Source organism: Hymenobacter guriensis (assembly GCF_015773195.1).
Taxonomy (GTDB): Bacteria; Bacteroidota; Bacteroidia; order Cytophagales; family Hymenobacteraceae; genus Hymenobacter; species Hymenobacter guriensis.
Window position 1 is genome coordinate 1 of the sequence record NZ_JADWYK010000014.1, and the last position, 112,827, is coordinate 112,827.

At 61.0% G+C, this 112,827-nt stretch carries 103 protein-coding genes (1 of these 103 only partly in view); 49 read left to right on the plus strand and 54 right to left on the minus strand.

What is annotated here, in order from left to right; genetic code table 11:
• Positions 1–87: 87 nt before the first annotated feature.
• The 6 genes from I5L79_RS18315 to I5L79_RS18340 all read right to left on the minus strand — a co-directional run bounded on the left by I5L79_RS18315 (position 88) and on the right by I5L79_RS18340 (position 7,257).
• The gene (locus I5L79_RS18315) at positions 88–846 is read right to left on the minus strand and encodes a class I SAM-dependent methyltransferase (RefSeq protein ID WP_196956525.1); all 759 of its coding nucleotides are present in this window, start codon (positions 844–846) and stop codon (positions 88–90) included.
• A 60-nt stretch (positions 847–906) separates the two neighbouring features.
• Positions 907–1,974, minus strand: a complete 1,068-nt coding sequence (ilvC, locus tag I5L79_RS18320) for a ketol-acid reductoisomerase (RefSeq protein WP_196956526.1) — start codon at positions 1,972–1,974, stop codon at positions 907–909.
• A gap of 128 nt (positions 1,975–2,102) precedes the next feature.
• Positions 2,103–2,699 carry an acetolactate synthase small subunit gene (gene ilvN, locus I5L79_RS18325; protein WP_196956527.1) on the minus strand — a complete coding sequence of 199 codons (597 nt, stop codon included), beginning with the start codon at positions 2,697–2,699 and terminating at the stop codon, positions 2,103–2,105.
• Positions 2,700–2,805: 106 nt separating this feature from the next.
• Positions 2,806–4,569, minus strand: coding sequence for a biosynthetic-type acetolactate synthase large subunit (gene ilvB / locus I5L79_RS18330; protein ID WP_196956528.1), 1,764 nt, complete (start codon positions 4,567–4,569; stop codon positions 2,806–2,808).
• Complete coding sequence (gene ilvD / locus I5L79_RS18335; RefSeq protein WP_196956529.1) at positions 4,526–6,250, minus strand: dihydroxy-acid dehydratase; 1,725 nt, start codon at positions 6,248–6,250, stop codon at positions 4,526–4,528. The genes ilvB and ilvD overlap by 44 nt, the downstream gene beginning before the upstream one ends.
• A gap of 104 nt (positions 6,251–6,354) precedes the next feature.
• Positions 6,355–7,257: a branched-chain amino acid transaminase gene (locus I5L79_RS18340; protein ID WP_196956530.1), complete on the minus strand. Its 903-nt coding sequence runs from the start codon at positions 7,255–7,257 to the stop codon at positions 6,355–6,357.
• 482 nt (positions 7,258–7,739) lie between these two features.
• On the opposite strand from I5L79_RS18340, the gene I5L79_RS18345 reads away from it, so the two are divergent.
• Positions 7,740–9,284 (plus strand): hypothetical protein, encoded by a 1,545-nt coding sequence (locus tag I5L79_RS18345; protein ID WP_196956531.1) that lies wholly within the window; start codon positions 7,740–7,742, stop codon positions 9,282–9,284.
• A gap of 365 nt (positions 9,285–9,649) precedes the next feature.
• Here the strand turns inward: I5L79_RS18345 and I5L79_RS18350 are convergent, their stop codons facing one another.
• Together I5L79_RS18350 and I5L79_RS18355 are read right to left on the minus strand one after the other, a co-directional pair.
• Entirely contained in the window at positions 9,650–10,504 is an 855-nt protein-coding gene (locus I5L79_RS18350) for a hypothetical protein (RefSeq protein WP_196956532.1), read from the minus strand.
• Positions 10,505–10,516: 12 nt separating this feature from the next.
• Positions 10,517–10,975: an ABA4-like family protein gene (locus tag I5L79_RS18355; RefSeq protein WP_196956533.1), complete on the minus strand. Its 459-nt coding sequence runs from the start codon at positions 10,973–10,975 to the stop codon at positions 10,517–10,519.
• A 233-nt stretch (positions 10,976–11,208) separates the two neighbouring features.
• Here I5L79_RS18355 and I5L79_RS18360 point away from each other — a divergent pair, with 233 nt between their 5' ends.
• Complete coding sequence (locus I5L79_RS18360) at positions 11,209–11,883, plus strand: hypothetical protein (RefSeq protein ID WP_196956534.1); 675 nt, start codon at positions 11,209–11,211, stop codon at positions 11,881–11,883.
• 262 nt (positions 11,884–12,145) lie between these two features.
• Here I5L79_RS18360 and I5L79_RS18365 read toward each other — a convergent pair whose 3' ends face one another.
• The 3 genes from I5L79_RS18365 to I5L79_RS18375 form a co-directional block, all read right to left on the minus strand.
• Positions 12,146–12,514 (minus strand): hypothetical protein, encoded by a 369-nt coding sequence (locus tag I5L79_RS18365; RefSeq protein WP_196956535.1) that lies wholly within the window; start codon positions 12,512–12,514, stop codon positions 12,146–12,148.
• Between the two features lie 116 nt (positions 12,515–12,630).
• Positions 12,631–14,784 (minus strand): dipeptidyl-peptidase 3 family protein, encoded by a 2,154-nt coding sequence (locus tag I5L79_RS18370; RefSeq protein ID WP_196956536.1) that lies wholly within the window; start codon positions 14,782–14,784, stop codon positions 12,631–12,633.
• A 78-nt stretch (positions 14,785–14,862) separates the two neighbouring features.
• Positions 14,863–15,996: an AMP-binding protein gene (locus I5L79_RS18375; protein WP_196956537.1), complete on the minus strand. Its 1,134-nt coding sequence runs from the start codon at positions 15,994–15,996 to the stop codon at positions 14,863–14,865.
• Between the two features lie 147 nt (positions 15,997–16,143).
• Between I5L79_RS18375 and I5L79_RS18380 the strand changes: the two genes are divergently transcribed.
• On the plus strand, positions 16,144–16,347 hold the full coding sequence (locus I5L79_RS18380) for a hypothetical protein (RefSeq protein WP_196956538.1): 204 nt from the start codon (positions 16,144–16,146) through the stop codon (positions 16,345–16,347).
• 81 nt (positions 16,348–16,428) lie between these two features.
• Entirely contained in the window at positions 16,429–16,983 is a 555-nt protein-coding gene (locus I5L79_RS18385; RefSeq protein WP_196956539.1) for an outer membrane beta-barrel protein, read from the plus strand.
• 113 nt (positions 16,984–17,096) lie between these two features.
• Here I5L79_RS18385 and I5L79_RS18390 read toward each other — a convergent pair whose 3' ends face one another.
• From I5L79_RS18390 to I5L79_RS18415, 6 genes are all read right to left on the minus strand, one after another.
• Positions 17,097–17,459 (minus strand): DUF6370 family protein, encoded by a 363-nt coding sequence (locus I5L79_RS18390; RefSeq protein ID WP_196956540.1) that lies wholly within the window; start codon positions 17,457–17,459, stop codon positions 17,097–17,099.
• 126 nt (positions 17,460–17,585) lie between these two features.
• Positions 17,586–18,398: a 1,4-dihydroxy-2-naphthoyl-CoA synthase gene (gene menB / locus I5L79_RS18395; RefSeq protein ID WP_196956541.1), complete on the minus strand. Its 813-nt coding sequence runs from the start codon at positions 18,396–18,398 to the stop codon at positions 17,586–17,588.
• 119 nt (positions 18,399–18,517) lie between these two features.
• Positions 18,518–20,404, minus strand: a complete 1,887-nt coding sequence (gene menD / locus I5L79_RS18400; protein WP_196956542.1) for a 2-succinyl-5-enolpyruvyl-6-hydroxy-3-cyclohexene-1-carboxylic-acid synthase — start codon at positions 20,402–20,404, stop codon at positions 18,518–18,520.
• Positions 20,405–20,475: 71 nt separating this feature from the next.
• On the minus strand, positions 20,476–20,802 hold the full coding sequence (locus I5L79_RS18405) for a hypothetical protein (protein WP_196956543.1): 327 nt from the start codon (positions 20,800–20,802) through the stop codon (positions 20,476–20,478).
• Between the two features lie 54 nt (positions 20,803–20,856).
• Positions 20,857–22,077, minus strand: a complete 1,221-nt coding sequence (locus tag I5L79_RS18410) for a chorismate-binding protein (protein ID WP_196956544.1) — start codon at positions 22,075–22,077, stop codon at positions 20,857–20,859.
• Positions 22,074–22,505, minus strand: coding sequence for a hotdog fold thioesterase (locus I5L79_RS18415; RefSeq protein WP_196956545.1), 432 nt, complete (start codon positions 22,503–22,505; stop codon positions 22,074–22,076). Before I5L79_RS18415 ends, I5L79_RS18410 begins: the two co-directional genes overlap by 4 nt.
• Before the next feature lie 163 nt (positions 22,506–22,668).
• On the opposite strand from I5L79_RS18415, the gene I5L79_RS18420 reads away from it, so the two are divergent.
• From I5L79_RS18420 to I5L79_RS18445, 6 genes are all read left to right on the plus strand, one after another.
• Complete coding sequence (locus I5L79_RS18420; protein WP_196956546.1) at positions 22,669–23,295, plus strand: histidine phosphatase family protein; 627 nt, start codon at positions 22,669–22,671, stop codon at positions 23,293–23,295.
• A 162-nt stretch (positions 23,296–23,457) separates the two neighbouring features.
• A complete protein-coding gene (locus I5L79_RS18425) occupies positions 23,458–25,167 on the plus strand; it encodes a pyruvate dehydrogenase complex dihydrolipoamide acetyltransferase (RefSeq protein ID WP_196956547.1) in 1,710 nt (569 codons plus the stop codon).
• 166 nt (positions 25,168–25,333) lie between these two features.
• Entirely contained in the window at positions 25,334–27,886 is a 2,553-nt protein-coding gene (locus I5L79_RS18430) for a TonB-dependent receptor (protein WP_196956548.1), read from the plus strand.
• A gap of 186 nt (positions 27,887–28,072) precedes the next feature.
• On the plus strand, positions 28,073–30,403 hold the full coding sequence (locus I5L79_RS18435) for a S9 family peptidase (protein WP_196956549.1): 2,331 nt from the start codon (positions 28,073–28,075) through the stop codon (positions 30,401–30,403).
• A 244-nt stretch (positions 30,404–30,647) separates the two neighbouring features.
• Complete coding sequence (gene hslV / locus I5L79_RS18440; protein ID WP_196956550.1) at positions 30,648–31,184, plus strand: ATP-dependent protease subunit HslV; 537 nt, start codon at positions 30,648–30,650, stop codon at positions 31,182–31,184.
• A 132-nt stretch (positions 31,185–31,316) separates the two neighbouring features.
• On the plus strand, positions 31,317–32,288 hold the full coding sequence (locus I5L79_RS18445) for a deoxyhypusine synthase family protein (protein ID WP_196956551.1): 972 nt from the start codon (positions 31,317–31,319) through the stop codon (positions 32,286–32,288).
• Positions 32,289–32,584: 296 nt separating this feature from the next.
• On the opposite strand, the gene I5L79_RS18450 is transcribed toward I5L79_RS18445, so the two are convergent.
• A complete protein-coding gene (locus I5L79_RS18450; protein WP_196956552.1) occupies positions 32,585–33,427 on the minus strand; it encodes an SDR family oxidoreductase in 843 nt (280 codons plus the stop codon).
• Positions 33,428–33,811: 384 nt separating this feature from the next.
• On the minus strand, positions 33,812–34,714 hold the full coding sequence (locus I5L79_RS18455; RefSeq protein WP_196956553.1) for a helix-turn-helix domain-containing protein: 903 nt from the start codon (positions 34,712–34,714) through the stop codon (positions 33,812–33,814).
• A 256-nt stretch (positions 34,715–34,970) separates the two neighbouring features.
• Between I5L79_RS18455 and I5L79_RS18460 the strand changes: the two genes are divergently transcribed.
• Positions 34,971–35,309: a hypothetical protein gene (locus I5L79_RS18460; RefSeq protein WP_196956554.1), complete on the plus strand. Its 339-nt coding sequence runs from the start codon at positions 34,971–34,973 to the stop codon at positions 35,307–35,309.
• Between the two features lie 212 nt (positions 35,310–35,521).
• Here I5L79_RS18460 and I5L79_RS18465 read toward each other — a convergent pair whose 3' ends face one another.
• The gene (locus I5L79_RS18465) at positions 35,522–36,550 is read right to left on the minus strand and encodes an N-acetylmuramoyl-L-alanine amidase family protein (protein ID WP_231403207.1); all 1,029 of its coding nucleotides are present in this window, start codon (positions 36,548–36,550) and stop codon (positions 35,522–35,524) included.
• A gap of 190 nt (positions 36,551–36,740) precedes the next feature.
• On the opposite strand from I5L79_RS18465, the gene I5L79_RS18470 reads away from it, so the two are divergent.
• From I5L79_RS18470 to I5L79_RS18480, 3 genes are all read left to right on the plus strand, one after another.
• A complete protein-coding gene (locus I5L79_RS18470) occupies positions 36,741–37,364 on the plus strand; it encodes an OmpA family protein (RefSeq protein ID WP_196956555.1) in 624 nt (207 codons plus the stop codon).
• 245 nt (positions 37,365–37,609) lie between these two features.
• Positions 37,610–38,029: a helix-turn-helix transcriptional regulator gene (locus I5L79_RS18475; protein ID WP_196956556.1), complete on the plus strand. Its 420-nt coding sequence runs from the start codon at positions 37,610–37,612 to the stop codon at positions 38,027–38,029.
• 75 nt (positions 38,030–38,104) lie between these two features.
• A complete protein-coding gene (locus tag I5L79_RS18480) occupies positions 38,105–38,866 on the plus strand; it encodes an SDR family oxidoreductase (protein WP_196956557.1) in 762 nt (253 codons plus the stop codon).
• Positions 38,867–38,945: 79 nt separating this feature from the next.
• Here the strand turns inward: I5L79_RS18480 and I5L79_RS18485 are convergent, their stop codons facing one another.
• The 5 genes from I5L79_RS18485 to I5L79_RS18505 all read right to left on the minus strand — a co-directional run bounded on the left by I5L79_RS18485 (position 38,946) and on the right by I5L79_RS18505 (position 42,085).
• On the minus strand, positions 38,946–39,809 hold the full coding sequence (locus I5L79_RS18485) for a DUF3667 domain-containing protein (RefSeq protein WP_196956558.1): 864 nt from the start codon (positions 39,807–39,809) through the stop codon (positions 38,946–38,948).
• Positions 39,810–39,924: 115 nt separating this feature from the next.
• Positions 39,925–40,092, minus strand: a complete 168-nt coding sequence (locus tag I5L79_RS18490; protein WP_196956559.1) for a hypothetical protein — start codon at positions 40,090–40,092, stop codon at positions 39,925–39,927.
• A gap of 177 nt (positions 40,093–40,269) precedes the next feature.
• The gene (locus tag I5L79_RS18495; RefSeq protein ID WP_196956560.1) at positions 40,270–40,731 is read right to left on the minus strand and encodes a hypothetical protein; all 462 of its coding nucleotides are present in this window, start codon (positions 40,729–40,731) and stop codon (positions 40,270–40,272) included.
• A gap of 78 nt (positions 40,732–40,809) precedes the next feature.
• Positions 40,810–41,400, minus strand: a complete 591-nt coding sequence (locus I5L79_RS18500) for a 2'-5' RNA ligase family protein (RefSeq protein ID WP_196956561.1) — start codon at positions 41,398–41,400, stop codon at positions 40,810–40,812.
• Positions 41,401–41,533: 133 nt separating this feature from the next.
• Positions 41,534–42,085 carry a DUF1572 family protein gene (locus I5L79_RS18505; protein WP_196956562.1) on the minus strand — a complete coding sequence of 184 codons (552 nt, stop codon included), beginning with the start codon at positions 42,083–42,085 and terminating at the stop codon, positions 41,534–41,536.
• A gap of 156 nt (positions 42,086–42,241) precedes the next feature.
• On the opposite strand from I5L79_RS18505, the gene I5L79_RS18510 reads away from it, so the two are divergent.
• The 3 genes from I5L79_RS18510 (at position 42,242) to I5L79_RS18520 (ending at position 46,483) form a co-directional block, all read left to right on the plus strand.
• Positions 42,242–44,452, plus strand: coding sequence for an AsmA family protein (locus I5L79_RS18510; protein WP_196956563.1), 2,211 nt, complete (start codon positions 42,242–42,244; stop codon positions 44,450–44,452).
• A 13-nt stretch (positions 44,453–44,465) separates the two neighbouring features.
• On the plus strand, positions 44,466–44,651 hold the full coding sequence (locus tag I5L79_RS18515; protein WP_196956564.1) for a DUF2256 domain-containing protein: 186 nt from the start codon (positions 44,466–44,468) through the stop codon (positions 44,649–44,651).
• A gap of 92 nt (positions 44,652–44,743) precedes the next feature.
• On the plus strand, positions 44,744–46,483 hold the full coding sequence (locus I5L79_RS18520) for a tetratricopeptide repeat-containing sensor histidine kinase (protein WP_196956565.1): 1,740 nt from the start codon (positions 44,744–44,746) through the stop codon (positions 46,481–46,483).
• Positions 46,484–46,533: 50 nt separating this feature from the next.
• Here the strand turns inward: I5L79_RS18520 and I5L79_RS18525 are convergent, their stop codons facing one another.
• A complete protein-coding gene (locus I5L79_RS18525) occupies positions 46,534–47,172 on the minus strand; it encodes a response regulator (protein ID WP_196956566.1) in 639 nt (212 codons plus the stop codon).
• A 191-nt stretch (positions 47,173–47,363) separates the two neighbouring features.
• Between I5L79_RS18525 and I5L79_RS18530 the strand changes: the two genes are divergently transcribed.
• The 4 genes from I5L79_RS18530 (at position 47,364) to I5L79_RS18545 (ending at position 54,335) form a co-directional block, all read left to right on the plus strand.
• Positions 47,364–48,560 (plus strand): hypothetical protein, encoded by a 1,197-nt coding sequence (locus I5L79_RS18530; protein ID WP_196956567.1) that lies wholly within the window; start codon positions 47,364–47,366, stop codon positions 48,558–48,560.
• Positions 48,561–48,738: 178 nt separating this feature from the next.
• A complete protein-coding gene (locus I5L79_RS18535) occupies positions 48,739–51,969 on the plus strand; it encodes a glycine-rich protein (protein WP_196956568.1) in 3,231 nt (1,076 codons plus the stop codon).
• 93 nt (positions 51,970–52,062) lie between these two features.
• A complete protein-coding gene (locus I5L79_RS18540; protein WP_196956569.1) occupies positions 52,063–53,694 on the plus strand; it encodes an amidase in 1,632 nt (543 codons plus the stop codon).
• Positions 53,695–53,792: 98 nt separating this feature from the next.
• On the plus strand, positions 53,793–54,335 hold the full coding sequence (locus tag I5L79_RS18545) for a DUF6252 family protein (RefSeq protein ID WP_196956570.1): 543 nt from the start codon (positions 53,793–53,795) through the stop codon (positions 54,333–54,335).
• A 102-nt stretch (positions 54,336–54,437) separates the two neighbouring features.
• On the opposite strand, the gene I5L79_RS18550 is transcribed toward I5L79_RS18545, so the two are convergent.
• Both I5L79_RS18550 and I5L79_RS18555 read right to left on the minus strand, forming a co-directional pair.
• A complete protein-coding gene (locus tag I5L79_RS18550) occupies positions 54,438–54,671 on the minus strand; it encodes a hypothetical protein (RefSeq protein WP_196956571.1) in 234 nt (77 codons plus the stop codon).
• Positions 54,672–54,810: 139 nt separating this feature from the next.
• Entirely contained in the window at positions 54,811–55,356 is a 546-nt protein-coding gene (locus I5L79_RS18555; RefSeq protein WP_196956572.1) for a hypothetical protein, read from the minus strand.
• Between the two features lie 72 nt (positions 55,357–55,428).
• Here I5L79_RS18555 and I5L79_RS18560 point away from each other — a divergent pair, with 72 nt between their 5' ends.
• Complete coding sequence (locus tag I5L79_RS18560) at positions 55,429–56,028, plus strand: Uma2 family endonuclease (RefSeq protein WP_196956573.1); 600 nt, start codon at positions 55,429–55,431, stop codon at positions 56,026–56,028.
• 5 nt (positions 56,029–56,033) lie between these two features.
• On the opposite strand, the gene I5L79_RS18565 is transcribed toward I5L79_RS18560, so the two are convergent.
• Positions 56,034–56,669 carry a PH domain-containing protein gene (locus I5L79_RS18565; protein ID WP_196956574.1) on the minus strand — a complete coding sequence of 212 codons (636 nt, stop codon included), beginning with the start codon at positions 56,667–56,669 and terminating at the stop codon, positions 56,034–56,036.
• A 187-nt stretch (positions 56,670–56,856) separates the two neighbouring features.
• A complete protein-coding gene (locus tag I5L79_RS18570) occupies positions 56,857–57,306 on the minus strand; it encodes a hypothetical protein (RefSeq protein ID WP_196956575.1) in 450 nt (149 codons plus the stop codon).
• Between the two features lie 193 nt (positions 57,307–57,499).
• Here I5L79_RS18570 and abc-f point away from each other — a divergent pair, with 193 nt between their 5' ends.
• On the plus strand, positions 57,500–59,410 hold the full coding sequence (gene abc-f, locus I5L79_RS18575) for a ribosomal protection-like ABC-F family protein (protein ID WP_196956576.1): 1,911 nt from the start codon (positions 57,500–57,502) through the stop codon (positions 59,408–59,410).
• A 134-nt stretch (positions 59,411–59,544) separates the two neighbouring features.
• On the opposite strand, the gene I5L79_RS18580 is transcribed toward abc-f, so the two are convergent.
• Together I5L79_RS18580 and I5L79_RS18585 are read right to left on the minus strand one after the other, a co-directional pair.
• Complete coding sequence (locus I5L79_RS18580) at positions 59,545–60,072, minus strand: hypothetical protein (protein ID WP_196956577.1); 528 nt, start codon at positions 60,070–60,072, stop codon at positions 59,545–59,547.
• Between the two features lie 136 nt (positions 60,073–60,208).
• Positions 60,209–60,931 (minus strand): hypothetical protein, encoded by a 723-nt coding sequence (locus tag I5L79_RS18585; RefSeq protein ID WP_196956578.1) that lies wholly within the window; start codon positions 60,929–60,931, stop codon positions 60,209–60,211.
• A 498-nt stretch (positions 60,932–61,429) separates the two neighbouring features.
• Here I5L79_RS18585 and I5L79_RS18590 point away from each other — a divergent pair, with 498 nt between their 5' ends.
• The 5 genes from I5L79_RS18590 to I5L79_RS18610 all read left to right on the plus strand — a co-directional run bounded on the left by I5L79_RS18590 (position 61,430) and on the right by I5L79_RS18610 (position 68,059).
• Entirely contained in the window at positions 61,430–62,785 is a 1,356-nt protein-coding gene (locus I5L79_RS18590; RefSeq protein WP_196956579.1) for a type IX secretion system plug protein, read from the plus strand.
• Between the two features lie 230 nt (positions 62,786–63,015).
• Entirely contained in the window at positions 63,016–64,320 is a 1,305-nt protein-coding gene (locus tag I5L79_RS18595; RefSeq protein WP_196956580.1) for a cation:proton antiporter, read from the plus strand.
• 184 nt (positions 64,321–64,504) lie between these two features.
• Positions 64,505–65,971 carry a M48 family metalloprotease gene (locus I5L79_RS18600; protein ID WP_196956581.1) on the plus strand — a complete coding sequence of 489 codons (1,467 nt, stop codon included), beginning with the start codon at positions 64,505–64,507 and terminating at the stop codon, positions 65,969–65,971.
• Between the two features lie 94 nt (positions 65,972–66,065).
• Complete coding sequence (locus tag I5L79_RS18605; RefSeq protein WP_196956582.1) at positions 66,066–67,496, plus strand: M48 family metalloprotease; 1,431 nt, start codon at positions 66,066–66,068, stop codon at positions 67,494–67,496.
• A gap of 260 nt (positions 67,497–67,756) precedes the next feature.
• Entirely contained in the window at positions 67,757–68,059 is a 303-nt protein-coding gene (locus I5L79_RS18610) for a GxxExxY protein (protein ID WP_317191396.1), read from the plus strand.
• 110 nt (positions 68,060–68,169) lie between these two features.
• Here the strand turns inward: I5L79_RS18610 and ychF are convergent, their stop codons facing one another.
• Together ychF and I5L79_RS18620 are read right to left on the minus strand one after the other, a co-directional pair.
• Positions 68,170–69,270: a redox-regulated ATPase YchF gene (ychF, locus tag I5L79_RS18615; protein WP_196956583.1), complete on the minus strand. Its 1,101-nt coding sequence runs from the start codon at positions 69,268–69,270 to the stop codon at positions 68,170–68,172.
• Between the two features lie 231 nt (positions 69,271–69,501).
• The gene (locus tag I5L79_RS18620) at positions 69,502–69,864 is read right to left on the minus strand and encodes a DUF3276 family protein (protein ID WP_317191397.1); all 363 of its coding nucleotides are present in this window, start codon (positions 69,862–69,864) and stop codon (positions 69,502–69,504) included.
• 271 nt (positions 69,865–70,135) lie between these two features.
• Between I5L79_RS18620 and I5L79_RS18625 the strand changes: the two genes are divergently transcribed.
• Together I5L79_RS18625 and I5L79_RS18630 are read left to right on the plus strand one after the other, a co-directional pair.
• Positions 70,136–71,050 (plus strand): DUF58 domain-containing protein, encoded by a 915-nt coding sequence (locus I5L79_RS18625; RefSeq protein ID WP_196956584.1) that lies wholly within the window; start codon positions 70,136–70,138, stop codon positions 71,048–71,050.
• Positions 71,051–71,079: 29 nt separating this feature from the next.
• The gene (locus tag I5L79_RS18630) at positions 71,080–71,289 is read left to right on the plus strand and encodes a hypothetical protein (protein ID WP_196956585.1); all 210 of its coding nucleotides are present in this window, start codon (positions 71,080–71,082) and stop codon (positions 71,287–71,289) included.
• Between the two features lie 9 nt (positions 71,290–71,298).
• Here the strand turns inward: I5L79_RS18630 and I5L79_RS18635 are convergent, their stop codons facing one another.
• Together I5L79_RS18635 and I5L79_RS18640 are read right to left on the minus strand one after the other, a co-directional pair.
• Positions 71,299–71,916: a DNA-3-methyladenine glycosylase family protein gene (locus I5L79_RS18635; RefSeq protein WP_196956586.1), complete on the minus strand. Its 618-nt coding sequence runs from the start codon at positions 71,914–71,916 to the stop codon at positions 71,299–71,301.
• 17 nt (positions 71,917–71,933) lie between these two features.
• Positions 71,934–72,587 (minus strand): metallophosphoesterase, encoded by a 654-nt coding sequence (locus I5L79_RS18640; protein ID WP_196956587.1) that lies wholly within the window; start codon positions 72,585–72,587, stop codon positions 71,934–71,936.
• 92 nt (positions 72,588–72,679) lie between these two features.
• On the opposite strand from I5L79_RS18640, the gene nhaA reads away from it, so the two are divergent.
• Positions 72,680–73,828 (plus strand): Na+/H+ antiporter NhaA, encoded by a 1,149-nt coding sequence (gene nhaA / locus I5L79_RS18645; protein ID WP_196956588.1) that lies wholly within the window; start codon positions 72,680–72,682, stop codon positions 73,826–73,828.
• 94 nt (positions 73,829–73,922) lie between these two features.
• On the opposite strand, the gene ltaE is transcribed toward nhaA, so the two are convergent.
• Positions 73,923–74,954 (minus strand): low-specificity L-threonine aldolase, encoded by a 1,032-nt coding sequence (gene ltaE / locus I5L79_RS18650; protein ID WP_196956589.1) that lies wholly within the window; start codon positions 74,952–74,954, stop codon positions 73,923–73,925.
• Between the two features lie 83 nt (positions 74,955–75,037).
• On the opposite strand from ltaE, the gene I5L79_RS18655 reads away from it, so the two are divergent.
• Complete coding sequence (locus I5L79_RS18655) at positions 75,038–75,373, plus strand: hypothetical protein (protein ID WP_196956641.1); 336 nt, start codon at positions 75,038–75,040, stop codon at positions 75,371–75,373.
• Positions 75,374–75,471: 98 nt separating this feature from the next.
• Here the strand turns inward: I5L79_RS18655 and I5L79_RS18660 are convergent, their stop codons facing one another.
• Complete coding sequence (locus I5L79_RS18660) at positions 75,472–75,975, minus strand: metallophosphoesterase family protein (protein ID WP_196956590.1); 504 nt, start codon at positions 75,973–75,975, stop codon at positions 75,472–75,474.
• Between the two features lie 301 nt (positions 75,976–76,276).
• On the opposite strand from I5L79_RS18660, the gene I5L79_RS18665 reads away from it, so the two are divergent.
• Together I5L79_RS18665 and I5L79_RS18670 are read left to right on the plus strand one after the other, a co-directional pair.
• On the plus strand, positions 76,277–76,984 hold the full coding sequence (locus I5L79_RS18665) for an NUDIX hydrolase (protein ID WP_196956591.1): 708 nt from the start codon (positions 76,277–76,279) through the stop codon (positions 76,982–76,984).
• A 28-nt stretch (positions 76,985–77,012) separates the two neighbouring features.
• Entirely contained in the window at positions 77,013–77,519 is a 507-nt protein-coding gene (locus I5L79_RS18670; protein WP_196956592.1) for a hypothetical protein, read from the plus strand.
• An 81-nt stretch (positions 77,520–77,600) separates the two neighbouring features.
• Here the strand turns inward: I5L79_RS18670 and coaD are convergent, their stop codons facing one another.
• The 4 genes from coaD to I5L79_RS18690 all read right to left on the minus strand — a co-directional run bounded on the left by coaD (position 77,601) and on the right by I5L79_RS18690 (position 80,508).
• Positions 77,601–78,068: a pantetheine-phosphate adenylyltransferase gene (gene coaD, locus I5L79_RS18675; RefSeq protein WP_196956593.1), complete on the minus strand. Its 468-nt coding sequence runs from the start codon at positions 78,066–78,068 to the stop codon at positions 77,601–77,603.
• 221 nt (positions 78,069–78,289) lie between these two features.
• On the minus strand, positions 78,290–79,168 hold the full coding sequence (locus tag I5L79_RS18680) for a DUF3822 family protein (RefSeq protein ID WP_196956594.1): 879 nt from the start codon (positions 79,166–79,168) through the stop codon (positions 78,290–78,292).
• Between the two features lie 190 nt (positions 79,169–79,358).
• Entirely contained in the window at positions 79,359–79,877 is a 519-nt protein-coding gene (locus I5L79_RS18685; RefSeq protein WP_196956595.1) for an NUDIX domain-containing protein, read from the minus strand.
• Positions 79,878–79,905: 28 nt separating this feature from the next.
• Complete coding sequence (locus I5L79_RS18690) at positions 79,906–80,508, minus strand: DUF4126 domain-containing protein (protein WP_196956596.1); 603 nt, start codon at positions 80,506–80,508, stop codon at positions 79,906–79,908.
• A gap of 76 nt (positions 80,509–80,584) precedes the next feature.
• On the opposite strand from I5L79_RS18690, the gene I5L79_RS18695 reads away from it, so the two are divergent.
• From I5L79_RS18695 to I5L79_RS18705, 3 genes are all read left to right on the plus strand, one after another.
• The gene (locus I5L79_RS18695) at positions 80,585–81,028 is read left to right on the plus strand and encodes a PaaI family thioesterase (protein WP_196956597.1); all 444 of its coding nucleotides are present in this window, start codon (positions 80,585–80,587) and stop codon (positions 81,026–81,028) included.
• Positions 81,029–81,140: 112 nt separating this feature from the next.
• The gene (locus tag I5L79_RS18700) at positions 81,141–82,553 is read left to right on the plus strand and encodes an ATP-dependent DNA helicase (protein WP_196956598.1); all 1,413 of its coding nucleotides are present in this window, start codon (positions 81,141–81,143) and stop codon (positions 82,551–82,553) included.
• A 139-nt stretch (positions 82,554–82,692) separates the two neighbouring features.
• Positions 82,693–83,226 (plus strand): DUF1573 domain-containing protein, encoded by a 534-nt coding sequence (locus tag I5L79_RS18705; protein WP_196956599.1) that lies wholly within the window; start codon positions 82,693–82,695, stop codon positions 83,224–83,226.
• Positions 83,227–83,305: 79 nt separating this feature from the next.
• On the opposite strand, the gene I5L79_RS18710 is transcribed toward I5L79_RS18705, so the two are convergent.
• On the minus strand, positions 83,306–83,716 hold the full coding sequence (locus I5L79_RS18710) for an EamA family transporter (RefSeq protein ID WP_231403210.1): 411 nt from the start codon (positions 83,714–83,716) through the stop codon (positions 83,306–83,308).
• Positions 83,717–83,919: 203 nt separating this feature from the next.
• The gene (locus tag I5L79_RS18715) at positions 83,920–85,257 is read right to left on the minus strand and encodes a T9SS type A sorting domain-containing protein (protein WP_196956600.1); all 1,338 of its coding nucleotides are present in this window, start codon (positions 85,255–85,257) and stop codon (positions 83,920–83,922) included.
• A 224-nt stretch (positions 85,258–85,481) separates the two neighbouring features.
• On the opposite strand from I5L79_RS18715, the gene I5L79_RS18720 reads away from it, so the two are divergent.
• The 3 genes from I5L79_RS18720 to I5L79_RS18730 are packed head-to-tail and all read left to right on the plus strand — an operon-like array spanning position 85,482 to position 89,223.
• Positions 85,482–88,025, plus strand: a complete 2,544-nt coding sequence (locus I5L79_RS18720; RefSeq protein WP_196956601.1) for a type IA DNA topoisomerase — start codon at positions 85,482–85,484, stop codon at positions 88,023–88,025.
• Complete coding sequence (locus tag I5L79_RS18725) at positions 88,025–88,990, plus strand: hypothetical protein (protein ID WP_196956602.1); 966 nt, start codon at positions 88,025–88,027, stop codon at positions 88,988–88,990. The genes I5L79_RS18720 and I5L79_RS18725 overlap by 1 nt, the downstream gene beginning before the upstream one ends.
• A gap of 2 nt (positions 88,991–88,992) precedes the next feature.
• Positions 88,993–89,223, plus strand: a complete 231-nt coding sequence (locus tag I5L79_RS18730; RefSeq protein WP_196956603.1) for a DUF2905 family protein — start codon at positions 88,993–88,995, stop codon at positions 89,221–89,223.
• A gap of 30 nt (positions 89,224–89,253) precedes the next feature.
• Here I5L79_RS18730 and I5L79_RS18735 read toward each other — a convergent pair whose 3' ends face one another.
• Positions 89,254–90,906 carry an ArnT family glycosyltransferase gene (locus I5L79_RS18735; protein WP_196956604.1) on the minus strand — a complete coding sequence of 551 codons (1,653 nt, stop codon included), beginning with the start codon at positions 90,904–90,906 and terminating at the stop codon, positions 89,254–89,256.
• Positions 90,907–91,023: 117 nt separating this feature from the next.
• Between I5L79_RS18735 and I5L79_RS18740 the strand changes: the two genes are divergently transcribed.
• Both I5L79_RS18740 and I5L79_RS18745 read left to right on the plus strand, forming a co-directional pair.
• Positions 91,024–91,623 carry a sce7726 family protein gene (locus I5L79_RS18740; protein ID WP_196956605.1) on the plus strand — a complete coding sequence of 200 codons (600 nt, stop codon included), beginning with the start codon at positions 91,024–91,026 and terminating at the stop codon, positions 91,621–91,623.
• 132 nt (positions 91,624–91,755) lie between these two features.
• The gene (locus I5L79_RS18745) at positions 91,756–92,217 is read left to right on the plus strand and encodes a nuclear transport factor 2 family protein (protein ID WP_231403211.1); all 462 of its coding nucleotides are present in this window, start codon (positions 91,756–91,758) and stop codon (positions 92,215–92,217) included.
• A 106-nt stretch (positions 92,218–92,323) separates the two neighbouring features.
• Here the strand turns inward: I5L79_RS18745 and I5L79_RS18750 are convergent, their stop codons facing one another.
• Both I5L79_RS18750 and I5L79_RS18755 read right to left on the minus strand, forming a co-directional pair.
• Positions 92,324–94,402, minus strand: coding sequence for a CotH kinase family protein (locus I5L79_RS18750; protein WP_196956607.1), 2,079 nt, complete (start codon positions 94,400–94,402; stop codon positions 92,324–92,326).
• 289 nt (positions 94,403–94,691) lie between these two features.
• Positions 94,692–95,297, minus strand: a complete 606-nt coding sequence (locus I5L79_RS18755; RefSeq protein ID WP_196956608.1) for a DUF6252 family protein — start codon at positions 95,295–95,297, stop codon at positions 94,692–94,694.
• 331 nt (positions 95,298–95,628) lie between these two features.
• On the opposite strand from I5L79_RS18755, the gene I5L79_RS18760 reads away from it, so the two are divergent.
• The 3 genes from I5L79_RS18760 (at position 95,629) to I5L79_RS18770 (ending at position 97,399) form a co-directional block, all read left to right on the plus strand.
• Positions 95,629–96,552: an AraC family transcriptional regulator gene (locus tag I5L79_RS18760; protein WP_196956609.1), complete on the plus strand. Its 924-nt coding sequence runs from the start codon at positions 95,629–95,631 to the stop codon at positions 96,550–96,552.
• Between the two features lie 71 nt (positions 96,553–96,623).
• Complete coding sequence (locus I5L79_RS18765) at positions 96,624–97,079, plus strand: hypothetical protein (RefSeq protein WP_196956610.1); 456 nt, start codon at positions 96,624–96,626, stop codon at positions 97,077–97,079.
• A gap of 11 nt (positions 97,080–97,090) precedes the next feature.
• On the plus strand, positions 97,091–97,399 hold the full coding sequence (locus I5L79_RS18770; RefSeq protein WP_196956611.1) for a DUF3817 domain-containing protein: 309 nt from the start codon (positions 97,091–97,093) through the stop codon (positions 97,397–97,399).
• 30 nt (positions 97,400–97,429) lie between these two features.
• Here I5L79_RS18770 and I5L79_RS18775 read toward each other — a convergent pair whose 3' ends face one another.
• From I5L79_RS18775 to I5L79_RS18790, 4 genes are all read right to left on the minus strand, one after another.
• The gene (locus tag I5L79_RS18775) at positions 97,430–97,840 is read right to left on the minus strand and encodes a response regulator (protein WP_196956612.1); all 411 of its coding nucleotides are present in this window, start codon (positions 97,838–97,840) and stop codon (positions 97,430–97,432) included.
• Between the two features lie 30 nt (positions 97,841–97,870).
• The gene (locus I5L79_RS18780; protein WP_196956613.1) at positions 97,871–100,789 is read right to left on the minus strand and encodes a PAS domain-containing protein; all 2,919 of its coding nucleotides are present in this window, start codon (positions 100,787–100,789) and stop codon (positions 97,871–97,873) included.
• A gap of 111 nt (positions 100,790–100,900) precedes the next feature.
• Positions 100,901–103,303: a PAS domain-containing sensor histidine kinase gene (locus I5L79_RS18785; protein WP_196956614.1), complete on the minus strand. Its 2,403-nt coding sequence runs from the start codon at positions 103,301–103,303 to the stop codon at positions 100,901–100,903.
• 300 nt (positions 103,304–103,603) lie between these two features.
• The gene (locus tag I5L79_RS18790; protein WP_196956615.1) at positions 103,604–104,836 is read right to left on the minus strand and encodes a PQQ-dependent sugar dehydrogenase; all 1,233 of its coding nucleotides are present in this window, start codon (positions 104,834–104,836) and stop codon (positions 103,604–103,606) included.
• 324 nt (positions 104,837–105,160) lie between these two features.
• On the opposite strand from I5L79_RS18790, the gene I5L79_RS18795 reads away from it, so the two are divergent.
• The 3 genes from I5L79_RS18795 to I5L79_RS18805 all read left to right on the plus strand — a co-directional run bounded on the left by I5L79_RS18795 (position 105,161) and on the right by I5L79_RS18805 (position 109,160).
• Positions 105,161–105,640, plus strand: a complete 480-nt coding sequence (locus I5L79_RS18795; RefSeq protein ID WP_196956616.1) for a hypothetical protein — start codon at positions 105,161–105,163, stop codon at positions 105,638–105,640.
• Positions 105,641–106,221: 581 nt separating this feature from the next.
• The gene (locus I5L79_RS18800) at positions 106,222–108,519 is read left to right on the plus strand and encodes a GH92 family glycosyl hydrolase (RefSeq protein WP_196956617.1); all 2,298 of its coding nucleotides are present in this window, start codon (positions 106,222–106,224) and stop codon (positions 108,517–108,519) included.
• Positions 108,520–108,542: 23 nt separating this feature from the next.
• A complete protein-coding gene (locus tag I5L79_RS18805; RefSeq protein ID WP_196956618.1) occupies positions 108,543–109,160 on the plus strand; it encodes a hypothetical protein in 618 nt (205 codons plus the stop codon).
• A 164-nt stretch (positions 109,161–109,324) separates the two neighbouring features.
• Here the strand turns inward: I5L79_RS18805 and I5L79_RS18810 are convergent, their stop codons facing one another.
• Positions 109,325–109,546, minus strand: a complete 222-nt coding sequence (locus tag I5L79_RS18810) for a hypothetical protein (RefSeq protein ID WP_196956619.1) — start codon at positions 109,544–109,546, stop codon at positions 109,325–109,327.
• A gap of 214 nt (positions 109,547–109,760) precedes the next feature.
• Between I5L79_RS18810 and I5L79_RS18815 the strand changes: the two genes are divergently transcribed.
• Positions 109,761–111,035, plus strand: a complete 1,275-nt coding sequence (locus tag I5L79_RS18815) for a glycoside hydrolase family 2 TIM barrel-domain containing protein (protein ID WP_196956620.1) — start codon at positions 109,761–109,763, stop codon at positions 111,033–111,035.
• Between the two features lie 110 nt (positions 111,036–111,145).
• On the opposite strand, the gene I5L79_RS23890 is transcribed toward I5L79_RS18815, so the two are convergent.
• Both I5L79_RS23890 and I5L79_RS18825 read right to left on the minus strand, forming a co-directional pair.
• Positions 111,146–111,445, minus strand: a complete 300-nt coding sequence (locus I5L79_RS23890; RefSeq protein WP_231403212.1) for a hypothetical protein — start codon at positions 111,443–111,445, stop codon at positions 111,146–111,148.
• Positions 111,446–111,586: 141 nt separating this feature from the next.
• Positions 111,587–112,827 carry the 3' portion of a DEAD/DEAH box helicase gene (locus tag I5L79_RS18825; RefSeq protein ID WP_196956622.1) on the minus strand. The gene runs 2,122 nt beyond the window's last position, so the window shows 1,241 of its 3,363 coding nt (coding positions 2,123–3,363); its start codon lies off the right edge, out of view; its stop codon occupies positions 111,587–111,589.

The window sequence follows — 112,827 nt, forward strand, 5'->3', positions numbered from 1 at the left end:
ATTGGATGCGCATTTTCTGGCCTTCGTTCATATTGCCGCAACTATACTCTGGTTGCGCGACTGTTAACACTTCCTAGAAACAAGCAACTAACTCAGGGGCTTCTCCGCCACAATGCGCAGGCGTTTGTAATCGGCCCGCCACTGCCCGTCCCGGAACAGAACGGGGCGCAGCTCGGCTTCGGTGGCAGCTAAAATGTCTGCTTGGGTTTCGGGCTCAACGCCCCGGAAGAAATTGTCCCCAAACTGTTCAATCCAGTCCCGGAGGCCGGTATCTGGGTCGGCAAGGGGCGTTTCCCGGTCATAGTGCTGGGCTAGACGCACCCGGAACCCTTGCTGTTCGAGCAGCGCGGTGTACTCGGCCACTGAGGGAAAGTACCACCAGTCGGCGCGGGCGTGTGGGTAGCTGTGCTGGTGCAGCTGGCGGAGCAGGGTATCCACAATCTGTCCCACGTTGCCCTTCCCGCCCAGCTCCGCTACGAAGCGCCCACCCGGCTTCAGGTGCCGGTATACCTGCCGCACCACGGCCGCAGCGGCGGGAACCCAGTGTAGCGCGGCATTCGAAAATACGGCATCGAAGCGTTCCGGCAGCCCAAATGTGGCCGCATCGGCCAGCCGGAAGTCAAGCGCCGGAAACTGCTGCCGGGCCTTGGCTAGCATGTCGGGCGAGGCATCCAGGCCCACTACGTTAGCGCCCCGGTTGGCTATTTCCTGCGCCAACTCGCCGGCCCCGCAGCCCAGGTCCAGGACCCATTCGCCCGGCTGGGGAGCCAGCACGTCCACTAGGCCCGCGCCGTACTGGGAAACGAAAGCGTGCTTCTGCGTGTACGAATCAGCATTCCAGTGCATAAAACCAGCGAAAAGCGGAAGGCTGGCGTTTCGGCCAGCCTTCCCTTATTTATTTTCTGATTAGCTCAATTCTTCCACCTTTTCGGTGGCCTTGGAGCGCAACTCGCGCACAGTGGCGCCGGTCTGCCACAGCTCTGATTCGCGCACTTCCTTCAGCTCCGCTTCCAGCTCCTGGCGGTAGCCGGGCGTGGAGCCGCGCTGGATGGTGCGGGCGGCTTCGGCGCCGGAGGCTACACTGTCGTAGAGCTCGTTGAGCACGGGCAGGGTAGCCTCGCGGAACTTGCCTTTCCAGTCGAGGGCACCGCGCTGGGCTGTAACGGAGCAGTTGCTGAACATCCAGTCCATGCCGTTTTCGCCCACTAGCGGCACCAGGCTCTGGGTAAGTTCTTCCACGGTTTCGTTGAAGGCCTCGGAAGGGGAGTGGCCGCGCTGGCGCAGCACCTGGTACTGGGCCTCAATGATGCCAGCCAGGGCGCCCATCAGCACGCCCCGCTCGCCGGTGAGGTCGGAGTATACTTCGCGCTTGAAGTCGGTTTCAAACAAGTAGCCCGAGCCCACCCCGATGCCCAGGGCAATGGCCTTTTCGTAGGCGTGGCCGGTGGCATCCTGATACACGGCAAAGGACGAGTTGAGGCCACCACCGGCCACAAACAGGCGGCGCAGGCTGGTGCCGCTGCCCTTGGGCGCTACCAGCACCACGTCCACGTCGGCGGGCGGGATGATGTTGGTCTGGTCGTTGAAGGTGATGCCGAAGCCGTGCGAGAAGTACAGGGTTTTGCCGGCTGTGAGCCGGGCTTTCAGCGTGGGCCACACTGCAATCTGACCGGCGTCGGAAAGCAGGTTGGCAATGATGGTGCCGCGCTCCGCCGCTTCTTCGATGTCGAACAGGGTTTCACCTTCCACCCAGCCATCAGCTTCGGCCTTGCTCCAGGAGGCGGAGTCGCGGCGCTGCCCGATGATGACGTTGAAGCCATTGTCGCGCAGGTTCAGCGCCTGGCCGGGACCCTGCACGCCGTAGCCAATCACGGCAATGGTTTCATCCTTGAGAATCGTGCGGGCTTTTTCCAAAGGAAATTCGTCGCGGGTTACTACGTGCTCTTCTACGCCGCCGAAGTTGATGGTTGCCATGTTGGTTGGGAGTTGAGTGGTTGAAGGTTGAATGGTTTCTGTTTTTAGTTATTCGTTTTTAGTTGTTTGTTTTTGAGGAGGCGCCACGGCCAAAAACCAAAAACAAGCAACCAAAAACCTACCGCAGGCTACATCGAAAACACCTTGTCGCGGCTGTTGAGGTAGTCGTTTTCGCTGACCTCCTGGCCGGGCTCGATGCGTTCAAACTCGCGGAGCTTATGGTGAAATCCTTTGCTGCCTTTGATGATGGCAATGCGGGCCGAGCGCACAAATTCGATGAGGCCGTAGGGCTGCAGCACTGCCAGTAGCTTGTCGGTTTCCTCGCGGTGGCCGGTGGTTTCAAACACTGTGTAGTCCTTGCGAATGACCACGGCCCGGGCGCCGTGCTCCCGCAGCAGCCGCTCCACCAGGGCCCGCTCGGCAATGACGTCGGTGGGCACTTTGTAGAGGGCCATTTCCTGCCAGATGACGTCCTCGTTGGGGTTGAAGTAGACCTTGAGCACTTCCACCTGCTTTTCGATCTGGCGGGCAATCTTGCGCACCACTTCCTCCGTCTCCACCACCACAATGTTGAAGCGGTGAATGCCTTCGATTTCCGAAGGAGAAGTGTTGAGGCTTTCGATGTTGATTTTGCGCCGCGAGAAGATGATGGCAATGCGGTTCAGCAGCCCCACCTGGTTCTCGGTATACACCGTGATGTTGTACTCGCACCGGTCGATGGTCATAGCGAAGTTGTGAAATTGTGAGATAGTGAAATGGTGAGTTTTGTAAAGAGTAGGATAAGTTGTCAGTTGGAAAACTCACCATTTCACCATCTCACCAAATCATCGTTTACCGCAGCCTTATTTCGCCTACGCCGCATCCCTGCGGCACCATAGGAAAGATGTTGTTTTCGCGGGTCACCATCACCTCTAGCAGAAAGGAGCCGGGGTGCTCCAGCATCTCACGCAGGGCGTCCTGCAGATCGGCGCGGGCATCCACGCGGCGGCCGGCTATGCTGTAGCCCTGGGCCACCGTCACGTAGTCGGGGCTGGCAATGTCCACGAAGGAGTAGCGCCGCTCGTGGAACAGCTCCTGCCACTGGCGCACCATGCCCAGAAACTGGTTGTTGAGCAGCAGAATCTTTACATTCACGCCCGTTTGCATGATGGTGCCCAGCTCCTGAATCGTCATCTGAATGCCCCCGTCGCCAATAACGGCTACTACCTGCCGTTCCGGTGCCCCGAACTTGGCCCCGATGGCGGCGGGCAGGGCGAAGCCCATAGTGCCCAGGCCCCCGCTGGTGATGTTGCTGCGGGTGTGGTTGAGCTTGGCGTAGCGGCAGGCCACCATCTGGTGCTGGCCCACGTCCGTCACGATAATAGCCTCGCCTTGGGTTAGCTCATTCAGCTGCTGGATGACTTCCCCCATGGTTAGCTCGTCGGAGGTCGGGAACAGCTCATCCTGGATGACGGCGGCAATTTCCTCGGCATCATGCTCCGTGAAGCGCTGCCGCCACTCGGGGTAGGTGCGGGCCTGCACCAGCTGCGTGAGCAGGGGCAGGGTTTCCTTGCAGTCGCCCCATACCGGCACCGTAGCCTTCAGGTTCTTGTCAATTTCCGTGGGGTCGATGTCGAGGTGAACAACCTGGGCCTGGCGGGCGTACTTGTCGAGGCGGCCCGTTACCCGGTCGTCGAAGCGCATGCCGATGGCAATGAGTACGTCGCACTCGTTGGTCAGCACGTTGGGGCCGTAGTTGCCATGCATGCCCAGCATTCCCACGTTGAGCGGGTGCCCGGTAGGTAGTGCGCCGGCGCCCAGAATCGTCCAGGCCGCCGGGATGCCGCTTTTCTCAATGAACTCCCGAAACTCCTGCTCCGCCTGGCCCAGCAGCACGCCCTGCCCCCAGAGCACCAGGGGGCGTTTGGCCTGGTTGATAAGCTCGGCCGCCTGCGCCACGTACTCAGGCCGCACAATAGGCTTGGGGCGGTAGCTGCGGATGTGGGTGCAGGACTCATACGGCGTGAAATCGGCCTTCTGAATCTGAGCGTTCTTGGTAATATCGATAAGTACCGGGCCAGGGCGGCCGCTATGGGCAATGTAGAAGGCTCTGGCCAGTACCTCGGGAATTTCACTGGCATCCGTTACCTGGTGGTTCCACTTGGTAATGGGCGTGGTGATGTTGATGATGTCGGTTTCCTGGAAGGCATCGGTGCCCAGCAAGTGCGCGAAAACCTGCCCCGTAATACACACCAGCGGGGTGCTGTCAATCAGGGCATCGGCCAGACCGGTGACGAGGTTGGTGGCGCCAGGGCCGCTGGTGGCGAAGACCACGCCCACTTTGCCCGACGACCGTGCGTAGCCCTGAGCCGCATGGATCCCGCCCTGCTCGTGGCGCACCAGCACGTGGTTCAGCTGCTCTTTAAAGTCATAGAGGGCGTCATAAATAGGAATGATGGCGCCGCCCGGATACCCGAAAATGGTGTCCACGCCTTCGGCCAGCAGGGCGTGCAGCGTAGCCTCAGCGCCGGAAAGCGTGCGGGTAGCTGCAGGTGCCGCGGCCACGACCGTTTCAGGCGAGGTCGGCGCGGGCTGGGGTTGCTCTTTCGTGTACATGATCTTCCTCGTAATCGGTGATACAGCCGCGGCTTGCGTCGCTGACCGTGCGGATATACTTCAGCAATACGCCCTGCTGCACACTCGGCCGGGGCCGCTGCCACTGCTGGCGACGCAGCTCCAGCAGGGCTGCGTCTACCTGCACATCAATGGTGTTGGTGCCGGCATCCAGTACAATCCAGTCGCCGTCTTCCACCAGGGCGATGGTGCCGCCGTCGTAGGCCTCGGGGCACACGTGGCCGATGACGAAGCCATGCGTGCCGCCCGAAAAGCGCCCGTCGGTAATCAGGGCCACTTTGTCGCCGAGGCCCGCGCCGATGATGGCGGAGGTGGGCTTGAGCATTTCTGGCATGCCCGGCCCACCCTTGGGCCCCACGTAGCGAATCACGACCACGTGGCCGGGCTGAATCTTGCCCTGCGTAATGCCTTCGTTGAGCTCTTCCTCGGAGTTAAACACCACAGCCGGGCCTTCAAACCGCAGGCCTTCCTTGCCAGTGATTTTGGCCACCGCTCCTTTGGTGGCCAGGTTGCCGTACAGAATCTGAATGTGGCCGTCGGCTTTGATAGGGTTAACCAGGGGGCGCAGCAGGTCCTGCTCGGCGCCCAGGGGCTGCACGTCGGCCAGGTTTTCGGCTAGCGTCCGGCCCGTTACGGTCAGCAGGTCGCCGTGGAGCAGGCCCGCGTTGAGCATGGTCTTCATCACGGCCGGCACCCCGCCTAGGGCCGACAAATCCTCCATCAGGTATTTACCGCTGGGTTTCAGGTCGGCCAGCACGGGCACGCGGTTGCTCACGGCCTGGAAGTCTTCCATCGTCAGGTGCACGCCGGCGGCGTGGGCAATGGCAATGAGGTGAAGCACGGCGTTGGTGGAGCCGCCCAGCACGGTGGTCATCACCAGGGCGTTTTCAAAGGCCTCGCGCACCAGAATGTCGCGAGGCTTGAGGTCCAGCTCCAGCAGGCGGCGCAGGTAGCCGCCGGCGTCGTGGCACTCCTGCTGCTTTTCGGCGCTTACGGCGGGGGAGGACGAGGAAAACGGAACACTCATGCCCAGCGTTTCAATAGCGGCCGCCATCGTATTCGCCGTGTACATGCCTCCACACGCCCCCGGACCCGGGCAGGCGTTGTGGATAATGCCTTTGTAATCCTCGTCCGATATCTGCCCCTGTAGCTTTTTGCCGTAGGCCTCAAAACACGAAACAATGTTGAGTTGCTGCCCTTTGAAGGTGCCACCCTTGATGGTGCCGCCGTACACCATCAGCGAAGGCCGGTTGAGGCGGGCCATGGCAATGAGGGCACCGGGCATGTTCTTGTCGCAGCCCATCACGCAGGCCAGGGCATCGTAGTTGTGGGCCCCGGCCATGGCCTCAATGGAATCGGCAATAATTTCGCGCGAAACCAGAGAGTAGCGCATACCCGCTGTGCCGTTGGTAATGCCGTCCGACACACCGATGGTATTGAAGCGCAGCCCCACTAGGCCCTGCTGCTGCACGCCCGCCTTAACCTGGTCGGCCAAGCCGTTGAGGTGCATGTTACAGGTGTTGCCTTCGAAGCCCGTGGAGCAGATGCCCACGAACGGCTTGCGCAAATCCTCATCCGACAGCCCCGAGCCGATGAGCATGGCCTGGGAAGCCGGCAGGCTGTTGTCCTGGGTGTAGATGCGGCTGTATTTATTCAGAATCATGTAGTTGAGAATGTGCTAATGTGTGGGAATGTGCTAATGCAGGAAAATAATGCCCTAGTGTGCTAAATGTGGGTAATGTGCTGATAAGTTGCTCGTTCTGTTGTCTAAGCTTTAATTTCTAAGCTCTCAGTTCTAATAGGCTGCCCAGTTACCAAGGCCTGGTAGTGGCTAGCCAGCATGCCACCGATGGTTTGCTGGAAAGGTGTCGAGAAGGTCACGTCATCGACTGATGCCACGCCGATAACCTCGGCGGCGGTACCCGTCATGAAGGCGGCGGAAGCGGTGCGCAGCTCCTCGGGCCGGAAGAACTGCTCGTGTACCGTGATGCCGGCTTCGCGGGCCAGGTCGATGATGGTGTTGCGGGTGATGCCGCGCAGGATGCTGCCCTGAGGAGCGGTGTACAGCTCGCCTTCCCGCTCGAAAAAGAAGTTGGCGCCGGGGCCCTCGGCCACGTAGCCGTTCATATCCAGCAGCAGCGCTTCGTCGTAGCCCCGGCCCTTGGCCTCGGTGCTGGCAATGATAGAGTTGACGTAGTGGCCGGCGACTTTCGCTTCAATGGGTACGGCCTTGGGATTGGGCCGCTCATAGGGCGAGATGGTGAGGCGCAGGCTCTGGTCGCCGAGGTACTTGCCCCATTCCCACACGGCAATCAGCAGGTTGCCGGAGGAGGCGGCTTTCAAACTCATGTTGGGCGTGGCAGCATACACCAGGGGTCGGAGGTAGGCATCGGTGAGGTTATTGCGCTCCAGTACTTCATAGCTGATACGCGTCAGCTCCTCCACCGAGTAAGCCAGCGGCAGCCCAATGGATTTACAGGAATAGTGCAGCCGCTCGTAGTGTTCTTCGGCCTTGAAAATGCGCGTACCGGCCGGCGTCTGGTAGGCCCGGATGCCCTCGAACACGGCGTAGCCATAGTGCAGCGACTGGGCATAAACGCCGCACGTAGCCTGCTCGGCCGGTACAAACTCGCCATCCAGGAAAGCAACGGTATCAGAGGTGAAGTACATGCGGGAGACTTGCGGGAGGTGAGAATAAAAAAGCCTTTCAGAGCACTAGGCTGCGAAAGGCTGCTGGCGTGGCGGGTAACGCGGTTCCTTTCAGCCTGGCAGCGGCAGCGTAATGACTGGTCCGACGGAAGTGAAAATCAAGGTCATGTGAGGCGAAAGGGAAAAACAACGGTGGAGGACGGGCGGGGCGCTTGGTTTGATTCTATTCGCTCGACTGAGTAATATCCAGTCGAGCCGGGTTTAAGCGAAACGGCCGGCTGCATGCAGGGCCGCCAGCCCGCCGCTACCAACGAAATAAATTGTGCCGACCAGGAAGTGGAAAAGTGCTCCGACATGTCATCTTTGCGTTGTTAGGATGATAGCAAGTACATCAGCTACAGCACGTAATTAAAACTTTCTCTTCAGCCGCCTACTATTTCTACTATTTGCGCTTTGTTTGGTAAGTAACTGTAAAACAGAACGTTGATTTTTTTGTAAATACAATGCCCAACGAAAACACGGACCCGGTTTTTCAGCTCATCAAGTCCCTGACCCGCACCGAGAAGCGTCATTTCCGTTTGTTTGCCAACCGGCAGGGCTCGGCGGACGGCCTTAAGTTCCTGCAATTGTTCGACGCGCTGGATGGGCAGGAGCGCTACGATGAGGAGCGCGTGCTGGCGCAGGTGCCGGCCATCAAAAAAGTGCAAGTAGCCAACCTCAAGGCCAATCTGTACCGCCAGTTGCTGGCCAGCCTGCGCATGTACCACGCGGGCCACAACACCGATATCCAGCTGCGGGAGCAGCTCGACTACGCCCGCGTGCTCTACAACCGCGGCCTGTATATCCAGAGCCTGCGCATGCTGGAAAAGGTAAAGCAAGCCGCCCAGCAGGCCGAAATGCAGCATATCACGCTCATGGCCCTCGACTTCGAGAAGCTGATTGAGGGCCAGTACATCACGCGCAGCCTGCGCGGCCGGGCGCGGGAGCTGTCGGACGAGGCTACCACCACTGTGGCGCATGTGGCGCGGGAGCATGCCCTGTCCAACCTGGCGCTGCGCATGTACGGGCGCTACCTCAAAATCGGGCACACCCGCAACCAGCAGGACTACGACAAGATTACCGATTACTTCCGCCAGGACCTGCCGCTGCTGGACCCCCGGCAGGCCACGTTCTTCGAACAGCTGTACTACTACCAGGCCCACGTGTGGTACTACACCATCACGCAAAACTTCCGGCTCTGCTTCCGCTACGCCCAGAAGTGGGTGGATTTGTTTGAGGCCAACCCCCTGATGCGTGAGCAGCAGGCCATGCTCTACATCAAGGGCCTGCACAATCTGCTGGTGACGGCCTACAACATGCTATACTACAGCAGGTTTGAGGAAGTGCTAACCCGGCTGGAAGCCTACGCCGCCGACCCGGAGCGCCGCACCAGCCCCAACATCGACATGCTGCTGTTCCTGTACATCTACACCAACCGCATCAACGGCTACTTCATGCGCGGGCAGTTCACGGAGGGGCTGAAGATCGTGCCCGAGCTGCTCGAAAACCTGGAGAATTTCCGCTTGCAGATGGACTCGCACCGGCGCCTGGTGTTCTACTACAAAATTGCCAGCCTGTACTTCGGCAGCGGCCAGCCCGATAAGGCCATTGAGTACCTCAACAAGGTTATCTACTTCAAGGAAGCCAGCCTGCGCGAAGACATCCAGTGCTTTGCCCGCATCCTCAACCTGATTGCCCACTACGAAGCCGGCCGCGACGAATCCCTGGACTACCAGATCCGGTCGGTGTACCGCTTCCTGGGCAAGATGAACGACCAGCAGCAGATGCAGGAGGCCATTTTCAAGTTCCTGCGTAGCCTCGGCGACGTGGCCCCGTCCCAGCTCAAGGAGTCCTTCCTCAAACTCAAAAACAAGCTTATTGTCATTGCCGAAAACCCCTACGAGCGGCGCCCTTTCCTCTACCTCGACATCATTTCCTGGCTGGAAAGCAAGATTGAGAATGTGCCCGTGCAGGATATCATCCGCCGCAGGTTTCCCAAGCTTAAGTAGGAAATTGGTGAGTGCGTGGAACGTGTCATAGCGAGCAGTGCGAAGCAATGACACGTTCCACGCACTCACCCCGAAGACGTGAAAAGCCCCTGATGCCAGCACGGACGTCAGGGGCTTTCTGGTAGAAGAATGTATCTGGTTTTGTACAGGACGGATGGCTTCGCACTGCTCGCAATGACAGCTTCTCCGCACCCCGAAGCAGGCGTAGTGCACTCCCGAGGCAAGAGTATACTACGCCGGTGGAAATAGTCTGTTACTCTTGCCGCACGAGTGGCAGACTTTTTCCGCATTAAGAGGCACAACTGCCGGAAGCGCGCAGCCTGCGCCGTCAGAACGTCAACTCACCAGTTCACTATCTCAACAACTCACAGCTTCAGCACCGGCTGGCCTTGCAGGGCCTGGATGAAGAGGAAGGCTACCAACCCCGTGTACAGCAAAGCGCCCAGCCAAGTAAGCAGCGCGGCCCGGCGCGGCAGGCGGCGGCTCAGCCACCAGCCCAGCAACGGCACCACCTGCAGGGCGTGCATGCCCAGGAAGTGGGCAATGCGCAGGTCGCCGGCGCGGGTGCTCCAGCCCAGGCCGGGCAGACCGGGGCCGCCGTCGGGGGCGCCTACCGTGTGCTGGTTGAGATGAATCATCATGCCGCCCAGCACCGAGCCCACCAGAAACAGCAGCAGCCCGAGGCGCACGCCCCACACGTAGCCGGCCGGGCCGTGGGGCCGGTAGCGCCACCCCAGGTACACGGCCGCTACGGTGGCCCCGGTATTCACCATAATGGCTACGCCCATCAGATTGAAGACGAGAATATTCAACGGCGTGGCAATATTGTAGTGCGAAGCGGTGCCGCGGGCGGCCTGCAGCACAATGCAGGCAATTTCGACCAGCATACAAACAGCTACTACCCGGCTTACGCGCCGTACCCCGCGTTGCGCCGGAGTGGGCAGGTCGGCCAGCAGCCAGCCCAGCGTCCAGACAAAAGCCAGCACCGACAGGCAGAACTTAATGGGCTTCAGCCAGACCGGGGCGCCCGTAACCAGGCGGGCATCCAGCGGCAGCAGCACCAGGGCTACTCCCAACAGGGCTACGTGCAGCCAACCCGTCCAGGAAAGCACGGGGTTTACGCGGTGCAGGATCCGCAGCCAGCCGCCTATGCTGCTCGTGGGAGCCGTTTTTTGCGGCAGATCAAACGTTGGAGGCAATGAAAGGGAAGATGAGTTCATAGCGGTAGGAGGTTAGGATGGAAGTTCAGTAGGGGGAGTAACGGGGCGCAGCTGGCGCAACCCGGCGTAGAGCAGCAGGCCTACCGGCCCCACCAAAAATGTGAGGAGCAGGCAGGGCACGCGCAGATACCAGGCCAGCCCGCGCCGCTCGGCATCCTGCGTTTCCCAGATGCCCACGGCCAGATCAAAGCACAGGTAATGCACCCACCCGGCCGTGAGGGCCCACGGATCCTGAAACAGGGCCCGCACCTCGGCCAGGGAGCTGAAGCCGCCTTCCGTAGCATGAGGGCTGAAATAATGCACCGTAAGCAAGGCGGCGTAGGTGGCGGCCAGCAGCAAGGGCCACACGCCGCTGCGCACCAGCCGGCGCGTAACCACCCAGCGGGGCGCGGCCATCAGCAGCAGCCAGGCGGGCAGCACGGCCGTGTTGGCCACGGAAAACACAAATTCGGGAGTGAGGAAGGCGGGCATACAAACGGGCAGAAGTACAGCCGTAAAAGTATTAGCCGCCCGGCCAGCTGGCTAACCCATCCGGGGTGAAGCGTAGAATAGCCGGGGCGAAGCGTCTGGCGTCCGTTGCCAACTACTGGTTAGGCGTTGATGGGAAAGGCTCTACCACGCGTAACAGATAACCAAAGTCAGACAACGGTCAACGGATAACTGAAAACCAACAACTGACGAGTAGCTGCGTACTTTTGCAGGGTATGACGGCTTTGCGTGGAATTCTGCTGGGGGTGCTGGGCGGCGGGTGGCTGACGACGGCTGCCGCTGCCGGGCCGCTGCCGCCCGATTCCAGCCGCGTGCGCCAGTCGCACCGGCGGCTGGTGTTTCAGTTCGACCAGCGCTACTCGGTGCTCAATGGCAGCGTGGTGGGCATCAACGGGCTGAAGGTGGGCGTGGAATTCCGGGGGCGGGTGCGTACAGGCCTGGGCCTGTACCTGCTCTCCGATGGCGTGCCCACCGATGTGGCTTTGCCCGCACACCTGCCCGCCGGCACCCGCGACGAGCTGCGCTTCCGCTACGTGGCGGCCTACGGCGAATACGTGGTGAAGGGTACGCCCCGCTGGGAGCTGAGCACACCTACCCAGCTGGGCATCGGCCGCTACTACGCCCGCTACGAAAAGCCCGATGGAGAAGTGGAGCGCACCCCTCGGCGGCTGATTTACATGTTTGAGCCTTCCGTGGCCGGCCACGTGCGCGTTTTCCGGTGGGTGGGCCTGGGCGCCGGTGGCGGCTACCGCCAGATGCTGTTCATGAACAATGCCCTGGAAAGTGAGCTGAACGGACCCATCTTCTTCGGCCGCGTCAAGCTCTTCCTCGGTGACTTGTACAAAATCGTGCGCGGCCGCCAGCGCCTGTTCTCCCAGCAGGGACTCTGATGTAATGTGCTGCGCTTTGCTAATGTGGGGAATGTGGTTTGAATGTGCTAATGGTCGGTCATTGCCAGCAGCGCGAAGCAATTGGGGCTAAGAGCGTGCTGAGCTTCATAAAGTGGAAAGCCCTTTCCGGCGCGTGCGGGAAAGGGCTTTCTGGTAAAAGAACGGGTCTGGTATTGTACAGGACGGATTGCTTCGCGCTGCTCGCAATGAAGGTTAAAGCATTAGCACATTCCTCCACATTCTCCACATCAGCACATTCAATTCAGTTCCCCCGGGCGGGGCGGCGTAGCACGAACAGCGTGTGAGCGGGGCGCTTATCAGGTTGCTGGTACATCTGCACCACTTCCCAGCCCAGCTTGCCCATGTAGGTGAGGGCACTCACATGGGTAGCAAACACCTGCAGCTTGCCCGCCTCGCGCTGGGAAAGGGAGCCGCCGCCCAGCTTCTCGAAACCGTAGCCGAAGTCCACGAAGATGTCGCCGGCTTTGGCTTTGTTGTCGGGCGCGAACAGGTTGTCGGTCGTCAGCAGCTCGCAGTACTCGTAGCGCTGGGTGTCGATGGTTTGGGCCTGGGCGCGGCCGGTCCAGCTCAGGAGCGGCATGAAGAAGGCGAGGAAGAGAAGACGTTTCATAAAAAGTGCGCAAGAGCGTGAGGAAAGCATAAAAAGGGCTGGCTGGATGAGGGAATTGATGCCATGCATTTTCCCCTCATCCGGCCAGCCACTCCGGTAATATACGAGGCCCAGCGCTAATTCACGTTCGGCAGAAACGAATACTTGCGGCCGTACTCCAGCATCTGCTGGGCAAAGTCGGTAGGGTATTCCAGCTTCACGTCGATAATTTTTCCTTCCTGCTCCACCGGCACCAGCTTGGGCTGGATAAAGCCGGCGTAGGGCGCAATGCCCAGCTTCTGGTAGCGGGCCAGTACCTGCTTGTGCAAGTCGGCATCTACCTTCACGCCGTAGGTTTCAATCAGGTTTTTGGCTGCGTTGTAGTCGCCCTCGCTCGTGATGCGCTGGGTTTCGCGCAGCAGCTGCCCAAACAGAGTGCGCAGCTTCTGGTAGTCATTGATGTGGAAGAAGGTTTTGCCCTCACGTGTTACCTGCTCAATCACCTTGTCCTTCCTGCCTTTCTCAAACACCCAGCGGGCCACCATCTGGCGGTTGCGCATGTGGGCTTCCTCCACAGTTTCGCCGGGCTGCAGGCGCACCAACTGGGTCATCAGGCCGCCGCGGATGTAGCTGTCGTACTCGGCTTTGCCTACTTCCAGGCTCGGCATCACGCCCAGCTGTACGAGCTTGTCGTCCATCAGGTAGTACAGGGCCACCAGGTCGGCGCGGCCTTCCTCAATGGCGGAGGCGTAGCTTTTCAGGGTTTCCTTGGTGGTGCCCACGCCTTTGTTGATCTGCCCCGAGGCGTGCCCGATTACCTCGTGCATATCGGTGTGGAGCTTGCCGGCCAGGGCGCCGTACTGCTTGGCGCGCTTCTTTTCAGCTTCATCGAAGGCAAACTCGTCGAGCATGCCGCCGGCCGAGGCACGGTCGTAGGCTTCCACAATGTTGCCCAGGTTCACCGACTTCGAGCCATGCTCCTTGCGAATCCAGGTGGCGTTGGGCAGGTTGATACCGATAGGGGTGCTTGGGGCCGCGTCGCCGGCCTCTACCACCGTGGTAATGACCTTAGCCGTGATGCCCACCACGTTTTTCTTGCGGTGCTCGGCCTTGATGGGCGAGTGGTTTTCAAACCACTGGGCCTGGTCGCCGATGGTTTTGATGCGCTTGGTGGCCTCCACGTCCTTGAACGACACCACCGACTCGTAGGCAGCGCGGTAGCCCAGCGGGTCGCCGTACACCTCAATAAAGCCGTTCACTACGTCGGTATCCGAGTTGGTGTCGTGTACCCAGGCAATGTTGTACTCGTCCCACAGCTTCAGGTCGCCGGTGCTGTAGTACTGGATAAGCTTGGTGAGGGCAGCGCGCTGCTCGGGCGTTTCGGCCACGTCCAAGGCCTTGTTCAGCCAGAAAGCTACCTGCGTGAGGGCTTCGCCGTAGAGGCCACCCACTTTCCAGGGCTGCTCCACGATGTTGCCCTGCTTGTCCTTCACCAGCCGCGAGTTGAGGCCGTAGGAAATGGGACGCTGGTCGTTTTTGTCGATTTTTTTGGCGTAAAAAGCCTCAGCTTCCGCCTGCGTCACCCCCTGGTAATAGTTGTTGGCCGACGTCGTGAGCAAGTCCTGCCCGGCCTCCTGGTTGACGCGCTTGGGTGCCACCTTGGGGTCGAAGAGGATGGAGGTCATCGTTTCCGTGAACTGCTTTAGCGTCTGGCCGGGCAGCAAAGGCAGGTTGCGTTCGGGCGTGCTTTGCACCAGCTCCCGGAAGTAGGCCGGCGAGAATTCCGGCAGCAGCTTGCGGGTGGAGTAGTGGTGGTGGATGCCGTTGGAAAACCACACGCGCTTGGCGTAGGTGTTGAACTGCTGGGCCTGCTCTACCTGCTGGGTGTTGGTAGTAGCGGCGCGGCGCTCCTGGTTGGTTTCCCAGAGGGCCTCCAGGGTGCGGCGCACGCGCAGGTTGTTCTGGTAGTTCTGGTCGTAGATGATGTCGCGCCCGCTCAGCGCTGCTTCGTACAGATAATACAGCAACTCTTTCTGCTTGGGCTCCAGGGCCTCGAAGCCGGGAACCTCATAGCGCAGGATGCGCAGATCGGCAAACTGCTCACTGACTACCTGAAACGGCCCGGCAGCGGGAGCGGAGGCAGCGGGTGTGGCGGGCGGGGTAACAGCAGTGGAGGCGGTAGCGTCGGTGGGTGGAGTGGTGGCACTTACGCTGGCCGGGGTGGTGCTGGCGCAGCCGCTAAGCTGGGCAGCCAGCAGCAGGGCCGCCGCCGGGAAAAGCAAACGGGACATAGAAAGGAAATGAGCAATCGGCTAGTCAGACTACTAGCTACCTACAAAGCTAACGTATTCCGCCCCCCGAAAACAACCTCAGCGGCCGGCCGGGGGCGCGGGCGCCAGGGAGCGGACGGTATTGAGCCGATCCAGCTTGCCGGAGGCCGTGGTGCGGAACTGTGGCGCGTACACCAGGGCGCGGGGCCGCTCGTATTTGTCGAGGCGCTGGGCTAGGAGCTGGTGCAACTGCTGCTCCTGGGCGGCAGCCAGCGGCTTGCCTTCCAGCACGGCCGTCACCTGCTCGCCTAGGCGGGCATCTGGGCGGCCCGTTACGAAGGCGCGGCGGCCTAAGCCTAACTCCGTGAGGGCCACTTCCAGCACCTGTTCCACCTTCTCGGCCTGCACCTTCACGCCCCCGCTGTTTATCACGAAGTCGGCCCGGCCCAGCCACTCAAACGTGTGCGCATCCAGCAGCTGCACCCGGTCGTTGGTGATGATGAGCTGGTCCAGGGTCACGTCGGCGCGCACGGTCAGGCAGCCGCGGGCGTCCTGGGCCACCGTAATGCCGGGCAGTACCTGGTAAGCCGTGGAGGGCTGGGGGCCGTTGAGGCGGCGCAGGGCAATGTGCGAGGCCGTTTCCGTCATGCCGTAGGTGAGGTACACCGGCACGCGCAGCTGCTGCAGGTCTTTTTCCAGCCGACGCTCCACGGCCGCGCCCCCTACTAAAATACCTTTCATGCGATTGAGGCGTGGGGCGTGGCCGGCATCCAGCACGGCCCGCAGTTGCAGGGGCACGAAGGAAGCAAAGTCGAACTCGGCGGAGGCGGGCACCAAAGCCAGCGGGTCGGCGTGGGGCTCCACAATAGTGAGGTGCATACGACGCTCAAATCCCCGCACCAGCATCATCAGCCCGCCCACAAACTCGCAGTTCAGGCACACCAGCATCCGGTCGCCGGGGCCCAGGTCGAAATAGTCGCCGGTGCGGGCCGCCGAGGCTTCCAGCTGCCGCCGCTTCATGGTTACGAGCTGGGGTTTGCCCGTGGAGCCGGAAGTGCGCAGGCCAAATTCCTGGGCCCCGTTCAGCCACTGCCGGCAGAAATCAAGCACGCGGGCCTCGTAGCCGTTCAAATCCTGCGGGGCCTGGGCGGGGTACTGCTGAATATCGGCGTAGCGAAACGTGCGGCCGTTGAGAGAAAGCGAATCGGGCAGGAGGGAAGCGTCGGCAGTCATGTAGGGGAAAGAAGCGCGGCAAAGATTTCAGCTAAATAACAAACCTGCATACGAACGGCTGCCGCTCCCGGCTGAGAACTGCGCGGGAGCTTGACTCTGAGAATATTAAAATCGTATATTCAGTCTTCTCACCAGCCGCTTTCTGCCATGCAACCCACCAGCCCGTTCACCGCCGTGCGTACGTTTCTGTTCCTGCCCCTGGCTTCGCCTGAGGAAAAAATGGCCAAGCTCCGGCAGCTGGCCGAAGAAAAGGCCCGGCGCAAAGCCCGGAAAAAAGCCGCCAAGCACGAGCGGCTGCGCAACTTCTTTGGCTGGTGCGCCGGCTGTGAGGCCTACGGGTCGATATTCTAGGACTATCTGTTCACTTACTATTAAGTAAGTGATGCAGGAGAGTGCGCTTGATTTCTCCAACAGCTATAAGCTTCTCCAGCCATGAGGTCGAGGTATATACTCGTTCTGCTGCTTGCGCCGCTCTGGGCTCATGCTCAGAAAGGCCCGCACGAAGTATACGCCAGCTACGGCCTCGGCACGCCGCTTTCCTTTGAGTTTGATTTAGGCTGGGGAGGAAGTTCAACGGGTACAGTGCAAAAATCCGTATCGGGTCCTGCGGGGGTTGGGTACCGCTATTTCCTGAGCGAGAAGTTTGCGCTGGGAGCCCAGGCATCCTACACCCGCGTACGGCGGGAGTTTACCACGCAGCCGCCGTCCACCACCGACAATACCAGCACAGACGTCGGCTACGCGCTGCTGGTGCGGAGCGAGGTGTACTACGTGCGCAAGCCCACCTTCAAGGTGTACTCCGGCCTGGGAGTGGGCTGGAACTGGGAAAATCATACCTCCTCAGACTATCCTTCCCGGCAAGAGTCTCATCCAACCTTGCACCTGACGCTGGCGGGTATCCGTTTTGGTGACCGGGTAGCGGGCTTTGCAGAGCTGGGGCTAAGCGTTAATGGTATACTTCAGGCGGGTGTAGCCGTGCGGCCCTAAAAAATGTACCCCGAAAGCCGGGTCTCGTACACTTCGGGTTCGACTTGACGACAGCAGAAGCCGAAGACCGAGTTTGTAGGTAGCCTTATTTTAAGGCAGCAGAGGTAGTTCGGCTATTTCGTGGTGGCTGACTCCGGCAGCAGCTTAAAGTATGTAGCCACAAAGCGGTTATTCACTACCTCGCCCTGTACCTCGGCCCGGCGGATGGCGTTGCAGAAGCCATCCTGCGCGTGTGCGTCGCCGTGCGAGTCGATGCCGGTGCCCTCCACGAAGTAGGCCTTGTCCTTGATGCGCACCGCCAGGTCGCAGCTCTTGCCGGCTAGGCCCAGCCGGCACTGTCCGCAGGCGGCTTCCACTACCTGCACGGGCCTGGCTTTGTCGGGCGCGGCGGCAACCGGGGCCGGCGCAACCGACTGAGCCTGGGCGGCAGCAATGCTGGCGAAGGTCAGCAGGAAAAGAAAGAGCAAAGATTTCATACTGGGAAAATCTGAGGGTAAACGCGTTGGATGGCAAGATAGCCAGTGACTCGCAAAGCCAATAAAAAAGCGGCCCGCACCCCCAAGGCACGAGCCGCTTTTGGGCCGGAACAGCGCAACGAGGCGTTACGGAAACTTCGGGTACTTCGAGAAATCCGGCTGGCGCTTCTCGATGAAGGCGTTGCGGCCTTCCTTGGCTTCTTCGCTCAGGTAGTACAGCAGCGTGGCGTTGCCGGCCAGCTCCTGAATACCGGCCTGGCCATCCAGCTCGGCGTTGAACGACGATTTCAGCATGCGCAGCGCCAGGGGACTTTTTTCCAGAATCTTGTGGCACCAGGCTACGGTAGTTTCCTCCAGTTTGTCCAGCGGCACTACCTTGTTTACGAGGCCCATGTCGAGGGCCTCCTGAGCATTGTACTGGTCACACAAAAACCAGATTTCGCGCGCCTTTTTCTGGCCTACAATGCGGGCAAGGTAAGAAGCCCCGAAGCCACCGTCGAACGAACCCACGTTGGGGCCGGTCTGCCCGAAGCGGGCGTTGTCGGCGGCAATGGTCAGGTCGCACACCACGTGCAGCACGTGCCCGCCCCCAATGGCCCAGCCGGCCACCATAGCCACCACGGGCTTGGGAATAGAGCGAATGATTTTCTGGAGTTCCAGCACGTTCAGGCGGGGCACGGTGTCTTCGCCCACGTAGCCGCCGTGGCCCCGCACGCTCTGGTCGCCACCCGAGCAGAAGGCCTTGCCGCCTTCGCCCGTGAGAATGATGACGCCGATATCGGTCCGGTCCTGGCAGATGCGCATGGCCTCAATCATTTCCTGCACCGTGAGCGGGGTGAAGGCGTTGTGCACCTGCGGGCGGTTGATGCTGATTTTGGCGATGCCGCCCGCCTGCGTAAAGAGGATTTCGCGGAACTCCTTGATGGTCGTCCAGGTCATAGTAAGTCGTTGATTTCTGCGTCTTCGGCGTTTTCTTCGGCGCCTTCTGCGGGCTAGGTCGTTGGTACGAATTGAGCCCGCAGAGGGCGCAGAGGTTTGAGCAGGAGGCGCTGTGGGTGTTAGGAAAAAGAAGTGCGGACCGCAGCCCGGTACTGTTCAAAGAATTCGGCGTTGGTGGGGCTGTCGGTGGTGATTTCGAGGAGCCCCGCGCCGGATTCAGCTGCAAAGAAAACCGGTAGCGCCGACTCTAGTTCAGCAAATGTTGAAACTGCCAGGTAGCGTAGGCCAAAGTCGCGCGCCGTATTCTCGGCCCGCAGGGGCTGGCGCGTTTCAAAAAACTCTTCCAGCTCCGGCTGCTGGCGCGGCCCGTCAATCAGCCGGAAAATGCCCCCGGCGTGATTATTCAGCAGAATCACGCGTAGGTTGGGTGTGGGGTAGTTGTGCCAGAAGGCGTTGCGGTCGTAAAAGAAAGCCACGTCGCCGGTAAGCAGCACCACCGGCCGCGCGGGCTGAGCCAGGGCCGCGCCCACGGCCGTGCTGGTGCAGCCGTCGATGCCGCTGGTGCCGCGGTTGGCAAATACTTCCACGAAGCGCTCCGTCGGCAGCCCCAGAATGTTGGCGTAGCGCACGGCCATGCTGTTGGCCAAGTGCAGGGCCGTGCGGTCGGGCAGCAGCTGCAGGGCGCGGTAGATGGCCGTAAACTCGTTGAACGGCTGATTGGGCTGCTGCATGAACTCGTGCAGAAACTCCGTGGCCCAGTTTTCCGCCGCCAGCCACGGCCGTAGGTAAGCCGCCTTGGCCGAGTCTGCCTCCGTGGCGGTCCAGGTCAGGCGGGCGGGCTGCCCCAGCGGCTGGGGTGCCGGCGCCACGCGGGTAGCATCGGGTTGGGCAACGTGGCTGGGAGCGGTAATGGTTGGAATCGAGCTATCAGAAGCCAGGGCCGCATAAGAAGTTGAACCTTCCTCACTCAGCGCCGCAAAGAAATCGGCCGGCTCCATCCGCACCACCTTCGTCAGTGCCTGGAAGGTATCGGCCACCGCACCGGCGGGCTGCACGTGCCAGTGCTGGGCGGGTTTGGCGTTGCGCAGATACAGCTTCAGGGCTTTGGAAATGAGGGACTGGCCGAAGGTGATGAGCAGCTCCGGTTTCAGGGCTTCCTTCAGGCCCGGCTCGGGCACGGCCATAAATACGTCCTGGCGGCCCAGGGGGCGCCGGCGCTGGTCGTAGCCGGGAGCCGCAGGCAGATGCAGATTGGCAATAACGTCGCCCACCACGGGCACCTGCCAGGCTGCCGCAAACCGGTGCAAGGCCAGCAACAAATCCGTATCGGCGGGGTGCTGGCCGGCTACTACCAGCACCCGACTGGTGCTGCGGATAGCTTCGCGCAGCTCCGCCAGCGTGGAGGCGGGCAGCTGCGGCCGGCCGGGCAGCTCACGGGTTACGCGTACCTGGCCAAACTGCAGCTCTTCGCCTTGCTGGGGGTAAAATGGCTCCCGCAGCGGCACGTTCACTTGCACCGGCCCGGCCGGAAACTGCTCAGCCAGCCCAATGGCCTCCGACACCAGGCGTGTAGCGTGCCAGTGCGCGTCGGCGTGAGTGGTGTCGGCCGGGAAGTGAAAGGAGCCTTTGGCGTGCGCCCCGTACAGGTCGGTTTGGCGGATGGTTTGGCCGTCGAGCTGGTCTATCCACTCCGGGGGGCGGTCGGCGGTGAAAACCACCAGCGGAATCTGCTGAAAATAGGCTTCCGCCACGGCCGGGGCGTAGTTCAGGCCCGCCGTGCCCGAGGTGCAGACCAGCGCCACGGCCCGCTTTTGCGCCTGTGCCAGTCCCAGCCCGATAAAGGCAGCGGCCCGCTCGTCCGGCACCGTGCGTACCTGAATCTTGGGGTGACGGGCAAAGGCAATGGTAAGCGGTGCGCACCGGGAGCCCGGCGACAGCACCACGTCTGTAATGCCCAGCTGAGCGCAGATTTCGGGGATGTTATGAACCGCTTGTAGAGAAGCCATAGGTGGAGAATAGCGCGAAACTGAGGTCAGATACGTTGGAACAGGTAGCAGGGCGAGACTATAGCGGCACGTTAAATTTGAATGTGCGCCGGGTTTACGCCGGCTTCGCGCATAATGCTACAGGCTACATCATAGAGAAACTCCCGTTCCTCGGTATCAAAATCGTCGATGTCCCATTCCTCCAGGAACGACTGCACGTTGTCGGTCAGCTCCGGACTGCCCGGGGCGGCTGTGGGCAACGCGGCCTGCAGATGGCGCACAAAATCGATTATGGCCTGCTGCATATCCTGCTGTACTTCCTCGTCAGATGGGTAAAGGCCTCTGGCTTCCCAGCTTTCTTCCGGAAAATTATTGCGGGTGACGTAGGTTTCGAGCTGTTGGTGAAGGCGGGTGTCCATAAGAAGAAAAGTAAAGGAATGATACGCTCGGGGTAAGCTGAAGCCCGGGCGTATTTACGCCAGAATAGCGCCTACGGTGCGCAGCTTCAGCTCGGTTTCCTGCCACTCCCGGGCCGGGTCGGAGTCGATGGTGAGGCCGGTGCCGGCGTAGAGGATGGCTTCGGAGGGCCGCAGCTGCAGGCAGCGCAGATTTACGAACAACCGCGTGACGCCTGCATCGGGCAGATTTACGGGGCCCAGAAACCCTGCGTAGTAGGCCCGGTCGTAAGCTTCGTGGTGGCGCAGAAAATCGAGGGCCGGCTGCCGGGGCACCCCGCCCACGGCCGGGGTAGGATGGAGCAGGCGCAGCATATCGGTACCCAACGACGGAAAAGGCACCTGGTCGAGGTGCACAGCAAAATCGGTGCGCAGGTGCAGAAGCTGCCCGGCCACTACCGTGCGCGGCCCCTGCTCGTCGTACTCGCGCAGGCGCAGCTGCTTGAAGCAGTTCACGATGTAGCGGGCCACCAGCGCGTGCTCCTCAATGTCCTTGTGCGCCCACTTGGCCGTGGCGGGCTTCATACCTGGCAGCAAGGGCTGAGTGCCGGCCAGCGCCATCGTCCGGAACGTGTTGGTTTCGTCGATTTCGGCCAGCACTTCCGGCGTAGCGCCCAGCCAGGTGCCCGCGCCCGGCGCACTCACCAACGACACGAAGGCGTTGGGGTAGCGCGTCTGCAGCTCCTCAAACGCGGCCAAGGCATCAAACCCCGGCGGCAGCGGCCGGCGCACGGCCCGGCTCGATACCACTTTGCGCACGGTGCCGGCCTCAATGGCCCCCACGCCCGCGGCCACCAGGGTTTCATACTCGGGGCGGGAGGCGGTGGCCGGCGCCGGCTGCGGACTCACGTGCCAGGTTAGCGGGGCCTCGGCCGGCAGGGCGGCAAATCGCTGCCGCAGCTCCGGCAGCCGGGCCGCGGCCGCCGCGCTTACCTGGATTTCCTCGGACCGGGCTAAGTCAAAAAACAAGTCGGCGGGGAAAAAGAACGGCGGGTTGTGGTCGGAGTCCCGGAAGGGGAAAAAGGCAAAGCCGGCCGGGGCCGTGGGCTCCAGCGCGGGCGGCAGACCAGCGTAGGCTGCGTCTACCTTCAAACTCAGGCAAAGACGGGCGTGCACGGCGCCGGGCAGCCGCCACAAAGCCACCGGCCGGCCGCTGCTGAGGGCCAAAGCCACCAGCTGGCGCAGCCGGGCGGCTACCGGCAAGGCCGGGTTCCAGGTTATTTTCTGCAGGCTGCTCATGCCTTAGCCGGGGCTGCGGGAAGGTCGATGACAGCCATGGTAATGCGGCTGATGCACACCAGCGCGCCGGTTTCTTCGTGGGTGATGCGGATTTCCCAGACCTGGGTGCTTCGCCCCACGTGCAGCGCCGTGGCCCGCCCGACTACGTACCCCTCGCGCACGCCCTTTATATGGTTGGCGTTGATTTCCAGGCCCACACAGGCTTGTTTGGTGGGGTCGATTTTGGTGGCGGCCCCGATGCTGCCCAGCGTTTCGGCCAACGCCACCGAGGCGCCGCCGTGCAGCAAACCCATGGGCTGGTGCGTGCGGCCGTCCACGGGCATGCGGCCTTCAAGGTAGTCGGGAGTAAGGGCCGTGAGTTCAATGCCAAGCGTATCGGCCAGAGTAGGGCGCTTGCGTACCCAGTGCTGCAGTTGTTCGAGCGTCATAAAAGAAACAGGCAAGAGGAAAGACCGTCGGAACGGTATAACCGCAAACGCCGCCTCAAGGATGCCGCGAAGCTAGCCAACGCGCCGGAAAAGATGCCGCCGCATGCGCAAAGCCCGGCGGAAAGCGTGTATTTTAACGGCTCATAGCAAATGCAGCGGGCCAGTGAGCGTCAAAAAAATTTACCTTATCCGACACGGACAAACCGATTTCAACGTGCAGGGCATCGTGCAGGGCAGCGGCGTCGACTCCGACCTGAACGCGGCCGGGCGGCGCCAGGCGGCCCAGTTTTTTGCGGCCTACCAGCACGTGCCGTTCGCCAAAGTGTACACATCGGCCTTGCGGCGCACCCACCAGTCGGTGCAGGGGTTTCTGGACTTGGGCTTGCCGCACGAGCAGCACCCGGGCCTCAACGAAATCAGCTGGGGCGTGCGCGAAGGCACCCGCATCACGCCGGAGGAAGATGAAGAGTACCACTACGTGCTGCAGCAATGGCGCCTGGGCAACACCAGCCTGGCCATGCTGGGCGGAGAAAGTCCCGACGAGGTGGCCGCCCGGCAGCGCCCGGTAATTGACTTGCTCGTTTCCCGGACCGAGGAAGAAACCGTGCTGGTGTGCATGCACGGCCGGGCCATGCGGGTGCTGCTGTGTCAGCTGCTGGGCTATCCGCTCAGCCAGATGGATTCCTTCGAGCACCACAACCTCTGCCTCTACAAGCTGCACTATACCGGCAGCCTGTTTACGGTGCGCAGCTTTCTGGATCTGCGGCACCTGCAGGAAACACGTTCCTAGTCAGACTGGCCGCTATCAGGCTCACTTACGTTAGCGGAACCAGCAGGCCAGGATTTCAGGGCGAATTTTCGCCGGGCTTTCCGGGCCTACAAGATAAAAGCGTAGTTTGCGCCCCCCAAAAATCCGGTCTATTTTTGACCCTCAACTCAACCGAAGACGCTGATGGCCGAAGTCATAAAAATGCCCAAAATGAGCGACACAATGACCGAAGGGGTCATTGCCTCGTGGCTCAAGAAAGTGGGAGATAAAGTAAAGTCCGGGGATATTCTGGCTGAAGTCGAAACCGACAAAGCCACCATGGAGCTGGAAAATTACGAGGACGGCACCCTGCTGCATATCGGCCCCAAGCAAGGCGAATCGGTACCCGTAGATGGTCTGCTGGCTATTGTGGGCAAGGAAGGCGAAGATATTTCGGCCCTGCTGAGCGGGGGCGCGGCCCCAGCCCCGGCAGCTGAGGCACCCAAGCCCGAAGCAGCTCCAGCTGCTCCTGCGCCTACACCTGCTCCCGCGCCGGCCGCTGCTCCGGCACCCGCCGCTGCGCCTGCTGCCCCGGCGGCCGGCAATGGCAAGAAAGCTACCGTCATCCGGATGCCTAAAATGAGCGACACGATGACGGAGGGCACCATTGCCGCCTGGCTCAAGAAAGTAGGCGACAAAGTGAAGTCCGGCGACGTACTGGCCGAAGTGGAGACCGACAAGGCGACCATGGAGCTGGACAACTACGAGGACGGCACCCTGCTTTACATCGGCCCAAAGGAAGGCGAAGCCATTCCCGTTGACGGCATTCTGGCCATCATTGGCGAGGAAGGCGCCGACGTACAGGCCCTGCTGGGCGGGCAGAGCGGCGGCGCGGCTCCGGCTGCGGCCGACGCGGCTCCGGCAGCTGCTACCACCTCGGCCCCTGCTCCGGCTCCTGAAGCTGCACCGGCTGCTGCCGCCGCTGGTGGGCGCATTTTCGCTTCACCGCTGGCCAAGAGCATTGCCAAAGACAAAGGCATCGACCTGAACACCATCAAGGGCTCCGGCGAAAACGGCCGCATTGTGTCCCGCGACCTGGAAAGTGCCCAGCCGACCGCTGCCGCGCCTACTCTCGCGGCTCCGCAGGCCGCGCCCGTTGCCGAAGCTCCCAAAGCTGCGGCGCCTGCCCCGGCTACTACCGGCGGCCTGGCCCCGGCGGTGGCAGCTTCTCCCGACACCTACACCGATACGCCGGTGTCGCAGATGCGCAAGGTTATTGCCCGCCGCCTGTCGGAAAGCCTGTTTACGGCCCCGCATTTCTATCTGACGATGGAAATCCTGATGGACCGGGCCATGGAAGTGCGCACCCAGCTCAACGCCCTGTCGCCGGTGAAGCTGTCCTTTAACGACCTGGTAGTAAAAGCTGCCGCCGTGGCCCTGAAGCAGCACCCCGCCGTCAACTCCTCCTGGCTGGGCGACAAAATCCGCGTCAACAAGGTGGTGAATATCGGTGTAGCCGTAGCCGTAGAAGATGGCCTGTTGGTGCCCGTAGTGCGCAATGCCGACGGGAAAGGCCTCTCGACCATTGCCACGGAAGTGAAAAGCCTGGCTGAAAAAGCCAAAACCAAGAAGCTGCAGCCAAGCGAGTGGGAGGGCAGCACCTTCACCATCTCCAACCTGGGCATGTTCGGCATCGAGGAGTTCACGGCCATCATCAACCCCCCGGATGCCTGCATCCTGGCTGTGGGCGGCATCAAGCAAACGGCTGTGGTGAAGGATGGTCAGCTGGCCATCGGCAACGTGATGAAGGTGACCCTGAGCTGCGACCACCGCGTAGTGGACGGCGCCACCGGCGCGGCCTTCCTCCAGACGCTGAAAAGCCTACTGGAAGACCCCATGCGCATGCTGATCTGAGCATAGTTGACCAATTTGATCCTTGAAGCCCCGGTTGAGCTTAGCTCGGCCGGGGCTTTTTCGTGGTACCCGGATATTAATAAAGTTTTAATTGATTGTAAAAGGCCTATACTTGTTGCAGAGGCAGTTGCAGCTGCTTCCTGTCACTCACTTTTCTTTCCTGTGTATGCGGAAAAATCTACTTGCCGTAACCTTGTGCCTCACCAGTGCTTCGGCCTGGGCCCAAAATCAAACATTAACGGGCCGGGTGCAGGATGCTGCCGGCCGTGCCGTGATTGGGGCTACCGTGGTGGAAAAAGGCACCAACAACGGTACGGCCACCGATAACGAAGGGCGTTTCACGCTGCAGAGCCGTAGCAGTGCCCCGCGCCTGGTTATCAGCTCCATCGGTTACGCCCCACAAGAAGTGGCTGGCGGCTCGGGCCTCAGCGTGCAGCTGGCCGAATCGACCACCAGCCTGGGCGCTGTGCAGGTAGTAGGGTCCCGCAGCCAGAACCGCTCCAGCACGGACTCGCCCTCGCCGGTGGATATTATTGACCTGCGCGAGGTGACCACCAAAACCGGCCAGCTCGACGTGAATCAGCTGCTGCAGTTTGTGGCGCCTTCCTTCAACTCCAACCGCCAGACCGGCTCCGACGGGGCCGACCACGTGGACCCGGCTTCCCTACGCGGCCTCGGCCCCGACCAGACGCTGGTACTGGTGAACGGTAAGCGCCAGCACCAGTCGGCACTGGTGAACCTGTTCGGCTCCCGCGGCCGCGGCAACACCGGCACCGACCTGAACGTGATACCCGCTGCCAGCATTGAGCGCATTGAGATTCTGCGCGATGGGGCTGCAGCTCAGTACGGTTCCGATGCCATTGCCGGCGTGATTAACATCGTGCTGAAAAGCTCGGTGAAGGAACTGACGGCCAGCGTAAACTATGGCGCCTACGATGCCAAATACCGCCGCGACGATAATCAATTTGATGGCGGCAACCTCAACGCCAACGTGAATTACGGCCTGGGCTTCGGCGAGAAAGGCAGCTTCATCAATGCCACCCTCGACTACAACAAGCGGGAGCACACCCAGCGCGCCGATGTGCCCGCCCCCGATGGACTGGCCCGCCGCGAGTACGGCGACCCGAAAGTGTCCAACGTGGCCGCTTACCTGAACTCGAAGTTTGCCCTCAGCGACAAGTCACACGTTTACGTGTTTGGCGGCTACAACAAGCGCAAGGGTGACGCCTTCGCCTGGACGCGCTTTGCCGACGATGACCGCAATGTGCCGGAAATTTACCCCAACGGCTTCGACCCCATCATCACCAGCGACATTGATGACCTTTCAGCCGTGGCCGGGGTGCGCACTAACCTGGGCGGCTGGGAGCTGGATCTGAGCAACAACTTCGGCTCCAACCGCTTCCACTATGGGGTGCGCAACACGCTCAATGCCACCTTGGGAGCCAGTTCGCCCACGTCGTTTGATGCGGGGGGCTTCCAGCTCCAGCAGGATGTGGTAGGCCTGAGCGCCACGCGCAACTACGCCGGGGTGCTGAACGGGCTGAACCTTGCTGGCGGAGTAGAGTGGCGCAAGGAATGGTACTCGCTTTTTGCTGGGGAAGAAGGCTCCTACAAGAACTACGACCCCGGCCTGGACCTGGCTGGCGGCTCCCAGGGTTTCCCCGGGTTTCAGCCGACCGATGAAATAGAAGCCGACCGGAGCAACTTCGGGGCCTATGCCGACGCGGAGTTGAGCGTGACGCCGCAGTGGCTGCTGGCCGGCGCTCTGCGCTTTGAAAACTACAGCGACTTTGGCAGCACCCTCAACTACAAAGTAGCTACCCGCTACAACGTAACCGAGTTCCTGACCCTGCGCGGCACGTTCAGCTCCGGCTTCCGGGCGCCGTCGCTGGCGCAGATTAACTTCAACTCCACGTTCACCAACTTCATCAACGGCAACCCGGTGGAAGTGCTGCTGGCTCGCAACAACAGCGCCGTGACGCAGAAGCTGGGCATTCCCAGCCTGAAGCAGGAAACCTCGAACAGCGCCAACGTGGGCCTGACTAGTCGCCTGGGCTCGGGCTTCAGCTTCACGCTGGATGGCTACTACATCAAGGTGAAAGACCGCGTGGTGCTCACCACTCAGTTCGGCGACGATGACCCTATCATCGGGCCGGATCTGCAGGCACTGAACGTGGGCCAGGCCCAGTTCTTCGCCAATGCGGCGGATACCCGCTCCCTGGGCCTGGATGTGGTGCTGAGCCACTCCGCTACGCTAGGCAAAAGTCGCCTGAACTCAACTCTGGCGGCCAACTTCAACAACCTGCGCATCGACCGGGTACAAACCTCCGGCAAGCTGGCCGGGCGCGAGGAAGAATTCTTTGGCAAGCGTGAGCAGGCTTTCGTGAAAGCCTCGGCGCCGCCTTCCAAAATCAACCTCACCTTCGACTACCAGCTGGGGCGCTTCAGCACCTTGTTGCGCTTCGTGCGCTTCGATAAGGTGAAACTCATTGACTGGGACGGGAACGACATGAACTACGACGCCCGCGTAACCACCGACCTGACGCTGAGCTACGCCCTGACGGGCCACCTGCAGTTTTCAGTGGGCAGCACCAACCTGTTCAACCGCTACCCTACGCTGTTCAACCCCCAACTCACGGAAACCGGCGGGGCCTGGGACCCGGTGCAGATGGGCGCTAATGGCCGCTTCTACTTTGCCAAGCTGCAGGCTCGTTTTTAACTGTTACGGCTAATCCAAGCCAAAACGTTAGCCCAAACACAGAACATACCGGATTGGTCGGGGCGTTGCCCGGGCTGGTCCGGTATGGTGCGTTTGAGGAAGTGCTGGCGGTGCGCGTTTCGGGGATTGGTGCTACCTTCCGTCCCCCGTCCGGGTCGGGCGGATACGTCACGTTTTTCACCCCCTATGCACAAGTATTTACTGGCCTTCACCGCCGCCGCTTTCTGCGTCTCGGCGGCCTCGGCCCAGCAACAGCCCGCTCTCACCGTCCAGGACTACGCCCGGGCCGAGCGGTTTCTGAGCTACAACACCCAGGCGCTGGTAGATGGCAGCGCCGGCCAGCCCAACTGGCTAAACAATGACCGTTTCTGGTACCGGGTGCTCACGGCCCGGGGCAGCGAGTTTATCCTGGTAGACCCGGCCCGCAAAACCCGTACGCCAGCCTTCGACCAGGCCAAGCTGGCGGCTGCCCTGTCGAAGGCCAGCGGCAAGACGTATGAGGCCAACCGGTTGCCTTTCCGCACACTCTCGTTTTCGCCCGACGCAAAGACTATATCCTTCGCCGCCAACGGCAAAGCCTGGAAGTACAGCGTAGGAAGTGGCCAGCTGAGTCCCGACGCGGCCCCGGCAGCGCCTTACGCCAACGCCGGCAACGAAATCGAGTCGCCCGACGGTAAGCTGGCTGCTTTCATCAAGGACGACAACCTGTGGGTGCGCGACACTCACACCAACCAACTCACCCAGCTCACCACCGACGGCGCCAAGGACTACGGCTACGCCACCGACAACGCCGGCTGGACCCACAGCGACAAGCCCGTGTTGCGCTGGTCGCCCGACTCGCGCAAGATTGCCACCTTCCGCCAGGATCAGCGCCGTGTGGGCGACATGTACCTGGTGACCACCAACGTAGGCCATCCGAAGCTGGAGGCGTGGAAGTACCCGCTACCCGGCGACCAGGACATTGCCACCATCGAGCGGGTGGTCATTGAAGTGAACAGCCCGAAAGTGGTGCGCTTTCAGATGGCCCCCGACCCGCACCGGGGCACGCTCTCCGACGACATTGCCAGCAGCGGCACCTTTGACGACGTGGACTGGAGCCCCGACACCCGGGAGCTGGCCTTCGTGTCGACTTCACGCGACCATAAGGAGGAGAAATTCCGCATTGCCGATGCCACGACCGGCGCGGTGCGGGACGTGTTTTCGGAAACCGTAGCCACGCAGTATGAGTCGGGGCAGGGCGCTATCAACTGGCACTACCTGCCCAAGAGCAAGGAAATTATCTGGTACTCGGAGCGTGACAACTGGGGCCACCTCTACCTCTACGATGCTACCAGCGGCAAGGTAAAGCAGCAGATTACCAAGGGTGATTTCGTCGTCACGCAGCTGGTGAAAGTCGACGAAAAGCGGCGTGAGTTGTACTTCCTGGCTGACGGCCGGGAGCCGGGCAACCCCTACTTTACCTACCTCTACCGCATCGGGCTGGATGGCAAGAACCTGAAGCTGCTTACGCCCGAGCCCGGCAACCATCAGGTTACCTTCTCGCCCTCGGGCCAGTACTTCGTCGATACCTATTCGCAGCCCGATAAGCCGGGCGTGACAGTGCTGCGCGACACCGATGGCAAGCTGCTCTCGACCCTGGAAAAAACCGATGTTTCCCGCCTCACGGCCACCGGCTGGAAGGCGCCCGCGCCCATCACGGTGAAAGCCGCCGACGGCCAGACCGACCTGTATGGGCTGATGTTTACGCCCACCACGCTGGACCCCGGCAAAAAATATCCCATCATCAACTACATCTACCCCGGCCCGCAGGGTGGGGGCGTGGGCAGCTGGTCGTTTAGCTCGGCCCGCAACGACAACCAGGCCCTGGCCGAGCTGGGCTTTGTGGTGGTGGTGATTGAAGGCAGCTGCAACCCGCTGCGCTCCAAGAGCTACCACGATGCCTGCTACGGCAACATGGCCGAAAACACGCTGTCTGACCAGATAACCGGCATGCGCCAGCTGGCCCAGAAGTACCCTTACATCGATTTGGAGCGGGCCGGTATCTGGGGGCACTCGGGCGGCGGCTATGCCACGGCGGCAGCCATGTTCCGCTACCCTGAGTTCTTCAAAGTAGGTATTTCGGAATCCGGCAACCACGAAAACCGCAACTACGAGGACGACTGGGCGGAGCGCTACATCGGCCTGCTCAAAACCAACCCCGACGGCACCACCAACTACGACAACCAGGCCAACGCGCCCTTCGCCAAAAACCTGCAGGGCAAGCTCCTGCTGGCCCACGGCCTGATGGACGACAACGTGCCGCCCTACAACACTTGGCTGGTGGTAGACGCCCTCACCAAAGCCAACAAGAGCTACGACCTGGTGGTGTTCCCGCAGGCCCGCCATGGCTACGGTTCCTCCTCGTACTACATGATGCGCCGCCGCTGGGACTACTTCGTGCAGCACCTGGCCGGCGCCGTGCCCCCACACGACTACGAACTAAAGTCCAAGCCCGACCCGCGCAACGCGGTGCAGTAGGCTGCTAAGTGCTCTGATTAGTCAATCCCAATTCGGTCATTCCAACTAACCGTCATTCCGAGCGTAGCCGAGGAATCTCGCGTGCTGATGTTGTGATAGTAATTACCACACTAGCCAGATTCCTCGGCTGCGCTCGGAATGACAGTCTTCTCGGAATGACCGGTCTGGGCGTTGCCGGCAGATTCGCGTAGCTTTGCGCCTCTTCCGCCGAAATAACCTGTTTTTCCCTCTTCGTATTGCTGCTATGAGAATTCGCTCGACTACCGTGCTGGGTGTGCGCCACAATGGGCAGATTGCCCTCGGCGCCGACGGCCAGGCCACCATGGACAAGCACGTGGCCAAGAGCAACGTGCGCAAAGTACGTAAGCTCCACGACGGCAAAGTGGTAACGGGCTTTGCCGGCTCCACCGCCGATGCCTTTATGTTGCTCGATAAGTTTGAGGAAAAGCTGGGCGGCTACGGCGGCCAGCTGCGTCGTGCGGCCATTGAGCTGGCCAAGGAGTGGCGCAAAGACCAGTACCTGCGCAAGCTGGAAGCCATGATGGTGGTTTGCGACAAGGACGAGCTGCTCATCATTGCCGGCACCGGCGACGTGCTGGAGCCCGATTACGACGTGGCCGCCATCGGCTCGGGCGCTATGTACGCCCAGGCCGCGGCCCTGGCTTTGAAGAAGCACGCACCCCACCTCACGGCCCGCCAGATGGTGGAAGAGGCCCTGCACATTGCCGCCGACATCTGCATCTACACCAACCACAACCTGATGATTGAGCAGCCTGAATAAGCCTGCTTTTGCAAGCAACCCAGCCGCAATGGTACGCTATTCGGAATCTTCGCTATACGACTTCCGTATTGAACGATTCCCGGTTGCTAGTTGATTGTACACCGCACACCCACCACAGAAACCTCGATTTCGATGAACGTAACGAACTTCCTCAAGCACCACTACCGCCACTTCAACGCCGCTGCTCTGATTGATGCCGCCGAAGGCTACAACAAGCACCTGGCCGAGGGCGGCAAGATGATGATTACCCTGGCTGGCGCCATGAGCACCGCCGAAATGGGTATCCAGCTGGCCGAGCTTATCCGCCAGGACAAGGTGCAGATCATCAGCTGCACCGGTGCCAACCTGGAGGAGGACATCTTCAACCTGGTAGCCCACGACTTCTACGAGCGGGTACCCAACTACCGCGACCTGACGGCGGCCGACGAACAGGCCCTGCTGGAGCGCCACATGAACCGCGTCACCGATACCTGCATTCCCGAGGAGGAAGCCATGCGTCGCCTGGAGCACTCGGTGCTCAAGTTCTGGGAGCAGGCTGATAAGGCCGGTGAGCGGTACTTCCCCCACGAGTTCTTCTACCAGATTCTGAAGTCGGGTGAGCTGGAGCAGTACTACCAGATCGACCCCAAGGACTCCTGGATGCTGGCCGCCGCCGAGAAAAACCTGCCCATCATCTGCCCCGGTTGGGAAGACTCCACCCTGGGCAACATCTTCGCCGGCCACGTCATCTCGGGCGACATCCAGAACGTGCACACCGTACGCACGGGCATTGAGTACATGATTTACCTGGCCGACTGGTACACCCAGCAGGCTACCGAGGAAAGCAAAGTAGGCTTCTTCCAGATTGGCGGCGGCATTGCCGGCGACTTCCCCATCTGCGTGGTGCCCATGCTGCACCAGGACCTGGGCCGCACCTCGGTCCCGCTGTGGGGCTACTTCTGCCAGATTTCGGACTCCACCACCTCGTACGGCTCCTACTCCGGCGCTGTGCCCAACGAGAAAATCACCTGGGGCAAGCTGGGTCAGGACACGCCCAAGTACATCATCGAATCGGACGCCACCATCGTGGCCCCTCTGGTGTTTGCGATGGTGCTGGGGCAGTAGTCTTTGCCGCTTGGCTTTCACCAAAAAGCCCCGCCGCTGACGTTCAGCGGCGGGGCTTTTTTAGGGTTCTGGGTATGGTTTCGCAGCTAGTGTCACCACCGAAACAATCCTGACGAGCTGCTCCATGTCCTGGCGCAGCCTGCAAAAAAGCGCTGACCATGCCGGGCAGCGCTTTCTCAGTTTCGGGTAAGGACAAGGCGAAAATGCAGCGCCGACTTGGTGCAAGTACTGGTTGACGTCTGACTACCAGAGCACGGCTCTGGAGTCCGTTGGATTTTACTGCGTGGTAGCTTTGGTTACGCGAAATGTGTAGCGGTGGCTACCTCTTGCCACTGCTGCATATCCTGCTGCACGGTGGCTATTTTCTGTTCAGCCATCTGATAAGCATCGGCGCCCAGAAACAGGTGAACTGGCTGCTGTTCGGTTTCGCTTGTGTGCACCAGGAGGGCCGCGGCTTTTTCCGGGTCGCCAGGTTGGTTGCGGTTGATTTGCTGCTCATGCGCTGTTTGAGATTCGCGTACAGCTTGGTACTCGGGCAGGGGGCTCTGCGGCGTACTCAACGAGCCGGAGGTCAGGAAATCAGTGCGGAAATAGCCCGGATACACCACGCTGGTTTGTACGCCAAAGTCCTTTACCTCCGCAGCGTAGGATTCGGTGAGGCCAGCTACCGCAAACTTTGTGGCGCAGTAGATGCCCCAGCCCGGAAAGTTGCCCGTGAAGCCTCCTACAGAGGATATGTTGAATACCCGGCCTGTGCCTTGCTGCCGCAGGTAGGGTGTCGTGTGCCGCAATACGTGCAGCAGGCCAAATACATTTACATCGAAATTCTTGCGGACCTCCTCGCCAGAAAGTTCTTCTAGTGCGCCAATTTGGCCGTAACCTGCATTATTTACTACTACATCGAGCCCGCCCAGGGTGTCGATGGTGGTGGCGACGGCCTGCCGTACGCTGTCCTCACTGCCGAGGTCCATGTGCAAAGGCAGGAAACGGCCGGTGTCAGGCCGCACGGCTTGTCTCAGTTCCTCCAGGTTGCGGGAAGTAGCGGCCACCGCATAGCCGTGGGCCAGCAGGTGATGTACCAAGGTCAGGCCGAGGCCCTTCGAGGCGCCGGTTACGAACCATATGTTCTTGGTTTTCATGTTTTTGATAGATCTCTTGATAAGACAGCGAATCACTCAGGGCGAGGCTTGCGAATTGATACAGCATAGGAAAAGCGGTTGAAGTGGAAGGTTACTATGAGTAGAGACGCGCCAGGCCTCATTTTATTGCAGCCCGAAACACAATCATAATCCGGAATTTCACCAGCCGCCGCTTTCCCGATGCGGCTACCGCGCCCAATCGTTTGAAGCAGGAATGGATTTTTCCTGGTGGAAAAACGGGGCAGCGCGCGGCCACAGGGGGGCGGGGACTGCTAGAGACCAGATGAAAAAGTTGTGCATGGGTTGCTCTGCATTAGTACACTGCAAAACTAAAGCAGGGCAGAGGTGACGGGCTTGCTGGCTTCAAACCAATACTTGCGAAAATCAAACAGCACGTACCGCAGTAGGGGTAGTGCCGGCGCGTTTGCGGAAGAAGTTGGTGAAGTGGGCTGGTTCCTCAAAGCCCAGGCAGTAGCTAATTTCCGATACATTCCAGGCAGTGTGCTTAAGCAAGGCATGGGCTTCCTGTAACAGTCGGTCGGCAATGAGTTGGGTGGTGGTTTTGCCGGTTATTTCTTTCAGAGCCCGATTGAGGTGGTTGACGTGCAATGCCAACTGCCCGGCAAAGGCGTTGGCATTGCGCAGCCGCACTTGCTGGCCTGGGGTTTCGATGGGGAACTGGCGTTCCAGTAGCTCCGTGAACAGTGAGGCAATGCGGGTAGCAGCATTGCTTTCCTGGTAGAGCATGGTAGCCGGTTGCAGCTTTAGGGCGCTGTGTATCAACTCGAACACGTAGTTGCGCAGCAGATCGTACTTGAAAGCGTAGTCAGAATCCAGTTCCGTAGTCATCTTCTCAAAAAGCTGCGCAGCGCCAGCCAGTTGCGCATCGGTGAGGGAGTACAGTGGCTGCCCACCTGGCTTGAACATGGGCATTTCCAGCGCGCCCGCTACCAGGTAACGTTGCAAAAATGCCTCGGTGAAAATGCAGAAATACCCCGTTTGGTTGTCGTCGAGTGGCTCCCAGTCATAAGGCACCATGGGGTTGGCAAACAGGAGCGCGTTGCCCCGGATTTCCACCGTCTTGTCGGCGAAGTGGTAGTTGCTGCGGCCTTTTACCAACGTTATTTTATAGAAATCCTTGCGGCTATAGGGCAGGTGGCAGGCGGTCGGGCCCACGAAATCATCGAGCCGGAATACATTGAAGTGCCCAATATCCTGCTTCAGGTTATCGGGCATCCAATGAATTTTCTGCTGGTAGAATTCTGCGAGGGTGGTTGACTTACTCATGCTGGGGAATTACGTAAATCAAACTATCAGGCGGAGTATATGTTTCCGGGCGAATAGGACCGTATCGCTTCGCTTCCCGCCGTCCGGTACGGTGCCCTGAGCCTGGCATTAGGTTTGGCGCCAGCTCTGGCTGGTCTTATGCTTGACCCTTGGTGGCTTTGGGAGCCGAGGGGCTAACCGGTGGCCGGAAGCCTCGGCCCCCTGCCACCCCTGGAACCCCTACCTTCGGCCCGAACCTGCCCACGCCCCACCCGCCATGCCCCTCGACCTCGCCACCTTTCTGCTGCACACCCCCGAAGCCGAGAAAACCACCGTGTACCTGCACTCCGACGATGAGGACGACGACACGCTGCGTACCTGCGCGGCCCTGCTCGTGGCCCAGACCCAGGATCAGAAGCTGTTCATCACCCTGGAAACGCCGCGCCGCTACCTGGCCCACACCCAGCACCCCGACGAAGACGAGCCGGAAATCGAATTTCTCCACGACTACGAAGAGGTAGAAGCCCTGCTGGAAGACGCCGGCCTCGACGGCCTTCACGATGGGGAGCGAGGCATCCTCTACCACAACCTGCTGTATTTATTGATGAATGGATGAAGGGTTTGATGGCTGAATGGTTGATTGTCATTGCGAGCAAAGCGAAGCAATCCGTCCTTTTCAGCACCAAACCCCCTCTTTTACCACAACGCCCCTGACGTCCGTGCTGGCATCAGGGGCTTTTCACATCTCAGGGCTTTCGGCGTTGTACAGGACGGATTGCTTCGCTCCGCTCGCAATGACAGCGTATTCCCTGTCACCTGTCACCCGCATTACCGCCGCCCGGCGTAGTCGGCAATCAGGCCCTCACAAATCCAGTTGGCCAGGGCCTGGCGGTTGTCGGGCACCACAAAGCGGCGCTGGTCTTTCTGGTTGCGGATGTTGCCCAGCTCCATAAAAACCGCCGGGGCGTGGCTGTTGCGCACCTCGTAGAGCGTGCCGCGCTCCGACACGTTGCCGGAGTAGGGGCGGTTGGGCTGAGCGCGCTTGTAGCGGCTGGTAAACACCTTATGGATGTTCCTGGCCAGGCGCAAACCCAGGGCGTTGTTGGGGTGGTGGTAGAAAAACACGTCGATGTTCTGGCCCACGCTGCGGCTGTCCACGTGCAAAGCCAGCAGACGCTGGTAGGCCCGGCCGTGGCGGCTGTGCAGGCGGTTTACCTCGGCAATGCGCTGGCGCAGGCGCTGCACCTGGCTCAGGGGGATGCGCCGGTTGGGGTGCTGCACCTCATCGTAGTCGGTGGGCAGCACGGCCAGGTCGCGGATGCCGTCGTTGGGGTCCTGCACCATCACGTACACGGTGGCGCCGTGCTCCAGCAGCACGTGGGCCAGGCGCACCGTCACGTCGTAGGCGTACTCATCCTCGGCCAGCTGGTAGGTGCCGTACTGACCAATGGCGCCGGGGTCGGGGCCGCCGTGGCCGGAGGAAAGGTAGTACACGGCCCCGCGCAGGGCCTGGTCGCGCACCTGCACTCGGGCGTAGGCGGGGCCAAACAGCGCGGCCCGCGTTACGGGGGGCGTTTTGGCGGCCACGGCCGGGGCCGTTTTGGTTTTGGAGGCGTTGCGGGCGGAGCGGCCCACCGGGGGCAGCACGTAGGCGCGGCCCGCTACGAGGCCCTTGGAGCCCAGCCGGGCTTTGTTCAGCTGCCGAAACTGGCGCACGTGCTCGGCGGAGCGCAGGCCGTGGCGGCGCAGCAGGGTCTGGACGACGTCGCCGCGCTTGGCCACCACCCGGCGGGCGCGCTGGGCCAGGGCGGCGGTGGAAAGCAGGACCAGGCAAAGAAGGAGAAGAACTGTTCGCAACGGCAGCAGGGGCAAGGCGGGTAAGAAGAGAAGTACCAACTACGGGAAAAGCCGCGGGAAATATGCAATCGGCCTATATATCCGGCAAAAAGAGTACGAAAGGCGCCGCAAAACCCTCTGCCAGCCCGTGCCGGAGACGAACCTTCCGGCAAGCTCGTCGTAAGAACGCCCCAACCTTTCCCACAGACCCATGAAAACGCCTTTTTTCTCCCTGCTCGCCCTCTCGGCCCTCACGCTGGCCAGCTGCGACAGTCTCAACAAGCCCGCCACCAAAGACGAGCCCCAGGAAGCCACCGCCGATACCGCCGTGGTGTACCGCGACGGTAAAACTGCCGGCGACGTGGCCGATGATGCCGCCAACAGCGCCGAAAATGCCTTCGACATTGCCTCAGCCAAACTCACGGACGCTACCCTGCCCGAAATCAAAACCAAGGGCGTAACCGTGCGCGGCAACGAGGACTACCAAGTGTACTCCGTGGATGAAACCGTGCTCTTCGACACCGACAAAGCCACCATCAAGCCCACGGCCGCCGCTACCCTGCAGGAAGTTATCGGCTCCATCGGCCAGCGCTACACCGGTAAGCAGGTTCGCGTTATGGGTTTTGCCGACTCGCGCGGCGACGCCAGCTACAATAAAGACCTGGCCCAGCAGCGCGCCAATGCCGTGAAAAGCTACCTGGTTGATACCGGCAAGATGCCCGCCGCCAACATCAGCACCGAGAGCTTCGGCGAGCAGCAGCCCGCCGCCAGCAACGCCACCGCCGCCGGCCGCAAGGAAAACCGCCGCGTGGAGCTGGTAGTACGCGTACGCTAGGCTTCGCTTGCTTTCTCTGAAAACCTGCCTTCCCGCACTGGGAGGGCAGGTTTTTGTTTTGATGAAACGGTGTGAAGACAAGCCCGATAAAATATCATACTCGTTATTGCGTCATTCCTCGGCTTTGCTCGGAATGACGTGCTGATAAACACCACGTCGTGCTGCCATTTAAGGACGAGCCCAACCTTTTGCATCCCTCACAGTTGACCCATCCAGCAACTCCGGTCACTGCCAGAAACCACGCTATGCCTACGCCCATTCCCAAAAAGCTCCTGGCTCGCCAGCACGAAATCACGGCCGACTTCACCCGCCTCGTGCACGCCCACGTGGACGACCTAGCCGCCGGGCGGGCCACGGAGGCGCTGGAAATCCGGGATTTTGCCGGCCAGCTGTGCATTCACCCCACCCACCTGAGCAACACGCTCAAGCTCACCACCGGCGAGGCGCCCTGCGCCATTTATGAGCGCAAGCTGGTAGAAGTGTCGAAAGAGCTGCTCCGGGACCCGCACCAGAGCATAGCCACGGTGGCCGCCCGCCTCACCTACGACCCATCCAACTTCACCAAGTTCTTTAAGCGCTTCGTAGGCATCACCCCCCGACAGTACCGCGAGCAGGTGCTGCTGGCCCGGTTGGCGCCCGAAAAAACGGAAGCTGTCACCAGTTAAACTGAACTACTCACCAGAGCGCGGCCCCACTTGCGCCGGAACTTTGCAGCGTCATTTAACCCCAACTTTGTTTCTATGAGCACGCGCAAAATAGCTCTGGTTACCGGCGGCAGCCGGGGCCTGGGCAAAAACATGGCCCAGCACCTGGCCCAGAAAGGCATCGGCGTCCTGTTGACTTACCACAGCCAGCAGGCCGACGCCGACCAGGTAGTAGCCGAAATTGAGGCGCAGGGCGGGCAGGCCGCCGCGCTGCCGCTGGATGCCGCCAACGTAGCCTCCTTCAACGGCTTTCTGGCGCAGGTACAGCACACGCTGCGCACCACCTTCGGGGCCGAGAAGTTCGACTTTCTCATCAATAACGCTGGTACCGCCCTGTACGCGCCCTTTGCCGACACCTCCGAGGCGCAGTTTGATGAGATGCTGAACATTCACCTCAAAGGCCCCTTCTTCCTCACCCAGAAAGCACTGCCTCTTATCAACGACGGCGGCCGCATCATCAACATCTCCTCCGGGCTGGCGCGGTTTGCCAACCCTGGCTCGTCCACCTACGCCAGCATGAAGGGCGCTATTGAAGTACTCACGCGCTACCAGGCCAGGGAGCTGGGCAGCCGCGGCATTGCCGCCAACGTGGTAGCGCCCGGTCCTATTGCCACTGACTTTGGCGGGGGCCGCGTGCGCGACAACGAGGAGCTAAACCAGCACCTGTCCGCCGCTACGGCCCTGGGCCGCGTGGGCCTGCCCGACGATATCGGCCCCATCGTGGCCTTCCTCTGCACCGAGGAGGCCCGCTGGATCAATGCCCAGCGCATTGAGGCCTCCGGGGGCATATTTGTGTAGCTTCACCAGAAGGCAACTAGCCACCAAACAAAACGCCCGTACGAATTTCGTACGGGCGTTTTTTATAAAAACTATCTGGCTACCGAGGGCTGACCGATTGCGTGGGATGCTGGGTTTTGTGCTTAATGAAGGCCTGGATCTGCTCCCGGTTGAGCATGATCATGATGAACGTGGCTATGGTCCACGTGATAAGGTAGCCGCCCATGGCCGCCGCCCAGCCGCGCAAGTAGCGCCCTACTACCGACAGCCCGGTGCCTTGCAGCAAGCTGCCGTAGGCCCAGGTTTGGTAGGCGAGCGTAAGCAGCATAACGCCTGCCATCAGCATTTGTCCGCTGCGGGTGCCATTCAGCAAATACAGAACCGGTAGCACCAGCAAGGTCAGAAAGTGGGAGGTGCCCGTCACGAACGTAGCCACCGTGATGGACTCGGCGTAGTTGAAGCCCCCGCGTCGCAGAAACAGGCGCACTACCGCCGAGGTGAGGGGCAGCAGGGCCACCGTAAACCAGTTGATATACTTCGAGAAGACGCTGATAAAGCGTTCTTGCGCCCCTTGCAAAGCAGCTGGTATACTGGGGTCTTGCGCGTTGTACGGCCGCAGGTGCAGCACCACGTACATAAACGTGATAAGCCCGGTGATAATGAGCAGGTAGGAAAGCGGCCGGAAAAACTGCGCCCGCTGCCCCGCCAGGTAGCGCTGCAACGTAGGGCCCGGCCGGCGTAGCATCTGCTGCAGGGTGTAGGGCAGGCCCTTATCTACGTGCCAGATGCTGTGCGGAATGTCGTGCAGCCAGTGGCCCAGGGTAATGCGCCGGTGCGTGTTGGCTGGCTGCCCACAGTGGGCGCAGAACTCGTCGTGCAGGGCGGTGCCGCAGTTAAGGCAGGCGTGCGGTGCGGGCTCGATGAGGGCAGCCGTAGCCGGGCTGGAGGCAGAAGTAGCGTGCATAGCAAAGGCCTACGGAAAATGAACCGGCCTAAAAATACAGAATGCCCCGGCACACCCGGCAAAAAAATAGCCGGTCAGTAAGACCGGCTGGTATCATCAGGGAAAAGCAGGCAGCTTACTGCCGGCTGACGGGCTGCAGCTCCGAAGCGTTTTTGCGCAGTTCCATTAGCAGCGGAGCGTAAGCTTGGGCCTCCTGCCGGGCCGCCAGCTGCTGCAGGCGCGTGAGCACGTGCTGTTTGAACTCAACAGGAGAGAAGCGGGGCGAAGACGTGGGCGACTTCATAGGGCAAGCGGCAATAGGAGCGGGCGGGAGGTTAGGCGGAAGCTATAGGCTTGTACGCGTCACCCAATAGAAAGGTGTGGTAGTCTGACCGGAATTTAACTGCGTAAAAACCAGAAAATTCCGGTGGCGGTCCTGATATGCCGCCACCGGAATCCTGTACGTCAAGTATACGCCGAATTACGTGTGAAACAAGGGCCGGGCCGGGTTCCAGATGCCCCACGGAATCATGAGCAGCACCAGCAGCAGGGCCACGGCAAACCATATAAACGCCTTTTTGTGCTTAAGCACCGGGTCGGTGGCTTTTTTGGAGAGTGTGCGGCCCACCTGCGCGGCTACTACGGCCAGCAGCATGCCTACCAGGTGCTCCACGGCAAAAAAGCGGCCGGTGGGGTCTTTCATCACGGCGCTGCCGGCCGTTTCAAACGCCTTGGCGCCCCAGGGGCTGATGAAGTACAGGATGATGCCCAGCAGCAGCTGCAGATGCATGGAACCCACAAAGGCGGCGCCCATGCCATTATCGGCACCTACGTAGGGCTTGCGGCCCTGCCAGCCACTCAGGGCGCGGAACAAGGCTATCAGCCCGAAGATGAGGACGAGCCAGCGCGTCCAGGAGTGTAACAGCAGTACGGTTGAGTACATAGCGCAAGAAAAGAGGTGAAGTTGAAGCGGCAAAGGTCGGGGCGCAAAGCCAGATTACAAGCCAGGCTGCTGCAAGCCCTAACGCGCCGCCGCGCCGGAGGCCGCAAACAGGGTAGGCGCGGCCTCGTGCTTGTGGCCCTCAAACGGAAATATCTTCTCCGGTACAAACTTGTCGTCTTCCTGCCGCAGAATCGCCAGGTTGTTGATGCTGAGCTTGAGGTTGAAGGTTTGCTGGTTGAGGTACTGCAGCACCGGCCCCAGCAAATCGGGTGTGGTGTCGTGCAAGGCCAGGGAAATATGCGGCAGCCAGCAGTCGGGCCCGCTGAACTTATCGGTGCGCAAGCACAGCGGCGCGGTGGTGCGCAGAATGCGGCGGTGCAGTTGGTTGAGACCATCGGAGCGCAGCACCGGGATGTAGATAACCGGGTTGGGCCCCGGAAACACGCCCAGCCCGGTCGTGAAGGCCGCAAACGGCGCTGTGGTGCGGGCCACCTCCTGCAGCACCGCCTTTAGGGATGAAAGCTTACGCACTCCTGCCAGCTGGTAGGTGATGTGCGGGTCGGGCGTGGCCTGCACGTCGTCGAGCCCGAACTCTGCCTCCAGGCTCTTGATGATGCCATTGATGCGGGCGGCACTCTGCGGATTCAGAATGGAGGTGATGGCGAGCATAGAAGAAGATGCGCAGCTAGTCTCAGCAGCCGCCTGGGAGGGTTGGCTGCAAGATAAAGGCATTTTGGACATCGGAAGGAGCAGAGACGGAAGCGAAAGAAGGGCGGCGAAGTGCCAGAAAGAAACGACGGGCTTAGCGGCCGGCCGCCAGCTGCATCTGCTGGTTGAACTGGTCGCTCTGCCCGCGCGGGATGCTGAGCGTTTGCCACTGCGGACCGCGCCAGAGCTTGGCCAGCAGCACCACTTGGCCCACGTGCGCGGCGTAGTGCGCCACCTGCCGCTGCAAAGCCCCCAGCGCCGTGTAGGCCTCGCCCCGGATGGTGACGGTCCGCAGCAAGTCGGCGGGCTGCATGGCGTCCAGCAGGTCGAACAGAATCTGCCAGGCCGCTTCCCATTCGGTCAGGAGCACGGCGGGCTCGGCCGTAGTGGGTTGCTCAAACTCCTGGTCGCGGCGGCGAGTAGGCTTTTCCCCGTCGGTGGTCCAGAAATTGGTAAAGCGGGAGCGGAGGTTGCCCACCATGTGCTGCACCAGCACCGCTACGCTGTTGCTTTCGGAGCCGGGCACCGCCAGCCAGTCAGCGGGCGTGAGCTGGGCCAGGGCACGGTCGGCCAGGGCTTTGTAGCTGGTGAAGGCGTGGCGGATGCTGAGCAGCACCGCCGGTCCCAACGCGTCGAGTTCAGCCATAGAGTACGGTACGCAAGGTGTGGTAGCAGGTAAAAGTAGGGGTTCTACGCTACTCCCGCCAGTAGGGTCGTTTGATTTGCGGGCGGGCCCGTCGCAGCTCAACTATTTGCCGGCCTTCACGTTCAGCCTTCGTTTGTCGCCGCTTTTCCCGCTGCTGTGTCCTTATCCGTTCCTGCTACCGTTGCGCCCTCCCCGAAGCTGCCGGCCGGCCGCCGGCCGCGCTGGCCATGGTGGGTGGGTGGCTTCCTGGTGCTGCTGGCTGGCCTGGCCCTGGCGGTTCACTTTCTGCTCGACCCCTGGCTGCGCCGCCAGGCCGAGCAGCAGGTAGCACGGCGCACCCACGGCCATTACCAACTGCAGCTCGGGGAGCTGCACACCAGCCTCTGGCGGCGCACCCTCACCCTGCACCACATCCGCCTGCGCCCCAGCCGGCAGCTAGTGGCTTCCGACTCGCTGGCCGTGCAGCTCGCTGCGGCTCGCCTGCGCGTGGCGGGCATTGGCCTCTGGGATTTGGTACGCCGCCGCATAGTGCCCATCGACAGCATCGTGCTGCAAGCTCCCCACCTGCGCCTGACGGGCCACCTGTTGCCCGCCCCCGACCCCCGACCCCTGCACCAGCGTCTGCCCCTGGATGGCTTGCGCATAGCGCACCTGGGCGTGCAGGATGCTCGGGCTGCCTATCGCCGCACCAGGCAGGATTCGGTAGCCGTGGGGCAGGCCCGGGTTACCGGGCAGGATGTGCTGTTGAGCGCAGCCGGCGCCCTCGACACCCAGCGCGTGGCTTACGCCGCGGCCTGGCAGCTGCAAGCCGCTCAGGCCCGGGCGGCGGGCCTGGCGCACCGGCTGCGGCTGGGCAGGCTCACGTTTTCCACCCGTACCGGTCAGCTTCGGCTCGATTCGCTGGGTGTGCAGCCGCTGGTGCCGGTCAGCGCCCGCCGCACGCCGGGTGTGCGGGTTTCGCTGGTGCTACCCACGGGCACACTTACCGGCCTGCGGGCCCGGCCGCTCAGTCAGGGCATCTTTCGGGCCGATACCCTGCGGCTGCACCGCCCCACGCTGGCCCTCACCCTGCCCGCGGTGCCGCCGCCACCCGTGTATGAGGTGCTGGCCGGGGTTTTTCCTCGCTTTCAGCTCTCGGCTTTTGCTGTGGACGGGGGGCAAGTGCGGATAGCAGGGCTGGAGAGGGCACCGCAGGCCCGGCAGGTACGCATCCTGGGCCAGCAGCTGCGCATTGATAAAGCTGCCGCTGCTGACCCCGACCGGATCCTGTATGCCCGCAGCTGGGAGGTGCGCACCGGGCCGGGCTCGGTACTGTTTGATGCGCCTTTCTACCGCCTGAGCTACCAGCAGCTGGCCCTATCTACCGTTGCCCGTAGCCTGAAGCTCAGTACCCTTTTTCTGACGCCCACTATGCCGCTGCGGGAGCTAAGCCAGCGCAAACGCCACCAGATGTCGCACATCCGCGTGTGGACGCCCCAGCTGCAGGCCACCGGCATCGACTGGGGCCGGCTAACCCGCAACGGCTACTGGCGCGCCCGGGAGCTGACTCTGACGCGCCCCGTAATGCGCGTGGCCGGCGACGGGCGCTACCCCCTTAACCCCAAACGCTCGGTGGTGACGCCGGAGCAGCTGCGCCGCCTGCCCGGGCGCTTTGATTTGCGCCGCCTGCGCATCACCGGGGGCAATATCTGGTTTGCGTACCGCTCTCCGCGCAGCCCGCAGCTGGGCCACGTCAGCATCACCGGGCTTACCGGTACCTTCGATAATATCAGCAACGACCCCGCCCGGGTGCGTGTGGCCCCAGTGGCGGAGGCCCGGGCCTCCGCCTGGTTTCAGCAGCGTAGTTTCGTTCGGGCCACCATCCGGGTGCCGCTGCTCCGGGCTGACGGGCGCCATACCGTGACGGGCTCCTTTGGCCGTGCGCCGTTCAGCATTCTGAACCCGATTACGGTGCCGGGCCGCTCGGCCCGGTTTCGGAGCGGCACGGTAGAGCAGGTGCGGTTTGCCTTCACCGCCGATCAGCAGGGGGTAGAGGGGAAAATGTGGGCCCGCTACTCCGACCTGCATTTGAAGCTGCTCACTGAGCACAGGGACCGGGGCTTGAAGAAGGTGCTGGTTAAGGCCAAGTCGAAGCTGGTGGATGGGCTGCTGATTCGCAACAACAACCCGCGCCGGCCCGGCCAGGAGCTGAAAGTGGGCACCATTCAGTCGAGCCGGGACCGGCGCCTGTCGGTTTTTGCCATCTGGCAGCAGGCGCTTATCAGCGGGATGTTGCACAGCCTGGGCGTGCCGCTGAAAATAGCTAGGCAGACCAGCGAAACTTCCTCGGCTCCCGCCACTATGCCCGCACCCGGCACCGTGCGCTAACCTCTGCTTCACTATGCCCCGCGCTTCTTCCCTGCCCACCAAACTCACCAAAGGCAACCTGCCCAGCAAAACCTGCCTGACCTGCGGCCGGCCCTTCGAGTACCGCAAGAAGTGGCGCAGCTGCTGGGATGAGGTAAAGTACTGCGGAGAGAAATGCCAGCGCAACAAGCCCCGCCCTGAGGCGCCGCCGACGGCCTGAGTTGAGCTGCTTTGAGCCCGGATAGCATGACCGCCATTCAGGCTGTACCTTGGGGCGCCGCGTCGGCTGTGGGCGCCGGCCAGCGGTTTGCTATGAAGAAGTGGTTGTATTGTCTGGTGAGCGTGTGTATGCTGGCTTTGCCGGGGTGGGCGGCTCCCCTCACCCGCCTCGACAGCCTGCGCCAGCTTGGGCGCTGGCCGCTGACGGTGCAGCTGGCGGTAGCAACTCGCCGGGTAACGCCGGCCACCGCGCCGTTGGTTGGTGAGCTGGTGCGCCGCCCGGGAGTGCCGCGGGCGGTGCGGGCCGAGCTGCTGGCCAACCTGGCCGGCCACTACCTGCACGAAAACCAGCCCAGCCTGGCCATCATCCAGATGCTGCAAACCCGGCGCATGGCCCTGGCCGACCACGACTCCAGCCGCCTGAGCACGGCCTGCGAGTGGCTTTGCTACGCCTATTCTCTGCTGAAAGACCCCCGACCCGGCCTTCGCTACGGCCAGGAGGCCCTGCGCACGGTACCCGCCCACGACCCGGACCAGGCCCGGCGCCTGACGGGCATCTATTTCAACCTGGCCGACTGCGCCGCCCTCATTCCCGACTACCCGCTGGCCGCGCGCTACTACCGGCAGGCCCTGAGCCTGACGCGGCAAACCCAGGACTCGGCCAACACCGCCGTGGCGCTGGCCAGCCTAGCTACCTATGCCCTCCGGCAGCAGCTGCTGCCCCAGGCCGCACAGCTGCTCGACTCGGCCTACGCCAGCTATCCGCCTCCGCGCTACCTGGGCGTGCAGCTGGTGCTGGACCTGCTGCGGGGTACGCTGGCCCGGCAGCAGGGGCAATACACCGCGGCCGTGCAGTGGCTGGAGCCTACCCGCGCCCGCGCCCGCCAGGCCCGGCAGCTGAACGATGAGCTGCAGGCCCTGAAGGAGCTGGTGCCGGCCCTGAGCCAGCTGGGGCGCTACCGCGAAGCCCTGCTGCACCAGCAGCGCCTCACCGTGCTGCGCGACAGTATGTTTGAGGAGTCCAGTGCCCGCCACGCCCGCGAAATGCACACCCTCTACCAAACCCAGGAAAAGGAGCAGCAGCTGGCCCGCCTGCGCCTGCGCACCCAGGCCCGCGAAACTCTGCTCCGGCAGCGCACCCTGCTGTTCGTGGGGGTGCTGGTAGGAGTGGGGCTGCTGGTGACGCTGGTAATTGTGCGGCAGCGGGCCCGCCATATACTAGCTACAACCGCCGAGGCCCTGCGCATGCGCAACCGAATTGCCGCCGACCTGCACGATGAGGTAGGCACCCTGCTTACCCGCGTGAGCCTGCAGGCCGAACTGCTGCGCCAGACCCAGCCCGCGCCCCAGCCCGCCCTCGACCGCCTGCTGACCAACAGCCGCGCCGCTGCCGGCACCATGCGCGACATTGTGTGGAGCATTGATGCCGAAGCCGACACCGTGGGGGCCCTGCTTGACCGGATGCGTGACCACCTCGACCAAACGGCCGTGCCTGCCGGCCTGGAAACGCACCTCGAAGCCAGCGGCCTGCACGACCACGACCCCATTGCGCCCGTCATGCGCCAGCACCTCTACCTGGTTTTCAAAGAAGCCGTGACCAACGCCGCACGCCATGCCCGCGGGGCCACCCAGGTGCAGGTGAAACTGGAGAAAACGCCCGGCACCCTGCAGCTCACTGTGCTCGACGATGCACCCGCGGCCCCCGCCCCGGCCACCCGCAGCGGCATGGGCCTGCGCAACATGCGGCAGCGGGCCGAGGCCCTGTGCGGACAACTGCAGGCCGGTCCCGTGCCGGGCGGGGGCTTCCGGGTGCAGCTGCGCGTGCCCGCGTAGCTGCCTCAGCAACGAAATATCCAACTTGCCTTTCTTTACCCATTGTGGGCCTAGAGCTGGCCTTTGGCGGCCCGGCTCATCAACTCGGTGCGGCTGCCTACTTCCAGCTTCTTGTAGATGCGCTTGACGTAGGTGCGCACCGTTTCTACCGACAGCCCGAGACGGGAAGCTACCTGCTTGTCGCTCAGGCCATCGACCATAGCCTGCACCACTTCCCGCTCCCGGGCCGAAAGGAGGTCGGGCTGCAGGGTGGCTGAGGGCTTGAAGTGGGCCAGCACCTTGCGGGCCACGGCCCGGCTCATGGGAGCCCCGCCTCGGGCCGCTTCCAGCACAGCTGCCTTGTATTCTTCGAGGGAGGAGTTCTTGAGCACGTAGCCCGAGGCCCCGGCACACAGCGCCCGGTAGATGCGGTCGGCATCGTCGAACACGGTTTGCATGATGATTTCGACCTCGGGCAGGCGCTGGCGCAGCAGGGGCAGGGCATCGAGGCCGCTGAGGCCGGGCAGGTGGATGTCGAGCAGCAGCACCTGAGGTGGCTGCAGCACGTCGGGCAGCTGCTGCAGGAAGCTTTCTACCGACTCGGCCAGCAGCACGCACCGCAGCTCAGGCTGGCGGCACAGGTAGCCGTGCAGCAGCTCGCGCACTTCGGGGTCGTCTTCAATCAAAGCCAGCCGGACGGGGAAATTCATGGCTGCAAAGGACGGGGCTGGGCGTCGGTGGCGCAACTGCTGGCTTACCCGCAAATGCGGTACAGCGCAGGCTTGAAAGACTGACGGTGCCCCGGCATATTTGTGGGGCTGCTTTGGTAGTTTCAGCCGGCCGCTGCCGGTACGGGGTACCGCATGCCGCATTTCGTTTCCTTTTACCTTACCTTCTTGCTATGCAAAACGTTACGCTTCTGTCTCTGGCCTCGCTGCTCACGCTGCCGGCCCTGGCTCAAACCCCCATTACCCTCACCCAAGCTACCTTTCCGGCCTCAGCGGCCACGGTAGAAAGGTACCAGGATGCTGCCCTGCCCACCGGAGCTGCAGTTACTCCCACCGGCGCCAACCAAACCTGGGACTACCGCACGCTCGTGGCAGAAGGAGCACCCTACACCTTTGCGCGGGAACCCGCTCCGGTCACGGGCGGCATTGCCGGCGCTCAGTGGACGCAGCCCCGGCAGGCCGTGTTTGGCAATCTGGCGTACAACTACACCGTGTATGGGGCGCTGGCTTCCAACGGCTGGCTGGCCCTGGGCCGCACGATGGAGCGGCAGGAAGCCGCTATTACGGCCATTACGGGCGGGCCCAACGACAAGGTGGTGGTGGACGCACAAACCCTGCGCTACGGCCCCGAGGGGGTGGCCAACCTGCCCCTGCCCCTTACGGCCGGCGACATGAGCCGGCGCTCTTTCCGGGTAGCCACTGAGGGCACGCTCACGGTCCAGGCCCTTCTCCTCAATAATGCCCCCATCCGGCTGGTGCAGCGCTACACCTACGTCGACTCAGTGGCGGGCTGGGGCACGCTGCAGATTCCGGTGGCGGGCAGCCCCGCCGGCTCCGATGCCTTGCCGGTGCTGCAAATTCGCAGCCGCACCGTGCGGCAGGACAGCGTATATCTTTTCGGCCAGCCGGCTCCGGCCATTCTGCTTTCGTCCTTTGGAATGCAGCAGGGAGGCAAGACACCGTTTTACTTTGACCAGTTCTGGCGCAACAACTCGGCTCAGCCCGTGCTGGACCTCTACTACACCTCGCGCGAGTACGGCACCCCCGTTGCGGCCGACTATTCCACCGAAAGCAATGTGGTAACGGCCCGGCGCGCCTCGGTGCTGGCCGTGGGCAGCCAGGCCTGGCCCAACCCCTTCGGCCCGGGCCAGGCCCTGCGCCTGACTTTGCCCGGCGCCAAGCCCGGCCAGCCCCTGCAGCTGACGGTGCAGGACGCCCTGGGCCGCACGGTACTGCGCCAGGCCCTGCCGCTGCTGAACGGAGCCGCTTCCCTGCCCGCTGAGGCCACGGCGGCGCTGCGCCCGGGCCTCTACACCCTCACGGCGCGGCAGGGCACCGAGCAGACCACCCTGCGGCTGGTGCGCCGGTAGTGACGGGATAGTGCCAGCAGAAACGCCCCGTTGGCCGGAAAGCTGACGGGGCGTTTCCGCTTGGCCGCGAATGTGCGCCGATACCCCCAAATGCGGTACACGTGCGGGTTGCGGCGCGGGGTGCCGGGAAAGAGCTTTGTGGCCGTTGCCTTCTCATGCTCTTTTTCCGCGCTCCGCTATGAAGAAACCACTACGCTATCTGTGCCTGCTGACAACCATGCTGGGCAGCTTACCGGCCGCCCGGGCGCAAACCACCGGTGGAGTGGGCATCGGTACGGCTACGCCCGCGCCGTCGGCTGTGCTCGACCTGACTTCGACCACCAAGGGCCTGCTGCCCCCGCGCATGAGCCAGGCCCAGCGCGACGCTATCCAGAGCCCGGCCGTGGGGCTGACCATCTATAATACGGACGCGGCTAAGCTCAACACCTGGAACGGCTTTTTCTGGACCGACGCCGTGCAGGGCCTCCCGGTCAGTGCCAACGCCAACGGCCCCCAGGCCGTGACCTTCGGCTTCACCGGGGCCTCCCAGACCTGGACCGTGCCGCCCAACGTGACCAGCGTGCAGGTAGATATAGCCGGGGCCCGGGGCCGCACCATCGATAACTGCTCGAACTGTTACCGCGGGGGCCGGGGTGGCCGGGTGCAGGCCACGCTGGCCGTAACGCCGGGTCAGGTGCTGACCATCGAAGTAGGCGGCGACCGGGGCTATAATCCCAGTACGTTGTACCAGGAAGGGGGCTACAACGGCGGGGGGCGCGGCAGCGAACCAGGCGGCGGCGCTACCGACATCCGCATCGGCGGCACAGCCCTCACCAACCGGGTGCTGGTAGCCGGCGGCGGCGGCGGCTCGGGCTACTACGCCCGGGGCGGGCCCGGCGGCGGCCTTGTGGGCGGCGACGGTCTGGTGCCCACGGGCAACAACCCCACGGGGACACCCGGCACCGGCGGTACCCAAACGGCCGGCGGCACCACGGGCGGCACGCCGCAGCAGTACTGCTACTGCGGCACGAGCCCGGCCGGACCGGGCGTGGGTGCCGGCCTGATCGGTGGTACCAGCTGGGGCGCGGCCGGCGGCGGGGGCGGCTACTACGGGGGCGGTATGAGTCACGGCAACGCCGGCGCCGGCGGCGGCTCCTCCTACGCCGACCCCGCGCTGACCAGCAACGTGGTGCACACCCAGGGCTATCAGAACGGGGCCGGCTACGCCAAGCTCAGCTTCAGCTTCCAGCCCGAGGCCCCAGTTATCAGCCTCAACAATGCTACTACCTCTCAGCCCGCCGGCAGCGTGGTCTACAGCGACGGCACCAAGCTGGCCGGCAACGCCGGGCAGCTTTACTGGGACAATGCCGGCGCCCGCCTGGGCATCGGCACGGGCAGCCCCCAGGCCAAGCTGCACGTGGCCGGCGCGGCCCGTATCGATGGCCTGGCCGGCACTGGTACCCGCATGGTCACGGCCACCGACAACGGTCAGCTCACGACCCAGGCCCTGCCCACCGACGCCCAGCAGCTTACCCTCAACGGCCTGACGCTGGGCATCAGTGGGGGCAATACCGTGGCTCTACCCGCCGGGGCCGACAACCTGGGCAACCACACCGCCACTCAGAACCTGAATTTGGGCACCAACCAGCTGATCGGCAACGGTAGCACGAGCGGGCTGAGCGTAACCAGCGGCGGCGGCCTGCTGCTGCCCGCCGGCGTGATTCAGCGCGGGGGCGCCACCATCACCAGCACCTCCGACCTGGGCCTGTACTCGCGCATCAGCGGCAACTATATGCGCCTGGTAACCAATGCGGCTCCCATCCGCTTTTACTCCGATGACAACGCGGGGACCACGCCCAACGTGAGCTTTGAAAGCAACGGTGACGTGGGCATCGGGACCGGCAACAACACGCCCGGCAATCGGCTGGACGTGCAGAGTATGCCCCGTAGCGGCACCCACGCCACCGGCCGGACGCTGTACGTCACCGGGGACTTCAACGAAGCCGGCAACGGGGCCGAGTTTCGCCATTCCAACGGCACCCAGGGCGTGGGCATTGGCTACAACTCCCTCTACGGGGCGGGGACTAACCTCAACCAGCACCTGAACCTGCTGCCCAAGGGCGGCGGGGGCGTAGGCATCGGCACCACTTCGCCCGAAGCGTTGCTTGACGTGAACGGCAGCGGGCGGGTGCGCGGCACCCTGAGCTTCGGGGCCAGCACCCGGCAGATGATAGGGCTCTGGAACGCCGACTACGGCATTGGGGTGCAAGACGGCACCCAGTACTTCCGCTCGGGCGAGGCCTTTGCCTGGTACAGCGGCGGCGTGCATAACGACGGGCAGTTCAACGCGGGCGGCGGTACCCAGCAGATGGTGCTGAAAAATGGCCAGCTGGGCATCGGCTCCGGCTTCAATAATGCCGCCCTGCCGAACGGCCCGCTGGAAATCCGTCAGAACAGCCCCTACATGGTGGTGCACTCGCCGGGCAATGCCTGGGCCTCGATTGGTCTCGACGCCAATGACGGCTACAAGCTCAAGCTCTCAGACGGTCCCAACGTGAGCGGCGCCAACTACATGACCTTCAGCGGCACAAACGTAGGCATCGGCACCACGGCGCCGACTTACCCGCTCGACGTGCAGCGCTCCGTCACGCCCGGCAACTTCAACTACGGCTACCTCAACGGCAGCGGGCAGGTAAACTACGCCACCAACAACACCGGCCCGGTGAGCATCCGCGCCACGGGCCGGGTGCTGGCCACCGAGTTCAACGCCACCTCCGACCAGCGCCTGAAATCCATTATCGGCCTGAGCGACCAGGTGGCTGATCTGGCTTTGCTCCGGCAGCTGCGCATCACCGACTATACCATGCGCGACCGGGTGCAGTACGGTGCCCGGCAGTTCAAAAAAGTCATTGCCCAGGAAGTTGAGCAGGTGTTTCCGCAGGCCGTGAGCCAGCATGCCGGCTTCCTGCCCGACGTGTACGCCCTGGCCAGTCAGGTCGAAGCGCAAGGCGACTCCCTGCTGCGCCTGACACTGCCTGCGGCCCTGCCTGCCGACACCAAAGCTGGTCAGCGCGTCAAGCTTATTGGCCCGGCCGGTGAAGTCGTGGGCACGGTGAAGGCGGCCGGCAGCAGCACGCTGCTGGTGCGTGGGGTCCGGCAGCTGGCCGGCCAGCGCGTGTTCGTGTTCGGCCTGGAGCATGCCGACGTGCGCACCGTGGACTACGAGGCCCTGGCCATGCTGAACGTGAGTGCCACCCAGGAACTGGCCCGCCGGGTAGAGGCCCTGGAAAAGCAGAACGCAACCCTGCGCCAGCAAGCCCAGGCCCAGCTCACCCGGCAGCAAACGCAGGCTACGGCAGAGCTGGCCAGCCTGGCCGAGCGGCTGAAGGCTCTGGAAGCGCTGCTGGGAGCCAAAGCCGAGGCCCGGTAGCGTCATGCTCGCGCGGGCGGGCCGGGGCACCTCAGCTCAGGCATTCGGAAATGTGGGGGGCGAGGGTCTATCTTACCGCCAAATTCTCTCCTGATGAACCGCCGAATCTTCCTGCGCAACGGCTCCCTGGCCGGCCTCACCCTCGCCACGTTTTCGCTGCCCGCCTGCTCCCCCAGCCCCGATAAGCCCGCCGCGGCCGCCGAGGGTGAAGCTGGCCTGGCCAACGACGCGTTTGAGCTGCAGGAGGCCACCGTAGCTGGCCTGCAAGAGAAGATGCAAAGCGGGCAGCTGACGTCCCGCCGGCTGGTGGAGCTGTATCAGGCCCGGATTCAGGCCATAGACCAGGCCGGCCCGCGGCTGAACAGTGTGCGCATCGTAAACCCCGACGCCCTGGCCCTGGCCGACCAGCTGGACGCGGAGCGCAAGGCCGGCAAGGTCCGCGGGCCCCTGCACGGCATTCCGGTGCTCATCAAAGACAACATCAACACCCATGACCAGCAGCCTACCACGGCCGGCTCCCTGGCACTGGCGGGCAACAAGGCGGCGCAGGACGCCTTTATCGTGCAGAAGCTGCGGGCGGCCGGGGCCGTGCTGCTGGGCAAAACCAACCTGAGCGAGTGGGCCAACTTCCGCTCCACGCGCAGCACCAGCGGCTGGAGCAGCGTGGGCGGCCAGGTGAAAAACCCCTACATCCTCGACCGCAGCCCCAGCGGCTCCAGCTCCGGCTCGGGTGCGGCGGCGGCGGCCAACCTCTGCGCCCTAGCCATTGGCACCGAAACCGACGGCTCCATTGTGTCGCCGGCCTCGTGCTGCGGGCTGGTGGGGCTGAAACCCACCGTGGGCCTCTGGAGCCGCACGGGCATCATTCCCATATCGGCCACTCAGGACACGGCCGGCCCCATGACGCGTACCGTGCGCGACGCGGCCCTGCTGCTGGGCGCCCTGGCCGGCCCCGATGCCACCGATGCCGCCACCCAGGCCGGCGCCGGCAAAGCCCAGTCCGACTACACCACCTTTCTGAAGCCCGGCGCCCTGCAAGGCAAGCGCCTGGGCGTGGAGAAAAACCACCTCACCGGCTCGTCCGACTCGGTGCCCATGCTGCAGGCCGCGCTGGCGGTGCTCAGGGCCCAAGGCGCCACCCTAGTGGAAGTGGAGGTGGAAAAGCTGATTGACCCATTGGGCGAGGATGAGTATGAAGTGCTGCTTTACGAGTTCAAGGACGGCGTAAACCAGTACCTGGCCACGGCCGGTGCCCCGGTCAAAACCCTCACCGACGTCATCCGCTTTAACACTGAAAACAAGGCCAAGGCCATGCCCTTCTTCCAGCAGGAAATCCTGGAAATGGCCGATAAGCTGGAAGGCCTGCAAAGTGCCAAGTACCAGGCCGCCCGGCGCAAGTCGCACGAGGGGGCGCAGCGCGTGCTCGACAAAGTGCTGACCGATAACCGTCTCGATGCGCTGGTAGCCATTACCAACTCGCCCGCTACCGCCATCGACCTCATCAACGGGGACTCCTGGAAAGGCCCCGGGTTTTCGTCGCCGGCTGCTATGGCGGGCTACCCGCACATTACGGTGCCCATGGGGCAGGCGCACGGGCTGCCCGTGGGGTTGTCGTTTGTGGGCGCGGCCTGGCAGGAAGGGCCGCTTTTGGGCCTGGCCTACGCCTACGAGCAAGCCACAAACAAGCGGGCCGTGCCGGCGTTCCGGGCACCGTTTGTAGGGTAGCAGCCAGGCTGAAGGGCGGGCTTCGGGCAGAGGTGGCACAGCTTTCGTATACCCGGCAGTAGCGCTGGCGCGGAGCCGGCGGCTTTACCTGCTGTGCTATGAGACGTTGGCTGCCGGTGCTGAGCACCGTACTACTGTTGTTGACCGGGTGTAAGAAAGATAACGCCACGCCCGATCAGGGCCTGCCGCCGGCTACAACCTCCGGGGCCGAAACCCTGGGCTTTCAGCTGAATGGCGACGCCTGGGTGCCCGGGGGCCAGCGCTGCGGCATCTATGGCTGCACGGACAATAAAGTGGAAGCCTCGGCCTACCCCCAGGGAGGGCGGCTGCACTTGCTGGTAAGCGCGACGCGAACCGGCTTTCAGCTCGACCAGGCCTTCACGCTCACCCTGGACTCGTTGGTGGGCGTGGGCACCTACCCGCTGGATACCCCGCAAACCCAGCTTACCTTTGCCGATAACCGCCAGGGCACCACTTACCAGAGCAGCGCCCGGCTCGGCGGCAGCGTCACCATCACCAAAATCGACACCGTGGCCTGGATTGTATCGGGCACCTTTCGGGGCCGGCTGGCCAACGTAGATAAGCCGGCCAGCACGGTAGAAATTCAAACGGGACGGTTCGACGTGCTGTATAACCGCTGATTGGGCTGTAGCACCTTTCCCTCTACAATAAAACTAGCCGCCCGGCTTCCGCAGAATTTAGTTCTGCGGAAGCCGGGCGGCTGGTTGTTCTGCTATCAAAGGCTATTCCTTGTCGTCGGCGGGCTGCTCCCGGCTGGACTTGGCCGTGGAGGAGCTGGCGCTGCCCGAGCCACCTTCTTCGTTGGCTTCGGCGTCCAGGTTCAGCTCATAGCCTCCGCTGCCATAGGTTGGTTTACCGGCCGTCTGGCCTACCGTGCCGCCTTCCTGCCGGCCCTGGGCGGCGTTGGCGGAGCGGTCATCGTTTTCGTCGGGAGTAATGGAAGGGGCAGTTGCCATGGGTTCGGTTGTTTGGATGGATGGATACGGGCTGTATACGGCTGCGTGGCGCCGGGGTGCCGGAAATGTAGCCCTCTGCTGAGTATCGAGCTTATTGTCAACTCATCAGGTTGAGGGAATGACGGCGGGCCAAGTGCTTTCAGGGGACATATTGCTGCGAGAGGCTCACGGCCTGCCCGCGGTGGGTTTCGATGATGAAGGGCGACAATTCCAGGGCCTGCGGGTCTTTTTCCTGCAGCTGCGCGGGTGTGGCGGGGTACTGCTCCAGACCGGTTTCGGCGCTGCGCCACAGCGTAATGGTGGCTTCCGGGCTCAGGCGCAGGGTGCGCAGGCGCGGCTGCTCGTTCACGATGTAGTAGTCGTTGAAGACGGAATAGGTGGTGTCGCCGTTGGCCTTCACGTCCACGGCGGCGTCGCCCCGGCGGCGGGCGGCGGCTACGGCGGCCTCCCCGCTCAGAAACTGGATGTAGTCCACCGTCACGTAGTACTGGCCTTTCTGCTGGTAGATTCGCCGGATGTAGCCGTGGCTGCGGCCGGTTTCGCCCACGGTTTCGGTGGTCGATACCTCGGCCAGCAGGTTGGGCGGCAGGGTTTCCGGGGTTTGGTTGGAGGCCGTTTCTCGCTCGGTGGAGGTGCAGGCGCTGAAGGATAGCAGGAGGGTGGCAGGCAGGAAGAGCAGCTTCATGGCGGAGTGTACGCGGGCAGGGGAGAGGCGGTTTGCCGCTTATCTTTACCTCTGCAACGTACAACTTGCGCTATGGCTCCGATAACCGATATATCCCAACTCGACCTGACGCGCCGCTACACCTACGCCGACTACCTGACCTGGCAGTTGACGGAATGGGTGGAGCTCATCCGCGGAAAAGTACGCTTGATGAGCCCGGCCCCCAAGCGGCAGCACCAGGATATTACCCGCAATATGGAGCTGCCGATTATGCAGTTTCTGCGCGGGAAATCCTGTAAAATCTACCACGCGCCCTTCGATGTCCGCCTCGTGCGCAGCACGCCCAACGGCGACGCCAGCATCGAAACCGTGGTGCAGCCGGATATCTGCGTCATCTGCGACCCGCAGAAACTCGACGACCGTGGCTGCCTGGGCGCCCCCGACTGGATTATCGAAATCCTCTCGCCCGGCAACGTCTCCCGCGACACCAAGGAAAAATTCGACCTCTACGAGGAAGCCGGCGTGCGCGAATACTGGATGGTGACGCCCGAGCAGAAAAACGTGGTCATCTACCTGCTGGGCGAAGACGGCCGCTACCAGCTGCGCGGCGAGTTCTACACACCCGGCCCGATACCGGTAGCCACACTGCCGGAGCTGCAAATGGAGTGGGCGGAGGTGTTTGAGGGGGTATAGATTTCCTATTCTTTGGAATACCTTGTAGTATAGCCGGGATTAACTTCTGGTCTCAGGGCATTGGGATACGTGTAGTCTGTTTTAATATCCAGAATCACTTCCTTAACCCGCCGAAATACTTCGTATGGCAGGCTGATAGCATTCCAGTAATCATACAACTTGCTCACGTTGCCCTCATCCGATTCAGTTCGGCCGGAGAAGAATCGAATTGACCCTACGTTGTAAAGCCGTTCAATTGCATTGACGGTAACTTCCGTATCAGATATCTTGTCGAAATCAATGGACTTAAAATGCGTACCGAAGAATCCGGTTCGTATAATAATGCGGCGGTTAGAGTAGGCGTATACAGTGTTGCTGTAAGAAAGGAAGCGGCTAAGAAAAGCCCAGATTCCCTGGCCTAGCGGCAGCAGGCCGATAAGCCAGAAAAAGCCCCAGTTCCAAACCACGCTAGTCTTATCAGCGGTAAACGCCTCGCTAGCTAACAACCATGTCAGGCCGAACCCAATGCCGGGGAGCCCTGCTAGTAAACCTCCCAGAACAAATGGCACGAAGGCTGGTTTGCCAGTCCATAGAATTTGTTCTTTTTCGCCTCGGACGCTTTCGAACTCTGGTAGTAGATTTTGATCGAATGGAGAAGGCATGTGGTATAAGACAATAGAAGTGGTATAAGACAATAGAATTTGCTACGGCAAAGAAACAGATTTTCCCTCTTGCAAACTCGTGCCTTTGCGGCCTGATACCCCGCAAAGTAGGATGATTTCCATTACCGACCTCGACTTCCACTTCGGCTCGCGCACGCTCTACGACAAGGCCAGCCATTTGGTACAATCATCGCATCTTTCGGCCTTTCTGGTCGTACTCATGCAGTGTTTTTCGCTTACGGGTCAGGAAGTAACGTGCGGTGAAAACGTGCTTGTTTATCCCATGGAAGCTGTTGTTGACGATGCCCGCATTATAGCCGTACGATAAGCCGCCATTGTATAGTCCCAGCCCGATTTCGGGGCGGAGCTTCAGAGAGGCCTGCTTGAAATCGGTGTAGAGGATAGGGGCTAAGCTGGCCTGCAGAAAGAACAGCTGCACCCGTGCCTGCACTTTGGGCGCTACCAGGAGCCGGTCTACGTAGGAGAATTCGCTGCCGGCGGATAGAGTAGTGGAGTTCATCTCAAACCCACCCATCTCATATACAGAGCTGCGGAAGTAGCCAACTTCCCCAAACAGGTAGCGGGAATAGTTGAGGCCCAGCACTACGCCAGTTTCCCGGCGGTTAGCGGAAGACACTTCCGGTTTGTAGGCCGGGGTAGTCTGTCCATAAATACAAAACGAGCTGGCAGTAAGCGAAATAGTCGCTAATAATCGTTTAGACATAAAATTCTGGCGCTTACGACAAGCTTATCTATAGCTAAGTAGTGGTCTAAGATTGGGTACCCTGCCTAAACCCGTACCTTTGCGGCCTGATACCCCGCAAAGTAGGATGATTTCCATTACCGACCTCGACTTCCACTTCGGCTCGCGCACGCTCTACGACAAGGCCAGCCTCCACATCAAACCCAAGGATAAGATTGGCCTGATCGGGCTCAACGGCCGGGGCAAATCTACGCTCCTGCGCATCCTGGTGGGCGAGTACAAGCCCGACGGCGGCTCCATCTCCATGAGCAAGGACGTGAGCCTGGGCTTCCTCAACCAGGATTTGCTGAGCTACGACTCCCACGAGCCCATCCTGATTGTGGCCATGCAGGCCTTCGCCGAGGCCCTGGACGTGCAGAAGAAGATTGACGAGGTGCTGCTGGAGTTTGAAACCAACTACACCGACGACCTGGTAGAAAAGCTGGCCGCCCTGCAGGACCGCTTCGAGTCGCTGGGCGGCTACACCATGCAGGCCCGCACCGAGGAAATCCTGGAAGGCCTGGGCTTCACCACCGAGGAGTTGCAGAAGCCGCTGAAGCTGTTTTCGGGCGGCTGGCGTATGCGCGTGATGCTGGCTAAAATCCTGCTCCAGCAGCCTTCCCTGCTGCTCCTCGACGAACCCACCAACCACCTGGACTTGCCCAGTATCAAGTGGATTGAAAACTACCTGGCCGGCTACGAAGGTGCCGTTATCATCGTGAGCCACGACCGGGAGTTCCTGGACCGCACCACCAACACCACCGTGGAAGTAACCGGCGGCAAGCTGGTGCCCTACGCCGGCAACTACAGCTACTACCTCGAAGAAAAGGAGGAGCGCAACGCCATTCAGAAGGGCGCTTTCGAAAACCAGCAGGCTCAGATCAAGCAGGCCGAGCGGTTTATTGAGCGGTTCAAGGCCAAAGCCAGCAAAGCCAAGCAGGCCCAGAGCCGCGTGAAGGCCTTGGATAAGCTGGAGCGCATCGAAGACGTAGCCCAGGCCGATGCCAAGGTGAACATCAAGTTCAACTTCACCGTGACGCCCGGCCGCCACATCCTGCGCATGGAGCACGTGAGCAAGAAGTACGGCGAGAAGCTCATCTTCCGCGACACCCACGTGCACATCGAGCGGGGCGACAAAATTGCTCTGATCGGGGCCAACGGCAAGGGTAAATCTACGCTCATGCGCCTGGTAGCCGGCTCGGAGGCGCCCACCAACGGCAACCACCAGCTGGGCCACAACGTGATTATGTCGTTCTACGCCCAGCACCAGCTGGAAAGCCTGCGCATCGAAAATGAGATTCTGCAGGAAATGGTGGAAGCCGGCTCCAAGCGCTCCGAAATGGAGCTGCGCTCGGTGCTCGGCTCCTTCCTGTTCACCGGCGACGAGGTGTACAAGAAAATCAAGGTGCTGAGCGGGGGCGAAAAAAGCCGCGTGGCCCTGGCCAAAACCCTGATTTCGGAGGCCAACTTCCTGCTGCTCGACGAACCGACCAACCACCTGGACATGCAGTCGGTGAACATCCTGATTCAGGCCCTGGACCAGTACGAAGGTACCTACATCGTCATCAGCCACGACCGTTTCTTCGTGGAGAACGTGGCCAACAAGATCTGGTACATCGAGGATTACCAGCTGAAGGAGTACCCCGGCACCTACGCCGAGTGGGAGCAGTGGATGGACGACCGCGAAAAGGCTGCCAAGAAAGCCGGTCTGCCTTCGCCCTCGGCCTCGAAGCCGCTGCCCAAGGAAGAGAAGAAAGTAGAAGCCAGCCCTGCCAAAACGCCTTCGCCCGACCAGAAAAAGGCCCTGAAGGAGCTGGCCGAGGTAGAAAAGAAAATCGAGGAAAGCGAAAAGGAACTGGCCCGCTACGAAACCCAGCTCGCCGACCCGCAGATTTACCAGAACGCCGCCCAGCTCAAAGACGCCACCCTCAAATTCGAGCAGGTGAAAAAAGAGCTGGCCCAGCTCAACGACCGTTGGGAAATGCTGGCCGAAATGTAACCTTCCGTCTTACTCGTAACGAAAAGCCCCATCTGAAACTGCTGGTTTCGGCTGGGGCTTTTTGATAATGATAGTTGATTTATTGCTGCTACATTACCATACTAATAGCAAATAGATATTGCTGTGGCTATTAGCTACAGTTGGCCATATTTCGTGAGTACGACGTTGGTAATAGTTCGCTTTCTTTCGATGATAAACCAATTAATCATAGTCCAAGAAAACAGCGCGAAACCTAAGGCAATCATATTATGAAAGGATAAGTATGGAATAAAAACTAGGCCACTCGCCAATGCTGCCAGCATGACGTTGGATTTTTCTAATGGAGCTTTGAGTAATAAAATTGTAACAATAGAATAGGCGAATGAACCGGCAAATCCTCCTACAAGGGGCATTAAAAAATATTCTTGTTCAGCACTATACGCCCAAACCGCCCCATGGTAGATAAGTATAGAGCAAAAGCAATGTGTTATCAATAATATCGGATTTATGTTGGGGAACTTAGAGTATAGGTTTGTTGAAGCAAGGGGAAAAGTTAATCCAGGTAGGAACAGCATTAGGGTTGAAAAAACCTCCTTTGCTGTTTCGGAGTATTCAACAAGTGATGCGAGTATAAAATAGAATGTTGCCGTCAAAAAACTTAAAACGAAGCTGAATTTTCTCATTGGATTCGAGTTTGTACGCCGACATGCCTAATAGAAAACTTTAATTGTATTGCAGATCTGGGAACGGTATAGGAACGCATACTTGCGTCTCTATACCGGCTACACCCTTCGTGAGTCCGCTTTAGTATAGCATGCTTTATTTAAGATCAAAGCCCTGTAAATAGGCAATCTTCCATTTATTTTCTTCTTTAACAACTCTAAATCTATATGAAAAATTCTTCCAGCCTATATCTGAATTTGATTCAAGCTTTCCCCATTTCCAATCCACTTCTCCTTTATCAAGATTAATAATCTTTATTTCTACAAAGTCGTAGGGATTTGGCTCGTCGTAGGGAACATCCTGGCTTAACGTCCAAGGGTCAGTGTCGCTTGCAAAGTCAAATGTCGGCATGTCACCAACCAGCCACTTCTCCTTACCGCTTCTAAGTTCCTTATCTAATGTTAATATTATTTTATTGTAGTTCTCAATAAACTCTTTCGAAAAGAAAGTTGTCTGTCGTAGCTTAGTAAGGTTTTGCTTGTGTTTGACAAGATCAAAGCCCACGTAAACACTATCCTTCGTGTCGCTGATAACGGGTAATAAGTTGATGGATTTGTTTGCGTCTGCCCAATTAAGAACGTTTCGAATAAGATGTTTAATTTGTTTTTCTTCGTCTGTTAAAACTGGTGGTGTGCCTTCTTTTACAGAGAAGCTACTTTCATCTGTTGCAGCTGACAATGTATCAGCCTTGGCTGAAGTGGTTATGTCGTTAGTTGTATTTGATAATTTTTCTTCTTTTATTAAAGAGGTTTTATGGTTTGCTTGACCGCAACCAAAAACAACAAGAGTAGTTAAAGCTGTTAGTTTGAGGTGTTTCATTTCTGATTTGTTTGTTTTTTTACATTCACAGTTAATATTGGTATGCCGAAGTGGTGGAGCGTCGTCAATACAACCTTTGGTGTTCTGTTGTTGAGGGTTTGAGTAGTCGAAGACTTACTTTGTTGCTGGAAGATATAACAGCCAGAGGGCACGGACGACGAGACGCAAGTAGGCGTCTCTACACACCGGCTACACCTTCCGTAAATCCGCTATTAGTATAGTTGCATTGCGCCTCATGCTATAAATTTCAGTTTGCGGATACTGTTGTGACCTAGAAAGCCCTGGATCATGCGAATGTCTGTACCGGCTTTCAGCAGGGACATAGCGTTGTAGCAACTTCGGTTACTCAACTCTTAGGTATTTTAGGGAGGAGTGTCTTTTTATTCGAAATATCAACAAAATTGTAGGAATCAGCTTCCTTTCCCTCGGATTTTCCTACAACCACCAAACAGCGCTGCTTCGCCCGCAAACCGCGTTCCGCCCGTACCTTCGCAGTCTATGCGTTACTTCGCTCGTCTGCTCCCGGGGTTGCTGCTTGCCAGCGCCGCCTGCGTGCCCCTGGGCACTCCCATCACCGACCCCAACGCCACAGGCCCGGCCCGCAGCATGCCCGTGGCCGCCGCGCCCGCGCTGCGCTACGAGGATGCCACCTACTCGCCCAACGTGCGCTCGGTGCAGTGCTACGTGGCCACGGGGCAAGCTACGGAGGTGTTTTCGGCGCCGGTAGTGTCGCTCAGTCAGGAGTTGCCGGTCACGCTGGAGTTTGACGTGCTGGGCGCCCAGGGCCAGCGCCTCACGGCCCGGCTGGTGCACTGCGACGTGGACTGGAAGCCTTCCATCCTCACGGATCTGCAGTTTCTCAGCCAGATCAACGAGCAAACCCTCACCGACTACCGCACCAGCGTGGGCACCAAGGTGGCCTACTACCACTACCGCGCCCAGCTTCCCCGCGTCAAGATTTCGGGCAACTACCTCTGGGTGGTGCAGAACGGGGCCGGCGTCCCGCTCATTTCGCGCCGGGTGCTGGTGTACGAGAATCGGGTGGAGGCCTTCCTGCAGCCGGGGCCGCTGGCGGCGGGCCAGCAGCGCTACACCCACCAGCAGCTCAACTTCGGCATCCGCTACGGGGGCTACCCTATCATCAATCCCGCTCAGGAAGTGAAGGTGGTGCTACGCCAGAACTTCCGCTGGGACAATGCCCGCTACAACCTGCGCCCCACCTTCGTGCGCGACGCCGAGCGCCAGCTCGACTACCAGTACTTTAACTTCGAAAATGCCTTTCCGGGCCTGAGTGAGTACCGCTTTCTGGATTTGCGCTCCTTCCGGGCCAGCGGGGCCGGCGTAGCCCGTATCAACCCCGATGCCGACCCCCGCGAGGCCGACCTACTGCCCGAGGCCAACCGCAACGGACTGGCCTACTCCCAGTACCCCGACGTGGACGGGCAGCGCGTGTTTGAAAGCCGCGAGTACGGCAGCGGCGACACCAATGGCGACTACCTCGGCGTGACCTTCCATCTGCGCGCCCCGCAGCCCGCGGCGGGCCCGGTGTACGTGTTGGGCGCTTTGTCGGACTGGCAGCTGCGCGACGAGTACAAGCTCACCTACAACGCCGAGGCGCAGGAATACCAGGGCCGGCTATTCCTCAAGCAGGGCTACTACAACTACAGCTACGCCGTGGGCGGGGCGCCAGTAGCCAATGAGGTGTACTTTGAGGGCAGCCACCAGGAAACCGAAAACCAGTACGACCTGCTGGTGTACTACCGTCCGCCCGGCACCCGCACCGACCTGCTCATTGGCTACCGCGCCGTGGCCGTGGCCAACGCCCAGCTCATCCAGCTCAACCAGGGGCGGTAAGTCAGTTGAACGATGTAGAGACGCGACACTTCGCGTCTCCTCGTTGAACGAAACCCACACGATTTTCTGTCGGCGAGGCTTGCAAGGTGCGGGGATGCTTCGTTGCCCAACGGCGCGGAGGCCAAGACGCGAATTGTCGCGTCTCTACATCGTCCAACGGCCCCATTCCAGCCACTACGGCCGAGGTTGCGTAAGCAGAGGCTCCCGTTGTCTCTGCTTATCCCCGCTGCATGTCGTTGTATAACCTTGGGCTGGTGGTGCTGGGCGTGGCTATTCTGGCCGTGGCCTGGCTGCCTTCGCTGCTGAAAAAATATCCGCTGTCGTACCCCGTCCTGTTCGTGGGGCTGGGGGCCTTGGTGTACGCGCTGCCGCTGGACTTGCCCTCGCCCGACCCGATAACCCACTCTGCCTTTGCCACTCACCTCACCGAGCTGTGCGTGATTGTGGCCCTCACCGGCACCGGCCTGAAAATCGACCGGAAGTTTTCCCGGGTGCGCTGGCGGGCACCGCTCAAGCTGGTGCTGATCTTGATGGTGGTGTCCATTGCCGGCTTCTGGGTGGTGGCCTGGCGGCTGGCCGGCCTGGGCGTGGCCTCGGCGCTGCTGCTAGCCGCCACCCTGGCACCCACCGACCCCGTGCTGGCCGGCGACGTGCAGGTGGGCAAGCCCGGCGAAGGCCGCGAAGACAACGTGCGCTTTGCCCTCACCGGCGAGGCCGGCCTCAACGACGGCCTGGCTTTCCCGTTTGTACACCTGGCGCTGGCGTTGCTGCCCGCCGCCGTGCCCGTGCTGGACCGCCTCACCGACTGGGCCCTAATGGACGTGCTCTACCGCGTGGGGGCCGGCATTGCGGGCGGCTGGCTGGCCGGCAAGGTGCTGTCGTTTCTGATTTTTGACTTGCCCCACCGCATCCGCATCAACCCCGAGGCCTACGGATTCGTGGCGCTTGCCGTCACGCTCACGGCCTACGGCGTCACGGAGCTGTTGCACGGCTACGGGTTTCTGGCCGTGTTTATTGCGGCCGTCACGCTGCGCACTCACGAGCGTAGCCACGAGTACCACACCGAGATGCACGAATTCACGGACCAGCTGGAGCGCCTGCTTATTGTGGTGATTCTGATTTTATTCGGGGGGGCGCTGGTGCGGGGGCTGCTGGAGCCGCTCACGTGGCGCGGGGTAGGGCTGGGGCTGTTTCTGCTGTTTCTGCTGCGGCCCATGGGCGGCATGCTCACGCTCTGGCGCAGCCGTCTGAGCTGGCCCGAGCAGCTGGTTATTTCGTTTTTCGGCATTCGCGGCATCGGCTCCTTTTTCTACCTGGCCTACGCCATCAACCAGCAGGCTTTCCCCGATTCCCGCGAGCTGTGGGCCATTACGGGCTTCACGGTGCTGGCCTCCATCATTCTGCACGGGGTGCTGGCCACGCCCGTCATGAACTGGCTGGACCGCTACCACGGCCGGCCTACCACGCAGGAGCTGGATGAGCAGGCACAGGCCGGGGAAGAGCCGCCCAGGCAGTCATCTGCCGCCCCGCGCTAACGGCCTGCCAACCCGGGAAAACCACCCACTGAGGCGCCCGATGTAACCTCGGCGGCGGCCCTACGTTGCTGGCAGTACCTGTGGCGGCCGGCCTCCCTTTCTGGCCGCAGTGGGTTTGCGTTTCTTTTCTCTCCCACCTGGCTTGCGGTGCCTCGGCGCGGCTGGCTCTTGTTCTCTCTCCCGTATGAAACCGCGTATTCTCTTTTTAAGCGGCAGCGTGGCTGCCTCCTTGCTGTTTAATTCCTGCGCTACTAACCCCGTCACCGGGAAAAAAGAAGTGATGCTGGTGTCGGAAGGGCAGGAGCTGGCCATGGGCCAGCAGTCGGACCCGGCCGTGACGGCGCAGTTTGGGCTTTATCCCGACGATAAGCTGCAGAAGTTTATCAATGAAAAGGGCAAGCAGATGGGCGCCATTTCGCACCGCCCGGAGCTGACCTACAACTTCCGCGTAGTCGATTCGCCCATTATCAACGCCTTTGCCGTGCCCGGCGGCTACGTGTACTTCACGCGGGGCATCATGGCTCACTTCAACAACGAAGCGCAGTTTGCGGGCGTACTGGGCCACGAAATCGGTCACGTCACGGCCCGGCACTCGGCCAAGCAGCAAACCAACGCCATTATCGGACAGGTGGGGCTGATGGGCGCCATGATTGCCTCGCCCAAGCTGGCGCAGTTCGGCGACCAGGCCATGCAGGGCATGCAGCTGCTGTTCCTGAAATTCGGGCGCGATGATGAAAGCCAGTCCGACGAGCTGGGCGTGCAGTACTCCAGCAAAATCGGCTACGATGCCTCTCAGATGGCCGACTTCTTCCAGACGCTGGAACGTGAGCAGGCGAAAAGCGGCGCCGACCCCATTCCCGACTTCCTCTCGACCCACCCCAACCCCGCCGACCGCTACAACCGTGTACATCAGTTGGCCGACCAGTGGAAAGCCAGCAACGGCAACCCCACCAACCTGCAAGTCAACCGCGACCAGTACCTGCGCATGATTGACGGCATCGTGTACGGCGACGACCCCAAGCAGGGCTTCGTGGAAAACAACGTGTTCTACCATCCCGAGCTGAAGTTTCGCTTTCCGGTGCCTGCGGGCTGGAAGCACCAGAACACACCTCAGCAGTTCCAAATGGCTGATCCTGGCGGCAAGGGCATGCAAATGCTGATGATGGCGCCCGGCAACACGCTCGAAGAAGCGGCTCAGGTCTTGGCCAAGCAACTCAGCCTGCAGCCTACCGACTCCAAGAAAACCACCATCAACAACTTCCCGGCCCTGGCCTTCGTGGCCGACCAGGTGCAGCAGGATCAGCAAACCGGTCAACAGGTGGCCGGCGTGCGTACCCTCACGTATCTGATTCAGGACGGCAAAACCATTTTTGCGCTGATTGGCGTGGCCGCGCCGGCGGATTTCGACGGGTTTGCCCCGCAGTTTACCAGCGTGGCCCAGGGCTTCCAGCGCCTTACCGACTCGGAAAAGCTGAACCGCCAGCCCGAGCGGGTGCGCATCAAAAAGCTGACGCTGCGCAGCAACCTCGAAACGGCCCTGCGCCGCTACAACGTGCCCGAAAAGCGGCTGGAGGAAATGGCCATTCTCAACGGGATGCAGCTGAATGAGCAGGTGAATGCCGGCTCCCTCATCAAAGTGGTGGAAAAGTAACCGCGCCCGGTTTGGCACGATGCCTGCGTAACGGTGCCAAGCTGGCGCCTGTATGCGGGCTGCCCGGCTTCGTTCCACTGTTTACTCGCTCCTCATGACAACTTCCCTTTCCCGTACTCTCCGCACCGGCGCACTGCTGGGGTTGTTACTGCCCTTGGGCAGCATGGTAGGCCCCGCCACGCCGGCCAACGCCGTAGCACCCGTGCAGGGTGCCCAGCCCGACCCCCAGGTAGTAGCTCAGTTTGGGTTACTTGATAATGCTGCCCTCCAGCAGTTCATGGACCAGAAAGGCAGCGCTATGGGCCGCATATCCGACCGTCCCAACGACGTAAAAGGCTTTACGGTGCTGGATTCGCCCATTATTAATGCCTTCGCCACGCCCGATGGGCACGTGTACTTCACCCGCGGTATTCTGGCTTACTTTAATGATGAAGCCCAGTTTTCGGGCGTGCTGGGGCACGAAATCGGCCATATCACGGCCCGCCACGGCCAGAAGCAGCAGACCCGCTCCACCATTGCCAACGGCGCCCTCATTCTGGGCTCCTTGCTATCCAAGCGAGTTGCCTCCCTGGCGCAGCCGGCCTCGCAGGTGGTGGGCCTAGGTTTGCTGAAGTACGGCCGTGATGACGAAAGTGAGTCGGACCAGCTGGGTGTGAAGTACTCCACCAAAATCGGGTACGACGCCTCGCGCATGGCCGATTTCTTCCAGACGCTGCAGCGTACCGAGCAGGCCAGTGGCGCGGCCAGCGTGCCCACCTTCCTGTCGTCGCACCCCAACTCGGCCAACCGCTACACCACGGTGAAGAAGCTGGCCGCGCAGGCTAAACAGGGCGCCGGCAACCGGGCGCTGGCCACCAATCACAACGGCTACCTGCAGCGCCTCGACGGCCTAGTGTATGGCGACGACCCGCGCCAGGGCTACGTGCAGAGTGGCTACTTCTACCATCCTGACCTTAAAATTCAGTTTCCGGTGCCCACCGGCTGGAAATCTCAGAACACGCCCCAGCAGTTTCAGATGGCCGAGCCCAGCGGCAAAGCCGTGCAGATTCTGACGGCTGCCCCCGGTAGCTCGCTGGATGAGGCCGCGCAAGCCCTGGCCAAGCAGCTGAACCTGCAGTCGCCGCAGGCCTCGCGCACCACGCTCAATGGATTCCCGGCCCTGGCCATCCAAGGCAATCAGGTAGGGGAGCAGGGCGTAACGGCGGCCACGCTGAGTTACATCATTCAAGACGGCCAGACGATGTATGCTCTCATTGGTATGTGCGGCCCCCAAACGCTGGGCACCTACGGCCCCACCTTCCAGCGAGTAGCCCAGGGCTTCAAGCGCCTCACCGACGCGGCTAAAATAAACAAAGCCCCGGAGCGTATTCGCCTGCGCACCGCCAAAGCCGGCCAGACGCTGGCTTCGGCCCTGGCTGCTAATGGCATTCCTTCGAAGCGCTATGAGGAAATGGCCATTCTGAACGGCATGCAAACCTCCACCAAGCTCACCGCTGGCCAGCTGTATAAGGTGGTGGGTAAGTAAATCACGGATTCGCGCGGATTTTTCGGATTTCGTAGTCGGCTCTTGGTGCCGTTTGTGCAAAAAAGACCAGCCTGTGGGCTGGTCTTTTTTATGCATTGCGTTCGGTGATTTTATTAGCTTTAATCTGTGCTCAAATTTTCCATTAACCTGCTCTGAACTTAGTTCCTATGCTACTGGATAATCGTTATAAGGAGTTAACGCATAATATCATTGGCTGTGCTATGGCAGTACATAGAATGCTGGGAAGTGGATTTTAGGAGGTGATATATCAACGAAGCTTGGCGGTGGAAATGGAGCAAGCTAAGCTACTCTTTGCGCGTGAGGTGGAAATGCCGATTTACTACAAGGGCATTGACGTAGGCTCGCGCCGGATAGATTTTCTGGTCCAAAACACGGTGCTGGTCGAGCTGAAAGCCCTGCATGAATTAAACCAAAACCACTTTGCTCAAACCATCAATTACTTGGAAGCCTTTCAACTGGAAGTAGGCCTACTCATCAATTTCGGAGAGCCAAGCCTACGTTACAAGCGTTTCCTGAAAAATCAACCCCGTCCCCTCTCTTAGCAACAGCTCCGTACCTAACACAAAAAAGACCAGCCCGCAGGCTGGTCTTTTTGCACAAACGGCACCAAGAGCCGACTACGAAATCCGAAAAATCCGCGCGAATCCGTGGTTCAGACGTTAAACCGAAAGTGCATGATGTCACCGTCCTGCACCACGTATTCTTTCCCTTCCACGGCCATTTTGCCGGCTTCTTTGATTTTTACCTCGGTTTTGTATTCCTGGTAATCGGCCAGCTTGATAACCTCGGCGCGGATAAAGCCTTTCTCGAAGTCGGAGTGGATAACGCCAGCGGCGGCAGGGGCTTTGTCGCCGCGGTGAATGGTCCAGGCGCGTACTTCCTGCACGCCGGCCGTGAAGTAGGTAATCAAATTCAGCAGCTCGTAGGAAGCGCGAATCAGCTTGTTCAGGCCCGACTCCGTAAGGCCGTACTCGGCCAGGAACATTTCCTTTTCCTCGGGGTCTTCCATGTCGGCAATCTGCTCCTCAATGGCCGCCGATACCAGTACCACCTGGGCGTTTTCGGCCTTCACGTGCTCCCGCAGGGCCGCCACGTGCTTGTTGCCATCGGTGGCAATGCTGGCCTCGTCCACGTTGGCCACGTAAATCACAGGCTTGATGGTGAGCAGCTGCAGATCGGCCACGGCTTCCAGTTCGGCTTCATCGGCCTGCACGGCGCGGGCGTTCTGCCCGCCTTCCAGGGCCGCCTTGAAGCGCTGCAGCACGGCCACTTCCTTCTTAGCCGCGGCGTCGCCAGCCTTGGCGGAGCGCTCCGACTTCACCAGTTTCTTGTCAATGCTTTCCAGATCTTTCAGCTGCAGCTCCGTGTCGATGACGTCCTTATCGAACACCGGGTCGACGCCGCCGGCCACGTGCACGATGTTGGGGTCCTCGAAGCAGCGCACCACGTGAATGATGGCGTCTACCTCGCGGATGTTAGCCAGGAACTTGTTGCCCAGGCCTTCGCCCTTGGAAGCGCCTTTTACCAGGCCGGCAATGTCCACAAACTCGATGATGGTGGGCAGCACGCGCTTGGGGTTCACCAGCTTTTCCAGGATCTGCAGCCGCTCATCGGGCACGGTAATCACGCCTACGTTGGGCTCAATGGTGCAGAATGGATAGTTGGCCGACTCGGCCTTGGCGTTGGAAAGAGCGTTGAACAGCGTGGATTTGCCCACGTTCGGCAAGCCGACGATACCGCAGCGGAGACCCATATGACGGTGAAATAGTGAGTTAGAAAGATGGTGAGTTGCACCGAAAGCGCAATTCGTGCCGCAAAGGTAGGGCGTTTTGGGCGGGTTTGCTGCCTGTGGTTTTGGCAAGCTGCACAGTCATCAGCCAGACGATTAACGCAACGGCGCGCCACTGCCTTCGGGAAAGCAGGGCGCGCCGGGGTAGTCGGGGCAAAAAAGAGTAGAGTTTGTTTCGCTAGGCGCGGGGTAAGGTTAGTAGGTGCCGTCGGCGCGGTTGGGGTTGTAGCCGGCGTCGCCGGGGCGGCTGTCGTAGCTGTCGTAGGCGGGGCGGGGGCGGTCCAGCTCGGCCACTTCCTCTTCCGTGAGCAGCTCTTCGCGCACGTAGTCCACGGCGTCCTGCAGGGCATCCACGAATTTGGCAAAGTCCTCTTTGTACAGAAAGATTTTGTGTTTTTCGTAGGAGAAAGTGTCGTCGTCGCGGAGGCGGCGCTTGCTCTCGGTAATGGTGAGGTAGAAATCCTGACCCCGCGTGGCTTTCACATCAAAAAAGTAGGTGCGTTTACCAGCTTTGATGCGTTGGGAGTAGATTTCTTCCTGATCTTGACGGTCTTCCACGGTAGTGCGAGTAGATTGAGATTATGCAAAACTGCTTAAAATGCTGACCAAAATAGGCACTTATCTATAGATATAAAAATTAAGCGGGCGCGCAGGGTAGGGTTCTTTCGTAAAACAGGCCATTCCGGAAATTGTACGGTAGAAAGACCCGGAATCCTGCTTGCAGCTTTTTGCCGATATTGAAGGTCTTTATCGGCTATTGTGCAGACTGACGCGGCCCGCAGCTTTGCTGGCCGACTCTCTTCGCATCGGCTTTCCGCAGCTTCTTCCCATGGCAAAACCCCTGGACCTGGCGGCCATCCGCTCGTTCGAAAACCTGGAATTCCTGGCCCGCCAGCTGGTCGAAGGCTTTATTACGGGCCTACACCAGTCGCCTTACCACGGGTTTTCGGTGGAGTTTTCGGAGCACCGGCTCTACAATCCCGGCGAAAGTACCCGCCACCTCGACTGGAAGGTGCTGGCCCGCACCGATAAGCTGTTCGTGAAGCGCTACGAGGAAGAAACCAACCTGCGCTGCCATCTGCTGCTGGACGTGAGCCCCAGCATGTACTACCCCGCGCCCGACTTCGACAAACTGCGCTTTAGCATCCTGTGCGCGGCGGCTTTGTGTACGCTCCTGCAACGGCAACGCGACGCGGTGGGCCTCGTCACCTTCGCCGACCAAGTGGAGCTGCAAACCCCGGTGCGCTCTACCAGCACCCACCGCCACACCCTGCTGCTCACGCTCCAGCAATTGCTCCAGCGCCCCGTGGTGCGCCGCCCAACCGATGTAGCCGCCGTCATTCATCAGATTGCCCAGCAGATTCCCAAACGCTCGTTGGTGATTCTGTTCAGCGACATGCTGGGCCGGGCCCCCGAGGAGCAGACCGAGGCACTGGCAGCCTTGCAGCACCTGCGCCATCAGCAGCACGAGGTACTGCTGTTTCATGTGATGGACCGCGCCACGGAGGCGGATTTTACTTTTCAGGAGCGCCCGTACTTGTTTGAGGACATGGAAACCGGTCAGACCATTAAGCTCCAGCCCAACCAGGTGCGCGAGCAATACCGCGCTGCCATGCAGCGCTACGAGCATGAACTGGCGCTACGTTGTGGGCAGTACAAAATTGATTTCGTGCCGGTAGACATCCGGGAGCCATTTGATAAGGTGCTCTACGCCTATCTGGTGAAGCGCAACAAGGGACGATAACCCCCGGATGCGCTGGTTTTTACTTGTTTATGGAGCTTTCTGACGTTCTGTTTCTGCTGGTGGCGGTGTGCCCGCTGTCGGCCCTCATCACGGTATACATTGCGCACATGTACGGGCGGCGGTTCTGGCCGTGGCTGCTGTTCGGCTTCTTTGTGCCCATGCTGTCGGCCTTTGTGGCCATTGGGCTGGCCATGCGCGATGCCCGGCGCCGGGAGGCCATTGAACGGCAGGAGAAATAACCGGCGAAGCTATTTGGCCGGCGTGTTGTCCAACGACTGCCAGAGGTATTTGCTGGCCAGGGTTCGGTGGGGGCGCCAGGCTTCGGCTATTTCCGTCATGCGCCGGAGCAGGGCCCGGCCGGTTTCCTCCAGGCCGTAGTGGCGGCGCATAGCGTTCTGAATGCCCAGGTCGCCTTCCGGAAACACGTCGGGCTGATCCAGCGCAAACATCTGCAGCATCTGGGCAGTCCACCGGCCTACGCCTTTGATTTGGGTGAGGTGAAGAGTAAACTCATCGGCGGAAAGCTGGCTGAGGTGGGCGTGGTCAAGCTGGTCGCGGCGGGCAAAGTCGGCAATGGCGCGCAGGTAGCTGGCTTTCTGCCTCGAAATGCCGGCGGCGCGTAAGCCCTCATCCGACAAGGCCAGTACGGCCGCCGGCTCGGGGTAGCCGTCGGGTGGAAACAGGGCCTGCACTTTGCGCCAGATAGCGGCCGCCGCTTTGGTAGAAATCTGCTGAGACACAATGGCCCGCAGCAGCGCCAGGTACAAATCCTCGTGGGCACTGGGCTGGATGGGGCGCCCCCGGCGAATCAGTTCAGCCAGTACCGGGTCGGCCTGGGAAAGGTGAGTGAGGGCATCAGCAGACATAGAGTGAAGGCTAAAAGTCAGGAGATATCCCGGCGGCGTGTGGGCACCGTAAGGGTTTCCAGCAACTGGCCGGCGGGGCTGAGACGCACCGCCGTCAGGCCCCGACCAAGGTAGGCACCCGTATCAATATACAAGGCATCGGTGGCGGCATCAAACAGCGTTTTACCATCGGGAGTAGGCGTGTGGCCGATGATCTGGCGCTTGCCTATCTGCAGTAGCGGGCCGCGCCGCCACAGTATGCCATTGGGGTTGTCTTCGTGCAATGGTTCGGGGGTGTCGGCTAGGCCGGCGTGGCTGATGAACAGGGCGTCGTTTTCCCACAATAGCGGCCGGGAGGCCAGCCAAGGCAGGTGCTCGGCTAACAAATCCGTCCGGCTGCGGTACTGCTGCAGGGTGCTGCGGCCACCCCAGCGCAGCCAGCCCGGGTGCGGTCCGGCGGGGCCCAGGTGCTGCAGCATCAGGGCCTCGTGGTTGCCTTTCAGAAACACCGTTTGCGCGGGGTAGCGCCGGCTGAGGTCCACGGCCAGGTCCACGGTTTCGGGCACGTAGCGTCCCCGGTCTACCAGGTCGCCGGTTTGCACCAGCAACTCGGTGGCGGGCTGCCAGTGCCGCAAAAGCTCTTTAAAGGTATAGTAACAGCCATGCGCATCACCGACCACAAACAGATTCATAGCGGCAAGTACGCAAATGCCGCATTGTGGGTAGACGGAGAAGTGTAGAGCCGGCGGGCTGTGGTCCGACCGCGGCGGGTATCTTTGCCCCAATGCCGTTACGAAAAATCATTGCGCCCATCCGCGAGCTGTCGGACAGCGGCAAGCTGTCAGGGCTGCTCCTGCTGCTGGCTACGCTGGTTTCCCTGGCACTCAGCAACTCGGCCTGGGGGCCGCGCTACTTACATTTATGGCACACCGAAGTAGGAGCGGGGGGGCTCGTCAAGAGCCTGGCCCACTGGGTAGATGACGGGCTGATGGTGGTGTTTTTTTTCCTGGTTGGCCTGGAAATCAAGCGGGAAGTACTCTACGGGGAACTGACCGACGTGCGGCACGCGCTGCTGCCAGTGCTGGCCGCCGCCGGGGGCGTGGCAGTGCCGGCCGGTATCTACTTGCTGTGCACGGCGGGCACGCCGGCCGCCCACGGCTGGGCCATTCCCACCGCCACCGACATTGCCTTTTCCCTGGGCATTCTGTCGTTGCTGGGCAGCCGGATTCCGCCCGGCCTACGCATCTTCCTCACCGCCCTGGCCATCATTGATGACCTGCTGGCCGTGCTCATCATTGCTGTTTTCTACACGGCCGGACTGCACCTGGGCTACCTGCTGGCAGCGACGGGCCTGCTGGCCTTGCTGGTGGCCCTCAACCGCCTGCGCGTAAGCTGGCTACCCGTGTATCTGCTGTTGGGACTGGGTTTGTGGTTTGCGGTGTTGCAGTCGGGCATTCACGCTACCATTGCGGGCGTGCTGCTGGCACTTACCATCCCCACGGCCTCCATCGAAAAGCTGGAGCACGCGCTGCAAAAGCCCGTCAGCTACCTGATTCTGCCGGTTTTTGCGCTGGCCAACACGGCCATTGTGCTGTCGGGTGAGGCGGTAACCGGGCTGCTTTCGCCGCTGGGGCTGGGCGTGGGGCTGGGGCTGCTGTTGGGCAAGCCACTGGGCATTAGTGCGGCCACGTGGCTGGCCGTGAAAACCGGCGTGTCCGGGCTGCCCGCCCGCGTAACCTGGCGGATGCTGCTGGGTTTGGGCTTCACGGCGGGCATTGGCTTCACCATGGCCATTTTCATTGCCAACCTGTCGTTCACCGAGCCCGCCCGCATCGACGTAGCTAAGCTGGCCGTTATTGCCGGCTCGGTGCTGGCCGCGCTGGTGGGCGTGGCCATCCTGAAGACGGCCCCGGAAGCAGAGGACGAAGCGTAATATCTTAAAAAGATCAGCCCGTGGAAGAGAAACGCACTGTACGGTTTCTCTTCCACGGGCTGATCTTTTCTGGTCTGGAATAGGGGCTCCGAGGTTAAGCCGCCAGTTCATTCAGCGCCCGCACCACGGACGCTATCATGGCGTCATCCACATCCAGGTGCGTCACGAAGCGGATCATCTGGGGGCCGAAGGACGAGGCAATAATGCCGCGCTCCTGCAGCTGCGCCAGAAACTGGTCGGCAGGGTGGGCGTCGTGCAGGCGGAAGATGACGAGGTTGGTTTCCACGGGCAGCACCTCGGCCACGTAAGGTTGGGCCGTCAGCGCTTCGGCCAGCTGGCGGGCGCGGCGGTGGTCATCGGCAAGGCGCGCCACGTTGTTTTCCAGGGCGTATAGGCCCGCAGCGGCCAGATAGCCGGCCTGGCGCATGCCGCCGCCCATCACCTTACGAATGCGCTTGCACTTCTGCACAAACGCCCGGCTGCCCAGCAGCACCGAGCCCACCGGCGCCCCCAGGCCTTTGCTCAGACACACCGAAATGGAGTCGAAATAGCGCCCGTACTCCTCCGCTTGCTGTCCGGTAGCTACCAGGGCGTTGAAGATGCGGGCCCCGTCGAGGTGCAGCGGAATCTGGTGGCGCCGGGCCACCTCGGCAATGGCGGCAATTTCTTCGAGGGTGTAGCAGCTGCCGCCGCCCCGGTTATGGGTGTTTTCGAGGGAAATAAGGCTGGTGGTAGGGTAGTGCACGTTCACGGGCCGGATGGCGGCCTCCACCTGCGCGGCCGTGACGCGGCCCCGTTTTCCGGGCAACAAGGCCACTGAAGCACCCGAGTGAAAGGCAATACCGCCCACTTCCCACAGATAAATGTGCGAGGTCTGCTCGCAGATAACTTCCGACAGCGGCTCGGTGTGGGCCTTGATGGCAATCTGGTTGGTCATGGTGCCGGATGGGCAGAACAGGCCGGCTTCCAACCCGAAACGGGCTGCGGCGGCGTCTTCCAGGGCCCGTACAGTTGGGTCTTCCTCATACACGTCGTCGCCCACCGGGGCCCGGAACATGGCTTCCAGCATGGCCGGCGTGGGGCGGGTAACGGTGTCGGAGCGTAAATCGATGCGGGCTGCGGTCATGGAGTTCTAAATCAGGTTTCAGGATTCAAAAATAAGACTTACTTTTGCCCCTCCTTTACTAAATTGACAAAACCGACCCGGATATGAGCGTCACCCGACTGAAGCGGAAGCACCGCAAGAACATTGCGCGCGCCAATAACAAGCAGCGCATCATCAAGCAACTGCTCCTGACCCCCGTTCTGAAGAACGTGGACATCGAAGAGCTGAAAGCCAGCTTCAACGGCGGTGCTGCCCCCGCCCAATCCCAGACCAAAGCGGAGAAAGCGGCCGCCCGCTCCCAGAAGCAGGCTGATGCCAACGCCGAAGCCAGCGTAGCGCAGGACAATGCCGCCGCATTCGACGATGCTGAGGCCGTGACCAAGCCCGTAAACGAAGACGGTCAGGAAGGCGAGCATCCCAAGCCGGAAATTGCCCTCTAGCTTGCCCGCCACCCGCGTCGGTTGGCTCCTATAAATTGTTGAAAAGCGCCTTACTCCGCGGAGCAAGGCGCTTTTTTTCGTGGTGTTGGGCAGGGCCGTTACTCGCCCGTGCGTGGCCCCAGTTCCACTACCTGTAGCTGCTGCACTTTACCGCCTGCCACCTGAAACTTGAGTAAGGTGCGCACCTTATGAAAGCCGTGGCGGCCGGCGGCTCCGGGGTTCAGGTGCAGCAGCCCCAGCCGTGGGTCGGGCATCACCTTCAGAATGTGGGAGTGCCCGCTGATGAACAAGCCGGGCCGCACCTGCTGCACCAGCGGGCGGGCGGCGGGGCTGTAGTGGCCGGGGTAGCCGCCAATGTGCGTCATCAGCACGCGCAGGCCGGCCACCTCAAAATCCTGCACCAGCGGCTGGGTCAGGCGCACGTCGCGGCCATCAATGTTGCCATACACGCCCCGCAGCGGGGCCAGCTCCTGTAGTTGCTCCACCACGGCTGCGGTGCCAAAGTCGCCGGCGTGCCAGATTTCGTCGCAGCCCCCCAGGTGGTGCAGAATCCGGTCGTCGAGGTAGCTGTGGGTGTCGGAGAGCAGACCAATCTGTTGCATAGTGCAAGGTAAGGGTCAGTTCATGATTGTCAGTTGTCGGTTATTCGTTGTTCGTTTTCAGGTAATGACGGAGGAAGGGGATGCTGTGTAGACGCCATGCAGGGTGCTGGCATGCAACCGCCCGCTAGCTGAACACTAGCAAAGAACAACTAACCGGCGGCAACTGACAACGGAACCGCCGGCTTCACGTATCTTGCCCGGCTTGCCGGGTATTTCCGTTTGCCGATATTTATGCACTGATTTGCAAAGGAGCCCGGCGCACCCAACTGAATTTCCTGCTTTCCTCTCTATTACCCCCGCGATGAACGTTTTCATCAACGACATTCCGCTGATTGTCAAGAAGACCAGCGACAAGGTGTACAAGCACCGCTACGACCTGATCCTGAACGCCGAGGACGAGTTTATCTCCAAGGACCTGGTGGGCGACGTGCTGGTGCGTGATGTCACGCCCGCGTTCATCGACCGGCTGCTACGGCTGATGGAAGTGAAAAAGCTCAAGAAGCTTACCTCCCTTACGCTGCTGGCCCGCAAGAAAAAGGCCCTTATCCTGCACCTCAAAGACCAGTTTCGTATTGCCAAGGCAGCCGGTGGACTGGTGGTGAAGGATGGACTGATTCTGATGATTTACCGCCTCGGCAAGTGGGACCTTCCCAAAGGCAAGCTCAAAAAAGACGAAGACCCCGCTGAAGGCGCCCTGCGCGAAGTGGAGGAAGAAACCAACGTGCAACTGGCCCTCGGCGACAAGCTGCCCAGCACGTGGCACTCCTACGCCTACAACGGCAACAAGATCCTCAAGAAAACCAACTGGTACATCATGCAGTGCCTCGACGACTCGCTGATGAAGCCCCAGGCCGAGGAGTACATTGAGGAAGTGCGCTGGATGACGCCCCAGGAGGCCCTGGCCGTGCTGCCGGATACCTACGCCTCCATTGCCCTGGTGGTGCGCCACTACCTAAGCGAAGTAGCCGGTACCTCCACCGAACCCGCCGCAACCGAACCCGTTAAATAGCGGACGTCCCTCTTTTTCTCCCTGCTTTATGTCCGCTTCTTCTTTCTTTTCGCGCCGGCTGCTGGTGCCGGCTTTTGCCGGGCTGCTGGGCTTGGCCAGCTGCATGAACTCCCAGACGGCCTCCGAGGCCGAGCGCCCCGCCGCTGAGCGCGGCACCGCCGTGGCGCCCGGCAAGCTCGACGTAGGCAGCCTGCTCAAACGCAACATCGACCAGCTGCGCCGCCAGCTGGGCCAGCCCCAGGAAGCCAGCGACGAGCTGGTGGGCGCCGACCCCAACGCCGAGCAGCTGAAAAGCACCAAAGGGGAAGGCTGGATCAACACCTTTCAGACCGAAGGCAACACGCTGGTGGTGACTTTCAATGCCCGCAACCGCCGCGTGAGCGACATAGTGCTGGTGGGCGAGAACGAAGACGACCTGATGCTGCGTGGCGGTCTGATGATGACCAGCCCCGACTACATCGTGCTGCCCCTGCCCGATGGTGGCGGGGAGTCCGGCAAGGTGAAGGGCGTGCGCATCATTCCGCGCCGGAAGTAACCTGCCGAAACCCCTTAAAGCAACAGGGCGGCCCCGCACACGGGGCCGCCCTGTTGGCGTTGCTAGGAGCCTTTACGGAGGTTAGCTGTTAGGGGGAGCTGGCAGCTTGAAGGGTACGAAGTCATCCACGTTGCCGCCAAAGCGGTGAATTTCGCGGATAATGGTGCTGCTAATAGCTGCCAGTGGGGGCGACGTAATCAGAAACACGGTTTCCAGCGCGGGGTTGACGTGGCGGTTGGCCTGGGCAATGGTGTTTTCGTACTCGAAGTCGGTGGTGTTGCGCAGGCCGCGCAGCAGGTAGCGGGCACCTACCTCACGGGCAAAATCGGCGGTGAGGCCCTTGTAGGTCTGTACCGTTACGCGGGGCTCATCGGCAAATACCTGTTCAATCATTGTAGCCATCTGCTCCACGGGCAGGTAGCGGGTTTTGCTGCTGTTGTTGCCGATGGCAATAATAATCTGGTCAAACAGCCCAACCCCGCGCCGCACTACATCAAGATGCCCATTCGTAAACGGGTCGAAAGAACCGGGAAACAGCGCAACGTTCATGGTTGTATGGTTGAATGGCTGGATAGTTGAACGGTTGTCATCGCGAGCAAAGCGAAGCAATCCGTCTTGAGCAACGCATTAAGTTCCTGGGACGTGACAAGCCCTTACAAGCACAAGAAGTAAAGGCTTTCTGATAAAAGAGAGTGTCTGGCATTGCTCAGGACGGATTGCTTCGGCTACGCCTCGCAATGACACGTTCCCGCTATGCTACCCATGCCTCTCTAGCACAAATGCAGGCTGAACAGGTCGAAGTAGCGGTATTCGAATACATCATTCAGACGGTAGCTGTAGCCCAGGTCGTAGGGGCGGTTGCCGAAGCGGATGTTGCGGATATACTTGCGCAGGATGGTGAACAGGGCCGAGTCGTGCAGTAGGTCGCCCCAGACAAGCACCGGGTCCTGATCGGGGTTGAGCTGCATTTCCTGCATCACCAGGATGATGTAGTAAATCAGGTCCTCGGGTGTGGTGAAGGCAAACACGTTGCAGAACTCCGGCTGCTTGTCGCGCACCACAAGGAGCGTGACTTCCTGCTGACTGATGCTCACGTAGAGGCGGCGGGGGGCGCCCCGGTCGCTCTGGTGCACGAGGCCCTCCAGCAGGGCGCTGGTGTGGTGCAGCAGCTTGCCGGTGGGGTAGAGGCGCCCAAACCACTCGGCCACGTCCCGCCCGGCCGCAAACACGCTCACGATGTCGCGGCCTGCGTGCCGGTAGGAGCGCACCACTTCCCGGGCCGCGTCGGCGCGGTGGTGCTGACGCAGGTAGGCTTCTTCGTCGCCCTCGCGGAACAGCGGGGCTGGCAGCAGGGTGAAGTGGCGGTTGTGCACCGAAAGGCGCACCTGATTCCAGCCCGGCTGGCCTACCAGATCATGCTGCGCGGTGAGGGCCTGGAGCTGCTCGGCCAGCGGAGTAGCCGGCTGGGGGGCGTAGTCTTCCAGCAGCAGAAACTTGTTGCGGCGCACATCGGCCACGCCCACCCGCAGCCCGGCCGCGCCCGCCGAGAGGTACAGGTTGTAGGCGGCCAGCTGGTCCGGGTCCAGCGTCTCATCACGCAGGCTGGGCAGCGCGGCTAAGGCAGCGGCAGTAGAAGCAGAGTCGGACACGGTCAAAAGCAAAGGAAAAAGAACAGGGGCACCCAAAGGTACAAACCCATTGGCGTTCTGTAGTCCAGGGCCGGGTAGCGTGACATAGTAATGTCACACCTGTGACATCAGCACGATTTGCTCGGGACATTAATATGTCTTGATCCGGGCATAGTAATGTCCCGGGCAAATCATTACTATGTCCGGCAAGCTACCGACGGGTTTTATCGAACACCACCTGGGGGATGAACACGTCGTCGGGGCTGAGGATGTGGCGCAGGAGGGGGTGAAGCTGCTGGGGGTCGAAGGCGCCCAGCTGGCGCGGGGTGAAGTACGCCAGCTTGGTGAGCAGCTGCGCGTCGCGGGCATGCTCGGGGTCGAGGCCCAGCTTGGCTTCAGCGGAATCGTCGGCCAGGTTCACCTCAAAAAACAGCTCCAGGGCCTGCAGCTCCCCACGCCGAAACTCGTGCACGTGCAAAAAGCGCCCCACCGTCACGGCTAGGCCCGTTTCCTCCCGAAACTCCCGCTGCAGGCACTCCTGCACCGACTCACCGAACTGCCACCCCCCGCCGGGCGGCGACCAGAACGGAATACCATCGGGCAGCAAGCCCCGGTGAGCGGCCAGCAACACGGCATTCTGGCGCAGCAGCAGGCCGCCTACCCGCACACGCACCTGGCCGGCGTAGGGTCTGAGCAGCGAAGCGGCAAGGTCGGGCGAAAGATCAGGCATGGGTGGTGGAATACGGGGAAAAGAAAGATTAGTGCCCGGTGGGTGGCAGCGGACGGCGCGAGGCCAGCAGGCGGCGGCCCCGGCGCAACAGCCGCCCCGCAAGGTACACCACAAGCGCTAGGGCTGCCACCGCTACCAGCACGGGCAGCAGCAGGCCCAGTACCGAGCCTACCACGGCCAGCAGGTTTTCGCCGGTAGCCAGCACGGGGTTGCCCAGGCCGCCCGTAGTGAGGGTAGAGCCCGCCCGCAGCAGGGAAGTGCCCGTTTGGATGATGCCGGCCGTGCCTCCGCCCACTAGAATGCCAAGTCCCCAGCGCAGCATCGGGTCCAGCTCGGGCAGGGCCGAGGTCATCAGCAAGGTGCCGGCAATGAAGGAAGCTGGGGTAGTGAGGGTATCCAGGAAATTATCCACCACGGGCACGTAGTAAGCCAGCATTTCGGCCACTGTGGCCGTAGCCAGCACCCCAAACGCCGCCCAGGTTCCCAGCCACGCAAAGCCCGGCGAAGGCGCCAGAAAGCCCGTGAGGTAGGCCACGTTGGCGGCCAGCAGGGGCACAAACACCCGGAAGCCGCTGCACGCGGCCAGAGCCAGCCCGAGGGCGCCCGATAACAAGTAAAGCTTGGGTTCCATAGCAGTAGGGCAGTAGTCGGGTTTAAGGTACGCAACTCCGGGGTTCAGGACTATTTGGGCGGTACCTTTGCCCTACATGACACCTCCCGAACTCCCCCTGACAACTGCAGCCGAAGCGTTGGAAACCCGCATTCGTCGCCGGCTGCAGCGCCAGCATTTCATGCACCACATCGGTGCCGACCTCACGCGTATTGAGCCGGGGCGCGTAGAGGCGGAAGTCCTGCTGCAGCAGCAACACCAGCAGCACGGGGGCTTTGCACACGGTGGCCTAATAGCTACGCTGGCCGATCTGGTGGCGGGTTTTGCCGCCGTTACCCTGGCCCCGGAAGACGTGAGTTTGGTAACCGCAGAACTAAAAACCACCTACCTGCGCCCCGGCGTGGGTGAAAAGCTCCGCGCCGTGGGGTGGGTCCTCAAGCCCGGTCGCCGCCTGTACTTCTGCGAGGCCGAAGTGTGGGCCGATGAGAAGCTGATTGCCAAAGCTTCGGCTACTATGGCCGTGGTGGAAACACAAGGGTAGGTTTCACCGGAAGCAACTACCGAGCAACACTGGAAGCAGTGCCTCTGCCGCCACACCATTCGGCAAGCTAGGGACCTGAAACGGGCTTAGCTTTGTTACTGGAATCCTTCTTATGCTCTCACTCCGCCTTCCTTCCGTCCGCGACTTTTTCCCCTACGAGCCCACGCCCGACCAGGCCCAGCTGTTTCAGCAGCTCGACGCCTTTCTGCGCGACGAGCTGCCGGGGCGCAAGGCCTTTGTGCTGCGCGGCTATGCAGGCACGGGCAAAACTACCGTGGTCAGCGCTCTGGTGCAGTGGCTGCACCACCGCCAGCGCAAGTACACCCTTATGGCGCCCACCGGCCGCGCCGCCAAGGTGATGAGTACCTACTCGGGCGTGCCGGCCAGCACCATTCACAAGAAAATCTACCGGCAAACCAGTGGCTCGCCCTCTGAGCGGCTGTCCTTTCAGCGGCAGGTAAACCGCACCGCCGACATGCTCTACATCGTGGATGAGGCCTCCATGATTTCTGACGAGAAGGCCTTTGGCGAAAACGGCCTGCTCGATGATTTGATGGGCTACGTGTTTGAGAAGCAAACCAACCGCCTGCTGCTCATTGGCGACACGGCCCAGCTGCCGCCCGTGGGCCAGCTGCTCAGCCCTGCCCTCGACCCCGAGCTGCTGGCCCACCGCTTCCGGGCCCACGTGCAGTCGGTGGAGCTGCGCCAGGTGATGCGCCAGGCCGAGTCTTCGGGCATTCTGATGAACGCCACGGTCTTGCGCGAAGAGCTGCGCGAGGAGAAGCCCAAAATCACGTTCTTCACCAAAGGCTACCCCGATATCTTCTCGATGGGCGGTGATAAGCTCGAAGACGGTCTGCGCTGGGCCTACAAGAACTTCGGCCACGAGAATACTACCATCATCTGCCGCTCCAACAAGAACGCCAACCAGTACAACCAGTTTATCCGGCGCATCCTGTTTGATGCCGAGGACGAAATTGAGTCGGGCGACTACCTGATGGTGGTGCGCAACAACTACTTCTGGCTGCCCAAGGACTCAGAAATCGGGTTTCTGGCCAACGGCGACTTTGTGCAGGTGGTCAAGATTGTGCGGCGCACCGAGGAGTTCGGTTTCCGCTTCGCCGATGCCCGCGTGCGCCTCGTGGATTATCCCGACGAGCCCGACATGGAAGTAAAGCTCCTGCTCGACACCCTGCACACCGAAAGCCCCGCCCTGCCCGCCGACCGCAGCAAAGCCCTCTACGACGCCGTGAGCGAGGATTACGCCGATCTGGCCACCAAAAAAGACCGCTCAGCCGCGTTACGCAAAGACCCGTTCCTGAATGCCCTGCAGGTAAAATTTGCCTACGCCCTCACCTGCCACAAAGCTCAGGGCGGCCAGTGGCAGGCCGTGTTTGTGGACCACGGCTACCTAAAGGACGAAATGGTGAACTCCGAGTTTGCGCGCTGGCTCTACACGGCCATCACGCGGGCGGCCGAGCGGCTTTTCCTGCTGAACTTCAACCAAAAACTGCTGGCCGAGTAGCTTGCAGGTGCAACCTATTCAGCTAATTACGGGTTTCTCACCAAACGCTCATGCTGGCAGGTTAAACTGGCAGGATAATTGGCTCGGGCCGCAAAACCATTTACTTTTGACTATTACCTACCTTCTCAACTTCCCAGTCATGAAAAAAGTCCTTGTTCTGGCCCTGTCGCTGATGCTGGGCGGTGCCGCCGCCCAGGCCCAGTCTACTGCCGCTGCCACCACGCAAGCCGCTGGCCCGCAGATTCAGTTTGCCGAAATGAAGTACGACTTCGGCGTGATTAAGCCCGGCGACGTGGTCGACCACACCTTTACCTTCAAGAACACCGGCACGGCTCCGCTCGTTATTTCCAACATCCAGGCCAGCTGCGGGTGCACCACGCCCGAGTGGACGCGGGAGCCGGTAATGCCCGGTAAGACGGGTATCATCACGGCCAAATTCAACTCGGCCGGCAAACTGGGTCAGCAAAACAAGGTCCTGACCATCGACTCCAATTCGGCCTCTGGTCAGGTGATGGTATCATTGGTAGGCGAAATCCGGGAAGGTGGCAATACTACTGCCGCCGCTGCCAACCCCGCCAAAACCGAGGTAACGGCTCCTACTGACGCCGACGTAAAGCAAAAAACCAAAATGGGCGACGCCAAAATCAAGGCCAAGCACAAGAAGAACTCGTAATCGATTCTCCCTTATAAAAAAGGCGCTCCGTGCATACGGAGCGCCTTTTTTATGGGCTATTGTCAGACTCATACCAGCTTTATTTGGGCGCCTTCGTGAAGGCAATTAGCAAGGCGCCGCCGCCCATGAGGGCCGCGCCCAGCCACACCTGCCAGGTGATTTTCTCCTTGAGAAATACGGCGGCCAGCACAATCGAGAACACCAGGGAAATCTTATCGAACGAGGACGTTTGCGAGGCCTGCCCCAGCTTGAGGGCCTGAAACGAGAACAGCGACGACGCGCAGGTGATAATGCCTGCGGCCACCAGAAACAGCCAGGTGCGCCGGTCTATTTCGGCCACTTGCCCCAGGTGTCCTTGCCAGGCCACCACGCCCCAGGCCACGCCCACAATCAGCACCGACTGGATGGCGAAGGCCACGCTCGACTCGATATTCTTCACGCCCACCTTGGAAAGCGTCACCACCACGGCCGCCGACACGGCCGCCAGCAACGAGAAAATCTACCACATAGAAAAGACATACGCGTTAGGTAGCTAATACGCAGAGAGTAGAGTGATAGCTGTATTGTATAGTGCCGAGCGCCGGACAGTATAGTCAATACTCTACTTTAATTATTAAAGGAGTAAAGAATAGGGGGAGCTGTTAATTTTTCTGAGCATTTGTGGCAGCTACGTTGGCACTAAGTATTGCGCTACTACTGAAGTAGTAGCTGCCGGCGTGTAAAGCCCGCTTGCGTTTGTATTTCCAGCAGGTAGTTTCCTTTGGGTTGCTTGCTCAAATTAAGCTGCTTATCGATGGGTAGTATAGCTGCTTGATACACCACGCGGCCCATCATGTCGATTACCCGGATAGCCTTTACTGCCCCTGTGCTAGTGGGCAACTGCATCGTAATATAGCCTGTGGTGCTAGGATTGGGAAAGAGGTCAAGAACAAAACTTTGCTGAGTAGGACGGATGGCCAGTGTTGTTCCAGTGTAATGGGCTATTCCAAGATATTCAAGGCTTTCCACTGCGGGAACAATAGTAGAAAGAACCTGCCAGCCGGCAGTAGGGGAAGTAAACTGGATAGAAAGGTAGCTGTTGGTAGATTCCAGGCTGGTCCAGGTCTGGCCTTCGTCGTAAGTAATGGCTGATCCTTTGGCCGCGGAAGTAATGCCACCACCATAGACGCGGGCTCCGGCAATGTAGGCTCGGCTGCCTGGCACTGTCGTAAGAACATCGGTCTTTACAGGTGGATTAGCAGCATTTTGCCAAGTTAAGCCGCCGTCGGTAGTGGCTTGGAAAGGCTCTTGTGAGAAAGAAGAGAGTAGCGCATGCTGTGCATCTCGAAATACTACCTCCCCGTAAATAGAAGCGTTGGTAGGTAAGGCCCGCGCCTGCCAGCTATTGCCACGATCGGTGCTTAAACAAACAGCTAAAGGCTTGCCATGCGTGGTGTATACGGTTACCCACAAAATACCCTCAGCCGTGTGCAGGCTCGACAGTACTTGGCCTGCCGGTAGCACCGGAAAAGTGGTTTGCGAATTCCAGGTCTGACCACCGTCGGTGGTGCGGTAAAGTCTGCCGGTAGGTATATCCAGCAATAGGCCATCCATCAGAGTGGAAAAGTGTAGCATTTTGGGAGATACAGTCACTTCGGGCAGAGGACGCTGAGTCCAAGAGGCACCGCCATCAGATGTATAATACAGTTTTGCTACTGGGGAGGAACTGACTTCAGTGTGCTCGTTTATTACCCAGGCATGCTGGCTGTCGACTGCCTCCACTACGCTTCGTGTGAAACGGCCGGCAGCGGGCGCGGCGGGCCCTACGTTCTGCCAGGTTTTTCCTCCATCAGTAGTACGTGAAAGCAAGGTAGTAAATGGTGCTGCGAAGTAAGAGGTGTTGGCAAACCAGGCTACCTGCGCATCTACCGGAACAAGATGAGCCCCAAATAATTCCGTGCCTACGCTTACTGGGTTGCTTGCTGCTTGCCATTGTGCCTGAACTGCAATATGGCCGCAGATGAATAGAAGAAAAAGAAATAGGCTACGCATTGGAGTCAACAGTTACTGAGAAGTTAAGAAGCGAAATGAAGAACATTTCCTAGGTACCTGACCGCGAGGAGTGGTAATGAGTTGCATCGACTGAGTTGCACCTAGGGAGTGTATGTGCTGCAGTCTTCATACAGCCTCTCAAACGACCTTTTCGCGGCGTATCTTTGTTGATTGTCTGCCGGCCCAGCGCCGGTGCTATCATCCATCCGAGAGAACCCCAAGAGTTGAAAGTCTGTATTGCCGAAAAGCCCAGCGTAGCCCGCGAAATTGCCCACGTGTTGGGTGCCAGCCGCAAAATGGATGGTTACTTCGAGGGCAACGGCTACCAGGTTACTTGGACGTTTGGGCACTTCTGCCAGTTGCGTGAGCCCGAAGACTACCGCCCCGAGTGGAAGCGCTGGAGCATCCACGACCTGCCTATGGTGCCCGAGAACTTCGGCATCAAGCTCATGCGCCGCGACGACGGGGTGGTGCGCCAGTTCAACGTCATCAAGAACCTGCTGGCCTCAGCCGAGGAAGTCATCAACTGCGGCGACGCCGGGCAGGAAGGAGAGGTAATCCAGCGCTGGGTACTGCTCGAAGCCAAGTACCGCAAGCCCATCAAGCGTCTCTGGATATCGTCCCTCACTGAGGAAGCTATCCGCCAGGGCTTCGCCAACCTGCGCGACGGGGCCGAGTTCGAGAAGCTCTACCAAGCCGGCAAAAGCCGCGCCGTGGGCGACTGGCTGCTGGGCCTGAACGCCACGCGCCTGTTCACGCTCAAGTACGCGCCCGGGCAGCGCCAGGTGCTCAGCATCGGGCGGGTGCAAACGCCCACGCTGGCCTTGCTGGTGGACCGCTACCACGAAATCCAGAACTTCCGGCCCGAGCCCTATTGGGTGCTGCGCACCGAGTACCGCGGCACCATGTTCAGCCACGTAGCACCCTTAAAAAAGGGCAAGGATGATGACGAGCCCGACGAGAAGGCCCGCCTGAAAGCCCGCGGCTACTTTGTAACCCAGGAGGAAGCCGACGCCGCTATGGCCGCCGTGAAGGACGTGCCCCTGATGGTGACCAATGTCGAAATCAAGAAGGCCCTGGAAAGCCCGCCTGCCCTGTTTGACCTGACCTCCCTGCAGGTGCAGTGCAACAACCAGCTGGGCCTCTCGGCCGAGGATACGCTCAAAACTGTGCAGGCGCTTTACGAAAAGAAAGTGGTGAGCTACCCCCGCGTAGATACCACCTTCCTGCCCGACGACCAGTACCCCAAAATTGCCGGCATCATGCGCGGGCTGGGCGCCTACGCCGGCCTCACTGCCCCGCTGCTGGCTACCAAAATCAAGAAGAGCCCGAAGGTCTTCAACAACAACAAAGTCACCGACCACCACGCCATTATTCCCACCGGGGCCAGCGCCGGCGGCCTAGGCCACCACGAGCAAAGCGTGTACGACATCATCGTGCGCCGCTTTCTGGCCGCCTTTTACCCCGACTGCGAAGTTTCCAACACGACAGTGACGGCCGACGCAGCCGGCCGCACCTTCCGGGTGCGGGGCCGCCAGATCCTCAACCCCGGCTGGCGCATCGTCTACGGCGACCCGGAAAAGCAGCAGGCTCCCTCGGCGCCCAAAGCGGCCGGCGAGGGCGACGATGATGTGGTGAACACCGTGCTGCCCAGCTTCGAGAAGGGCGAAAGCGGCCCCCATAAGCCCCGGCTGGACTCGAAGATGACCCAGCCCCCGCGCGAGTACTCCGAGGCCATGCTCCTGCGCGGTATGGAAACCGCCGGCCGTAACGTGGACGACGAGGAGCTGCGCCAAGCCATGAAGGAAAACGGCATCGGCCGCCCCAGCACCCGCGCCGCCATCATCGAAACGCTGTTCAAGCGCGGCTATATCCGCCGCGACAAAAAGAAGGTAGTGCCCACCGCCACCGGCGTGGGGCTGATTGGCCTGATCCGCAACCCCACCCTCAAATCGGCGGAGTTGACGGGGCAGTGGGAACGGAAGCTGCGCCAGATTGAAGGCGGCCAACTGGAGCCCGAGCAGTTTCTGAACGAGCTGAAGGGGCTGGTGCGCGAAATGGTGCAGGAAGTAAAGCAGGACGGATCCGGCCGCGGCATCAGCATCCACAAGCCCGAACTGGCCGACCTCACCGGCCAGAAAGCCGCCGTGGGAGCCAAGGCCAATCTGCCCAAGGCAGCCCCAACGCCAGCCGTGCCGGGGGCACTGGGGCCGTGCCCGGCTTGCGGGGGTGGCCACGTGTTGCGCGGCAAGTCGGCCCTGGGCTGCTCGCGCTGGAAAGAAGGCTGCCAGTTCCGTCTCCCGGCCGAGCTCGAGGGCAAGAAGCTCACCGACAAGCAAGTGGGCGACCTGCTCAAAAAAGGCCGCACCCAAGTGATGCAGGGCTTCCTGGACGACACCGGCCAGAAGTTCGGGGCCGCCATTCGCCTCACGCCCCAGCGCACCCTGGAGTTGGTGCGCGCCGCCGAAAGCAAGCCCACCACGTCCTCCGACCCCGGCCAGATTCCCTGCCCCGTGTGCCGCCTGGGCCAGATGCTAAAGGGCAAAAGCGCCTGGGGCTGCTCTCGCTTCCGCGAAGACTGCCAGTTCCGCGTACCCTTCGAGTGGGGCGGCAAAACCCTTTCCGATGCTCAGATGAACCAGCTGCTGCGAAAAGGCAAAACCGGCGTCATCCGCGGGTTCGTGTCCAGCAAAACCGGCAACCGCTACGAAGCCGTGCTGCAAGTGACGCCTGAGGGCCGCATCGAGCCGATTTTCGGGCAGGGGTGATGCGTGCACCACTGCTTTTTACGGTAGGAATGTGGCTCTGCTTCGCAAGTGTAAGCATAGGGCAGACTACGCTTACTTATGGTCAGCAACTTGAAGCAGTGCGCTCAGCTAAAGAAGTAGAGAGGTTTATGAATAGCCTTGCATTGCCATCTTTAGGCAATGTCAAGTTAGATACTACGCAGGAAGGTCTCCAAGAATATTGCGCGGGAACCAGTACTGCTATTCCAGCTGCGTGGGTCTTAGCTGATTTGGATGGGGACAAAAAGTTGGATTTACTGCTAAATGGGGTTGATAGTGGGTACTTAGCTGTGCTAAACCGGGGAACCAATAAACCAGAGGTTATTGATTTACAGATGCGTGGTTCAAGGAGATGGTGCCAAGCATATAAACCAGCTAAACGAGGTACTATTCCAGTCATTCACGGCAAGGAAACTTCATGGGTATCGGCGTCTCAGAAGCGCCGCGGTGTTAAGCGGCAGCACTGGAAGTATACGCTCATGTACCAACTCGGAGCTTTTGTTGATTACGCACCTAGCCCCCAGAAACAGTTGCCTTTGCGTATTGGGTATAAATACCGGAGAGGTGGCCCGCCAAGTGAGGGGCTGGCCGGTTATGACTTAGAAATAGATAGAGCTTCGGGTTGGGTGACTGGTACCCAGCGGGTAAGTGGTGATTCGCGGGCAATCCGTGAGTTTCGGTACCAGTTAGGCACCGGGCAATTGGACACCTTGCGGCAAAGGTTGAGTTATTTACGTGTATCAGCCTTGAAGTCTGATTATTTCTTATCGGGAAGCGACATGGCGAAAGCAGAAGTCACCTTCTACTATTCAGACCATCAAAAGCAGATAAAGTGGGACCGTGGAATGGTGGGCACCCACACGTTATGCATCCTATATGACTTTATAAGCCAGTTTCACACACGGGAAATCAGACGTTTACAATCAGAGCGCCAGATCAAAAAATGATTATGCCTCCCCAACTCGGTAAACCCCTTGTTTTCCTCGGCCTCGCCATTGTGCTGCTGGGCGCGTTTCTGTGGCTGGGCGGGGGCCGGCTGCTGGGCTGGTTTGGCCACCTGCCCGGTGATATTCGGGTGGAGCGGCCGGGGTTCCGGTTCTACGCGCCCATCGTGTCCATGCTGCTGGTGAGCTTGCTGCTGAGCGCCGTGCTCTGGCTGTGGCGGCGCCTGGGTAGATAGCAGCCCCAGCTACCCCAAAGTCGGGGGTTTCTACCACCACACCGTCCACTTGCCCAGCTGCTGCCGCTGGCGGAAGTAGCGCAGCATCCAGCGGCGCTCCGGGCGCATTTCACCTTTCACCAACAGCACCGGGCGCTGCACTAGCAGGCTGCCAAGGTAGGGTTCCTGTTGCGGGTTTTGCAGGTTGATAAGCTGCCGCTGCCAAGTGTCGTTGGCCTCAAACTGGGTTTCCCGGCTCAGGCTCTGGTTGCCGTCGTAGAGTGACACCGGCACGCGGCCCAGCTCGAAGGCCAGGGACGGAAGCAGCTCGTTGTACACCAGAATATGCCGGTTGGCGAGCTGCTTTTCGCGCAGGAACTCCGCCAGGGGCCGGCTGCCGTTGAAGGCCAGCTCGTTCTGGTGCAGCAGGGGCTTGGCCGCTACCAGCAGCACCACCGTGAACAGGCCTGCGGCAACCAGCAGGCGCGGCGCCACCCGTATTTCGTCCCAGAACATCAGCAGCAACACCAGCAGGGCAATACCGGCTGCGGCGGCCCCGGCCGTGAGTGGCCCGGCTTCCAGCGGCACCCAGCCCACGGCGCTCAGCACCGGCACCAGGCACAGCGCCGCCAGCAGCAGCCCCCAGAAGGCCAGGAAACCCACGTACCAGCGGTGCAGGGCTCCATCCGTCAGGCGGCCCAGGTAGTACACCGTGAGCAAGGCCACGCCCGGGAAAACGGGCAGCACGTACAGCAGCAGCTTGGATTTGGAGATGGAGAAGAAGACCAGTGGCAGCACCACCCAGAACAGCAGCACGTTGCGCCACTGTTGCGGCACCTCGGCCCAGCGCGTGCGCACAGCTTGCGTAATCAGCGCCACCGACCACGGCAGACTGGTAGCCGGGGCCAGTACCAGGTAAAACCACCACGGCTTGGCCCGGTTGAAGGTGGCCGCGTTGGCAAACCGCTCCACGGTGTGCTCGAACAGGAAATAGCGCAGAAACGCCGGGTTTTCAGCCACCAGGTACAGATACCAGCTCAGCCCCACGAGCAAAAACAGCCCCATGCCCACGGCGTGATGCCAGGTAAACGGCCGCCGCGCCTGGCCCTGCCGGAAGTAGAAACCGATAACCACCATCAGCGGCAGGATGAAGCCCACGGGACCTTTCGTCAGGAAGGCCAGCCCCAGCCCCAGCCAGAACAAGTACAGCCACCGCATGCCGCCCCCGTGGTAGTAGCGTAGTATGCCGTAGGCCGCCGCCAGCTCCAGCGTGGCCAGGTAGGCGTCCGTCGTCACGTTGAGGGCTGAAATAAGTACCACCGGCAGCGTGCCGTACACCACAGCCGCGGCCAGGGCGCGGGCGCGGTCCTGGGCGAAAAAGAGCAGCCCCAGCCCGTACACCAACAGCACCTGCAGCAGCACGGCCAGCACCGGTAGCACCCGCACGCCCAGCGCGCTTTCGCCGAACATACCTAGCCCGGCAGCCGTGAGCCAGTACGTGAGCGGGGGCTTGTGAAAGTGCTGAATGCCCAGCAGGCGGGGGTGCAGCCAGTCCTGGCCCGTCAGCATCTCCCGCCCGATTTCGGCGTAGCGGGCCTCCGAGCTTTCCAGCGGCCCCCAGGCTCCCAGGCCCAGCAGGAAGGCCAGCCCCAGGGCAGCCAGAAACAACCAAAGCCAGGTACGCGACGTGATGGGCAAGGGCATAGCAAACAGTGAAAACAAGCGGAAAACAGCTGCGAAGTTAACGGCCCGGCCGGTAGCCGGACCTTTTCCTCGCGGGCCGGATGGCGTATCTTGCAGCTTAGTTGCCGAAGCTGTCCCGTGAACGACCCCGAAATCCGTGTGCTTTTGTACCCCTTGCTGCAGGGCGGCCTGTACGTAGATGAACTGCCCACCGGCACCACCCGCGCCGACGTCGTGCACATCACTGAGCACTTCATGCACGGCTACGAGCTGAAAGGCGACGCCGACACCCTGCAGCGCGTGGCCAAGCAGCTGCCCTGTTACGCCAGGGCCTACGACTTCGTCACTTTCGTGGTCACCGAAAAGCATGTGCCCAAGCTGCGGCCTTTACTGCCCGAGTGGGTAGGTATTCAGGTCGCCACCGCCGATGGTTTGCGCACGGAGCGTCCGGCCCTGTACAATGCCACCGTGGAGCGGCCCGCCGTGGCAGCCCTGCTGCGCCACAGCGAGGTACAGCAGTACCTGCTGGCGCGGGGGCTGCCTGGCGTGAGTACGCTGCGCCGCCGCGAAGTGCTTAGCTTCCTGCGCACCACCCGCCTGGTTTCCCTTGCCGACCTGGCCCGGCACGTGCGCGAGCGGCTGATGGGCCGCATGGACGAGCGGCTGGCCGTGCGGGCCGAGCGCAAAGCCGAGCGGGAACGAATAGCCAGCCGCCGACGCCGTAAGCCCCGGAAGTAAGCCGCTGTTTCCGGTTTGCGGAGAATATAAGCCATGTTAGCTTTGACCTGACCTGCCCCATAACCGGATTATGCCACTACCTCCAACCAGATGAGCCGCAACCGCAGAAACACGTGCGTACTACTGACCGCAATGGCCTTGTTGGCCGGCGCCTGCACCACCGTAAAGCCAACTCCTGCAGCGCAGGCCGGGAAGGCGCCGGTTTCCCAGGAGCTTTACCGCACCATTGCGCGGCAGGACAGCCTGATGTTCGTGGCCTTCAACCGGCATGACGTGGAAAAGCTCCAGACCTTCTTCGCCGAAGACCTGGAATTCTACCACGACAAAGGCGGGCTGGCCAACTTCCAGCAAACTATGCAGGGCTTCCGGAATCTGTTCGACCAGAACAAGACCACCGGCCTCAACCGCCAGCTCGTGCCCGGCACCCTGGAAGTATTTCCCATCAGCGGCTACGGGGCCGTGGAAACCTACGAGCACCGCTTCTGCCACGTAGAAAATGGCAAGGACGACTGCGGCACCTTCAAGAATATGATGGTGTGGCGCCTCAAAGACGGGCAGTGGAAAGTAACCCGGGTCGTCAGCTACGACCACTGAAAAGCGGATTGCGTTAGCTCAAAAACGCCAGGAGGGTGTAGCGCCGCCTCTTTACTGCGCTGCACCCTCCTGAAGAATTAACTCAAAAACAGCTTCTGGGCTGCCGCTACTGCTTCACGACTTTCAGATGGTAAGCCGTCTTGCCGATGGTAGCCTGCACGAAGTAGATGCCCGGCGCCAGCGCCTGGTTGGGTTTGATGGGCAGCTCGTGCGGCCCGGCCGGCAGCTGGCCATAGTCCACCCGGCTTACCTGGCGGCCCGTTACGTCGAGCACGCGCACCTGCACCGCGGTGCGGGCCGTGAGCGTGGTGCGTAAGCTCAGCTCCGGGCCGAAAGGGTTGGGAAATACCTGCGTAGCCGTGGCTGGCCCCGTGGGCTGAGCGGCCGTTACGTTGCTGCAGAGGCCGGGCATGTTGGCATCCAGCCAGGCAAAGCGCCCTTTCAGCCACTTTTTCAGGGCCGCAATTTCGCCGGGGTAGTCGGCGGGAATGGGGGAGGGGTTGGGCCAGGTGTACGTGCCCAGGATGGGCCACTGCTGAAAATGCCGGGTCTGCGCCTCGTTCAGGTGGTTGGCGGTGGAGTCGATGTAAGTGTTGAGGCGGTCCAGGCTGAGGGTGCGCTGGCGCAGCTCCTTCCAGCGGCACTGCAGGGCATTCGTGAAGGCAGGGTCCTGGAGCAGGCGCGCCCACCAGAAAGGCACCTGCCACTCGTCGCCGCGGCACACGCTGTTGAAGTTGTAGGCCCAGCCGGTTTCCCAGTTTCCGTCGCAGTAGTCGGCGTTCCACCAGGCCAGGTTGTAGTCCCAGGCGGGGCCGGCGTAAATCTTACCCCCGTCGCTGCGGCGCTTTTTGTGCAGGAAGGTGCTCAGACGCAGCCCGTCCACGTTCTTGCTGATTTCATTCAGGATAAAATAGTCGATAAAGGAATTGACGTCGATGTACTTCGCGTAGCCGGTTTTGGGGTCGGCGAAGTCGGCCGAGGCCAGGGCCGTTTCCACGGAGTCGACGTAAGCCTGCAGGTATTTGGCCTGCTCGGGCTGGATGTCGTCGGCCGAGGGGTACTCGTAAAGGAAGTGGATGATGCTGCCGCTGGAGCTAAGGCGCTTGGAGTTCCAGCCTTCGTTGCCACCGGTGCCGGTGGGCTTATCCAGCTTGAAGATGTAGCCGCCGGTGAGCTTGTTGCCGGAAATATCCACCGGGTCAATTTTCTTGATGTTGACGCGGTTGGCATCGCGCTTGATCTTCTCCATCATCACGTAAATGCCCTGGTACTCGCCGTTAAGCATCAGCTCGCAGTAGCGGGTGCGGGAGGCGTAGTGGCCGGTGCGGTTGGCAATATCGTAGCTCAGCACGTTGCGCATGCCGGTTTTGTCGTTGTAGGGCGCGTAGAGGATCCAGGCGTTTTCCTCCGGCATGCCCATCACCACCGTGTCGTTTTCGAAGTTGCCCGTGTTGCGGGTTTCGATGCTGTAGGACTTCTGCGGAAACAGCTGCGAGGAGCTGCCGCGCAGCTCAATGCCAATCTTGTTGTGGTAGTCGTCGTAGGCATCGGCCAGGCGGTTGCGGCGTCCGTCCTTATGGTTGATGATGCCCATGTAGGCATCCACCTTGGGGTCGTCGGGGATGGCGCGGCCGCCGGTGTTAATCACCACGATGGGCAGGTTCGAGGAGATGAAGCCGGGCGGGGTAGCCGGGGCGTTGCCGAACGTGAGCGACCAGGACGTGACGCTGCCGGCATGGCCGCCCTGGGTGTCGCGCACGCGCAGGCTCCAGGTGCCGTTGGCGGGCTGGTTGTTGTTTACGCTGCCCAGCACGCCCTCCGGCCGGAAGGTATTGCTGAATGGGGCCGTGCCTGCCTTCACTGAGAGCATGGCCGTGCTGTTGAAGCAGGTGTTGCTGTAGTTGGCGCCGCTGCCTCCGTTGCCGACGGATAAATCAACCACCTTCCCATCCGGGGCCTGCAGCTGCACCACCAGCTGGGCCACGCGCGGGTGCTCCATCGTGAAACACACCGATTCCAGTCCGAACAGGTCGTTGACGATGGCTGGCTTCAGGCCGCTCACCGAGGCGGCAAAGGTGGCGGTGGTATTGTCGTCGGGGATGGTGCCGCCGGCGCCCGTAAAAGTTTGGGCCGAAGCCGTGAGGCCCGTCAGGAGCAAGCCAACCAGGAAGTACAGGTGTTTCATCGGAAGGAATAAGCCAGGAAAGATACTACCCTCCGCGCAAACGCCCGTGACTTTCAGCTTTTTCCCCGGAAGAAAGTCCCCCCAACCTTCCGACAATGGTGGGAGAGCCGGTATTCTGCATCCCAGGCCTGACGCATTTGTGGGAGACGTGGTTTTCTGCGCCCCAAGGCTGACGCAATGGTGGGAGGGCTGGGTTGCTGCGCCCCAGGGCTGACGCAATGGTGGGAGGGCCGGTATGCCGCCTCCGGCCTTCCCAGCCAATGCGGCCGGGCTGGAACTCTTGCCGGCGTTACTGCTTGCGGTCGAAACGGCCGGCGCTAACGGTTACCGTGTTGCTTGGGTTGGTGGTGCTGGCGGCGGTAAAATCAAAGGTGCCAGCAGACACGGCCGCGTCGGGGTAGCTCACCGTCAGCACGATGCGGCCGGTGTGTCGGCTGCTGGTTTGGTAGAGCTCGGAGCTGCTGCCCTCACTGATATACACCGTAGCATGGTCTACCACCGTGCTATCGGGGGCCAGGGGCGGCAGGCCCGTATCCTGGTTGAGCAGGAACTGTCCCACTTGGGGCTTGCGCAGGTACAGCGTGACGGTCACCTGCTTTTTGCCCCGGGCACTGTTGAGGCTCAGGCTATACTCGGGCCTGACCTGCCAGCCGGGCAGGGGAGCAAGGGCAGACACATCGTAGCCGCCCACGAGCGGAGGAATTGTCCCGGCCATACCCAGAAAGCTCCCGGTCCAGCCAGTGGCCGGGTACGCGGTGCCGTCGAGCAGGAACCCGCCCGTATTCTGGCCCGTCTGCGTGCTGTCGGGCAGCAGGGAGACAGGGTCCTCTTTTTCGCAGGCGCTGAGCAACAAAGAAGCGCTGAGCAACCAACCGGAAATCTTACGCAGGGCCATAAAACAGTAGTTGTGGTGTGATAGTGTTGTGAAGGTAGAGGGCGCCATACTTCCGGAAAAACCATAGTGAAGACCAATCCGACTTTACGACTGCTCCATGAACCTGTGTATTCCTGCGCAAATGCCCGTTTAGCGACAGGGTCTATTGGCTGAAATCGGACTTTTGGTGCCCCGGTAGATGGGCTTATACAACGCGGCAAAAGCACTTTTCTATTTACGCGGCTATTTGCGCTATCATAGGCCGCAAAGTATTCCGGCCCTTTTATCGTTTGCTTGGTCGTGGCCCTTCTGAAAATCTGAGGCTCCTGTTTTTACAATCAACTGCTCCCTGATGCCTGCCGCTGCTTCCAATGCCATCAAAACCTACCGCATGATGGAGTACGTCCGGCGGTTTACGGCGGAGCCGGCAGCGGTGCAGCAGCTCGTGCTGGCCGACCCCGGGCAGTTTTTTATCGTGGCCGTGGAGCAGCTTTACCCGCTGTTTACGCAGGCCGTGCCTCCTTCGCGGGCTACCGGCCATTCGTTGGTGTATGTTACCTCGGGGCAGGCCCGCATGAGCATCGGCAACGACAGCTACACGGTGGGCCCGCACGAGATGCTGATAGCCCGGGCCGGGCAGGTGTATTCCTTTGAGCCAGGCGACATGAATACGGGCTTTGTGTGTCATTTTCACGATGCTATCCTGCTGGGACAGGCCGCCCCCGCCGACGCCCAGGTGCCGTTTGATTTTCTGCATTTCTGGGGCCGGCCCGTGATTGAGCTTCCCGCGCAAACCGCCGAATTCGTCGGGCAGCTTTTGCACCGGCTGCTGGTGGAGTACACCACCCACGGGCTAACTTACCCGGCCGTGGTGCGGGCCTACCTGCTGGCGCTGCTGCACGAGCTTAACCGGGCCCACTCCACCGACGAACCCGCGCCGCTTACGGCCGCCGCTGCCCTGACCAACCACTTCAAGCACCTGGTGGCTTCCTCGCTCAAAACCACGCACCGCGTGCGCGACTACGCCGAGTGGCTCAATATCTCACCCAACCACCTGAGCAAGTGCGTGCGCCGCGTCACGGGTAAGTCGCCGGCCCGCTGGATTGAGGAAAGCATTGTGCTCGAAGCCAAGGTGCTGCTGTTTCAGAGCAAGTGGTCGGTGGGGGAGGTGGGCGCGGCCGTGGGCATTGAGGATGCTTCCTACTTCAGCCGATTGTTCAGGAAACACACGGGCCTGACCCCGCTGGCTTTTCGCAAGCGGCATACTCCGTCCTAGAATTGGCCGCCTGGGTACTAACCCGGCGCTGCGTAGCCGCCGCATCTTTGCCTCCTCATTTAAGGGGCCGTATGTACCTGACACTTTTAACGCTGCACTCCCTGGTTCGCTGGGTGCTGCTATTGGGCATCTTTGCCAGCATTTTTCGGGCCTGCCGCGGCTGGCTGGGGAGGCGGCCGTTCACCGCCTTCGATAATACCCTCCGGCACACCACGGCCACCGTGGCTCACGTGCAGCTCGTGCTAGGCTATGGGCTGTACCTGGTGAGTCCGCTTATCTCCTCGTTTCACCTGCGCGACGCGGCGCACGCGCCTACCTCGCTGTTTTTCGGCGTGCAGCACGTGGCGTTGATGACGCTGGCCATTACGGTGCTCACCATCGGCTCGGCCCTGGCCAAGCGTCAAACAACCGACCAGGCAAAGTTCCGCACAATGGCTCTGTGGTTTGCGCTGACCCTGGTGCTCATCCTGGTAGCCATTCCGTGGCCCTTCTCCCCGCTGGCGCAGCGGCCGCTTCTTCGCTTTTAAGGCAAAAAACTATGTTCAAATCACCTATTGGCCGCCTGCGCCTGCTGGCATTGGTCGAAGGCATTTCGCTGCTGCTGCTCGTCGGCGTGGCCGTACCCCTGAAGCACTTCTACGGCAACCCGGCGCTGGTGCGCGCCCTCGGGCCGGTGCACGGTCTGCTGTTTCTGCTTTTCGTGCTCAACACCCTGCGCGTGGGCGTGGAGTACCGCTGGCGCTTCGCTACTACCACCTGGAAAGTGCTGCTGGCCTGCCTCGTGCCCTTCGGCACCTTCTACGTGGACTGCAAAATCCTGGCCCCGCTGCAAAAGCAGAGGAGGTAGCGCTGGCTTTTGCAGCTACCGCGCTGCGGATTACCGGGAAAAATGCTCATGCAGAATCTGGTCGACTTTTTCCCGGGTCAGGGGCTTGGTGAGGTAGCCGGCAATGGGCAGGTTCTGCATGCTGGCCACGTCGTTGGGGTTGAGCGACGTAGTGAGCATGATGATAACCACGGCCGGGTTTTCGGTGGGCGGGCGCCGGGTGTAGGCCTGCAGAAACTCCATACCGTTCATACGGGGCATCTTCATGTCCAGCAGAATCAGGGCCGGGCAGCTGGGCGAGGCCACCGGCGCGCAGTGCGTGTGCAGCAGGTCCAGGGCCTCCTGGCCGTTGGTGGCTACCAGTACCGTATCGGTAATGGCCATGCGCCGGAGCAGCGTCTGGTTTAGGTAATTGGTCGTCTCGTCGTCGTCGACGAGCAGGGTACAGGAAATGGCAGCCATGCAGCAGAAAGCAGAAAGTCAAAGGCAGCGTCAGGCGGCAGCGCCGGGCACCTGGGGCAGGTGTACGAAAAAAGTGGTGCCGGCGCCGGGCTGGGAGTGCACTTCGATGCGGCCGCCGGCATTATCGACCATGCGCTTGACCATGTAGAGTCCGATACCTGAGCCCTCCACGTGGGTGTGAAAGCGCTGGAACATGCTGAACAGGCGGGGACGGTAGGAGGGCTCAATGCCCAGGCCGTTGTCATGCACTTCCAGCACGGTGTAGCCCGGGCGCACGTGGGCCCGCACGTCCACGCGGGGCGGTCGGTCGGGCGAGTGGTACTTGAGGGCGTTGCTGAGCAGGTTGTAGACCACGGAGCGCAGGTTTTTCTCCGAGAACTGAATGGCCGGGCGGGCTGCCACGTCGATAACCAGCTTGGCGCCGGTGGCCTGCAGCAGGGGCAGCAGATCCTGGCGCACGTCCTCCACCACGGCAGCCAGATCCACGGATGTGGCCGGCGCGTCGTGCTCCTTCTGCAGCTTGGAAACTTCCGTCAGGTGGTCAATCGTGCGCTTGAAGCGCTCCACCGAGTCCATCATCCGCGTCAGGGTGGGGGCTACGCTCGCGCTTTGCTCACCATCGGTGGGCAACTCCTCCTGCAGCAGGTAAAGCAGGCCTTCGATGTTGCTGATGGGGGCTTTCAGGTCGTGGGAGGCGGTGTAGATGAAGTTGTCCAGGTCCACGTTGGTACGCCGCAGCTGTTCGTTGGCTTCGCTCAGCTCCTGGGCTAGGGCCAGCGCCTGCTGCCCGCCTTCTTCCACCACGCGCCGGGCCTGCACCTGGTCGGTTACTTCGTGGGCGAATACCAGTACCCCATCCACTTCTCCCTGGGCGTTGCGGCGGGCCTGGTAGGTGAAGGTGAAGAACAGGTTCTCCAGGGGGCCGTCGTCGTGGCGGGCCAGCTGCAGGGGCATTTCCCGGGCCACCAGGGCTTCACCCGTGTCGTACACGCCCCGCAGCTGCTGGTAGATAGGCGCGTCGGCAATTTCGGGCAGGGCCTCCAGCACGGGCCGCCCCAGCAGCACCCGGCCTGGGAAAATGCGCTGATAGGCCGGGTTGACGAGCTGGAATACCAGCTCCGGTCCGTCGAGGATGACGATTGGCGCGGGGGCCACCATAAACAGCTGGTGCAGCTGCTGGCGCTCGGCCTCGCGCTGCCGGCGGGCCTGAACCTGCTCCGTCACATCGAAGGCGAAGATGGAAATACCGGCAATCTGGTCCTGCTCGCGGTAAGCCTGGTACGTGAAGGTGTAATACACTTCCTGCGCCGGCCTACCTGCGGCCGGCTCCAGACGCATGGGTAGCTCGGTACCGAAGAACGTGTTGCCGGTGCGGAATACGTTGTCGAGCTGGGCCAGGAAGCCGGCCGCTATGGTTTCGGGCAGGGCCTCGGCCACGGGCCGGCCGGTAAGCTGGCGTTCGGGAAAAAGCTGCTGGTAGGCGGCATTGACGTACTCGAAGCGGTGCTCAGGGCCGCGCAGCAACGCTACGGCGGCGGGCGTGTCGGCCAGGATGTGGAACAGCGCCTCGCGCTCCTGCACCTGCCGCCGGGCTGCGGCCAACACTTGAGCCTGCAGGGCCTCGTTTTGCTGGCGGGCCTGCACCCGCTCAGTCACGTCGATGGCAAAGCTCATCACGCCTTCAATCTGCCCGGTGGCGTCGAACAGGGGCTGGTAGGCCAGGTCCAGGTACACGTCCTGCAGCTCGCCGTTGCCCAGCCGGTCGAGGCGGGTGAGGCGCTCATGCTCGTGCAGGGCCTCGCCGGTACGGTACACGCGGTCCAGGGGCTCGTGCTGCGCCTCGGGCAGCTCGGGCAGGGCCTGGCGCCGCGGCAGCCCCTGCAGGAGGCGGTTGGGCAGCAGTTCCCGGGTGCGGGGGTGAACCAGGGAAAGCACGTGGTCCGGCCCGGTGAAAATGTTGATCAGAGCCGGAGCCTGACTGAACAGGCGCTCCAGGCGGCCGCGCTGCTCCTCGGCTTCGGCCCGGGCGCGCTCGGCCTCCCGGGTGCGGGCCTGCACCCGCGTTTCCAGCTCCTGGTTGAGCTGCTGGAGCTGCTGGCGGGCCAGCAGCTGCTCGGTCACGTTGTAGGAAAAGTCGAGTACGCCATCCACGTTGCCCGCGGCGTCGCGCAGGGGCAGGTAAAAGGCGTTGATATACACAATCTGCGGCTGGCCAGTACCGTCAAAGTCGAGGTGCACGGGCAGCTCCCGGCCGTAGGCGGGCTCACCGCTGACAAACACCTGGTCGAGGCGGTCAAAAAAACCTTGATCGGCCGCTTCGGGCACGGCCTCGCGCACGGGGCGGCCAAGCAGAGTGTGCCGGGGAAAGTAGTCCTGGTAGCGCTGGTTGACGAGCGTGTACACGTGGTCGGGCCCGTGGTAGGTGGCCACCTGGGCGGGCAGGCTCATGAGCACCTGGTAGAGGCGCTGGCGCTGGGTTTCGGCGTCGGCGCGGGCCGCTTTTTCGGCGGCCTGGGCCTCCCGCAGGGCCACTTCCACGGGGGAGCGGGGCTGGTCGGCCGTGTCGGTGAAGCTCACCCACATTCCGTCCCCGGAGCGGCGGGCCGCCAGGCGGTAGTAGTTGTCGTAGCCGTCGGCCTGGTAGTTGATGTTGTAGCTGCGTGGCTCCCCGCTGATGTAGGCATCCACGTGAAAGTCGAAGGTGCCGTGGGCCTTGCTGTGGGGCCACTGCTCGTTGTGGGTGAGCGTGGGCACCTCCGGCATGCGCATCATGCGCTGGGCGGTGGGGTTGAGGTACTCGAAGCGAAAGTCCACGATGCTTCCCGAGCCGGCCGGGTCGTAGATGGGCGTGTAGTAAATCACGCCGGTCATCGACACGGCCAACAAATCGGCCAGCAGGGCATCGGCGGGCAGGGAGCGGAGAGGCGCAGGTACCGGTAAGTCAGGCATTGCGTAGCGGTAAGGAATTGATCAACTCAAAAATGGTAAATCCGGGCTTACTGCGGCAGCGCTGCCCGCAGTACCTGAGCCCCGGCGTAAACACCCGGCAGATTGCCTTTGTCAGCCCACGCCCAGCCGAACGCGAAACGTGGCACCCTGGCCCGGCTGGCTGTCTACCTCGATGGATCCGCCGCGGGCTTCCACGATGCGGTTAACCAGGTACAGCCCCACCCCGGTTCCGGGCGTGTGCGTGTGCAGGCGCCTGAAAAGGTGAAACAGCTCCGCCCCATGCTTTTGCGCGTCGAAGCCCAGGCCGTTGTCTTCCACCACCAGCACGGGCTGGCCCCGCTCATCCCACATCGAGACGTGGATGCGTGCCGGCCTGTCGGGGTCGGCGTACTTCAGCGAGTTGCTCAGCAGATTGAGCAGGATGGTGCGCAGGTTGGCGCGGGCAAACGACAGGGCCGGCCAGGCCGTGAAGTCGGTAGTAATACGCGCCCGGGCCGCCCGTACCTGTGGCTCCAGGGTGTTAACGACTTCCTCGGTAAGGCCATGCAGAGAAACCAGCTCCGTGGGAACCTGGCTGAGTTGCTGCGCTTGGCCCAGGGTGGCTAAGTCGTCGATGGTGATGCTGAGCTGCTGCAGCGCCTCCTGCACCAGGGGCACCAGCAGCTGCTCTTCCTGCGGGTCGGCAAAAACGCTACCGCGGCGCACCTCTTCCAGCAGACCAGCCAGGTTGTTGACGGGCTGCTTGAGGTCGTGGGAAGCGGCATACACAAAGTTGTCCAGGTCGCGGTTGGTGCGCATTAGCTGCTCGTTGGCCTGCTTGAGCTCGGTGATGTCGATGGCCGAGCCCACGTAGCCGTACAGCTCGCCGCTTGGGTAGAAGCTCGGCGCCCCCTGCGACAGCAGCCAGCGGTACTCGCCGTCGTGGCGGCGCATGCGGTGCTCCAGCCGATAGAGCGAGCGGGTGCTGATGGCTTGCTCCAGGGTGCGTTGGGCACGCTCCAGCTCGTCTGCCGGCAGGTAGGCCGCCCAGCCCGTAACCTCATACTCTTCTAGGCTCACGCCCACAAAGTCCAGAAAGGCCTGGTTGGCGTAGCGAATAGTGGTGTCCGGGTTCACGGCCCAAACCTGGTTGGGGGCGGCATCGGCCATGATGCGAAAGCGCGCCTCGCTCTCACGCAGGGCGGCTATAGCCTGCTGCTGAGCCGTTACTTCAAACACGAATGCCAGAATGCCGTTTACCTGCCCCTGCTCGTCGCGGCGGGCCTGGTATACGAAGCTGAAGTAGCGGTTCTCCACCACCCCATCGGCCGGCCGGGCTATGGGCACGAGTAGGGCCTCTTCCTCGTGCGTCAGGCCGGTATTGTACACGCCGCGCAGGAACGACGCAACCCGGGTTCCCTCGATTTCAGGCAGGGCCTCAAAAACCGACTGCCCCAGCAGCTTCCGGCCCGGCAGCAGCAGCTGGTAGCCGGGGTTCACGAACTCAAACACCAGCTCGGGGCCCGCCAGGATGCAGATGCCGGCGGGTGCCTGCATGAACAGGCCCAGCAGCCGCTGCCGCTCCTGTTCGCGCTGTTGTCGGGCCAGCACCTGCTCCGTAACCTCGAAGGCAAAGATGGAAATACCGGCAACCGCGCCCTTTTCGCGGTACGTCTGGTAAGTGAAGGTGAAATACATGTCCTGATGCGGCCGGCCATCGGGTTGCGCCACCGTGAACAGCAACTCATTGCCGTAGAAGGTCTCGCCCGTTTGGTAGACGTTGTCCATCAACCCTATAAAGCCTTGCTCCACAGTTTCGGGCAAGGCTTCAGCCATGGGTAGCCCCACAAGCTGGCGGCCGGGAAACAGCGACTGATACGCCTGGTTCACGTACTCATAGCGGTGCTCGGAACCGCTCAGCAGGGCAATCAAAGCGGGTGTCTGCTCAAATACCTGGTAGAACGTCTCGCGCTCCTCAACCTGGCCCTGTGCTGCTTCCACCAGGGCCTGCTGGGTGCGCAGCTTCTTGTTTGAGGCCTCCAACTCTTCATTAATGTCCGTCAGCTCCTGGGTCAGAACCTGTTCGTGCTTACGGGCCTGTAGTAGCCGGTCGTTGAGCACGTTTTGCGTCACGTCGTTCACTACGTGCAGAAGGTGGCTTATGCGCCCCTGCTCATCAAACACGGGGGCGTTGCGCGTCTGCCAGTAGCGCTCTAGAAACCGGCCTGGGTGGTCGGGGTCAGGTACGTCGTAGCGCTGCCGGTCCATCTGGTGGGGCTGCCGGGTTTCCAGCACCTGCCGTAGCGAGGCCTGCAGGTTCAGCCCGGCATTGGCTTCGGGGTGGGTCGGGTGGGCGGGAAATGCCTCGAACACAGGTTGGCCCAGCAGGTCCTCGCGGCGGGTGAGTGTGGCGGCCAGGTACGCGTCGCTTACTGCTACGATACGCAGCTCCGCCGATAGCAGCAGGGTGGCGTCGGGTAGTGCCTGGATAACGGAAAGGAGCGAGGCGGGTGGGGGCACGCGGAAGATCGGCATTAAGCCAGGTAAGGTAACCGATAAGCCGCCGCGCCTGAGCAGGTTAGGAGCCCGGAGCGCGAGTGGAAAAAGCTGGTGCACCGGGCACTTCAGGCAGCCTCAACAGACAAGGCTGAAAGAGCCCGGAATAAAGCGCGTAAGGTAGGCTTTTTACGCGGGGCCAGGTTCAATGCGGGGCAGGATGGCCGGTCTGAGATACAAGCCGGCAGGCCAACCGGAGCGCCCCCAACTCCCGGGACGGTAACATTTCAGGCAAGCTGGCGGCCGGCAAATGCAATGTTAGCGGGCCGGGCAAAGCCATTATTCCCGGTCGATGCGATACAGGCGGCCTTGGTCGGTGACGGTATACAAAGCGCCATCGGTGCCCTGCGCAATATCCCGGAAGCGTTGGCCTTCGCCGGCCAGCAACCGCTCTTCGCCCACCACCCGGTTGTTTTCAAGCACCAGACGCACGATATGCTGGCCGCTGAGGCAGCCAATAAACAGGTTGTTTTTCCAGCCGGCAATCCGGTCACTGCTATAAAACGTCATGCCGCTCGGCGACACCACCGGGTCCCAGTAATACACCGGCTGCTCAAGCCCCTCGCGCTGCTGGATGGCACTGCCCACGGGCTGCCCGCTGTACTCGATACCGTAGGTTATGGTCGGCCACCCATAGTTAGCGCCGCTTTGGAGGCGGTTAAGCTCGTCGCCGCCGCGGGGGCCGTGCTCACTTTGCCAGGCCTCCCCGGTTACGGGATGAATGGCCAGCCCCTGCGGATTCCGATGCCCAATGGAGAACAGCTCGGGACGGGCGCCCGCTGCGCCAAAAGCCGGGTTCCCGGGTGCCGGCTGCCCATCCTTCGTGATGCGGATAATCTTACCCAAGGCCGACGCTACGGCCTGCGCCTGGGGCCGCGTAGCCAGGTCCGACCGCTCACCAGTGCTCACCAGCAGGTTGCCGGTGCGGTCAAACACTACGCGGCCGCCATAGTGCAGCGTGCCGTCGTACGCTGGCTCGGCCCGGTAAATCACGGTGGCTCCTTCCAGGGCCTGGTCGTTGTCGGCGAGCCGGCCCTTGGCAATGGCCGTCAGGTTGCCCCCCGGGCGGGCTTCCGAAAACGACCAGTATACCATGCGGTTGGTCGCAAAATCAGGGTCGAGGCACAAACCCAGCAGGCCTCCCTGTCCGGCCGCATTAACCGGCGGTATGCCCGTAATGGGCGCGCTTACCGCGCCGGAAGCGCTGACAATCCGCAAACGGCCGGCCTTCTCGGTCACCAGCAAGCGGCCATCGGGCAGGCTGGTGATGCCCCAGGGGTTGGCCAGCGAGGACGTGAGGATGGTTGCCCGGTAGCTGCCGGCAGGGGTGGTGACGCCATTCACGCGGGTTTGGCCGGTAAAAGCCGGCCGGTAGTTGGTATTGGCGGCTTTCGTTTCCACCGGAGAACCGGCCAGATCATTCGTGGCCGGGTCGGCTGCCGTATCGTTTTTGCGGGAACAGGAAAGCAAGGCCAGCGAGCAGCCAAGGATGCAAAGCAGGGACTGATTCATAGATGAAAGATTGAGCGGGTAGTTCCCTTGTAACGCTCTTCCCTCGACTGCGGCCGAATCTTCCGTTGATTTCCCTATGGTGCCTGCTAAGCCCAGCCAGCGTATTATCCGGGACTGGGAGTTGGATAGCGCCACGCTTCAGCGCTTAACCGGAAAACCGGGTTGCTGCCTTGCATTAAACGCCTTGAGCTTGTCCTGCGCCAAAGCAGCAGGACGCACGTAAAACATTCGCTTCCTACCTTGTCAGCTTCAACCCCCCACGATTGGAGTCGACACCCCGTCGCTGCTTGGGTAGCTTCTTTACACAATACGGTTAAATGTGATATGGATAAGACAGAAGTTCGAATAGTTGATGGGGCGGACAAAGAAATTTTCAAGTTCTGTTACACCGATGGAAGTACAAAATACGAATACTTAAACCATGTCAAGCAGGAAATTATTCAGGTACTACTGGCTTTGGCAGCTAATTATACAAACCTTTCGGTGGATGATGTTGTCGACCATTTGGAGTGTGTCGAAGAAACACAATATCTATTTTCCATTGAGGTATTTGCATACCTAAACTCCCAAATTGATTTTTTTAAACAAGAAGAGTGGAATAATATCATTGGTGTGACGAAGATATTTATTGATCTGTTAAAGCCAGGATGGTGGGATGAAATCAGAAGTACTAGCCACCAAGAATGGCAGGAGCTAAGACAGAATGCAAACGAGCTTCTGACGAGACTTAATATTCAGTATCAGGACTCTGTTGACTACGTGGACCAGCATATGCATTTTGACATTCTGCGAGTTGTTTGCTGAAAAACGTACTTTTCAGATACATGCTTGCCTTTCCAACTTCCACGTCCTCAACCGAAGCTGATGAAACTACCGCCGCTTACTGCGCTGGCCCTAAACTACTATTGAAAAACTGAATGAAGTACACTTGGCTAGGTTTGTACACGCTGATATCTGTAGCAGTTCAGCCTGATCAAAGAATTATAGGAACGTATTACTCTGTTGGCGACAGATTCGAGAAGCATTCAACGATTACGCTGAAGCCAGATGGAGTATTTGTCTATTCGGCTGGTGTAGGTGGCTGTCAGGTTGAGGTTACAGGTAAGTGGCGAGTGGAAAGAAATAGGCTGTATCTGATTAACGACAAAGAGTTTCAGAATAATCCTACTGATACCAGCCGTTGGCATCCCTTTTACCCTGATATGAGTTTATCTGCGTGGAAGCTAAGCGTAAATGCAATCAAGCCACTACGGCCAGTACATAGTGGCTGCGTTGTGGATGGGAGAAGGCATGTTAGAGGGAGGTAACGAATGGTTTTAGTTGCAGGACGCACGTAAAATATTCACTTGTTACCTTGCCAGCTTCAACGCCCCTTCCCGAAGCTGATGAAACTACTGCCACTGGCCGCGCTGCTTTTCGCGTCCTTTCCAACCTTCGCCCAGAAAGCAAAGCCCACCGAAAACCTGGTGCAGTACGCCAAGCCGCTGGTGGGTACGGCCCGGATGGGGCACACATATCCAGGGGCTACGGTGCCCTTCGGCATGGTGCAACTCTCGCCCGATACCGACACGCTCAGCTACGAGCTGAACGGCAAGTACAATCCCAAAGTGTACGAGTACTGCGCCGGCTACCAGTACGCTGATAAAACCATCGTCGGTTTCTCGCACACCCACTTCAGCGGCACCGGTCACTCCGATCTGGGCGACTTTCTGGTGATGCCCACCACCGGCCCGCTCCAGCTCAACCCCGGCACCGCCGACCAGCCCGAGCGCGGATTCCGCTCCCGGTTTTCGCACCAGAACGAGTTAGCCGAGCCCGCCTACTACCGCGTCAAGCTCGACGACCACAACATTCTGGCCGAGCTGACGGCCTCCAACCGGGTGGGGATGCACCAGTACACGTTCCCGCAGTCCGAGCAGGCGCACATCATTCTCGACCTCACGGCCGGCATCTACAACTATCCCGATAAGAACGTCTGGACCTTTGTGCGGGTGGAAAACGACACGCTCGTGACCGGCTACCGCCAAACCCACGGCTGGGCCCGCACCCGCACCGAGTACTTCGCCATGAGCTTCTCGAAGCCGTTCGTGAGCTACGGCAGCCGCAACCTGTCCAAGAAACAAGTGTACCGCGGCTTCTGGGGCCGCTTCGACCAGACCAAAAACTTCCCCGAACTGGCCGGCGAGCAGCTGCGCCTGTTCTTCGACTTTAAGACCACGGCCGGGGAGAAGGTAAAAGTGAAAATGGCCTTGTCGGGCGTGAGCACCGAGGGCGCGCTGCGCAATATGCGGGCCGAAGTGCCGGGCTGGGATTTCGAGGCGGTGAAGCGGGCGGGGCAGGCGCTGTGGCAGCAGGAGCTGGGCAAAGTGGTAATTGAGTCGCCGAAGCGGACGGACAAGGAGAACTTCTACACGGCCATGTACCACGCGGCCCTCAGCCCCACCACCTATATGGACGTGGACGGCCAGTACCGCGGCCTTGACCAGAATATCCATAAGGCCGAAGGCTTCACCAACTACACCTCGTTTTCGCTCTGGGACACCTACCGCGCCTTGCATCCGCTCTACAACCTGCTGCAAACCAGGCGTAACGCCGACATGGTGCAGTCCATGCTGGCGCACTTCGACCAGAGCACGATGCACATGCTGCCCATCTGGAGCCACTACGCCAACGAAAACTGGTGCATGATTGGCTACCATTCGGTGCCGGTGCTAGTGGATGCCGTGCTAAAAGGCGTGGTGCCCGCCGACCAGGCCCAGCGCGCCCTCGACGCCTGCGTGGCCACCGCCCACCAGCAGCGCTACGACGGCATCGGCCTATACGAGCAGCTGGGCTACGTGCCCGAAGACAAAAGCGGCGCGTCGGTTTCCAAAACGCTGGAATACGCCTACGACGACTGGTGCATTGCGCAACTAGCTAAGAAGCTGGGCAAGGCGGACATCGAAGCGGAGTTCAGTAAGCGCGCCCAAAACTGGCAGAACGTGTACGACCAGCGCATTGGCTTCATGCGCCCCCGCCTCGCCGACGGCTCCTTCCGCCCACGCTTCGACGTGCTCAGCACCCACGACCAAGGCTTCATTGAGGGCAACGCCTGGAACTACAGCCTCTACGTGCCACAGGACCCGGCGGCGCTGATTGCCAAAATGGGCGGCGAAAAGAAGTTTCTGCCCCACCTGGATTCGCTGTTCACCATGCACCTGCCCGACAAGTTCTTCGCCGAAACCGAGGATATCACCCGCGACGGTATCATCGGCAACTACGTGCACGGCAACGAGCCCGCCCACCACGTGGCCTACCTCTACAACTGGACCAGCCAGCCCTATAAAACCCAGGCTCGCGTGCGGATGATTCTGCCCAAGATGTACCGCCCCACCCCTGACGGACTCGGCGGCAACGACGACTGCGGGCAGATGTCGGCCTGGTACATCTTCTCGGCCCTGGGCTTCTACCCCGTGGCTCCTGGCTCGCCGGAGTACGCCCTCGGCAGCCCCGCTGTGCACGGTGCCACCATCAACCTGGAAAACGGCAACACCTTTCGCATCACCGTCAAAAACCAGAGCGACAAGAATGTCTACGTGAAGGAAGCCCGCCTCAACGGCCAGAAACTCACGCGTCCATTTCTCCAGTATGCCGATGTGGTAAAGGGCGGGGAGTTGGTGTTTGTGATGGCGGGGAAACCGTGAGGCTATAACAACACACAGAAAACATGTCAAGCCTTGAATTACCAAAAACAACCCGTTTCGCTGGAAAAAGCGAAGTGCCGCGTTCTTACTGGGATAAAATTGCCGCACGCCTGGAAGCACATTTTGTTGAGGGCTATGTGCTGTCAGATGTGGAAGATCCCCAACAGTTGTTTCGTTTCTATGCCGAAATAAACATTAATAATTCGCGCTTGTGGCAGCTGTTTAAGGACTTAGCAGCCATACTGCCAGATGTATGCGCTTGCCTTTTCTGCCCGTATGGAGATGAGGTGACTTACGGCGAGTATCAGGACAAAGAGCTGACACTAGCCGTACTGGGCTCTTTAAAAAGTGAGCTGGCCGCAGACTGCCGCTTAGAGTTCGGGCTTATCTACAACGATGAAGAAACGTTAATAGAAATCTATGTGGCGGAATCGAAGTTTGTCAAGGTATGGGGTATAGACCGGCCGCACTTCGAGCAGATTATGAAGCAGTACGGCATTCCGGAATTTGAGAAAATGCGTTTTGTGGATGAGTTTCCCAAAGTGGTGGTCCCTCTGACAACGCTAGATTCACAAGCCAAGTCGACCGAAGAAGTACTTAACTTGCTAACAAAAGCATTTGCACCTGAAGGCCGGGAATAAGTAACCGCTGCCAGTGAGCCTCTATGACGCATTTTGCCAGCACAATGTTGGGAACCGCAGAGCAAGGGCACCAGTTGGGTAATGTGCGCCTACTGCAGCAGTAGCGCACAAAAACGCCCCATCCTGATAGGAATGGGGCGTTTGCATAATCAGTGGCGGACCGCTTACCAGGGCTTGCTGGCGACTTTGTTTTTGTTGCGGTTGTAGAGGTAAGCAGCCCCGGCAGCCAGCAGGGCACCGCCCAGCAGCTTGCGGTTCATACCCCCGGGACGAGCGGAGGTATCATACGTTCCAGTGGTTGGGTTTACGGCAGTACGTCCGCCAAACAGGCCTGAAAGCAGGCCCCCCATAGTGCCGCTCGGGCGGTCAGAACCAAATATGCTCATGATTGACAAGGAAAATGGTGTAGGCTCCGTAACGTACGCCAAGGCCCCATTGTTGTGTACAGCTGCACTTGTTAAAGTTCCGCTCGGCTAAAACTGGCGCCAGTTGGGTTGCCCAATGGCGTCTTCCGGGCTCCGGCTGGCGGTTGAGTTGGTGGGTATGCCAAACGCGTGCTAGCTTTAGGCCAATCCTTCCCGTTCTCTTTTCGCGCATCCCATGAAGTTCCCTGTGTTGCTGGCGCTGCTGGCTTTTACCTCCGCGGCCTCCGCGCAAAATGGCCCCATCAAAGTTGAAGTAAAGCAAGCCGACGGCCGCTATGAGCTGCGGCGTGGCGGGCAGCCCTACTTTATCAAAGGCGCGGGCGGTGGACAGTTTCCGGAGCGCGTGCGGGCCTACGGCGGCAACTCCCTGCGCACCTGGAGCACCGATGGTGCCGACAAAATGCTGGTCGAAGCCCAAAAGAATGGCCTTACCGTGATGCTGGGCCTGGATGTAGCCCGCGAGCGGCACGGCTTCAACTACGACGACCCCCAGGCCGTGGCGGCCCAGCTGCAGAAGCTGCGCGCCGAAGTCATCAAGTACAAAGACAACCCCGCCGTGCTGTTCTGGGGCATCGGCAACGAGCTGAACCTGGAGTACAAGAACCCCAAGGTGTGGGACGCCGTGGAGCAGATTGCCCGCATGATTCACGAAGTGGACCCCAACCATCCTACCAGCACCGTGCTGGCGGGCATCAACCAGCCGGAAGTCGACTATATCAAGGCCAAGTGCCCCTCGGTGGACATTCTGAGCATCAACACCTACGCCGGGCTGGCAGCCATTCCGCAGCAGGTGCGCACCATGGGCTGGACCGGCCCCTACGTAGTAGCTGAGTGGGGGCCCACCGGCCACTGGGAAAGCCCCGTAACGCCCTGGAAAGCCTCGGTGGAGGAAACCAGCAGTCAGAAAGCCGCCGTGTACCAGAGCCGCTACGAAGCCTCGGTGGCCAAGGATAAAACTCAGTGCCTGGGCACTTACGTGTTTCTGTGGGGCCAGAAACAGGAGCGCACACCCACCTGGTACGGCATCTTCACCGAAGATGGCAAGGAGTCGGAAGTAGTGGATGTGATGCAGTACCTGTGGAGCGGGCAGTGGCCCAAAAACCGCGCCCCGCACCTAGCCTCGTTCACGCTGGATGGCAAGCAGGCTACCGACAACGTGCGGCTGCAGCCCGGCAAAGCCTACCCCGTGCAGGCCGCCGTATCGGACCCTGACAAGGACAAGCTAACCTACCGCTACGAGCTGCTGCCCGAAAGCACTGACCTGAAAACCGGCGGCGACCGGGAAAGCCGCCCCAGTGCCATTGCCGGACTGCTGCCGAAGGGCGCTACCGGCCAAACCACTCTTACCGCGCCCAAGCAGGAAGGTGCCTACCGCCTGTTCGTCTATGCCTACGACGGCCAGGACAACGTAGCCACGGCCAACATCCCGTTTTATGTGGGTGGAAAGTAGGTCGATGTAGGGGCGGGGCTTGCCCCCGCCCGCCGTTGAACCAACCTCGTGCTCGTGGTTCTATACCGGGCGGGGGCAAGCCCCGTCCCTACAATTGACGTTCAAACTCGCTAATTCCCCTGATTGATCAGGTTCTCGACCAGCGTCACCATCGTGTGGCCACTTTGCTTCGCAGCTGCACCAGATACTGCCATAGCACGCCGGTAGCCCACTGCCGAAAGTGCGTCCCCCGCAATGATTTCACTCGATACCCAACGGAAATGATTACGTCGAGGTTGTAGTGCTTCACGCGGAAGGGTTGTGCCATCGGCTGCAGTTGTCAAGGATTCCTCACTAACTGCGGTTTCCTCCAACTCGCCTCTTTGAAAACGTTGCGCACGTGCATCGTAACGTTTGGACGGAAACATCATACAGCTCCGCCATCTGGGCCTGCTTGAACGTCTCATTCTGGAGGTGTACTTCCAGCTGAGTTTGCCCGTTGGGGCAGGTAAAGAAGGATATTAGACGTAGCGGGCATAGATAGTGTATAGGTAGGGCCGAAGGTGGAACATCTAGCTGAACAGCTCCAGCAACTCCTGCGGCGTCAAAGACTTGAGCAGGGACGCATCGGTTTTGATTAGGTCGTGGGCCAGCTCCCGCTTGCCTTCCTGCAGCTTCATGATTTTCTCCTCAATGGTATCGGGGCAGATAAGGCGCACAGCCACCACCTTACGCGTCTGGCCGAGGCGGTGGGCGCGGTCAATAGCCTGGTTCTCGACGGCCGGGTTCCACCAAGGGTCTACAAGGTACACGTAGTCGGCGGCGGTGAGGTTGAGGCCGGTGCCCCCCGCTTTGAGGCTGATCAGAAACACCCGCACGCTTTCCTCCTCCTGAAATGCCCGCACCGCGGCTGCCCGGTGGCGCGTCTGGCCGGTGAGCTGCTGGTAGTCGATGCCGCGCCGCTCCAACTCCGGCCGGATCAGGTCGAGCATGCCCACAAACTGCGAGAAAATCAGGAGCTTGTGCTGGGGGGCTTTGGTTTCAATTTCTTCCAGCAGCACGGCCAGCTTGGCCGAGGCAGGGCCCAGATACTCCTCATCGGGCAGCAGCGCCGGGGCATTGCAGATCTGGCGCAGGCGGGTGAGGCCCTGCAGCACGTGCGCGCTATTTTTGCGGGGCGTATCGGGGTGCTGGCCCGCCAGCTTGGCCCGGAATTCCTGGCGACATGCCTCATAGATGCGGCGCTGCCCGGCACCCATTTCGCAGTAGAGCACCATTTCGGTTTTGGCCGGCAGCTCGGCCGCTACCTGGGCCTTGGTGCGGCGCAGCACAAACGGGCTGATTTTGCGCTGCAGCGCCCGCGCGTGCCGCCCATCCTTGAACTTGTCGATAGGGGCAGCGTACTGGTCCTGGAAATGTTGGCGGCTGCCCAGCAGCCCGGGGCAGGCAAAGGAAAGCTGCCCGTAGAGGTCGTAGGTGTTGTTTTCAACCGGCGTGCCCGTTAGTACCAGGCGGTTGCGGGCCTGCAGCAGGCAGGCGGCTCGGTAGCGCTGGGAGTCGGGGTTTTTGATGGCCTGCGCCTCATCCAGCACCACGTAGTTGAAGCGGTACTCGCGCAGCCAGCGAATGTCCGACACCACTGTGTTGTAGGTCGTCAGCACGATATCAAACCCCTCAAATTCCCGAGCAGCCTGGCGGCGGCCAGCGCCGTGCAGCACGTGCACCCGTAGGGAAGGCGCAAACTTCTGCCCCTCGGCCAGCCAGTTGAACACCAGTGAAGTTGGCACCACCACCAGGCTGGCAGCTGGGTGGC

Excerpts from the sequence above, each read along its gene's own strand:
- I5L79_RS18315 (WP_196956525.1), bottom strand. The coding sequence starts at position 846 with ATGCACTGGAATGCTGATTCGTACACGCAGAAGCACGCTTTCGTTTCC.
- ilvC (WP_196956526.1), bottom strand. The coding sequence starts at position 1,974 with ATGGCAACCATCAACTTCGGCGGCGTAGAAGAGCACGTAGTAACCCGC.
- ilvN (WP_196956527.1), bottom strand. The coding sequence starts at position 2,699 with ATGACCATCGACCGGTGCGAGTACAACATCACGGTGTATACCGAGAAC.
- ilvB (WP_196956528.1), bottom strand. The coding sequence starts at position 4,569 with ATGTACACGAAAGAGCAACCCCAGCCCGCGCCGACCTCGCCTGAAACG.
- ilvD (WP_196956529.1), bottom strand. The coding sequence starts at position 6,250 with ATGATTCTGAATAAATACAGCCGCATCTACACCCAGGACAACAGCCTG.
- I5L79_RS18340 (WP_196956530.1), bottom strand. The coding sequence starts at position 7,257 with ATGTACTTCACCTCTGATACCGTTGCTTTCCTGGATGGCGAGTTTGTA.
- I5L79_RS18345 (WP_196956531.1), top strand. The coding sequence starts at position 7,740 with ATGCCCAACGAAAACACGGACCCGGTTTTTCAGCTCATCAAGTCCCTG.
- I5L79_RS18350 (WP_196956532.1), bottom strand. The coding sequence starts at position 10,504 with ATGAACTCATCTTCCCTTTCATTGCCTCCAACGTTTGATCTGCCGCAA.
- I5L79_RS18355 (WP_196956533.1), bottom strand. The coding sequence starts at position 10,975 with ATGCCCGCCTTCCTCACTCCCGAATTTGTGTTTTCCGTGGCCAACACG.
- I5L79_RS18360 (WP_196956534.1), top strand. The coding sequence starts at position 11,209 with ATGACGGCTTTGCGTGGAATTCTGCTGGGGGTGCTGGGCGGCGGGTGG.
- I5L79_RS18365 (WP_196956535.1), bottom strand. The coding sequence starts at position 12,514 with ATGAAACGTCTTCTCTTCCTCGCCTTCTTCATGCCGCTCCTGAGCTGG.
- I5L79_RS18370 (WP_196956536.1), bottom strand. The coding sequence starts at position 14,784 with ATGTCCCGTTTGCTTTTCCCGGCGGCGGCCCTGCTGCTGGCTGCCCAG.
- I5L79_RS18375 (WP_196956537.1), bottom strand. The coding sequence starts at position 15,996 with ATGACTGCCGACGCTTCCCTCCTGCCCGATTCGCTTTCTCTCAACGGC.
- I5L79_RS18380 (WP_196956538.1), top strand. The coding sequence starts at position 16,144 with ATGCAACCCACCAGCCCGTTCACCGCCGTGCGTACGTTTCTGTTCCTG.
- I5L79_RS18385 (WP_196956539.1), top strand. The coding sequence starts at position 16,429 with ATGAGGTCGAGGTATATACTCGTTCTGCTGCTTGCGCCGCTCTGGGCT.
- I5L79_RS18390 (WP_196956540.1), bottom strand. The coding sequence starts at position 17,459 with ATGAAATCTTTGCTCTTTCTTTTCCTGCTGACCTTCGCCAGCATTGCT.
- menB (WP_196956541.1), bottom strand. The coding sequence starts at position 18,398 with ATGACCTGGACGACCATCAAGGAGTTCCGCGAAATCCTCTTTACGCAG.
- menD (WP_196956542.1), bottom strand. The coding sequence starts at position 20,404 with ATGGCTTCTCTACAAGCGGTTCATAACATCCCCGAAATCTGCGCTCAG.
- I5L79_RS18405 (WP_196956543.1), bottom strand. The coding sequence starts at position 20,802 with ATGGACACCCGCCTTCACCAACAGCTCGAAACCTACGTCACCCGCAAT.
- I5L79_RS18410 (WP_196956544.1), bottom strand. The coding sequence starts at position 22,077 with ATGAGCAGCCTGCAGAAAATAACCTGGAACCCGGCCTTGCCGGTAGCC.
- I5L79_RS18415 (WP_196956545.1), bottom strand. The coding sequence starts at position 22,505 with ATGACGCTCGAACAACTGCAGCACTGGGTACGCAAGCGCCCTACTCTG.
- I5L79_RS18425 (WP_196956547.1), top strand. The coding sequence starts at position 23,458 with ATGGCCGAAGTCATAAAAATGCCCAAAATGAGCGACACAATGACCGAA.
- I5L79_RS18430 (WP_196956548.1), top strand. The coding sequence starts at position 25,334 with ATGCGGAAAAATCTACTTGCCGTAACCTTGTGCCTCACCAGTGCTTCG.
- I5L79_RS18435 (WP_196956549.1), top strand. The coding sequence starts at position 28,073 with ATGCACAAGTATTTACTGGCCTTCACCGCCGCCGCTTTCTGCGTCTCG.
- hslV (WP_196956550.1), top strand. The coding sequence starts at position 30,648 with ATGAGAATTCGCTCGACTACCGTGCTGGGTGTGCGCCACAATGGGCAG.
- I5L79_RS18445 (WP_196956551.1), top strand. The coding sequence starts at position 31,317 with ATGAACGTAACGAACTTCCTCAAGCACCACTACCGCCACTTCAACGCC.
- I5L79_RS18450 (WP_196956552.1), bottom strand. The coding sequence starts at position 33,427 with ATGAAAACCAAGAACATATGGTTCGTAACCGGCGCCTCGAAGGGCCTC.
- I5L79_RS18455 (WP_196956553.1), bottom strand. The coding sequence starts at position 34,714 with ATGAGTAAGTCAACCACCCTCGCAGAATTCTACCAGCAGAAAATTCAT.
- I5L79_RS18460 (WP_196956554.1), top strand. The coding sequence starts at position 34,971 with ATGCCCCTCGACCTCGCCACCTTTCTGCTGCACACCCCCGAAGCCGAG.
- I5L79_RS18470 (WP_196956555.1), top strand. The coding sequence starts at position 36,741 with ATGAAAACGCCTTTTTTCTCCCTGCTCGCCCTCTCGGCCCTCACGCTG.
- I5L79_RS18475 (WP_196956556.1), top strand. The coding sequence starts at position 37,610 with ATGCCTACGCCCATTCCCAAAAAGCTCCTGGCTCGCCAGCACGAAATC.
- I5L79_RS18480 (WP_196956557.1), top strand. The coding sequence starts at position 38,105 with ATGAGCACGCGCAAAATAGCTCTGGTTACCGGCGGCAGCCGGGGCCTG.
- I5L79_RS18485 (WP_196956558.1), bottom strand. The coding sequence starts at position 39,809 with ATGCACGCTACTTCTGCCTCCAGCCCGGCTACGGCTGCCCTCATCGAG.
- I5L79_RS18490 (WP_196956559.1), bottom strand. The coding sequence starts at position 40,092 with ATGAAGTCGCCCACGTCTTCGCCCCGCTTCTCTCCTGTTGAGTTCAAA.
- I5L79_RS18495 (WP_196956560.1), bottom strand. The coding sequence starts at position 40,731 with ATGTACTCAACCGTACTGCTGTTACACTCCTGGACGCGCTGGCTCGTC.
- I5L79_RS18500 (WP_196956561.1), bottom strand. The coding sequence starts at position 41,400 with ATGCTCGCCATCACCTCCATTCTGAATCCGCAGAGTGCCGCCCGCATC.
- I5L79_RS18505 (WP_196956562.1), bottom strand. The coding sequence starts at position 42,085 with ATGGCTGAACTCGACGCGTTGGGACCGGCGGTGCTGCTCAGCATCCGC.
- I5L79_RS18515 (WP_196956564.1), top strand. The coding sequence starts at position 44,466 with ATGCCCCGCGCTTCTTCCCTGCCCACCAAACTCACCAAAGGCAACCTG.
- I5L79_RS18520 (WP_196956565.1), top strand. The coding sequence starts at position 44,744 with ATGAAGAAGTGGTTGTATTGTCTGGTGAGCGTGTGTATGCTGGCTTTG.
- I5L79_RS18525 (WP_196956566.1), bottom strand. The coding sequence starts at position 47,172 with ATGAATTTCCCCGTCCGGCTGGCTTTGATTGAAGACGACCCCGAAGTG.
- I5L79_RS18530 (WP_196956567.1), top strand. The coding sequence starts at position 47,364 with ATGCAAAACGTTACGCTTCTGTCTCTGGCCTCGCTGCTCACGCTGCCG.
- I5L79_RS18535 (WP_196956568.1), top strand. The coding sequence starts at position 48,739 with ATGAAGAAACCACTACGCTATCTGTGCCTGCTGACAACCATGCTGGGC.
- I5L79_RS18540 (WP_196956569.1), top strand. The coding sequence starts at position 52,063 with ATGAACCGCCGAATCTTCCTGCGCAACGGCTCCCTGGCCGGCCTCACC.
- I5L79_RS18545 (WP_196956570.1), top strand. The coding sequence starts at position 53,793 with ATGAGACGTTGGCTGCCGGTGCTGAGCACCGTACTACTGTTGTTGACC.
- I5L79_RS18550 (WP_196956571.1), bottom strand. The coding sequence starts at position 54,671 with ATGGCAACTGCCCCTTCCATTACTCCCGACGAAAACGATGACCGCTCC.
- I5L79_RS18555 (WP_196956572.1), bottom strand. The coding sequence starts at position 55,356 with ATGAAGCTGCTCTTCCTGCCTGCCACCCTCCTGCTATCCTTCAGCGCC.
- I5L79_RS18560 (WP_196956573.1), top strand. The coding sequence starts at position 55,429 with ATGGCTCCGATAACCGATATATCCCAACTCGACCTGACGCGCCGCTAC.
- I5L79_RS18565 (WP_196956574.1), bottom strand. The coding sequence starts at position 56,669 with ATGCCTTCTCCATTCGATCAAAATCTACTACCAGAGTTCGAAAGCGTC.
- abc-f (WP_196956576.1), top strand. The coding sequence starts at position 57,500 with ATGATTTCCATTACCGACCTCGACTTCCACTTCGGCTCGCGCACGCTC.
- I5L79_RS18580 (WP_196956577.1), bottom strand. The coding sequence starts at position 60,072 with ATGAGAAAATTCAGCTTCGTTTTAAGTTTTTTGACGGCAACATTCTAT.
- I5L79_RS18585 (WP_196956578.1), bottom strand. The coding sequence starts at position 60,931 with ATGAAACACCTCAAACTAACAGCTTTAACTACTCTTGTTGTTTTTGGT.
- I5L79_RS18590 (WP_196956579.1), top strand. The coding sequence starts at position 61,430 with ATGCGTTACTTCGCTCGTCTGCTCCCGGGGTTGCTGCTTGCCAGCGCC.
- I5L79_RS18595 (WP_196956580.1), top strand. The coding sequence starts at position 63,016 with ATGTCGTTGTATAACCTTGGGCTGGTGGTGCTGGGCGTGGCTATTCTG.
- I5L79_RS18600 (WP_196956581.1), top strand. The coding sequence starts at position 64,505 with ATGAAACCGCGTATTCTCTTTTTAAGCGGCAGCGTGGCTGCCTCCTTG.
- I5L79_RS18605 (WP_196956582.1), top strand. The coding sequence starts at position 66,066 with ATGACAACTTCCCTTTCCCGTACTCTCCGCACCGGCGCACTGCTGGGG.
- ychF (WP_196956583.1), bottom strand. The coding sequence starts at position 69,270 with ATGGGTCTCCGCTGCGGTATCGTCGGCTTGCCGAACGTGGGCAAATCC.
- I5L79_RS18625 (WP_196956584.1), top strand. The coding sequence starts at position 70,136 with ATGGCAAAACCCCTGGACCTGGCGGCCATCCGCTCGTTCGAAAACCTG.
- I5L79_RS18630 (WP_196956585.1), top strand. The coding sequence starts at position 71,080 with ATGGAGCTTTCTGACGTTCTGTTTCTGCTGGTGGCGGTGTGCCCGCTG.
- I5L79_RS18635 (WP_196956586.1), bottom strand. The coding sequence starts at position 71,916 with ATGTCTGCTGATGCCCTCACTCACCTTTCCCAGGCCGACCCGGTACTG.
- I5L79_RS18640 (WP_196956587.1), bottom strand. The coding sequence starts at position 72,587 with ATGAATCTGTTTGTGGTCGGTGATGCGCATGGCTGTTACTATACCTTT.
- nhaA (WP_196956588.1), top strand. The coding sequence starts at position 72,680 with ATGCCGTTACGAAAAATCATTGCGCCCATCCGCGAGCTGTCGGACAGC.
- ltaE (WP_196956589.1), bottom strand. The coding sequence starts at position 74,954 with ATGACCGCAGCCCGCATCGATTTACGCTCCGACACCGTTACCCGCCCC.
- I5L79_RS18655 (WP_196956641.1), top strand. The coding sequence starts at position 75,038 with ATGAGCGTCACCCGACTGAAGCGGAAGCACCGCAAGAACATTGCGCGC.
- I5L79_RS18660 (WP_196956590.1), bottom strand. The coding sequence starts at position 75,975 with ATGCAACAGATTGGTCTGCTCTCCGACACCCACAGCTACCTCGACGAC.
- I5L79_RS18665 (WP_196956591.1), top strand. The coding sequence starts at position 76,277 with ATGAACGTTTTCATCAACGACATTCCGCTGATTGTCAAGAAGACCAGC.
- I5L79_RS18670 (WP_196956592.1), top strand. The coding sequence starts at position 77,013 with ATGTCCGCTTCTTCTTTCTTTTCGCGCCGGCTGCTGGTGCCGGCTTTT.
- coaD (WP_196956593.1), bottom strand. The coding sequence starts at position 78,068 with ATGAACGTTGCGCTGTTTCCCGGTTCTTTCGACCCGTTTACGAATGGG.
- I5L79_RS18685 (WP_196956595.1), bottom strand. The coding sequence starts at position 79,877 with ATGCCTGATCTTTCGCCCGACCTTGCCGCTTCGCTGCTCAGACCCTAC.
- I5L79_RS18690 (WP_196956596.1), bottom strand. The coding sequence starts at position 80,508 with ATGGAACCCAAGCTTTACTTGTTATCGGGCGCCCTCGGGCTGGCTCTG.
- I5L79_RS18695 (WP_196956597.1), top strand. The coding sequence starts at position 80,585 with ATGACACCTCCCGAACTCCCCCTGACAACTGCAGCCGAAGCGTTGGAA.
- I5L79_RS18700 (WP_196956598.1), top strand. The coding sequence starts at position 81,141 with ATGCTCTCACTCCGCCTTCCTTCCGTCCGCGACTTTTTCCCCTACGAG.
- I5L79_RS18705 (WP_196956599.1), top strand. The coding sequence starts at position 82,693 with ATGAAAAAAGTCCTTGTTCTGGCCCTGTCGCTGATGCTGGGCGGTGCC.
- I5L79_RS18715 (WP_196956600.1), bottom strand. The coding sequence starts at position 85,257 with ATGCGTAGCCTATTTCTTTTTCTTCTATTCATCTGCGGCCATATTGCA.
- I5L79_RS18725 (WP_196956602.1), top strand. The coding sequence starts at position 88,025 with ATGCGTGCACCACTGCTTTTTACGGTAGGAATGTGGCTCTGCTTCGCA.
- I5L79_RS18730 (WP_196956603.1), top strand. The coding sequence starts at position 88,993 with ATGCCTCCCCAACTCGGTAAACCCCTTGTTTTCCTCGGCCTCGCCATT.
- I5L79_RS18735 (WP_196956604.1), bottom strand. The coding sequence starts at position 90,906 with ATGCCCTTGCCCATCACGTCGCGTACCTGGCTTTGGTTGTTTCTGGCT.
- I5L79_RS18745 (WP_231403211.1), top strand. The coding sequence starts at position 91,756 with ATGGCCTTGTTGGCCGGCGCCTGCACCACCGTAAAGCCAACTCCTGCA.
- I5L79_RS18750 (WP_196956607.1), bottom strand. The coding sequence starts at position 94,402 with ATGAAACACCTGTACTTCCTGGTTGGCTTGCTCCTGACGGGCCTCACG.
- I5L79_RS18755 (WP_196956608.1), bottom strand. The coding sequence starts at position 95,297 with ATGGCCCTGCGTAAGATTTCCGGTTGGTTGCTCAGCGCTTCTTTGTTG.
- I5L79_RS18760 (WP_196956609.1), top strand. The coding sequence starts at position 95,629 with ATGCCTGCCGCTGCTTCCAATGCCATCAAAACCTACCGCATGATGGAG.
- I5L79_RS18765 (WP_196956610.1), top strand. The coding sequence starts at position 96,624 with ATGTACCTGACACTTTTAACGCTGCACTCCCTGGTTCGCTGGGTGCTG.
- I5L79_RS18770 (WP_196956611.1), top strand. The coding sequence starts at position 97,091 with ATGTTCAAATCACCTATTGGCCGCCTGCGCCTGCTGGCATTGGTCGAA.
- I5L79_RS18775 (WP_196956612.1), bottom strand. The coding sequence starts at position 97,840 with ATGGCTGCCATTTCCTGTACCCTGCTCGTCGACGACGACGAGACGACC.
- I5L79_RS18780 (WP_196956613.1), bottom strand. The coding sequence starts at position 100,789 with ATGCCTGACTTACCGGTACCTGCGCCTCTCCGCTCCCTGCCCGCCGAT.
- I5L79_RS18785 (WP_196956614.1), bottom strand. The coding sequence starts at position 103,303 with ATGCCGATCTTCCGCGTGCCCCCACCCGCCTCGCTCCTTTCCGTTATC.
- I5L79_RS18790 (WP_196956615.1), bottom strand. The coding sequence starts at position 104,836 with ATGAATCAGTCCCTGCTTTGCATCCTTGGCTGCTCGCTGGCCTTGCTT.
- I5L79_RS18795 (WP_196956616.1), top strand. The coding sequence starts at position 105,161 with ATGGATAAGACAGAAGTTCGAATAGTTGATGGGGCGGACAAAGAAATT.
- I5L79_RS18800 (WP_196956617.1), top strand. The coding sequence starts at position 106,222 with ATGAAACTACTGCCACTGGCCGCGCTGCTTTTCGCGTCCTTTCCAACC.
- I5L79_RS18805 (WP_196956618.1), top strand. The coding sequence starts at position 108,543 with ATGTCAAGCCTTGAATTACCAAAAACAACCCGTTTCGCTGGAAAAAGC.
- I5L79_RS18810 (WP_196956619.1), bottom strand. The coding sequence starts at position 109,546 with ATGAGCATATTTGGTTCTGACCGCCCGAGCGGCACTATGGGGGGCCTG.
- I5L79_RS18815 (WP_196956620.1), top strand. The coding sequence starts at position 109,761 with ATGAAGTTCCCTGTGTTGCTGGCGCTGCTGGCTTTTACCTCCGCGGCC.
- I5L79_RS23890 (WP_231403212.1), bottom strand. The coding sequence starts at position 111,445 with ATGATGTTTCCGTCCAAACGTTACGATGCACGTGCGCAACGTTTTCAA.